Here is an 89,511-nt window from a genome sequence, read left to right as displayed (position 1 = left end):
GAAGTAGAGGCTTGGCAGAATAACCGAAACAATAAAAACAATAAGATAAATTGGCAGTTCACTACTGCCGATTCAAGGATAAAATTAAAAAGACTTTATTCGTCAATTTACGATTAACATAACACTAGTCTCCTTATGAGTGATACCGATTTTTCACATGTAGACAAAAAGACCGGATTGCCGGCAATGGTAGACGTGGGTGAAAAAGTAGTCAGCCTACGGGTTGCCAGCGCATCCTGCCGGGTGATCCTGGGGAAAGAGATCATGCAGCGGTTGACTGCGGGCAGCGATCTGATGAGCAAGAAAGGCCCGGTTTTTCAAACGGCCATTATTGCCGGCACCATGGGTGCAAAACGGACGGCAGAGTTAATCCCACTTTGCCATCCCCTGGGAATGGACGATTGCAAAATCACCGTTGAGCCACAAGACGATAGCTCCGTCGTCGTGCGCTGCACGACGAAAGTAACCGGAAAAACAGGCGTGGAAATGGAAGCACTCACGGGTGCGTCGGTAGCTGCGTTGACCATTTACGATATGTGCAAAGGGATGTCCCACGATATACGTATTCAGGACTTACAGTTGGATGAAAAAAAAGGAGGAAAGCGTGACTTCAAACGATAAACACCAAAAGCATGCCGCATTGACCCGTCCACGATACGGGGATTACGGGAGGGTAGAATTGGGCATTTTGGGGACCTCTTGCGGCCACATTCAGAAACTGGCTGCTGCGCTGATTCGAAATAGTAGCGCCGGAATTGGCAGTGTATACGTAGATGCCGATCACAAAGAAGGTGATCAGTTGATGGAGGGCAAGGGAAGTGCTGACAGTTTGATGCAATCTTCCGGTGTCATGGAATACCGGGATAAAATCGTTTACCAACGGCTGGACATGCGACTCGGGGAAACCAGTGTGTTTGAGCAACGGGAGTGGTTTAACCGGCAAGACCTGGTGCTGATCAATGCCAACCATTTCAATGCCTTGCATCAGGTATTGGTGATTGATCCGGCAAAGCCCATGGAGAAGAAGCTGCACAAGTTGACCGACGTGAGCCTGATTCTATTAAAAGACGGCGCTTCCGAAATACCGCCGGTAGTAAAAGAACACCTGGAAGCCTGGCAATCCATCCCGGTGTTAAAATTCGATGAACTCGATAAAATCACCCGATTCGTCATGGAATTCGTAAAGGCCCGGGTGCCAAAAGTAAACGGACTGGTACTGGTAGGTGGAAATAGTACCCGTATGGGGATAGACAAAGCCGAGCTTTCCTACCACGGACAAAGCCAAAAAGACTACCTGCTACAACTCATCAAATCGCACTGCGAAGCCGGTTTTTTGTCCTGCAATGCCTCTCAGGCTGAAGAATGGTCGGGTAGGTACCCGGTAATTACCGATAAGATACTGGGTTTGGGACCCTTTGGAGGACTCGTTTCGGCCTTTATGGAACAGCCGGAATCAGCCTGGCTTACCTTGGCCTGCGATTTGCCTTTCCTTACAGGGGATACCCTCGCCTATTTGGTGCGTCACCGAAACCCATCCAAATTGGCCACCGCATTTCTGGACCCGAAGGGCGAATTTCCAGAGCCCTTGATCACCCTTTGGGAACCCCGTGCCTATCCGGTTCTGCTGCGTTTTTTGAGTCAGGGGTACAGCTGTCCGCGGAAAGTCCTGATCAACTCCGCCATCGAATTGCTGCAGGCTCCGGACCCAGGGGAATTTCGGAACGTGAATCGTCCTCAGGAGCACGAGGCCGCTTTGGCTGACCTCCGCGCATCGAAAAACGAAGCCCGTTGACCGGGCGAATGCAAACAATTTCCGGTATATTTGACCCATGATAGATTTTGACCAGGTAGGAAGGTTGGTCGTTACTTGCTACGACCGGAATGCCCCATTTTTAGAAGCAGAGTTGATCGAGTTGGGCTTTATTCCTACGGGCGTATTTCGAACGCACGTGGAATTGACCGGAAGTCTTAACGATTGTATTTTTTTGAACATGCATTTACGTACCGCCAGCCATGTGCTGTACGAGATTCAGTCGTTTTCGCTGGATCATGTTCAGAATTTGTACAAGATTGTCAAAGGTATCCCTTGGGAAGATTTTATTGATCCGGATGGGTACTTTTCGGTAATCAGCAATGTCAAACACGAATCGGTTGACAATCCACTTTTTGTCAATGTAAAAATAAAGGATGCCATTGCGGATCGCTTTCGGGAGAAGTTTGGCATACGACCGGATTCGGGATCCAATTTAAACGAGGCCGTATTCCAATTTTTTTGGAAAGGAGAAGCGGCCAGTTTGTACATCAATACCAGCGGGGATACCCTGATCAAACACGGGTACCGGAAAATTCCAGGTGCTGCACCCATGATGGAATCCCTCGCTTCTGCATGCATTCTGGCTTCCGGCTGGGACCAAACCAGCCCTTTTGTAAACCCCATGTGTGGGTCGGGGACGGTTGCCATTGAGGCGGCTTTGATGGCTACCGATCGGTATCCGGGGCTTTACCGAGACGATTATGCGCTGATGTACATCAAAGGCTACGATGCAGGCGTCTACTACGGATTGAAGGAAAAAATGATGAACCGCATCAAGCCGATCGACAGCCAGATCATCTGGGCATCGGATATAAGCGAGCGCGCGATAAAAGCCAGTAAGGAAAACGCCCGGTTTGCTGGTGTCGAGGATTTGATTCAGTTTGAGGTCTGCGACTTCCGGGAAACAACACTTCCCGAAACCGAAAGCGGCATGGTTTTCCTGAATCCTGAATACGGAGAACGACTTGGGAACGAGGAGGAATTGGAAGAGACGTATCGGGAAATCGGCGATTTTATGAAAAAACGCTGTCCAGGATACACTGGTTTGGTTTTTACCGGCAATTTGGATCTGGGTAAAAAAATTGGTTTAAAGCCAAAACGGAGAATCCCTTTCTACAACGGCACCATTGACTGCCGTCTATTGGTGTTTGAATTGTACCGCGGTAGCCGAGTTCCGGGAAAAGAAGGGTTTCCGAGCCGGGAAACGCTAAAAAACCCGGGGTAGTCAGCGGTCCACTGGCACACGCTTCACAAATCCTTCTGGATTAACTAGTTAGTCCCTAGTTGCTATACGCCCGATTTGCTCGATGGTTTGAATCAATCGGTTTACCGCCGCTTCGTATTGTTCGTCCAGCTGATCGAGGTTTTCCGTTCGCTTTTTGGAAATTTCGTATTGAATGGCCGGTAACATCCAGGATGCGTATCCACTAAAAGGATCGTTGGACGCGTAAAGGGATTTGTACCAACTGCCAAAGGGCATTCCTTCTTCTACCAAAAAGCTTTTTTCCAGGCGGAGCAGTTCCCGGTTGATGGCAGGTATTTTCGCGGCGTCGGGCTCACCGGTCGCAAGGCTGGAGCTTAGTACCGATTCCACTTCGGTACTGACTTCCCTGAGCTTCGCGATGGCTTTTTGTGAGCGGCCAAATCCTTGAAACCCGGAAGCAAATTCCTGAATCCGACTGGTAGCGTTTGTTAAGTGGAGATCGAGATCTTCTGCATACCGCGATAGGTGGTAGGGAATGAAGGTGGCATTTGCCAATCGCAAAGCCATGATGCCCGCCCACTGGGCGATGGTACCGCCCATTTGAAATTCCGGGTCAGCAAATTTCTCGTAAAAGTAAAAATCATCGTAATTCGTATGATAGAGTGTTGGTCCGCCCGCACCTCCGCTAAGTGAAGGTACACCGGTGTGCATGTAAAATGCAATGTGGTCGGAGCCCCCGCCCAGATTTCCCAGGCTGGGTTGTTGCTTATTTCCAGCCCACACTTCGTACACGGATTTGGAAGAATCCGGATAGCTGATCTTTTTTGCGGCCTCGGTCATGACTTTTTTCAGACTTGGAGCGGCAGAGCCGCCGATGTTCTTACCGGAAACACCCGCATCGAAATTTAAGTAGGCGACGGCATTTGCACCCAATTCTTCCCGCATCTGCTCCACCCACTCCGTAGATCCGATCACACCATGTTCTTCGCCGTCCCAGTGCGCAATCAGAATGGACCGCTTCGGGCGATGACCTTCCCGGGCAAGCTTTCCCAATGCTTCGCTAAGGGTAAGCAGCATGGACGTTCCGCTGTTGGGATCGGTGGCCCCAAAGGCCCAGGCATCGTAGTGGCAGCCCAAGATGATCCATTCATCCGGATACACACTTCCTTTCAACGTTCCCACCACGTTGTAAATGGGTACTAAATCGATCGGCTGATCCACCATCAAACGTACGTGTAGCTGCGGCCCGCCTTCCAACCGATAGGTAAAGGGCAACCCACCCTGCCAGCCAGAGGGAACGGGCTTTCCTTCCATCTGTCCCAAAATTTTCGTTGCTTCTCCGTAGGGAATGGGCGTTACTGGAATGGTATGCAGTTGGGTTTCTTCCGGGCGGAGCCGTTTTGTTTCGGTTTTGCTACCCAGGGGTAGCGCCGGTTCGAATGGAGTCAAGGGGTCTCCGGTAAAACTTTCTGTGAGCAGGGATCCGCGTTGAATGGCGCTTTCGTTGTAATAGGGGCCATCTGGGAAAACCAGCCCTTTTGCAAAGCCGCTATCCCCTGGGTCGGTATAGATGATCAGGCCGGCCGCCCCGTACTGCTCGGCAAATTTGGCTTTGTAGCCCCTGAAGTTTTTGCCGTAGCGGGCGATGACAATTTTCCCCTCTACATCGATCCCCATGGATACCAGCTTTTCAAAATCGGCCTGTGTTCCGTAGTTGGCATAGACGATTTCCGCGGTCACATCTCCGGAACCCGAAAAGGCATTCCAGCCTTTTTTCAGCTCTGGGTGTCGGGAAAAGGTATCGGCTTCCAGGATGTACTCCCGTTGGTTGAGCAGGCTCCGCTTTGGCCTGACGATTTCTACCAGGGATTCACCGGGGTCACTGGGAAGGTATACATCGTAGGGATACAGTGTTGTCTCCAGACCGGCCTCTTTCATGACCCGTACCAGGTAATCTCTTACGACTTCGTTTGCTTTGGTTCCGGCGATGTGGGGGTGTCGGGTAATGGTAGCCAAATGGGTCTTAAAACTTGGAAAATCGACCGATTCCAGAAACAGTGCCTCCAGATCATCCTGCTTGCGGCTACCCGCCATCGAAAATCCATCGAGGCGTGCCACCTGGGAAAACCCGGCACCTATGTTGCACAGGATGAAAAAGATGATCGCTGCTTTTTTCATGATTATTGCAGAATTTGGTCTACGGAAAGGATGCGTTCACTCGGCTGATTGCGGATTCGTTTGGTTCGTAAGTAGCGTCCAAGTTCGTAGGCATCGTAATTTTCATCCTTGGGGTCAAAACTACTGATGCGAACCCGCCCTCTGGAATGGATAAACCGATTGTCTCCGATCCACATGCCCACATGCACGACCCGTTCTTTACTTTCGGCAGTAGCCGGAACGCCAAAAAACAACAAGTCACCCACTTGTAAATTGTCCCAGTTTTTTTCGCTATCGACCAGTTCGCCTTCCAGGATTTGCTGGGATGCATCCCGGGGAATCACCTTGCCATTGAGAAAATAGATGGTCTTGGTAAAACCGCTGCAATCAAGGCCCTTCGGAGAGGTGCCGCCCCAGAGGTAGGGGGAGCCCATCATTTTTTCGGCCGTGGTAATAAGCGCATTGTCATCGGTGCTGCGGCTGTTTTTCCATCGATCATAGGGAAGGGCCTGGTCGATGGGGATGAATCCGGTTCTTCCATCGGCCAGTTGGACGCGAAATGCCTTCGAGCTGGTTTCCAGTAGTTCCAGTACATTTCCGGCAGTGATGTCGCTAACAATCCCGTTCTGCTTTTCAGTCCGATAGACACTCCCAATCATTTCGGTGACCACCACTTTTTCTTTTTCCATCCATTCCTCCATGGCCTGCGGATCAAGTCGGACGATGGCAGCAGCATCTACCCAGGAAATGTACGCGTCCGGGGTTTGCACCAGGTACCAACTGCCGGATTCCTTGAGGACCTTCAGCGGCGTGCCCATCAATGCTTGTGTGGCAAGTTCGGCCGAGTGTTTGGGTTCGCTGCGGATATTGGCGACAGAATTGGTTACCAATGCCAGGTAAGTAGTCCCCAGGCCTGGGTCTGGAAGTAGCCCGACACTGTCTACAAAGTCAATTTGTTCTTCGGTTAGTTTTTGCAGTAATGCCCGATGGGCTTCCGGGAGATTGGTCTCCCCGGATAAAACGCCCCCTTCCCAGGAAACATCAAACAGCGCAATGCGTTTGTCCGGAGCAAATTCTTGTTGGGTGGCATCAATCAGCACTTGAACCCGGTCTTCCGAATCCTTCACCTGGCAGGATTGGTACAAAAAAACGAACAGAAAGCAGAATGGAACAGTTTTTTTCATGAAAGCACCTTTATAATTACCCAAATGTAGTTAAAAAGACAGGATTAGTAAAAAAATGGATTTAATTCTCCGGTTTCATCTCTCTATCCAGGAATTCCTGATACAGCCGAATGTGCCGGTTGGTCATGGGGATTTTGTACCCATCGATAAATACTTGCTCAATTTGGGTTTTGGGTTCGAAAGGGTCACCATCGGCCAGGAATAGGGTGGCACTTTTCCCTACTTCCAGTGACCCAAGCTTGTCGTCCACCTGAAATATTTCGGCAGGATGCAGTGTAATGGCTTTTAGGGCCTCTTCTGTTCCCATTCCGTAGGCGGCTGCAAATCCGGCATGAAACGGTAGATTACGAACGTTCTCGGAGTCCTGCGATCGGATGGCCACTTTTACTCCCGCTTGTTGAAGTTTCGAGGCATTGGTATACGAGGCATCGTAGGAATCGGACTGACGGGAAGGTAAGGACAATACGGGCCCGGTAATGACCGGGATTTCGGAAGCAGCGAGTTTTTCTGCAACTTTCCAGCCTTCTGCTACCCCCGTGAATACCGGATCGACGGCCTTATCCTTTACCCATTCAATTGCGCGCAAAATATCTCCGGCAGCATTTACTTCTACCAAGAGCGGGATTTCTCCGGTGACCACCTTTGCAAGCTGAGCCATTTCCGGATAGTAGGCGACGCTTCCGCCTTTGTCCTGAATGGCCTGGTAACTTGTTGCTTTTTCCCATAGCGCGTCGATTTCATCCAGGGCCTTTTTGGCTTCTTTTTTGATCGTTTCGGCAGACCTGTTGTCGTAATTGCCGGCCTTTGCTGCGGAGGGAAAGTTCATCAATACACCCCGGAATCCAGCATCCATCTGATCCGGCGTGTAGCCATTCAGTTGAATCAACGCGGCCGTTCCGGGGAAATAGCCCCCGCGTGGCTGCGTGAGCACGGTGGTTACCCCACTGACGCGGGTGACGGGTATGGCAACGGCGTTGGGATTTACCGCCGTGAGCGCTTGCATCTGCGGCGTTACCTTTCCGAGTTCCATGTAATCCTGGGTTTCCGGTAGCGAGTTGACCTCTACCAATCCGAGGCTGGTGCCGCTATCGATAAACCCGGGATAAATGCGCTTGCCGGTGCAATCGATGAGTAAATGATTCTCTTTCGGAAGGTTTTTGCCGATGGCGGCGATTTTTCCGTTCTGGATGAGCAAGTCCGTGTCTTCCAGCACCCCGTTGGATACCGTAAAAATGCGTGCATGCTGCAATAAAAAATCTCCTTTGTACGGTTTGATTACCTCTCCGTCTATCTGGGAAAATAGGTGAAAACTAACAAATAGTAGCAGCAGTAAGGGGAGTAATTTTTTCATTGTGGTTGAGGTAGCGGGGAGGTTTAATGGCTGTGTTGAAATAGGTTTCTGCCGAATCCGGTGAAATAAAAATCCACGTCACGCATGCAATTGTTGTGGTTTACGTGCAGGTACATGGGTTCCAGGATTTCTTCCGGGTCTACCTTTAGACGTTGGTCGGCAGCATCTTTTGCACGGTTAAAGTAATTGACGCCATCTACCCAGGTCATCTCCGGGATGGCATAGATGGAAAGCGGATGCTGGTTAAACAAGACCAGGTCGGCTTGCTTTCCTTCCTCAATTGAGCCCACCCAACGATCGATCCCCAGTTGCCGGGCAGGATTAATGGTGATCAATGCCAGTGCTTCCTCGTCCGTCAAACCTCCGTAGCGTTGGGTTTTAGCCGCTTCGTGGTACAAATGCCGAATCAATTCCGCCGAATCGGAATTGATCGATGTAATGACTCCGTTTTTGGTTAGGATGGCGGCATTGTAGGCCGTTGAGTAATACACCTCAAATTTATATGCCCACCAGTCGGAGAATACCGAAGCGCCCATGGTATGGGCCGCCAACTCCGGTGCGACTTTAAATCCTTCGTTTACGTGAGAAAATACGATCTTGTCGATTCCGTATTCTTTGCAGACCTGGATCAGCATGTAAATCTCGTCTGCACGGTAGGAGTGGCAATGGATGATAATTTCTCCCTCCAGAATATCCACCAGCGTTTCCATTCTGGAGCTGAATACGGGAGGGGCCAGTCGTTTTTTGGTTTCTTCCGAAGCTTGCTTCCATGTTTCCCATGTACGTTTGTACTGCAGGGCTTCTTCGAATCCGTTTCGAATCACGGCTTCTACGCCCATTCTGGAGCGTGGCTGCAGGTTTTTGCTTCTGCCGTGTACGCGGATGGGATTTTCCCCAAGGGCAAATTTGATGGTTCGTGGGGCCTCTTTCATGACCAATTCTCCCGGGTTCCGGGTGCCATAGCGGTGCTTCAGGGTGACATTTTGGCCGCCGATGGCATTGGCAGATCCATGCATGGCATGGGAAACGGTTGTACCTCCCGCCAGCGCCCGGTAAATACCGATAGCAAAGGGATCCACCACGTCTTCCATTTTCACCTCTGCCGTAATCGGACTGCTTGCCTCGTTTATTGATTCGAGAGCGACGTGAGAGTGGGCATCGATGATGCCAGGCATGAGGTATTTACCCGAAGCATCGATCACCGGCACGCCCTTCGGAGCTTCAAGTTGGGTTCCGATTCGGTGTATCAAGCCGTCTTTCACCCAAACGTCCGTGTTTTCTTTCAGGCCGTTTGTGACGGTAAGCACCTGGGCATTCCGGATGAATACGTCACCTTTTTTTCCTTCCTGGGCTAGACTCGTCGTGACGACGCTACCAAGGAGTAGTCCTGAAAGTAGTAGTTTATAGCTCATTGCTTCGTTCCGGTTTATCTTTTTTACTGGCTTTCACTGGAAAGTTTTCATAGCCAATTAGTTTCATTTCTCCTGAGAAACTGTCTCCGCTGATTGTACCGGATACCGTTACCTCAAGATCCTCGCCTCGTACCGGAACCGAAAAAGAGAAACGCATGCTGTCTGCATTGATTTCCTCGGTTCGGGTGGGAGCGGTTCGCGTTCCGGATCCCTCGGGGTTTTCGTAGGTCACGGATCCGGTCCATTTTCCTTCATTTCGGCTAAACTTCCAGGTACCGCGGGATGTTCCGCCGGGCGTTTTTGCTTTGTATTCCCAAATCGTTTCCTCCTTTTTGTTCTTATCCGTTTTTTCGGAGTAATCAAACACGTAGCCGTCGGCAATTACCATACGCACCTTAGATGCTTCCGAGAAAAGCGTGTCGGACATCAGCAGCAGGTTTGCCATTTTCCCTTCGGAAACCGTTCCGGCCATGTCCGATATACCCAGTAAGGTGGCCGGATTTACCGTTAATGCCGCTAAAGCCCCTTCTTCGGATAGTCCGTTTTTAATCATCAGTTGCAAATTTTTGTAAAAATCCCCCCGCGGTAGGTGCTTGGTCGTCAGACCAAACGGAATCCCGGCTTTTTCCACGTTTCCGGCAAAATTCAGTGATTGCTGGTAAGCTGCTTTTACTCGCTCCTTCCGTGATTCAAAATCGGCTCCTGCCTCACCTGGACTGGATTCGGAAAATTTATCTTCCGGTAAATGAAGGGTGAGTACCAGCCCAATTCCCCGCTCTTTGAGTGTTGGGAGCAACTGATCTCCCTCGTTCACCCCGGTTAGGATCAGCCGAAGCTCGTTTTCCTCCTGGATTTTTAACGCCCTTTGGATGTCCAGTTCATCGGAAGTTTCCAAAAGTACGGGCATTTTTCGGTCTATCACGGGGATGAGGGCTGCGAGAACGGGATTTTTCTCTACCCGGGGAACGCCTTTATCCACCGCATACCTGGTTTCGTGTTCTTTGTAAAGACGCGCATTTTGCATCAGGTCCCGCCATTTTGCCATCACCCCCAGGTCGGTGTTCGGGTAGACGCCTCCCACGGTGCTGAATTTAACGTACAGGCTTTGGTTTTCCGCCAGTAGGTTGTTGGTACCTTCTTGCCCGTAGGTATACAAGGCGGATGTTCCCGGAAGCATTCCTTTCCCAAGGGGTAATTTCTGGGCCAGCGTAAACCCCAGCTGCCTCCATTCCTTGTCGTGCGGGTTGTTTTCCAGGAAATGGGAACTCACCCGATAATGAGGATGAATACCTGCGATTTCCGGTGCCGGGTTTGAAGAATCGAAGTCCTTCGGTTTTTCAGGGATTTCGGGCTCCGTAACTCCGGTTTTATTCGCCATGTCTATAAATCCCGCATACACAAAAAGCGAGTCCCCTTTTATTTCCTGGGCCTCCGGCGGAAGGGAAATGGTACGGCCAACAGCCGTAATGACGCCATTTTCGAACAAGATGTGTTGTCTCTGCAGGAGTTTTCCCGGCTCAGGGATTACCGTGGTATTCGAAATAAAATAGCTGCTACCCAACCTTCTTTTCCCTTCGTTATCACTCTGTGCATACAGGGAAAAGCTAAGGATGGTACACAGGAAAAAAGACCAGCAGAAAATCAAATATTTAGCGATTGTGTGGGAGCTCATTAACCGAAAGTAAGGATTTTTCAAGGGATAAAATAAATCAGAAACTTTCAAATATATAAACATAATTGTTTTTATCTGGCGGATTCCTACAGGAATGGCTCATTGTCACCGGTTTTGGAAAGTCAACTGCCAAATGATTTTCCTTTTTTTGAAAAACATGAGTTATATGAGGCCGATTTTAGTAACTTTGAAATTTGTGAATAATTTAGAAACCAATAGTAAACCCTACGTAGCGTAGAGATCGGATATTTCCCAGCCTTAATTCCAATAACCAATGAATAAAAGTTCGCTTTTTAAAGAATTGTTTGTCAACATAAAAACTACAGGTGCTGTAACGTTTAGTTCAAAATCATTGGTGAATAAAATGTTGTCCTTCGCTGAGTTTAAGGGGGCAAAGGTCATTGTGGAACTCGGCGGAGGCGACGGTAGCATCACGCGGGGAATTATTGATCGGATGGATGCCGACTCGGTACTTTACGTATTTGAGATTAGCGAACATTTTTGTTCCAACCTACGCCGCCAGTTTGGTACCGACAACGTCAAAATTATTTGCGATTCGGCGGAGAATATTGACAATTATTTGGATGGACAGCAGGTAGACCTGATACTTTCTTCGCTACCCTTTAGTCTGATACCGAAAGAGTCCCGGACAGCCATTTACGAGAAGAGTAGCTTGATGCTTAAGCCGAGTGGTTTTTTTATTCAGATTTGTTACTCGTACTTGCTTCGCTTTCAATTTGCCTCTTATTTTAGCAACATCCGCACGGCCTTTACCCTCAAGAATTTTCCGCCGGCATTTATCATTATCTGCAACACCTGATTTACCGATTTTTCAGATCCTTTTTTTATATTGCCTGGGATGAATCCAAATGTTCCAACAGGTAGGGGAACCGGCAACCGACCGGCAAATGTGTTCGAGAAAAGTGAATTCGTGCATGAATTTCCGGAAGGAATCGATTGGACTGAGCCCGATGTCAGTCCCGCCACCGAATTTCTCCAGGTGGAAAGCAAGTCCATATTGAGTTTTAACGACAGTCCCGATATTCCCTTTAGCTACTCAGTCAATCCCTATCAAGGGTGTGAGCACGGCTGTGTGTATTGCTATGCACGAAACAGTCACCAATACTGGGGCTATGACGCAGGATTGGGCTTTGAAAGTAAAATTTTGGTAAAAAAAGACTGCGTTCGTCTCCTTCGGAAGGAATTTGAGAAGAAGAACTACCGGCCGCGCCCGATGGTGCTTTCCGGGAATACGGATTGTTACCAGCCCGCTGAGCGGAAATTTAAACTCACCGCATCCATTCTTGAATTATGCCTCGAGTTTGGCCATCCGGTGAGTATCATTACCAAAAACAGCCTGATAGATCGTGACCGGGAGACCATTCGCGCGCTGGCCGAAAAAAAGCTGGTACATGTTTATTTTTCCATTAACCACTTGGATGCCAGGCTGAAGCGGGTAATGGAGCCCAGAACCGCTACCGCTCGCAAAAAATTAGACCTGATACAAAAATTTTCTTCTTGTGGGATCCCATGTGGCATAATGGTTGCTCCGATTATTCCGGGTATAAATCTGGAAGCGATGCCCCAACTTATTCGGGAGGCAGGGGCCGCAGGTGCCCTAAAAGCGGGTTATACCGTTGTCCGACTGAATGGACACGTGAAAAAATTATTTCAGGATTGGCTGGAGGCGTACTTTCCCGATCGGAAAAATAAAGTCATGCACCAGATCGAATCGCTCCATGGCGGTCAATCCAATGACGTACAATGGGGTAGAAGAATGAAGGGAGAAGGGGTGTTGGCCCAGAGTATTTCAAGTTTGTTTCGAGCCGCCGTGAACAAATACATGGACCCGCAACGGACCATGCCGGAATTTGATGTAACGCAATTTAAACGAAACGGACAATTGAATCTTTTCTCGCTATGAATTACCTGGAAAAAGACGTACTCGTGGTGGCTACCATGGAAATGGCCAAAAGAAAAAAAGGCAGTTACTTTCCCCCCTCCGACGTGGTGCAGTGGATCTACCCGAATGACTGGCACTGCTTTATGGAGGAGGAAATGGAGGCACTGCTATGGCTTTATCAAAACGATTTTTTGGAGGTTTTGGCGGCAGGTCAACCCCTAAACCCAAACTTTTCACCTCCGGAGCCTGTTACCATACGACTAAAACAGGAAGCGATATGAATGAATTACCGAAGACCGATGTACACGTACCCGAGGGGAAATCCGTTGCCACCTTTGGAACCGGTTGTTTTTGGTGTACCGAGGCCGTATTTCAGAAATTAAAAGGGGTAGCATCCGTACAATCCGGATTTTCCGGGGGCCATATTGAAGATCCTTCCTACCAGCAGGTGGTGACGGGAACGACCGGACATGCAGAAGTGGTACAAATTATCTTCGAACCTGACATTATCGGTTTTAGGGATTTACTGGAGGTGTTTTGGTCCAGCCATGATCCCACCACCCTTAACAGACAGGGTGCGGATGTAGGGCCCCAGTACCGCTCTGTAATTTTTTACCATACGGAAAGTCAAAAGGAAAAAGCACAGCTGTACCTGGATTCCCTGGAAAAATCCAAGGTATTTGATGATCCGATTGTTACGGAAATTACCCCCTTCCGCAATTTCTATCCGGCGGAGGATTACCACCGTAATTATTTTGAATTACACGGTAACCAACCCTATTGCCAATTCGTTATCCGGCCCAAAGTAGAAAAGTTCAAGCAAGCTTTCGCCGACAGGTTACAGTAGGGGCAGCTAGGCTTGTTAAACCGGAGGACGGTATTTTTTTAAGGTAAAATCCCGTAGATTCGAAAAATTTTTAATTGGAAAACGACCATGAAACGTACCAAAGCCCAGGAATCCCGATCGGCTATCGAGCGACTTTACATCACCATGCGACACTTGTTTATGCGTGGAAATTACAAGCCAACGGGTATTTCCGGAGAATCCCTGGTGCAGGCCCTGCTTACGTTGAGTCCGGAGATCTATGGCTACGTGACCGACCCGGAAAAGCTGGAATTGGACGGTTTGTTGTACGTGATGGAACGATTGCCGCGCGGCATCGAAGAATGCCGGTTTATTCGCCTGATAAGTAGGGAAGGATACGAGGATTCTGGGTTTACGGCACTTGTACCGGCCAAACGGAAACGAAATTGTTACCGTGTGGACGCCGAGCAGATGTACGTGGAAATGACCCGGGGGAAAAGTGATATCTACGATATCCTGACGCACCTGACCTTTCTTTTTATCGAGTCGGAAAAAATCCGCAAAAACAGTACCGATCCCAAAGGCCGGATCAACCTGAATTGGCGAAAGCTACAGGAAGTGGTAAGTAAAGAAAATCAGGGCGAGGAGTTTAGCAAAGAAGCCGCCTGCTCGTACTTGTCGCATCTCACCGGCAGAACGTTTGAAGAGACCAAAGCTGCGGTAAAGAAATTCGAAAATTCCCGGAACAGCAACAGCCTTTTTGCCATTGTGTACCACATGGGTAGGTTATCCATGGAGGAAGCGGTTGAAAACAACGACCGGGAGATCTCCTTTTCGGCTACGTTGCGGGAGCGGGTTGGACACCACGTGTACGGGGAAACCTGGGCCAATACGATCAAACAGGTGTTGGACGAAGAAAACTTACTTGAGCGTCCGATTCACGTCATCAGCGCCAATCTGCATAGCGTGGTCAATACGGTATACGGTCATCAGGCGCTGGGTCTGGATAGCTACGAAGCCATCGAAGAAATGGCCTTGAAAATCAGTTTGCAGTCCAAAGGAAATAAGGAGAAAGAGATCGAAGAATACGCCAAAAGCCACGGCTTGATAGCGGTGCCCGATACCTCTGGAACGAATATCGGCGTGCAGGTAATCGACACCGGTAGAATGACCTCCAATACGCTTTTGCCGGGCGTGTCCTTACCGGAGAACGGGAAAAAGAGACCGGTTTTGGTAGTCATGGACTATGCGTTTGGCGAACAAGCCTACGAATGCTTCGACGAACTGTTGAAACCCTATGGTTCTGGTGAGGAAAAGCGGCCACTTACCATCGTTTCTACGTCCATCATGGGCAAGGCGGGGATCCTGGAAGGAAAAAAAGGAGACTTGATGATTCCGGACGCCCATGTTTTCGAGGGAACGGCCGACAATTATCCGTTTAAAAACGAGTTGGATGTGGACGACTTTGCGGGATATGGGCTGGGTGTCTACAAAGGCCCCATGATTACCGTATTGGGTACTTCCTTGCAAAACAGGGACGTACTCAGTTATTTTATGGAATCCTCCTGGAAAGCCATTGGCTTGGAGATGGAAGGAGCACATTACCAAAAAGCCATACAAGCCGCCAGCAAAATCCGAAACAGCATCCGCAAAAGCGTAAAGGTCATGTACGCCTATTATGCCTCGGACAACCCTCTGGAAACGGGAAGCACCCTGGCCTCTGGCGCCCTTGGAAAAGACGGCGTTCGTCCCACCTACCTGATTACGTATAAGATTTTAGAGAAAATCGGGAAAGCATAAGTTCTTGTGTTTTTTCATTTTTGCCGGATCAAACGCCTTTCTCGTACAATTGGTGTGGGCACTCCTTATCGATAATAAAGTCTGGGCCTGACCCCCGAAGGGTCGCCTCTAATGCTTTTAGCCATGGAAAACCATTCTGCCCGGGCGATTGCAGGACAATGCAGGGCAGCATGTACTACTATTTTGTGGCTATTCCCAAATAGGACGGCGATACCTAAAAAAAACCGGTATTTTTTCGGCGTATGCAGGGATTTCAAATCACGCAGACGATGCAAACGATTAGCAGCATACGAGCGTGAAGGATGATTTGCAATTACCGGAATGAATGGAATAAGATAAATATTCTTTTTTACTAGCTTAATACCAAAAAAATAGATTTGTTATGAAAACTGTATTTTTCTATATTTTTTTTCTCATTTTTTTAGCAATAATTATTCGCAAAAAGATTAGGATTTGACTTAAATTTCTTTCAAATTTGGATTGGTAGGTAAATCTTTCGACGGTACCGTTAACCTCGAAATTTACTCACCACCAAATCGTAATTGAGTGCGTATTCTGCCGGTTTTTAATCCGATCCGGCAGAACGTTCCTTCGGTAGTTCAGGCAGCGGGTTTCGATGAACGGTTTGGTGTTCTTTTCTTCGATACTGATTTTGGCCCTATGATTTTCGAAATTTTTCAGATTTTAAGCGAGGAGATCAATCATTACTTCCAGGAAATTGGACTGGAGGACTCGGAATTGATCATTGATAACATTGCGTTGGCTGAAGGGTCTACGGATGCCGCAGAAGCAATGCGGGATAAAATGGTATTGACCCTGGTAAACCTCCATGAGGAAGGAACGATGAAAAATTTCCCCAATCACCAGTTTAGGGAAGACCAGATTCAGTACCGCAACCGGGTGATTCACTTGCATCTCTTTCTATTATTTTCGGCAAATCGGAACATGTATAGCAAATCGCTGAAAGATTTAGCGGCGGTTATTTCCTTTTTTCAGGGTAAAAAGCTTTTTACGCAAGGGAACACTGTCTTTGACAGGGAATTGGACTCCATGCAACACGTGGGTAATTTCCGATTTACGATGGAATTGTACACGCCGACGTTTGAGGAGTTGAACTTTATTTGGGGTACGCTGGGGGGCAAGCAGTTGCCTGCAGTATTGTATCAGCTGAATCTATTACCGCTGGAAAGGGACATGGGACAGGGCGAGGCGCCACTGATTCAACGTATTCGATCCAATGTAAAAAACCAGTCCTAACCATGGTTACTGCAGCTTACACTACCTTGTTTTCGGTTCGCATTTTGCATGAATATCATTTGAACAACGGGGAGGAAACCTATGGCAGCATGTCGGAGGCGGATCAGCAGGCCGCGCTTTCGGGCTATCGATGGCAGGATTTTTTATCCATCCGGCCCTCTTTGGAGACCGTCCGGCTGTGTAACAGATTTCAACTGTTGCTCAAGCACAGGGAGAGTAGCTTTACCGTACTGATTCGCAGCCGGGAGGAGGGTTCTCAGGAGAGTTTCATCGCCTTGGATCCGGATCTCACCCTGGGATTTTTCGTGGAATACCGCGATCCTTACTTCGAGAATTACACGCAAATGCCTTTTTTATCCGGGCAAAAAATGTTTTTTTCAAATTTTCTGCCGGAAGCCACGGAGGGTGTGGATGTGGAACTTATTTCCCTTGAAAGCGATTCCGATGTTTTTTCGGAAGATTGGCTGATTCCGGAGGAGAATTTTCAACAAGTGAGGGACAGGTACGCAAAATTGGGCGTGTCGCCTGTACCGGTGGGATTGCTCTTGATTCGTATGCATGGGGAATCGGGCGTTCGTAACGTAATCAATTTGGACGGGACGTTGAAAATCAATCCAACGGTATTCAAAATCCATTTTTCCAATCGAAGTACCTTTTGGAAGTACAAACAGGCATCAAGTGGGGAGGAGATCGAAACGAATCAGCCCAAACCGCTTACGAAAAAAGGCTTTGTGGAACTCGTTCCCGATACCGATTTCGACGTAGTCCCAGAAATAAGCAGTCAATTCAGGTTCCCCAATCCGGGGATTAAACACATTTACTCAGATGGAAACAATTATTATTCAGAAATCACTATTTAACAGGATGAATCATGGCAGCAAATTACAGAACCCCGGGTGTCTACATTGAGGAAATCTCCAAATTTCCTCCCTCGGTAGCGCAGGTAGAAACCGCCATACCGGCATTTATTGGCTACACCGAAAAAGCCCGGGAAAAGGAAGCAGATACCAGCGAAACCCTTTTGAACCAACCGAAACGAATCGTTTCCTTATTGGAATACGAGACCTTTTTCGGCGGGCCCCAACCGGAAACCGGTATTCGCGTGCAGGTGACGGAGGAACTGGGTGAGAAAAACGTGTTGGTAGAACATCCCAATCCGGAAGACAAATCTCCGTTTTTAATGTATTATTCCATGCAGGCCTATTTTGCTAACGGGGGAGGTCCCTGCTACATCCTTTCCGTGGGTGTCTATGACGATGCCGACCCGGTGACGCCGGTGACCTTGGCAGCATTAAACGCGGGTTTGCTGGAATTGGAAAAAGAGGACGAGCCCACCCTGATTCTTTTCCCAGATGCCACTGCACTACCCGAGCCCAGCGAGTTTTATTCCCTGTACAACAACGCGCTTGCTCAGTGCAGAAAGATGAGGGATCGGTTTACGATCGTAGATACGTACACCAACACGATGGAGACGGAGATTTCCCTGGAAACGGGTGTACGGGAGTTGATTACCTCTGATTTGGAGGAGAAAAAGTACGGAGCGGTATATTTCCCCTATTTGGAAACGATACTGAACTACCAGTACAATGCGGAGCAAATCGAACTCACCCACTCCATTACCGATGCGTCGCCGGTTTCGGAGATATTGGAAGAATTGGATGATATCCTCGGGGAAGCAGAAGGAATAGTGGCGGATCTACCGGCAGATAGCACTGCATTTGCCGATGCGGATACGAGCATTCAGGCAGGTTCAGATCCGGATGCCGTGACCAATAAGTCTTCGGTCATCGACCCGTTGCAGGCAGTAGTGGATGATTTGAATGGCTTCGTGGATTTGATGCAGGAAGTGGTCGAGGATACCAACAATGTCGCTGCGCTGGCAGCGGAAGTAGATGCTGCCCTTGCCACGGTCGCCACGGATGCAGCGGCTGCCCTAAACGATGAATTGGAGCCGGCTGCCACCTTGCCGACCTTAATTCAGGAATTGCAAGGACAATTGGACAGTCTCATTGCTACGGAAGATGGAGCCACTGTCAAGTCCGCTTCAGGGTCTGCCCAAACGGCAATTGCCGGTGCCGACATGAACACGCTGCTTCAAGGTATTTTGGACTTGATTGATCCACCGATTTTGGATGCGCTGCTGGATATAGAGGAATTGGATATGGTTTCCGAAGGAGAGTTGGATGGCTTGTTTCTGAGTGAAGTTGAGGCCGTCGATAGCGCTACGTACAATACCATCAAGGCGGAAATTAACAAATTAAAGGTGGTGTTGCCCCCATCCTCCCTGATCGCGGGGGTTTACGCGCGCGTAGATTCGAATAGCGGGGTTTGGAAGGCTCCAGCAAATGTATCCTTAAAATACGTGGTCAAGCCAAGCCTCAAAATCACCAACGACATGCAGGACCGTCTAAATGTCGATACCACGGCGGGAAAATCGATCAACGCCATCCGGTCGTTTACCGGGAAGGGCACGCTCGTATGGGGAGCCCGTACGCTTGCGGGCAACGATAACGAATGGCGTTTCGTATCGGTCCGACGCTTTTTTAACATGGTCGAAGAATCGGTAAAAAAGGCTACCGAACAATTCGTATTCGAACCCAACGATGCCAATACCTGGGTGAAGGTTCGGGCCATGATTGAAAACTTTCTGATTCAGCAATGGAGGGCCGGAGCACTGGCCGGTGCAAAACCGGAGCATGCGTTTTACGTACGGGTGGGACTTGGGCAGACCATGACTGCCGTGGATATTTTGGAAGGAAGAATGAATGTAGAGATCGGTATGGCTGTGGTAAGGCCGGCAGAATTCATTATCCTTAAATTTTCTCACAAAATGCAGGAATCCTGAAAAGTTAAATCACACGTTTAAATGTAACAAACCATGAGTTATCCATTATCAAAGTTTCACTTCCAGGTAGAATGGGCTGGGACAAATATCGGGTTTACAGAAGTCTCTGGACTGGATGTGGAAACAGAAGTCATCGAATACCGGCACGGAGCGAGCCCCGAATACAGCAAGATTAAAATGCCGGGAATGCAGAAATTTAGCAACATCACCTTGAAACGGGGGACCTTTGCCACCGACAACGAGTTTTATACCTGGTGGAATTCGGTGCAATTAAATCAAATAGAGCGAAGGGATATCACCATATCCCTACTAAATGAAGAGCACGAACCGGTGGTGGTATGGAAGGTGAAAAATGCCTGGCCAACCAAGGTTCAATCCACCGATTTAAAAGCAGACGGAAACGAAGTGGCCATTGAGAGCATGGAACTGGTGCACGAAGGCCTGAGCATTCAAAACGAGTAAGGATGGCGATGACGTACCCTCCGGTTGGATTCCATTTTTCCGTTAGTTTTTCCGGACTCGAAGGAGAGGAAGCAGATACCCAGTTCCAATCTGTTTCCGGGTTGACAGTTGACCTTGAAACGGAAGAATTTGCCGAAGGCGGTGAAAACAGGTTTAAGCATAAATTCCCGGTTCGGACCAAGTATCCCAATTTGGTTCTAAAACGTGGGATGGCGATGGATTCTGAATTGATTCAATGGTGCAGGGATGCCATGGAATCGTTTGCCTTTTCTCCAAAAAACCTGACCATTCGTCTGCTGAACGAGACGCATGAACCCCTTCGCACCTGGAATGTTGTGCACGCGTTTCCGGTAAAATGGGTGGTGGGTGATTTTAATGCCGAGGAAAGCAAACTGGTGATCGAAACCCTGGAATTTTCTTACCAATACTTTAAAATTCTCGATTAATGCCCATAGAAATAAAAGAACTGCATATAAAAATTCACGTGGATGAGCCTGGGAAAAAAAATTCAGGAAAAGGTGCGGGTAAAGAGGAACTGGTGGCGCTCTGCGTAGAACAGGTTATGGAACTACTCAAGCTTCAAAAAGAACGGTAATAGCGATGAATGAAGGAAAACTGGAAAAGTTGAAAGTAGTGGCCTACAGCGACCCGGAGTTTAACGAAAAGGTGGCTGGGGGAGAGTTTTCGACCTTGCTGAATCCGGAGAAATACCTGTACCGCTACAAAATTGACCAAAATGAAGATCAGGCACCGGGTACCAGTGCTGCGCCTACGCGGTTTAATAAAAAACTTCCCGAAGAACTTGATCTTGATTTTTTATTCGACCGGACCGGGATCGTACCAGGAAAGGAAGCGATAGAAGCGGGAGTTATCGACGATATCGAACATTTTAAGAAAGTGGTGCTGGACTACAATGGCGAAGAGCACAAGCCGAATTATGTTCTGATATCCTGGGGAAGCCTATTGTTTAAAGGTTGCCTTACCGAAATGTCGCTGGAGTTTAAGCTTTTTAGGGCTGACGGTACCCCCCTTCGTGCGTTGGCAAAGGCCAAATTTAAGGGATTTGTAGAAGACAACCTGCGGGCAGCCAAAGAAAACAATAGCTCTCCGGATCTTACCCATTTCCGGACGGTTAAGGCCGGTGACACCCTTCCCTTAATGGCCCACCGCATTTATGGCGATCCGGCCTATTACCTGGAGGTGGCAAAAGCCAATAAACTGGTAAACTTTAGGAACTTAAAACCGGGCCAGGCGATTTATTTCCCGCCCTTACAAAAGCAATGACATGCGCAATAACGATGTAATCCAAACCGGAAGAAGTGCCGACCTGGTAACCCTGGAACTCGTAGTCGGGGATGAATCGGTTCCAGATACCGTTCACATTCAGTCAGTTGTTGTCCATAGAGAAGTCAACCGGATACCATTCGCGAAAATTACGCTATTGGATGGAGATGTTCCCAACAGGGATTTTCCCTTGAGCAACGAGGAAACCTTCTTGCCGGGCAATGAAATCGAAGTATTGGCAGGGTACCACAGTGATAATGCACGCTTGTTCAAGGGACTGATTGTCAATCATCGGTTACGCATCCGCGATGGGAGTCAGCAACTGCTGATTGAATGCAGGGATCCCGCTTACAAAATGACACAAGGCCGAAATTCGGCGTATTATTACGAACAGTCCGATAGCGAACTCATGGAAGCGCTCATTGTGAAATACGGGTTGCAGGCAGCGGTAGAATCGATCGACTATTTACATCCGGAATTGATCCAGTATCAATGTTCGGATTGGGATTTTCTAGTGACCCGGGCACAGGCAAACGGCATGGTGGTGCGGGTAGAGGACGGGACGGTTTTCGTAGCAAAGCCGGATTTGTCGCAGGAAATACTGGAGACAGCCACCTTCGGAGCCAATATACTGGAGTTCGATGCAGAAATGGATGGTAGAAACCAGTTTTCATCCGTGGAATCCTATGCCTGGAATACGACGGATCAATCGATGGTGAAGATAACAGGTACCGATCCGGCTCTGGGTTTACAGGGAAACATTTCTGCCAGTCAATTGGCAGAGAAAATGGGAACCGGACCGCTGGAATTGAAAAACGGCGGGCGGATTTCGGAAAGCAGTCTTCAGGAATGGGCAGATGCCAATTGGCTCATCCGGCAGTTAGCGAAAGTAAGAGGAAGGGTTAAGTTTCAGGGCATCTCTCAGGTAGTACCAGGCAAAATAATTGCATTAAGTGGTGTTGGTGACCGTTTTTCAGGCAATGCCTATGTTTCGGGAGTGCTGCACCAATTAGCTGGGGGAAATTGGACCGTCGATGTTCAGTTTGGATTGGATCCACAATGGTTTTCCGAAAAAGTACCCCTGCATGGCCCTGCCGCTTCAGGGCTTGTTGCTGCTGTGAAGGGATTGCAGGTAGGAAAGGTTTCTCAGCTGCAAGATGACCCGGAAGCGGAAGAACGAATCATGGTTACCCTTCCGATCATCAACGATGCTGAGCAGGGGATTTGGTGCCGCGTGGCCTCTCTGGAGGCGGGAGAAGAAAGGGGTTTCGTATTTCGGCCCGAAATCGGAGACGAAGTCATTGTGGGCTTTATCAACGAAGACCCAAATCAGGCAGTAGTATTGGGTTCCTTGCATAGCAGTAAAAATACCAGCCCCATACCCGGTAGTGACGACAATCACCAAAAAGGTTATCTGTCCCGGACAGGTATCAAGCTCCTGGTGGACGATGAACTAGGCGCCCTGACCCTCGAAACACCTGCCGGAAAAAAACTACACCTGGACGACGATGCCGATGAAATATCCGTATCGGACGAACATGGAAATTCCCTGGTAGTTAATTCGGATGGTATGGTTTTCGAGAGTTCGGGAAACCTGACACTCAAGGCTGCCCGTGATCTGATTTTGGAGGGGAGCAACGTGAACATTGCTGCCCAGGCTGAATTTTCAGCGGAAGGTTCGGCCGGGTCCACCTTATCCAGCAGTGCCGTAACCACCGTGAAAGGATCGTTGATACGAATAAACTGATCGTAAAATGGGAATGCCAGCAGCCAGAATTACCGACATGCACGTTTGCCCGATGGTGAACCCGGGTGGTCCACCCCATGTAGGTGGACCCATTATGCCTCCGGGAGAGCCTACGGTTTTAATCGGGGGATTACCCGCAGCCAAGGTGGGGGACATGGCCACCTGTTCGGGTCCGCCGGACGCGATTGTAGCCGGCTCTGCGACCGTTTTAATAGCGGGTATGCCTGCAGCGCGTCTGGGGGATACCACGGCACACGGAGGCTCGATAGTGGCTGGGCTTCCTACGGTTTTGATTGGTTAATGAACTAAATTGTTACGACATGGAGGAAGAAATGGGATTTTTAGGAAAAGGCTGGAGTTTTCCGCCTGCATTTAATCCAAATACCCGTTCGGTGGACATGTCCTCAGGAACGGCTGATATTCAGGAAAGTTTGTGGATCTTGCTGTCCACCCGATTGGGTGAACGTGTGATGCAGCCCAAATACGGCTGCCAGTTGGATGAACTTCAATTCGATAACCTGAACCGCACCACCCTTACCTATGTATCGGAACTCATTCGAACCGCCATTTTGTACCATGAACCCCGGATCGAAGTAGAAAAAATAGAGATTGAAGAAGATGAATTAATTCGTGGCAAGTTGACTATCAACCTCAGCTACACCGTGCGGGGTACCAATTCCCGACGTAACCTGGTTTACCCTTACTACCTGAATGAAGGAAACGGAATATAGTGTCCATGCAACCTGAAAACCTGAACATATTGCGAATATTGTGGCGGAAGGGCAGGTCGCGGGAGGATAGGGAGCAGCCCGACCTCAATCCGGACAGCCTGGACCTGATGGCATTGGATGTGGATGACTGGCTCTTTTTTGCCCATAATTTTGCGCAGTTTATCCCCTTTTTGCCAGTTTCCGGCTCGGGGCAACCGGTGCACACCTGGCAGGTTTTTTTCTCCGAGCTATTGGATATAGCAGACGTACCCCAAAAAGGAACTCGTGCCTATGAAGTACTGAAAGCAAACCTTCGGGATAAACTTGCCGCGTTTTCGGAATCTGGAAATTTAGCCCCTCAACTTACCGTGTTGGTCGCTTTTCTGGAATTGCTGGAATACTCCCGCAAACGAATGAACGGAATAGGTAAGCGACACCTGGATTTTTATTACCGCTCGGTCCTGAATCTGCCAAACAAGGCTGCTGCACCCGATGAAGCCTTTGTGGTGGTGGAAGTGGCAAAAAACCAACCGGTCCACTTACCGATCGGAACCGCGTTTGACGGGGGGAAGGACGAAAAAGGCTTCAGTCGGCATTACCGCACCGTCACGGAGTTTTCTGCCAACCGAGCCCAGGTAGTGCAAGTTAAAAACCGGTTTGCCGACGGGAGCAGCAAACAGGTAAAGGTTAGTCAGGTGGCAAATTCGCTGGATGGAACCGGTGCGTCCTTTCTTCGTTCCAATCAAGGCTGGTGGCCGTTTGGCCATACCCTGGCGGATAAGGATTGGCCTGCGTTGCCAAACGCCTCGTTTGGTTTTGGGCTAGCAGCGGCAGTGCTTTGGTCCTCGGACGCCGCGGATAGGTATCTTTCCTTTGAATTTGAATTCAAAAAAAACCTTCCCTTTCAGGGCACCGACGCCGATGTGGCACAGCTTTTTTCCTGCCATTGTACGGGGGAAAAGGAATGGATCTCCCTATCGCCAAGCAATCATCCGAAACAGGGAATGGTTTGTTCGGTGACTGCTAACCGACTGGTAGTGGTTCTCTACCTGCCCAAAAACCTGGGCCCGCTAACCGCTCCGCAGGAGGCAATTCATGGACCGAGTCCGGGTGGGGGAGATCCGTTGATCTGGTTTGACCTGAAATGTGCCTCCAAAAAAGCCTACGATTGGATTAAAGGCCTGAGCGAAACAGCCCTTCAAAAAATCAACCTCACCACACGGAATACCAGCATCCGCCAGCCGACGCTGGAATCCGACCTGGGCGTAATCAATGCCTCGAAGCCTTTTCAACCGTTTGGAAGTATTCCGCGCAAAGGCAGCAGCTGGTACATTCGGTATCCGGATTGGGAGAAAAAATCTCCCAGCAAAGTGACGGTACGGGGAACATGGTCCAACACCCCGGAAGACTTCAAGGAATGGTATTTTGGTTACCGGAATTTGGGCAATGATTATTTGAGTAAAGACAGCTATCTTGCGCAACATTTCCGGACGGTTTCAGCCGCAACTCCCCCCGTAAAAACGTTGCTATGGCAAGCCAGCGGGTTGAAAGCGCCTCTGCTTGCCAATCAGATAGTGGTCAATACCGACCCGCCAAATCTCCTTGTAGAAAGCGAAGCGTTTTTTAAGGCTGCTGTTTCGGTAGGAGACGGGCAATCCTGGACCACCTACCTGCCCTCGGAAACGTTATTGGAAAAAAAATCCGGGAGCTTTGTGTTGGAATCCGAAATTAACTCCAAACCCGGAGAAACCAGTATGCCCGCAAGTGGGGGAGTAAAGTTCACGTTATTGCAATCCTTTCTCCACGAGCTTTTTCCCAGGCTCTATGCGCTGGCCATGGCCAGTGACCAACCGGAAACGCCCATCCCCAACGAGCCCTATACACCCTTGCTCGAAAACCTGGAAATCAGTTTTGATACCCAACATAGCTTTTCTCTTTCTGCAGAGGAATCCGGGGAGTTGTCGTTGTTTCACCGAGATGATTTTGGGTATTTTGAAGACGCAATGGAGCGAGACGCATCAGCCATTTTGGAGGAAAAGTATTTGCTGGCATTTCCGGGAGTGGGAGGAGAGTTGTTTTTGGGGATCAAAGACCTGCAGAAAAATCAGCAGCTTTCGCTCCTGTTTCAGGTGCTTGAGGGCAGCGAAAATCCATCCAATGCCAGTTCTGCACAAGAGTCATCGTTGCAATGGAAGGTCCTGACAGGCAATCGTTGGCAACTATTGACCAAAGAGCAGATTGTGTCCAACCAGACACAGAATTTTTTGCGTTCGGGTATTTTGGTTGTGTCCTTGCCGGAAGGAGCATTTGACTCCCATGACCGAATGTCCAGGGATTTGGTATGGATTAAGGTTCACGCATCCGCTCCCTTTGATGCCAGCAGCAGAATGCTTGGCGTATACGCCCAGGCAGTAAAAACGCGTTTTGAAAACCGTGGAAACGATTTGGCGCATCTCAAGCACGGGCTGCCGGCAGAAAGTATTGGTAAAATGGTCGAGCGGAAAGCGGGAATTAAGTCGGTTTATCAGCCGTTTAATTCCGTCGGAGGCAAGGCCGAAGAATCCGATCGGGCATTTTATACCCGGGTAAGTGAGCGGTTGCGGCACAAAAACCGAGCGGTATCTCTTTGGGATTACGAGCAACTGGTGCTTCAGGAGTTTCCCGAGGTTTATCGGGTAAAATGCTTGAACCACAGTACGCCTGATTCTTTTTTAGCTCCCGGAAAGGTACTGCTTGTGGTGGTTCCCGATACGGTAAACAAAAACGTATTCGATGTATTCAAGCCAACGTTAAGTCGTGCCCAGCTGGCAGCCATCGCATCCTTTCTTCGGCTTAAAACCGCTCCTCAGGTACAGCTTGAGGTAATCAATCCCGTTTATGAAGAAATCAAAGTAAAGGTACAGGTCCGGTTCAAGCCCGGGCTGGATGCAGCTCACTATTTGAATGAAATGGAAAAGGCGCTGATAGGGTTTCTATCTCCGTGGACCACCGGTGATCGGCAGTCGATAGATTTTAGTAGCTATGTAAATAGAAGCGGACTGATCTATTTTTTTGAAAAACTTGACTATGTCGATTTTATTCAGCAACCAGTTCTGTATAAAAATGGGGTGGAGATTAAGGAAGATTTATTCCCCAAAAGCCCGCTGCACATCCTGGTCTCCGCCAAGTCCCATGATATTTCCCTATACGAAATGAGTTAACCGATATCCATGACTAGAGGTACTACCCCATATGACCCCATTTCCAAAAATGTTCGCAGCAACGACGATTTGGATTTTCAGTTTTTGAGGGAAAAAGGCATCTCCATGATTCGGGAGATGAGCCATTCCCTGTGGACCGATTACAACACGCACGATCCTGGCATTACCCTACTGGAAGTGTTAAGCTATGCGATCACGGATTTGGGATATCGGCTTTCCTTACCCGTTCAGGACCTTATTTTCGATGGAGACAAACGAAATTTTCTAACCGACCATTTTCATCTGGCGCCAGATGTGCTGCCCTGCAAAGCGCTGACTGAGTTGGACTACCGCATGCTTTTTATAGATTTGAAGGGGGTTCGAAACTGCTGGTTGCATCCCTACACAAAAACGGTATATGCAGATTGCAAAAACCACATCCTTTCTTATCAGCCTGATATTTGGGAAGGACTGGCCCAAAAGGACCGGCAGTCTTTTGAATTAAAGGGACTGTACCATATCTTGCTGGATTTGGAACCCGGTGTATCGCTTGCAGCAATTAAAAAACAAGTTTTCAGGCTGTATCATGCTCATCGAAATTTGTGCGAGGATTTGGTAGAAGTGTCTGAGGTATTGCCCCATCAAATTCAGGTTTGTGCAGTCATTGACGTAGCGCCAGAAGCCGACGAAGAGCAAATTTCAGCCACCATTCAATGGAATATTGAACAGTATTTCGCTCCCGATCTTCGTTTTTATTCATTTCGGGAAATGTTGGAAAAAGGATATCCCACCGATCAGATAGTAGAAGGTCCCTTGCTGAAACATGGATTTTTAGATCCGGAGGAAGTCAAGCAAACAACCTTGCGTACGGAGGTCCGCCAATCGGATATTATCCAACTGATCATGAATGTACCGGGAGTGAATTTCGTCCGGGATATTCGCATCAATACCTGTGACGAAAGTGGCGATAATGGCGCTTGGGTAGTACCGATCGATTCCGGCAAAAAACCTAAACTTTGTGATTCCAGCAAGTTTAATTTCTACAAAGGCCTACTTCCGGTAAATGCGGACGAGGACAGGGTGCGCACCATCAAAGACGAGTTGCAAAACGAACAATACCGCAAGCAATACGAGGAACGAAGCAAAACCTATCCGTTTCCCCAACCCGAAAGCTACGCATTGGGTGAGTTTTTTAGCGTTCGCAACGATTTTCCGGAGGTGTACGGGGTAGGGCCTATAGGACTGCCGGAATCCGCATCCGTGGAGCAAAAAGCCAAAGTCAAACAGTTTAAAGCGTATTTGACTTTTTTTGACCAGATTTTGGCTAGCTATTTCAAACACGTGTCCCAGGTTAAATCCCTGTTATCGATGTTTACCACCGCTGAGAAAACCTATTTTTCGCAAGCTGTTACCGATATCGGAGATCAGGAGGGATTTTTGCCCGATATGTATGCCGACGAATCGTTTCAGGAAAGCCTGCTTTCACCGTTTGATCAGGCCAATGCCCGTAACCAAAAAATTAAGGATCACCTATTGGCCAGGTTTGCCGAGAAATTCAGCGATTATGCCTTTCTAATGAAAAAGATTTATGGGTCTGGAGTCAATCAGCAAGTACTGGACACAAAAGCCCATTTTTTAAAGGAATATGGATCATTTAGTTCAAGCCGGGCAACGGCAACGAACTATTACCGGCAACCAATTGAAAATTTGTGGGATACGACCAATACCTCCGGCTTTGAGAGGCGGGTAGCATTATTGGCAGGGGTTCGCAAATTTATGCGAAAAAATCTGGCCCGGTCGTTTGTGGAAATATATCCCCTTACCAATGCAGAAGGGAACGCGGTGTACCGCTGGAGAATCCGTGACCAGCGTAGAAGTGTATTGCTTAGCTCTACCGATGACTATCCAAGCCGAACGGCCGCCCATCAGGAGATTTACCTGGCCATTCAATTGGTAAAAGCTTTTCCGAAAGAAGCGTTGGAGCGGTATTTTCAGGACCTCGAAGGGATCCCTGAAGACGCATTTTCGGTCGGTTGTTTTCGTGTGACCCTTTCTCCCTCTGGCAGGTTTTCTTTCAGCATCGTTGATCCGTCCGTGCAGGATGCCGCTTCTCCCGATTACATCATTGCCAGTCAGTACCGGTATTATTCCTTTCCAAACTTTCCTGCTGCTTTGCTGGCATTTAAGGATTTTATGGATCAGGAGTTTGACGACGAAGGGATGTTTTTGGTGGAAAATATTTTGACCCGGCCGGATTTTAATCCCGAGGGAGGGGAGGAAAAAACCTTTTTGCCCTTTTGCGAGGCGGATTGTCAGCCTGGTTCCTGCCTGGACCCGTATTCGTTTAGAGTTACGGTAGTATTGCCGGGAAATACCTTTCGGTTTGCGGACCGGGATTTTCGGGATTATCTGGAAAACCTGATACGGGAAGAGCTGCCGGCCCATGTACTCGCCAAAATTTGTTGGATTGGCAAGCCTCAGATCGGAAATCAGGACCAACCGGACCAGTTGGCCCAATTTGAAGAAGCATACAAGGATTTTCTGGTGGGTTTAAGCCAGGGAAGCTATTCGGCGCACAAAGCGTTTATACAAACGCTTGCCGAGTTGCGGTCCATTTACCCTACCGGTACCCTTTATAATTGCGAAAAGGAAGACGAAAGCAATGCCCTTCGCGATACCATAATCGTAGGACGAACGAATTTAGGAACCATTTAACTCTATAGGCCATGTCAAACAAGCTGAGTTCCATTATCTACAATTACCGGCGATACAAACCCGATCAGGTGCTTACCCACACCCAGCTCAACGAGTCCATATCCTATTTTGAGGATCAGGACCGTCTCTCCCGGTTGGCCCTTCATGGAGCGGGGATTTTTCACGGCTTGTCCCTCTCCCTGGAAACCCCGGAAGAAACGCCGGTGATCCGGATTAGCCAGGGTGTAGGGTTGACCACCGATGGAGACCTTTTGGTACTCCATGAGGCGGTTCCGGAAACCCGTCCCAAAGAAAACACGATCGCTATTTCCGAGTTGACCTTTACGCACTATCGTGAATTTTCGGACGAAAAGGCCTCCTATACCCCTTATTTTTATCCGGATGGAGATCAAATGCCTCTTTGGGAATTGTGCGCAGCGACGGAAGAAGAAGCCCGGCCCCTGAGCGAATTGCCGGGTTGGGAGGACAAGGTTTTTCTTTTGTACCTGGAGTGCTATCCCAAACCCCAGGATATTTGCGGGGATATCAATTGTGACAATCAAGGAATCGAGCAAGTGAGTCAGATGCGATTCCTGATGATGGATGAAGGTCAATTGGAATACCTGATCGGTCAGGATCCCTTGTTTTTAAGAGAACGGAATACGCGGGAAGCACTTGCGGCACTTTCCCCGCTTCAATTGCTAAAAGTAGTGCACCAGAAAGAAAACTCCCTTTCGCTTCTGCAGCTAGACCGCGTGTACCGGGAGGCCATTTTTGAGGGAAATACCGTTGCGGATTTCCAGGCCGCGGTTCATCTGGTTTTGGCGGAATTTGGCTTCGTGCTTGACGAGGAAATACGGAGCCTTTTAAAAAGTCAATTCGATGAATTGCTCCTTCAGCATTTTAGTTTTGAAGAAGAAGCTGGCTACCAATTCAATCAGTACCGGTACCTGTTGATGAGGGATTTGCTGGAAGTATTCAACCAGCTTTTTAGGATATTGAAGCAACTCGATGGGTGGCCGAACCCGGAACTGCGTGCATTTCCCAAACACCTCTTGTTGGGGAAATTGGGTGACGAATCCTACCGCCACCAACGCTATGCGTCGCCTTCAGCAGGTTATGCTGAACAGGTCAAGAAGGTCAACGCGCTAGTGAAAAAAATTCACCAGTTGTTGATTTCTTTCGAATTGGAAGAAAATTTAGGATTGCGAATCGTACCCAGTGGAAGCATGCATCCCGATGGGCGGTTTCCCGCCATACCTTTTTATTACCAAAACAATCCGGATTTGGCAGAAAGCTGGCATTGGCCACATGTACCGGTAAGCTATCACTTCGGAATCGGCAGCAATCCGTTGTTGATGGAGCATTCCTACGTGGATCGGTACCTCGTGGGTGGTCATTTGAACACAAATGCCGAAAATACCTTTCAGTCCCTTCATTCGATGGTAAAGCAGTTTGGGTTGGAGTTCACCGTTTACCACGTTGACCTGTCGGTCAATCCTGGCGATTTCAGGAGTTTTATGGAAGCGCATTCTTCCTTGAAGTCGATGGGGGGTGTTCCCAAATCAGGCACCTATGTTCTACTCAGCAATGAAAACCGTGTGATTGGCGATTTATCCCTGGACTACAGGGTGGAAGAACGACAGGGATCTTCGGGACCGGGACACATCCGTGTAGCTGCATGTTCGTACCCCTGGATCAGTAGCCTGAAATACCTGAATAACCTTGCCCGAAGCCTTAAGGGAAGCAGGCGCAGGTCGGGATTACAACCCGATCATTACCGCCTGGTCGTTCAGGACTACCAAATAAACGGCCATCGGCTGACTACGGGTCCGGTTACCCTTCTCATACCCCTGGAGGATCTGTTCAATCGGCGGATGCACGCCGTTACCGAGGCGCTAAACGAACGGTTTCCGAATGGTTTGGTATTCGACTTTGATGAATCATTGAAACGCTTGGTGATTAGCCGGGCCTATGACGATCAATACGAAATCAGCTTTGCCGATACTACCCTTAATCTAAATGGTCCCTTGTATACGTACACACAAGACGGCATGGTCAAATCGGATCAAACCTTTCGTCTCCAGGCCGTGCGCTGCGAGGAAGTACGAAAGTATCGTCCTTCTACCTACCTGCAACTGCAGGAAGAATTCGCACCGCTGGATAAGGACGACGACTACGGTGCGTATACAGGTAAGTGGAAGGAATGGTACCGTTTGATTGAACAATTGAAAACGGACTCCCGGTTTACGGGCGAAAACAAGCCCCGTATTCCGCAAGGTTTTCAGGATTTACCGGCCTCCTTGCAACGGATAATCCGCCCTCTTCAAGCCGAACTGGCAACGGCGGAAATCGACCACCAATTGTACCTGACAGGGGATTGGGCAAATGGGAGTTGGGCTAGTATTGAAATGATCAACGAATACCGGAATACGACCAATACCAACGACCTACTATTCAGGTTTCTGAACCTCCGGGCAAAACTCCACGAAAAAGAGCAAGCGACAAAGGCTTCCCTATTTATCGTATTGGCCAGGGAATCGGATCGGAGGACGGTGGAACGCCTGCTGAGTGAGTGGACGGACCGGGTGGATGTGTACATCGAAGGACCGGCGACTGGTAGAAGGAGGCGGGTAATTGATACGATCGAAGAAAAAATACGGTTATGAAAAGGGACCAATCGTCTAAGTTCCGGCTGACGATTGATCCCTCATGGGCTTCTTTCCTAGTTCTGCAATCTTTACTCGTTAATCCAGTAACTTAGCGACTCAACGTGATGTAAACAACACGAAACGAACGCATGTTCCAGACGTTTCGACTTATGATCACTTCCTATTCCATACTTATTGCCAGTAAAATATAGCTTAGTCTAACGACTTTGCTTAGTAAAAATAAGAAATAAATAATCAGGATTCAAAAAAATAATGCGTAAAAGTGAGGTACATACCATACAAAAAGTAACGCTGGAAATTTTTACCATTTCCACCGAATCCGGTAAGTACATGGAACGCACCGCTACGGACTATTTTTGGGAACGAATAGTCCCGCTATTGGAAAAATATTTGGAGGATTTGGCAGGTAGGTTGGAAGACCAAACCCTTGAGATTCCAACACTGGCGCTGGAATTTACGATTGATCCAACTAATTTACCCGATGGTCTTGATTTGGAGGTCGCCATGCGCCCTGCTATGCAAGTACTGAGAAGCGAGTTGCATTCCTTCCTTTTGTCTTCCGGAACCCAGTCCACGGCCAATCCTGGTCCAGCGTTTGGTTTGCAAGCAACTACAAATAGGCAGCCTTTTTTGGCGGAAAAAAGTGAGATGCGCCTGCGGCAAGATTCAGAAAAATTAGGTGAAGCCTGGATTTATTTCCTGCGATCGGGCTTTCTACCGTGGTGGTGCGACCGTTTGGCCGCTGCAGAGGCGTTTTTGCCTCCTTTACTTGTAACGAAATTGCTGGGATCTGCTACGATAAAGGAGTCTTTCCGAAGCCTGCTAGCGGAAGCAAGCGTAAGGGAGCGACTGGTCAAATACTATACCGGGTCGGAACTCGTGCAAATTCTGGAAACCATTTTACGTGAAGGGTTGCCGCTACACCGGGACACGTTCCGTATCCTTTTACAAACGCCCGGCCTTCCTGAACGAAAGGCCAGAATGGAACTACTCGCCGCCCTGTTTTTTCATCACAATCGGCGGCAGGCCGAAGCGATTGCTGTTTTGCGCGAATACCTTGCAGTCACTAGCCCTGATTTCAGGCGCCGCATCGAAGATGAATTGTCCAAAAGTATCGAAAGTGGGAAAAGCGCCGAACCGCGTTCGATTTGGTCCGGCTTTCTGAAAGACCTTCGGAACGTGTCCGGAAATACGGTAACGAAGCGGACAAACGAGCCAATTGCTCCGGACATGCAGGGGCGGGTCATAAGCGATCCAGTATTGGAAGAAGAGCAGCAGTACGTAGACCGTGCCGGATTGATTTTGGTTCACCCCTTTCTTCCCGCATTTTTTACCGATTGCGGGTTTTTAGACGATAAGGGAAAGCTGGTGCAGGCCGAACTTGCCGTCAAGACTGTCCACTACCTGGCTACACACCGGGAAAGGCCCTTCGACTTTGAGTTGGTTTTCGAAAAATTTCTCTGCGGGATACCGTTATCAAGCCCGCTTTCCAGAGAGACGATCCTGTCCGATTCGGTGAAAAATAAATCGGAAAAATTGCTGGAATCACTGATCGATCATTGGAAAAAGCTCAAAAATACGGGTGCGGAAACCGTCAGGAATGAATTTCTAAATCGTAGCGGAAAATTGGTGATCGAAAAAACAAGCGATCGACTGTACGTGGAGCGAAAGCCCCAGGACGTATTGCTGGAAAGTTTGCCCTGGAACCTTTCCCTGGTAAAGCTTCCCTGGCAAAGAAAAGTAATTGTTGTATCATGGTAAATTGACACGGAAATGAAAAGACAGGTATACCGAAAATCATCTGTGGGAATCGTCAATCCCATTTTTCAGAAAAGGTCGGAGAATAGTTTTTTTAGTTCGGCTCCATCCGGCACTGAAGAACGAATTTCTTCAAAAGAAGAGGAGCAAACCCCGGAAGTCCAGCTTCAAAAGCAGGGAGAGGAACCGGAAGATTCCCTGCAGATGACCCAGGCAGAGGAGGAGGAACAAGTACGCTCGCAACCGGAAGAGGAGATGCAGCTCCAGGAAGAGGAAGAGGCCTTACAAACGAAGGAAGACCAACCCCAAGAAAAACCGGTAAAGGAGCGGCGTGCCGATCAAGTGGAGCCCGTTCTGAAGCAGGAAAAAGGTAGAGGAAACCCACTTGATTCCGCCACTCGGCAATCGATGGAGCAAGCTTTTGGGGCAGACTTTGGCAAGGTACGCATTCATACCGATCATTCGGCACAATGGATGAATCAGGTCATGCATGCAAAAGCCTTCGCCTATGGTAACGATATTTTTTTCAACGATAACAACTACCAACCAGGAAGTTGGGACGGCAAAAAACTGCTGGCGCACGAGCTTACCCATACCCTCCAACAAAAAGGACAGAAAGCAAAGCAGGTGCAAGGCCACTGGAGCAAAAGTGAAGTGTACCAGGGAATGGACAAGAAACGCATACGTGCAAAGATTCAGTTGCAGTTTAAGGGAGCAGTTTGGAACAAAAGTAGCAATACCAGCCTTAACACCGCAGGGCTTGCCGCTGCTGCGAAAAATCAGATTGAAGCCAGTTTTCAGGGAAGTATCGTAAAAAATATCATGGGGATTGATGTTCATTACGAGGTGTCTACCACAGCCTCCCTACGTGTCATTCCAACCTTATCCGATTTGCAATTTGGAAAGGAGCACCTGTTTGTTGTACTGGATAATTCCCATCCGAAAGTTAAAGGGACCTATGGCCGGGCACCTTTTTACGGTTCCATCGTTTATTTAAACGAAAGGCACGTACCAAATATGATTTCCGGAGCAGATGCCAATACCATTCCCCATGAGGTAGGCCATACGGCCGGATTGAAACACCTGATCGAGAAAAGCGAAGAAAAATCCACGCTCGGTGCCATGATCAAAGAATTGCATGCAAAAGTAAACAAGGACAATATTATGTGGAGAGGAGGAGGACATCCTAGTTATTCGGGTGCAGAGGCGGATACCAAGCTTGTCACAACCAACGAAAGCCAATTGGATACCATCGACCAAAATATCGGGGATAAAAAATTGAATCAACTCGATATTTTTGGTCTGGTGGATTTGTATTCATTGGAAAAATAACTGCCAACCCCTACTGCCATGAAAGTTTTTCAGCGAACATCCGGCAAGCCCAATCAATCCCCCAACGGGGAGCGAAGTGGCGATTTTTTTCAAGCCAAACTTCAAGTGGGGCAGGCAGGTGACCAATACGAGCAAGAGGCCGACGCCATGGCTGATCAGGTACTGCAACGGCAGGCAGACGAGGAGGTTTTGCAATCCTCAGGATCCGAACCGTCTACAGAGGAAGCGGATCTGGACGTACAACGAAAAGAAACCCCTGCAGAAACTGTATCCAGGCAGCCCTTGTCGGCGGAGGTGACCCCGCTGTCCCGTTTGGTGAGTGAAAGCTTGCCTACCGAAACGGAAGAGGCGCTCCAAGCGGAGGAAGAGGAAGCAGTGCAGGCGCAGACCGTTGACCCTGAGGCCGCTTTTTCAGAAGAAGGGGAGCCCGGAATGCTTCAAAAAAAGGAGCAGCAGGCATCTACAACCCCATCCGGGTTGGAGCAAAGACTGTCCCAAAGCTCGGGTGGAACAGCCATGGAGACAGCCACTCAGAACCAGATGGAGCAGGGATTTGGGGCCGATTTTAGTGAGGTGCGTATCCATACGGATTCCGAGGCGGTGCAAATGAGTCAGGATATTGGCGCGCGGGCCTTTACGCACGGAAGGGATATTTATTTCAACGAAGGGACGTATAACCCTTCCAGCACATCCGGCCAACACCTGCTCGCGCACGAATTGACCCATACCTTGCAACAGGGTGCAAGCTCGTCTGCGAGGCCCCAAGCGATCCAAAAGGAGGGGGAAGACGAAATCGAGCCCCCGGAAATGCGCCCAGAGACTGGAGTGATCGATGAAACGGCAAAGACCATCACCTTTGATGCCATTCCGGTGCCCGGATTTAAACTTTTGGAACACAGGGGTACGCTGTATACCAGCAAAGCCCCGTTGAAACGAAAAAACAATTATACCAGAGGCTCAACAAACCAAAGAGATGGTGTATGGAAGGAAGAAATAGCCACCACAACGATCAAAAGCCAATTGACATCCTTGTATGAAAACCACCACCATGCGCCGCCAACCGCAGCCACTACGCATGTTTTTAACGCAGCCATTTCTGGTCGCAGTGTAAAGCCTACGTATATAGGAAACATCGATACCGTAGCTAAGGAATTGACCACCCCCGTTTGGGGAAAGAATAAGGCATTCAGGAATTTTGATGTGGACCATATTGTGGAGCTTCAATTGGCGAATTGGAACACCGCTACCTGGCCAAATACGCTTCCCAACATGGAATTGTTGGATTCTTCCAAAAACAGTTCGAGCGGGTCCACAATCAAGGGTCAAATCACCGAGAAACTAACCGGCTTCCGGGACCGGCATGGAACCGAATACCCGGGAGGGGACGGATATTTTAAAAACAATTACACCTTGATTTTTACGCAAGCCGAAAGTTTGCCTGGTGGGGATAGTGCGATCAGCGAAAACGAATTTTGGACAAAAACGCAAATTGAAGATGCGGAGCACCTGGATGCGATCGAAGTAGGCAACTTGGCCGATATTGGTAACGAAGGCGAAGTGCGGGTTTTTCCAAATGAGTCGGGCGGCTTGGGAAAACGCTTTATTTGGACAGGAGAGGGTAGCGCCGTGGGAAGCGACGAGCGAAATTGGTTTGGTAATCCCTTTCGCATTGTAAACAAGCAATTCAATACACAGGGCGAAGCAGTAGAGAACACGCCAATTTTGGGCTCGCTTTCCATAAATATCCCCGCCAACGACAAGACATGGAGCCCATGGCCGGAAGACAAAGTGATTACTGTTAATCGGTATCCGGGATCGAAGTACGCAGGATTCCTCACCAAGCAATCGATAAAATCGAGCCTGTATGGGCTGCGAATAAAAAAGGCCAGTCCGGTCGATATTATTGAATTAAATCTGCAACCCAACGGCATTGAGGCCTACGGCCATATTCTGCCCAGTATTCCCATTTTTCAAGGAAACCCGATTGAGTTTTTTATTTCAAATGGCGAAATACGGGTGTCCAAGACCTTTCCCATCGAACAAATCAACGTGCCTCCTCCATTTGAAATCAGCGGAAGTTCGCTGACCATTTTTGCTAGTTCGGCGGATGGATTGGGATTAACCGGACAGACCGATTTTGGGATCAATCAGGTTGGCGAAGGCCAAATCAGTGCTACTGCTTCCACCTCCGGCGGGTTTGAGTTGCAAGGCACCTTTAATTTTGATTCCGATCTATTTGATCCCGCGGCGATCAACGTGGAATACAAAGAGAATACCTGGACGATCGGTGGTGAAATAGGTATTCCCGAAGGGAAGGTACGAGGTGTCAAAAATGCGACCATTACGGCCACCTACAGTGAAAATAATTTCTCCGCTACGGGCGAGGCCGAGCTGGATATTCCTGGAATCGAGCGGGGAAGCATGGACATACAGTATGGGGAAGAGGGATTTTCCATTGGGGGTAATTTTGCCCTTAGTGCCGATATTCCGGGAATCACCGGAGGGAACGTAGAAGCCAGGGTATCCAAGCCAGCTGGAGCCGAATCCTATGAGGTATTTGTTTCCGGAACGGCCCAACCCGATATCCCAGGCATATCCACTTCCTTGACCGTAACTTACGATAACGGGGCGCTCACCATAGAGGGGTCTGCTGCCTACAGCCGTGGGATGCTGAGCGGAACGGTGGAAGTGGGGGCCACCAATCGTCCCATTGGGGAAGACGGACAACCTGCAGGTGATCCCGACGAAACCATGCGGGTGTATGGAGGAGGGGAACTAACCTTGCAGCTCACTCCCTGGTTAGCAGCGACCGCCGGAGTGCGCCTGCTACCAAACGGGGAAATTGAGGTCAATGCCCGGTTGGCCGCTGAAAGCTATGAAGTATTTCAACGACGGGAATTCAACAGAAACCTTTTCCGTGTGCCCACGATAGAAATCCCCTTGTTTGCCATTCCTTTGGGTCCCAGGAGTATTGGATTGGTAGCACAAATAGGAGGTGGGCTCGATTTTACGGCCGGTTTTGGCCCAGGTGAGTTACGGGACCTTTCCGCAGAAATCACCTATAATCCCGAGCGAGAAGATGAAACCACCGTAACCGGCCACGGTGAGTTTGCGATTCCAGCAGATGCCGGCCTCACGCTCAGCGGAGACCTGGGCCTGGGCGTGAGCGTGGCAATAGCCAGCTTATCGGGGGGAATTGAACTTACGGGGACCTTGGGACTTGAGGGCGAGGCTGCCGCAGCTGTGGATGTCAACTGGAGTCCTCAAACCGGCCTGGCACTTGATGCGAACGGAAGGATTACCGTCAATCCAAAATTTATTTTTGAAATCAATGCATTTGCTCGGGCGAGTTTAGGTGTTGGGTTTCTTTCCGTCTCGGAAACCTGGAGGCATAACCTGGCTTCTTACGAATGGGGTCCGGCCATACAGTTTGGAATTGTTTTTCCGGTGCATTACCAGGAGGGAGAAGCATTCGACATGTCCTTTGACGATATCGAAGTCATTTACCCTGATTTGGACGTCGTTCAGATGGCCAAAGGACTTGCTTCCGACATAAAGAACGATTTATTTGCGTAAATTAGTGATATGGACAAAGAGAAAGCAATCGAACGAAATAACCAGGGTGCGAGGTATTTCCTGAATCGGCAATACGACAAGGCACTGGCCTTCTATCAGGAAGCGGTCGATTTGGATCCCTCCAATCCTTCGGTACTAAACAACCTGGGTCTGTATTATCACCAACAGAAAGCGTATAGAAAAGCCTTGAGTTTTTTCGAAAAGGCATATTCATTTGCTCAAAAACCTCACTTTTTGGTCAATCAGGGGAACGCATTGGCGATGTTGGGCAAGTACGCGGAAGCTTCACGCAGCTACGAACAAGCGCTGGAATTGGATCCTGCGCATAAAGGCGCCAGGGTAAGTCAGGCACAGCTGTCTATCCATACCGGGGATTACCAGCAAGCCATCCTTACTTGGAAAACCTTGCTGATGGAAGAGGGGGACAGCCAATATGCCATTGAATTGGCCAAGGTATACATGAAACTGGAAAGCTGGGAAAAGGCCTTGAATCAGTTGCATGGCATACAAATCGAAGACGGCGATGCCCTTGCCTGGAAAATGATCGGCCAGTGTGAATACCAACTCAAAAACTTTGGTCTGGCAGTAAAAGCTTTCAAAATGGCACTGGCAGAAAACCCGGATCAGGTAGATGTCCGCCAACACCTGGCAGTTACCTATTTGGCCATAGGCAAGGGGGCGGACGGAATTCATCAACTAGAAGTAATACTTCGATTGGATCCAGAAAATTTTCAGGTCATGACAGAATTGGCTGTGGTTTTTTTGGGACAGGGGGAAAAGGAGAAGGCGGTGTTTTGGTTGGACAAAGCGCTTGCCATACGGCCCGACTTTCCCAAAGCTCAGCGCTATAAAAAATTGGCAGAGACAGCCCAACAGCAGCGATGAGCAGATATAATGGCCAACATATGAGGAAACAATTTTTATGAGGGAATTACTGGAATTTTTGCAAGCGGTGATCAAAAGCAGGCTAGACCACGAATGTGGAAAGACGCAGGCATTGGAAAAACCTCAGCTAGAACTGTTTATTGATACAAGGCAGTACCTGGGAAAAGTTATCGACGAGCTTGGTATCAAAGACCAGGATTTGTTGCTGCTGGCATTGGCCCTCGTTCCGTACATCGATCCCGGTTTTCTTAGCCGTACCATTCAGTCCTATTTTCCAGACGGCACGGACTTCCCTGAAATTGGCGGATACAAGGGTAAGTACCACCGGGGAATGCTGCCAACCGGAGAGACCCTATTGTTCCTTTTGGCCGGTAGAGACCCATCCACCCGGAAGAAATACCTGAGCATCTTTGAGGATTCGCTCCTTTTTCGGAACAAGTACCTGTTTTTGGGAGATACTGCTGTGGGGGAGCCATTTTACGCCGGACCGTTGCTGTTGGATACGGAGTTTAGCGATCGGCTTCTGCTTGAAAAAGTGCGGACTCCCAAACCCAGTTCTGATTTTCCTGCCGAACTGATTCAAACCGAATTGGACTGGGAGGACCTGGTTTTATCGGATCGGACCCTTGCACAAATAAAGGGCCTGGAACACTGGTTGAGCTACAACGAACAGCTCATGGAACGATGGAATTTAAAGAAAAAAGTGAAACCTGGCTATCGGGTCATGTTTTTTGGTCCCCCCGGCACAGGCAAGACATTAACGGCAGGCTTGCTGGGAAAATATACCGATCGAGAGGTCTACCGCATCGATCTCTCCCTGATGGTATCCAAATACATAGGGGAAACCGAAAAAAACCTTTCCCGCTTGTTTGATAAGGCTTCAGGAAAGCACTGGATCTTGTTTTTTGATGAGGCCGACGCACTGTTTGGAAAACGAACCAACGTACGGGATGCTCACGATAAATACGCCAATCAGGAAGTCTCCTATTTGTTGCAGCGAATCGAACAGCACCCGGGAATGGTGATCCTCGCTTCCAATTTTAAAAGCAATTTGGACAGCGCCTTTACCAGGAGATTTCAATCCATCATCGATTTTGAAGCACCGGGGGCGAAAGAGCGGCTTTTACTCTGGGAGAAAAATCTACCCGAGTCCATGGAACTGGAAAAGGGACTGCATGTACCGGATTTGGCAAAAAAGTACCCGCTTACGGGTGCAAATATTGTAAACATCGTGCAGCAAGTAGGACTAAAAACGCTGGCCGCCGGACACGCCTGCATCAAAGAAGCGGTGTTAATGCAATGTATTCGGAATGAAATACAAAAAGAAGGCAAAATTTCTTAAGATTTATTGCGAAATAAGTATATCTTGCATTATACTATCTAGATCATGGTATGAAAGAAAAAATCATGGTGGTTCAACACCTTCTGGCTGAAAAAGGACTGTATCGTGGAGCCATTGATGGCATACTGGGGGACAATACCCTGGCTGCCTTGCATCAAATTGAAGGAATGGATCCTCGAATGCCCAATACCCGCAAAATTGCCACCATGATTCAATTGGGGGCCAAAGAGAAAGGCATTGACGGCGGGCCGGTAGACGGCTTGTGGGGCACCCAAACCCAATTTGGTTTCGAGGAATTGGCCTTTATATTTCAGCATGGCCGAAGAAGAACCACCTGGAGACCGGAAGAGATTGTACCTGCCAACCGGTGGCCCAAACAAAATACGCCTGAGTTTCTGGAGTTTTACGGCAACCGGGGTGAAAACCTGGTAACGATCCCGGCTCCCTTTGTGCTGAAAATCGCCTGGGACTTACGGCTAAAGGCAACGAAAATTACCTGCCACCGAAAGGTAGCCGAAAGCCTTACCAAGGTATTGGAGGATGTTCGGGATACCTATGGCGAAAACGACATCAATTCCCTGCGGCTAAATTACTTTGGTGGCGCGTTCAATAACCGACCCATGCGGGGCGGAACCCTGTGGTCGACCCATGCCTGGGGAGTTGCCCTGGATTTTGACCCGGATAGAAATGCCTTGCGCTGGGGTAGGGACCGGGCTGCTTTCGCCCACCCGGTGTACGACGAATGGTGGCGTTGTTGGGAAGAGGAAGGATGGGTCAGCCTGGGGAGGCGTAGAAACTTCGACTGGATGCACGTTCAGGCAGCCGAGGTGTAAAGTATTTGGCTACGATAGCGCATCGGAGATTGGATTTTTTTACGCGCGGCGATGCCGTTTTTTCAATCGTGGAGGAATAGTTGATTAGACGACTAATTACGATAGCGTTGGCAGTTAAACGTAAATCAACGCGTTTTCCTTGCCCTTGGTGACCGGCCAGCCATTGAGTTTCTTCGTTCCCATGCCATGCAATTGGCAGCCGGGCGGTGGTAGGATCCCTGTACTTGGTAGGCTGGGCCTTCTTCTTACGGAACCATTGTACCGATACAGACAGGGGATCGACCCGTAAAAACCACGAAAAAATGGCACGGTGCCGAGGAGAATAAGGCGTAAACTGTTTTTATCCGAATGCCCAGCTACCTCGTTCCATCATCCCAATACCATCCAATGGCTCATTTTCGATTCTTCCTTTCCAGGACCGATAGATTACCATAGAATCTTTTATTTCTCCTTCTTTAGCAAAAGGCCAGGTATTTCTAATCAGGCGAAGCGTTACTTCTATTGAATAGCTTTGGTGTTGATTGATGGATCCTGCTAAGGAAATAGTAGTTTTCCTCGCCTCCATCGTATTGCGCGGTCAGGTATGAACGCGAACGAAATGAAAAGCAGGCCAGCATATACTTGATTCTCCCAGATGGTTACAAGCTAGCGGATATCGTCTGCTGGGTACTGGTAGACGTTTTCAATTATTGAATAACCCATGCCAGATTAAAACTGTAAATAAGTTTCCCGTCGGTCACGTGGATCATCCCGTCCGGTGTCTGCGTAGACGTTATGTAGCCACCTTCCTGTCCATCTTTACGTGAAAGGAGATTGTCTGCTTGCCAGGGAGCGATGGTCAGCATCGACGTACTATCTCCTGTAAGATTGCTTAGAACGCGGCGATGCATGACATCCCAGGATACTCCATCGTCAAAAGATATTGCTACAAATAATCCCGAGATTGATTCAATTTCACCCTCACCATTTCTAGCTTTAAAATCCCCCTGCGCAAAGCCGCTGAAAAGAATGGGAGAACCCTTGCTAAACTCAGGTGTATGCGTGGCGAACCGGAGGCGTAAGAGCGAAAACCTCTGTCCGCTGCTAATTGAAGGAAACACCGTAGGTGACCGCTCCCAGGTATGACCATCATCGAAAGAAATGCTCTGTGGGGCCTTTCCATCAAAATACTGGCCATTGTCTCGCGCTATGGCCAGCAGGTCTGATTTTCCATCTCCGTCTCTATCCAAAATTTCGATTACGGCGGCGTGTAATCCCGCAATACGTTTTTGATCAGGCGTATTGGATGAGTGACCACGTCTTTCCCAGGTTTCACCGGCATCGTCACTAACGATGAGGCTTCCGGTATTGAATATCCCGTCGCCGTCATCATCGGTAACAAATACCAATTCGTTGTTAGTAGTCTGAAACATATTGCCTTGCATTGAGGCGCCGTCATTCAATGCATGATCCACTTCTAAAACCATCTTTACGGGGGACCAATTCGCGCCATTATCTGTGCTTTTTCTATAGCCGAGGCCCAGTTTGTCCCATCTTCCTGCCACACCGATACTGGCCATTTGATGAATCGTAAACGTACTATCTGTTCCATTTGACAAGCGTAAGGAATTGTTCAATAAATTGGAACCGTGCATGTTTCGGTCCGCGGCTTTTAGAAACTCCGCAGGTTCGGTCCAGGATAGTGATCCATCTTCATTTCTTTTTCCCCGGGACGCCAGTAGGGTTAGTTCCGGGCCTATTTCACTTTCGCCTGAAAACCAGGAAACCAATAGGTCGCCATTTTCGCACCAGGTGATCGTTGGCGAATGATTGTGGGTATAAAGCGGACCCAAACTCAGGGGTTTTTGCTTTTCTGAATCAAAACCAAACTGCCGCATTTGTTGATCAGACCCATAATGGCTGCCGTTTTCTGCCTGTGATACCAGCTCATACAGGCTATGAATTGAAAAAAATGGTTCTTCGGTAGGGGCAGCCCATTGAAACCTGGCAGGATTGACTTCCGTTGCCCAGGGTTTGTTATCAGGCAGCAGGCTGGGTGTAGGTACCGGACTATCTTTCGCTATCCTCACAATTCGAAATCCGAGAAGGTAGTGTTTGTCATCCTTTGCTGAAGCCATGCGGTTGGCCGAACGCATATGCTGAATATGGTTGTTATGGCTCCCACCGCGAATCACCTTAAAATCACCTTTGATCGGGCCTGCGGGATCAATGGTTTCCGCTGGTTTATAGACGTCGTACCAGTCCATCACCCATTCCTCCACATTCCCCATCATATCATGCACTCCAAATCCATTGGGACGGTTCTGTCCTACCGTCAAGTCAGCATCCTTGATATCAAATTTACTCGGGTAGACATCCTCCACGCCAGTACAGTTTTCGGGTTTCCAGGATACCCAGCTACGACAACCATTGCTAAACGTAAAAGGATACGGCCACTGGTAATTGTATGCAATCATTTGTTCCGGCTGCATTGGATTTAACGCATAAACGTCGCCGCTAATTCCGTCCATATATGGAGTACGCGTACCCGCCCGGGCCACATATTCCCACTCTGCTTCTGTAGGCAGTCGATAGCTATAGTGCGTGTCATTCTCAGATAACCAGGTAGTAAAGGCAACCGCGTCTTCCCAGCTTACATATACAACTGCTTCATCATCCTTGGTTGAAAGATCCATAAAGTTGCCACGCCACCTGCTATGTTCCGGGTCAAAGGCCTCATATTGGGCGTTTGTAATTTCAAATTTGGAGATGGAAATGTCGCGGCTGATCGTTATGTCCCGTACTGGGAATTCATCTTGAATGAAAATACTTCTCCACGCTTCATTCTGGCCGGCTGCAATGTATTTTGGATGCAGGTCCGCCCCCATGGTAAACTGCCCGGCAGGAATGGTGACAAAGTCGATATCATTGATTATGTCCGTGGACGACTTCTTCTGATTGCAACCGAAAAAGCCAATCAGCGAGATGATAAGGAATGGGATTATCGTTCGTTGCATCGGTTTATAATGAATTTTAAGGGGTCAGATAGCTTGTATCGATCAAAGTTCTGGAGCACCTTTGCAGATGTAACACTCATTTCACTGTAGGTCTACGGATGATTTTTTGCCTGTTGATTTCATAATGGTAGATTCCGGTTCATTCTTCTATTTTTTTTATGTCAACGCGAACATCATCCAAAAAATAAACTGCTTCCTTACGCAATGGTAAATCTTTTTCCGGCTCCACCGGATTGATGGATATTCCCCGATAATTGCCCGTCCTAAAGGTAATTCTGTCCAGTGTTTTTACCTTGCGGCTGTTGAATACCAGGTCATCCATGGTTACGTTATTGGCAGTGACTGAAAACCTATTGCCAGCTATATCGATTTTCAGTTGGATTTGATTCCATTTACCTGCTTGATAGTCAGCTAGTACTGAAGTATACTTCCAGTGTTCTATCTCTATTTTGCCATTTGGTGTAAAGGAAATTCTAATCGGTGCGAGATGTTCCGTGTTACCCAGGTCGATTTCGAAACGGCCATGATCATTTTGTTCCGCCAGCACATTTAGTTGGACAACAAGTTCGTCTTTGCTTTCCTTAAATACTCGGAAAGCTTTTGCATAATCAAATGGATCCCGGTCGGAGAATTTCATGTACGTATTTTTTTCGGAAAGTCGCTGGGAAATAGTGACAGGTGCCCATGCAGGATGGAAAATATTCCATCTTTCCAGTTCTAGTGTTGTTTCGATACTTTCAAAATCCTGATTAATGTATCCCACAGCTTTTTCTTTCATTGGAACCGGGATTCGGCTAATCCAGATATCCTCTTTACTCATGGAATAGACCACCCAAACATCATCACCAGGAATATCTGCGCCGTTTTCATACAATCCCCGCTGGTAATTACAAGGACCGATGTTCTTTGATCCGCCTTCGTAGCGCATGGTTACTTCACCATTCACATGCATTGCTTGCTCATACGTGATACCATCGTCACTAGTGGCCCACAGCATGGGATACCTACCCCAACTCCCTTCGCCCAATGGTTGCCAACTCGCGGCGTATCTTCCGTCATTCGTGCGTTGTGCCCAAACCTTGGCGTAGCCGTCACTGAATGTTTTCAAATCAACCACCTTGCTCCATGTTTTCCCTTGATCGTGGGATATGGCAGACTTACTGTTTTTCCAAAAAGCGACAATTGCACCGTCAGGTCGGCGATAATAGCTGATTGCTTTGGCAAATTTCCTGTTACCGTTGACTATTTGTTCGGTCAGAGACTTAGGGAAACTAAAATCTTCAGGACGCAGTTGCTCCCACCAATGCAAAGTGATCAGGCGATCATTTCGTAAGGAATTGCAATCTGATACAAAGACAGGATCAGCTGATGCTTTATAGTATGGGTAAGGAAACTCATCCTCTTGGTACAGACTGTTATTTCTGGCGATAAAAAAAATCTCTCCAAACGTTCCATCTTGCCGAATCTCTCGAACCACTACCCCAAAATATTTCTTGGCCGTGTCCTCGCTTCCTTTCTGAGGAATCATTTCGGATTGGGGGAAATAGGCTGTCGTTGCCAGCAGTCTACCGGAGGGAGTAATGTAAAATCCCATCCGATGGTTACTAAATGTAGGTTCACCTTTATAGACGACATGAGGGAAGATAATATCTGGTTTTGACCAGTTCATGCCATCTTTCGAGCGGGAAAAAAGTATTTCGGTTAAACCTCGTTCTTCATGCTCAGGACAGGCATTGTATAGCACGTAGAAATTATCGTTCCAATAGGAAAGCATTGGATGGTGATGTAGCGTAAATCCAAGACCGTCACCGAAGCTGGTATCGCTTCTCACAGAGCGCAAGACCTGGTAGTTTTGCGCTCCTATAACCGGTGGCAGTTTGCCATCGGGCCTATCAAAAGCGACATCCAGGTTGCCAACAAACCGTGCAGGCTCCTCAGCACTGCCCGGCTGCGCGATGACGTGTGTCAACACAAAATTCATGATGATTGCCAGTAAACTTATTTTTAATCGCATATACCTATTTTTTTTAAGAACAGCGGGATCTACCGAAGCGTTTTGGAGAGTTGACATCCTTTTTAGCTAACCCGGATACCTTTCACACATTCAAAGTTATACCCTATCAACCAGTTGAAGTTTCATTAATATTCTCATATTCTGATAGTATTTTGCTCTTGCCGTGGTCGGTCCTTTCCAAAAATACCGGAGCCTACATTGCATAAAAGAATAAGTATAGTAGTTAATTTGTAATTAATCCGCTATATTCTGATAGTATTTTACCAATTGTCATCATTCGAATGTTTTCATGAAACACCGGAAAAAACTGATCATTGTCCCCGAAAGCACCTCATTTAACCTCAAAAGAGCCGTTATGACGCCGAGGACTTATCGGATACACTCGCACAAGAACTTTGAGTTGAATTACATCGTGGATGGTTGGGGAAACCGAATCGTTGGAAACACTATGGAAAGTTTTTCCCGTGGTGACCTGGTACTCATGGGACCTGACCTTCCTCATTGCTGGGAAGTGACGGGTGTATCAATTGGTTGTTTACCGGAATGTATTACCATTCATTTTCATGAAGACTTTTTCGGACAGAAAATCAAGCGATTACCTGAGTTAAGCCCTATTTTGGACCTTTTCAAGTTAGCGAAGCGGGGGGTTCAGTTTTATGGCAGAGGAATAGAAGAAATCCGATGGATACTGCAGAAAATTCCCGAAGTAAATAATTTTAGAAAATTAATTTACCTGTTAGAGATTTTTGATTTGCTGATTCGCACAGATAACCGAAGACTACTTGTAAATGAAGGGTTTATACAGGATGCTGACGATACAAACAACCTAAAATTGAAGCGCGTATACGAGTATATTTTGGTGAACTTTTCCAAAAAAATAAGGCTCGAGGATGTAGCAGACCATTGTCACCTCTCGGTAAGTGCTTTTTGCCGATTTTTTGAATCAAATACCGGAAAGTCTTTGTTTAATTACCTCAAAGAGGTTCGGATTGGCTATGCGAGCAAGCTGCTAATGGACTCTGATTTATTGATCTCCGATATCTGCTACCAATCCGGCTATACCAATCTTTCACATTTTAACAACCAGTTTAAGCAGATCAGCGGCGTCACACCCAGCCAATACCGCAAAACCGTTAAACAACTGAGCTAGACAGATACCATTCACCGGGAAGCATGCCAATTCGGTTACTTCCGGCCTTGCGTTGTTGACCAGCTGGGATTATTCTTAAAATCCATTTTAGTGTACAAGGAACGAAGTGCGCATAACGAACGGTATTTAACCCGAAACTGGTGAGACATCCGATAAGCTAGCAGCCCGCTCTACCGCATTTTTCCCCACATTAAAATTCGTTGGTTTGAAATTCCGGAAACAAGCATTCAATGCCTGGCGTGTAAAAACCGGTTTTTGGCTTCCCTGCCCAAATACGGCTACGGTATTACGCTTGTTATGGCGACTACGTAAAATAAATACAGTATTACCGGGTTAAATTTTTGTATTACCACTTGGAAGTCCTAATTTTATTGAATAAAGAAATTGATGCAATTAATTTTTATGGATGAAGCTTTTCTTTATGCAATGGCAATTTTTTATACAATCGCCGGTTTCATGCATTTTGTGAAAGCGAGGTTGTATATCCGTATCATCCCACCCTATGTTCCCGCTCCAAAATTGGTTAACCGGATCGTAGGAATCGTGGAGATGGTATTTGGACTGGGGTTGGTTTTCGAATCCACCCGAAGCCTGGCTGCCTACGGAATCATCCTGTTATTGATTGCAGTATTTCCAGCAAATTTGTACATGTACCAGAAGGAGAACAAAGGACTTCCCAGGTGGTTGTTATTACTCCGACTTCCCCTGCAACTTGTATTGATTGGCTGGGCGTATGTGTACACTTAAAATTGAGAAAATTTGACCTTTAGTGAATTTAAATTTGTTCCCGAGCTCCAGGAAGGACTGGACGCCATGGGATTTGAAAAGCCCACCCCGATACAGGAACAAGCCATTCCATTGATTTTGGATGGCAAAGACCTGATCGCTACCGCTCAAACCGGAACGGGGAAAACCGCCGCTTTTATTTTGCCGGTATTGAATCAAATTAGTCAAAGCCAGAACAAGGGGGTGAAAGTATTGATCATTGCGCCGACCAGGGAACTGGCCATACAGATTGATCAGCAAATACAGGGGCTGGCCTATTTTCTTGGGATCAGTTCCATTCCCATTTATGGTGGTGGCGATGGCAATACCTGGGAGCAGCAACGCAAGGCGCTGGAATTGGGTGCGGAAATCGTCGTGGCCACTCCGGGTCGGTTGATCGCTCTTTTGGCGGGAGGCAAGGTAAAGTTTGATGCTTTGCAGCATCTAATCCTCGACGAAGCGGACCGCATGCTGGACATGGGTTTTTCGGAAGACATCCTCACGATCCTGCAACATTTGCCCAAAAAACGGCAAACCTTACTGTTTTCTGCGACCATGCCCCCTAAAATTCGCAAATTTTCCCAGCAAATACTTCATGAGCCGGAGCAAATTTCCATTGCGCTGGGCAAAACCGCGAAAGGGGTAAGTCAATACGTGTACCATGTGTACGACAGCCAAAAAGAGGCCCTGGTCCAACAAATTCTGAAATCTCAGGATTTTCAGGCAGTTATCGTTTTTTGTTCTACCAAGGATAAAGTGAAGTCCTTGTTTAAAACCCTACGAAAACAGTTTCAGGTCGAAGCTTTTCATGCGGATCTCGATCAGTCGGAGCGGGAGCAAATCATGTCTTCCTTTAAAAACAAATCCTTGAAGATTCTGGTCGCTACCGATATTCTGTCCCGTGGGATTGATGTGGAAGACATTGAGATGGTCATAAATTTTGATACACCCAATGATCCGGAAGACTACGTGCACCGTGTGGGCCGTACCGCCCGGGCTGAGAAAAAGGGAAAGGCGGTAACCTTTGTTAACGAAAAAGATCGCTATAAATACCGAAATATCGAAAACCTGATTGGGTTGCAAATTGAAGTGGTACCGAATCCGGAAGGCATCGGTCCCGGACCGGATTTGAAAAACGAAGGACCCAGAAAACCAAGAGGTGGGGAAAAACACCAGGGAACCGGCAAACCCAAAGGTAAACGGAACAAACCCAAACGAAAACCCCGCGGGGCATCCAATTCGGAACAACATACGAACCCTTCCGCAAATGATTCACAAACAGCGAGCCGCTCATCCGAGGAAGGAAAGTTTCGAAAGCGTAGAAACATTCAGGAAGAATAGGTCCGTTGTCCTACATTAAACCCTAGAACTCATGAACGAAAAAAGCATCTACATCATAGGCGCTGGCATTTCCGGTTTGGTGGCGGCGATCGAACTGGAAAAAGCCGGTTATTACCCCGTGATATTGGAAGCACAGGGCCAGGTCGGGGGTAGGGTACAGACCGATGAAGTGAATGGGTACCTGTTGGACCGGGGATTTCAAGTACTGCTGACTGCCTATCCTGAGATCCATCGGTACCTGGATTTGGACAAATTGGAATTGAAAAAGTTTAAATCCGGTGCCATCGTCTTTCGTCCGGGAGCGACCTTTGCCATACACGATCCCATGCGGGATCCATTAAAGGGACTGGCCATGGCCTTTTCCCAGGTTGGTACCCTGCTGGACAAGCTACGGCTCTACCGGCTGACCAAGATGCTGAAAGCAAAAAGCACCGATCTCATTTTTTCATCGGCTCAGAGCAGTACGCTGGATTATTTGAGAAGCGCCGGCTTTTCTAAGCGCATCATCGAAAACTTCTTTGCACCGTTTTTTACCGGTATTTTCCTGGAGACATCCCTGTCTACCTCCTCCCGGATGTTTGAGTTTGTATTCAAAATGTTTGCCGAAGGCTTTGCCAGTGTCCCTGCTAAAGGAATGGGGCAAATTACCCGCCAACTTTTTGAGCAGTTGAACCACAGCCAGGTCCGTTTCAATACGCCGGTAGCCGGGGTGAAAAAAAACCAGATTTTGTTGGCCGATGGAAACACCATTACTGCGGACGAAATCATCATCGCCACCGCCCATGGGAAGCTCACGGGGCATCCGGAAGAAACATTTCACCAGGTGACAAACCTGTATTTTACGCTGCAACAGTCGTTCATTGGTAAGCCGATGATTGGATTGGTGACCGACGACAAATTCTTGATCAATAACCTGGTCTTTATGACCGATGTTAGTCCCGAATACGCTGCCGACGGTAGGGCGCTATTATCCGTTTCTGTGGTTAAAAACGTTGCAGGTATAGAAAACCTGGAGGAGCTCATTGCGCTGGAGTTGGAGGTGCTTTCGGGAATTAGCGCCAGTTATTTCCAGCATATGAAAACGTTTTCCATTCCCCGGGCCTTACCCCATATCGACGATGTAAAAAACTGGATACCCCCACAGCATGCCAAATTATACGATCACGTATACCTGGCGGGGGATCACCTGCTGAACGGATCCATCAATGCGGCCATGACGTCGGGGCGGCTTGCCGCAGAAGCGCTGATCGGCGGAGAATAGCCAAGGCCAGGATAACCGCTACGCGTGTCGGTTTTCCCTGTTCGGTCGCCCTGCGGTAATTTTTCCGGGGCAGTTTTTATATTCTTGCCTGAAAGGTATACAAATCGTAGTACCTACCCTGTAATCCTATCAACTCGTCGTGGCGTCCTCTTTCCACGATCCTACCGCCTTCAATCACCAGAATTTGATCTGCCTGCCGGATCGTACTCAGGCGGTGCGCAATTACAAAGGTGGTTCTGCCCTGCATCAATCGTTTAAGGCTGGATTGAATGTAATTTTCGCTCTCGGCATCCAGGTTGCTGGTGGCCTCATCCAGGATTAAAATTCGTGGATCTGCCAATATTGCCCGGGCAATGGCCAGTCGCTGCCGTTGGCCTCCGGATAGCTTCACGCCGCGTTCGCCGATGACGGTGTCCAGGCCTTTTTCAAATTGATCCGTGAACTGATTTACGTAGGCAGACCGCACGGCTTCCTGGAATGACGCTTCGCTCGCCTGAGGTCTTGGAAACAAAATGTTTTCCCGAATGCTACCCTCAAACAAAAAATCATCCTGTAAAACCACCCCGAGCTGGCTTCGAAACGAATTCAGATCAACTTTACTTAGATCTTCTCCGTCAATGGTTATACGTCCTTTTGTAGGCACCAAAAAGGAAGCCAGCAAGCCCGAAATGGTGGTTTTTCCAGAACCTGAACTCCCCACCAACGCGGTGACTGATCCTGGCGCTGCTTCAAAATTAATCCCTTTTATTACTTCATTTCCCGGTTCGTAGCCAAAATGAACATCCCGAAATACCACGCGTCCCTCTATGGTTGGTAGCTGAATGGTCCGATTGGCAGGGTCTGCTTCCAGCGGTAAGTTCATCAGTTCTTCGGTCCGGTCCAGCCCGGCAAAGGCTTCGGTCAATTGACTGCCGATATTGCTCATTTGCAGGATGGGTGCGATCATAAATCCCAAAAGTAGGGTAAATGCCAGAAAGTCGCCAAAGGTCAGCTGCTCCTCCATGATCAGGTAGCCCCCAATACCCATGATACCTGCCGATGCCAGGCCCAGCAGAAAGGTAGCCGAACTGGTGACAATACTTGTAGCGGTAAGGCTACTTTTCACATTTAGAAAGAGGCGGTTGACTCCGGCTGCAAATATCTCGGTTTCTTGTTGTTCTGCGTTGAAACCTTTGATTACCCGAATGCCTCCCAGTGTCTCGGTAAGTCTTCCGGTTACCTCTGCATTTATTTTGCCCCGTTCTCGGAAAATCGGCCGAATCTTGCCAAAAGCTTTCATGGAGATCAATCCAAAAATTGCGACCGGAACCAATACGTATAGGGTCATCTTTGGACTGATATAAATGAGCAAAACCAGGCTAATCAGGGAGGTGAGTATGCCACCAACCATTTGAGCCAGGCCGGTTCCGACCAAATTTCGAACGCCCTCGACGTCGGTCATGACGCGGGATACCAGTTCGCCGGTTTTGGCATTGTCAAAAAACCGAATCGGTAGACGGATAATATGTGCCTGCACTTGCGCCCGAAGCGTTGAAATCAGGTTTTGTGCTTCCACGCTCAGTATTTGCGTCAGACCGTAAGAAGTGACGGCCTGTAGGGTGACGGCGATGGTGACAGCTAAAATCAACCATTTTAGCAGGTCAAAATTATTCGAAGGAATTACCTCATCCACCAGGTATTTGCTGGCATAGGGAAGCACCAGACCGGATAACCTGCTGATCACAATCAGTCCCAATCCGATGAATACGAACTTTCGCCGTGGCCAGATGATGGTTTTAAAAACATTTTTTATACTGACATTTCCAGACTTTTTCTTCATGGTTCGGAATAAAATTCGAATCGAAAGGTAACAAATAATTTATCAAATTGGGTCCAATTATAGCCGCACAGGTTGGAAAATACCAAAGAAAAAAGCAGCTGGAAATAGCAAAAAAAGCAAACGCAGGAGCGGAATCCTGGAGTGGTCGGCCACGGTGAATTTGTTCGCACAGGCTGGGCTGCCGGCTTGTAGGAATCAGGTACTTTTTTCCTCGGATACAGTCAGTTCGGAGACGAATAATCGATTGAGGACAAAAGAAATTGATAGTTGGTATCGTAACGGCTCAGGAAGCATTTTTTTATCTGAAGAGCAACCCTACCCGGCTTGCCTTTCTGCGAAACTCGCGACAGTTCCGAATTGCCTGAAGCTGGATTCGAGCGCCGGCGGGAGCCTGCAAGCAACCAAAGGTTTCAAAAATAAGGTTCCAGCAAAGAGTGCACGGAGCAAAAAAACACGTTTACCCACCGGGTATGCGCATTTTTAATGGCGCATACCCGGTAAGGAAAATCCATCGTTAGGCTAGTATCCCGATGCCGCATCCATTCCTCGGGGGTCGGCAGCACCTTCGAGTTGCCCATCCTCGCGTACCAATATGGCGTCTACCCGGCCAATGCCCCCTCTTTCTACGAGTTCGTGTCCCTTTGCTTGCAGCAGTTCGAGGATCTCGTTGTTGGCAAATTCTTTTTCGTAGGCGATTACATCCGGCTTCCATTGACTATGGAATCGGTTTTCGTTGACCGCCTCCTGCATGCTCATGTCGAAGTCCATAACATTGACTATTGCCTGAAACACGGAAGTAGGGATGGTTGAGCCTCCGGGAGTTCCTACGACCATATACAATTCGCCATTTTTTTCCAGAATCGTCGGAGTCATGGAACTAAGCATCCGCTTGCCCGGCTCAATCTTATTGGCTTCACCTCCCAGTACACCAAACATGTTGGGAAAACCTGGTTTGATGGAAAAATCGTCCATTTCGTTATTCAAAATAAAACCTGCCCCGTCTACCAGCACTTTTGAGCCCATGCCGCCGTTTAGTGTGGTGGTGCAGGATACGGCATTTCCCTGCGAATCGACAATCGAAAAATGGGTGGTTTCTTCACTCATGGTAAGTACGTTTCCTTCCATGATCCGGTCTGAGGGAGTGGCTAATTCAGGGTCAAAATCTTCGAAGCGTTGGGAAAGGTAGGCTTTATCCAACAATCCGGAGACAGGTACCGGGAAGAAGTCAGCATCCCCCATGTAGGCCGCTCTATCGGCAAAAATTCGCCGTTCCATCTCGGTTTTTAGGTGGAGGTATTCTGCATAGGCCGTGTTTTTGTTGGAGATGGGATAGTCTTCCAGAATACCAAGCATTTGCAAAAGGATCAACCCTCCGCTACTTGGCGGGCCCATGGTGATAACCGTCGCGTCTTTGTATGCGCCTACCAGTGGCGTGCGCCAGGCGCTTTCGTAATTTGTCAGGTCTTCATGGCTTATGATGCCTCCCCCTCGTTCCATTTCGGCGACAATAAAATCGGCCACCGGTCCCCCATAAAATCCTTCTCTTCCATGGTCCCGAATGAGTGTAAGGGTAGTGGCCAATTGCGGCTGCACAAATACGTCACCTTCCTTCCATGCCTTTCCGGTAAAATGTACGGGATCAACCGAGGAATATTTTTTAAGGTTTTCGGAAGCCCGGGTGTAATAGGATGCTTCGTTTTCGGTTAGGGGAAAGCCTTCTGCGGCAAGTTTGATGGCCGGGTCGATTAATTTGGCCCACTCCATGGATCCCAGTTTTTCATGGGCCTTCACCATGCCGTCTACCGATCCGGGAACACCGGAAGCAAGGTGCCCATTTTGACTTTTTTCAGGCAATGCATCTCCGTTTTCATCCAGGTACATGTCCCTTTCCGCCGCCATGGGTGCCTTTTCCCGGTAGTCCAGGGAATGGTAGCTTCCGTCCGCTTTCCGTACCACCATGAAACCGCCTCCGCCAATATTCCCAGCCTGTGGGTACACGACAGCCAGTGCCATGTGTACCGCAACGGCGGCATCTACGGCATTACCGCCTTGTTTGAGAATTTCATTTCCTACTTCGGAGGCCAACGGGTGGGCGGATACTACCATGGCATTGGTCGCCAGTAGTCCGGTAGTTGTTTCTTTTGGTTGACAGGAAATGACAAGGGCTAGGATACTTATCAGGACCCAGGATGCCCCTGCGCTAAGGTAATTTTTCATAGGTATGTGTTAGTGGTTGAATCAATGAAATGGAAAAAGAAGTATGTATTAGTGGCTTTGTCGATTCAAAAGGTTACATGGGTGAATTTTGAGAGCAAATTATTAAAAACATCTCAATAATTGGATGGATGGGTAAAAAAATTAACCTAAATCTTTTTTATCCATCGTTTTTTTCAAAAAGTTTTGTAAATCCGTCTCTAGTTCGTCCAACAAAACAAGGAGCTCGTTGTGGTGAATCGGAAACTTGTTTTGGATATCTTCTTCTATTTTTTCAATATGCTGATTGACGCCAGAGGCTCCCAAAAAGCCAAATACCGGTTTTGATTTGTGAAATTTCTGTTTTATTGCTGCAATTTCTCCGAGGTCGTAAAGGGGCATTAGCTGCTTTAGATCCTGAATATTCAGATCCATGACCAATTCCAGGATTTCATTGATCAGTTCAATGTCCTGATCAAAATAATGAAAGATCATGTCTGGCTTGATCTGCTTGTACATAAAGTGTCGTGGTAAATATGGGTTGGGATTTGGTAGATGGTATCAAACCTCACAAACTATAACGCAATAATACAGCCTAAAAGATGTAACATTCTAACAAAAGATACAGAATTTTATTGACAATCACAGGAAATTCTTCGTTTTGATCAAAGATCTTTGGTTAGGGACGTGGACAACGCTTTCCGTAAAGAAATTATCCGTAGGGGGGAACTATTTTGAACGCTAGCAGTTTTTACCCTATAAAAAACCTGCAATCGCCGCTACCCAATGAATAAAAACAAGTGGATTTTTCTTATTTTTGGGCTTATTTTCCTGATAGCCATGGTTATCATCGGCTGGGATATGTCGTCCAGAACCACCTTTCCGGGTTCCAAGGGTAATTTAAAAGAACGGATCGAAAAAAATCAGCCTTAAATGGCCTTAAAAATCTTTTTTTAACTATCCTGGAATGCATCAATTAATCGTATCCCGAATTTTAGAATCGCTGGAAGCCTCCGAAGTAGCGTATACATCCGACGTTAATTTACCTGTTCATCGCTCGCTTTTAAACGGAAAAGGTGAGGAGCTGCTCTCTGCCGCGTATCGGGAATTGGAAGGAAAAGACGATTACCCCTTGCTTCATCACCTGAAAGTGCCCGTACAGGTAGGCAAGCACCTATTGGTCTATGACGATGCCAATCATTTTAACCGATACCGACTGGTCACCTTAAAGTCAGCACTATACCGGGTGTTCAATTATCCCTGGCATGCTGCTTACCTGCGCATGTGCCGCACGCATGAACGCGAATGCCTGCTCTCCGGATTACATGAGCGCGTATGGTCCGGCCCTCCGTTGGCTCGATCCTGTTTTGGGCCTGCCGATGTGCCGGGAGAACTGAGCGGCACAGGTGCACCTGGATGGAAATTGAACGCTTACAATGATTTGCAATACGATCTTATTTCCAGGTTGGAGGGATACCGACTGCACCGGATACCGGCCTACGAAAACCTGATGATTGGGGGTAGACTACAACGGATCGACAAGTTGCTTTTACGTCCAGATGATTCGGTAATGCGCGCTATTGGCGCCTGGTTGCTACGGAAAATGGGCTAATTACGGAAATAAACCAAATAATTCCCGATCGATTCGGGCCACTATTTCCGAAAAATCCTCCCGGTTATCGACAAAATTCATGTCGTTGACATCAATTACCAGAAGCTTCCCCTGATCGTAAGTACGAATCCAGTTCTCGTAATGCTCGTTCAGGTTTTTCAGGTAGGAAATCTGAATGGTTTTTTCATAGTTTCTACCTCTTTTTTCGATCTGGCCCACCAATTTTGGAATATCTGCTTTTAGATAGATCAACAGGTCCGGTGGGCTGATGTAGTTCTCCATGGAGTGGTACAACTCCAGGTAGTTTCTGTAATCCCGGTTGGAAAGCAGCTCCGAAGCGTGAAGGTTAGCAGCGAAGATACGCGCATCTTCGTAAATGGTCCGGTCTTGTATGGTTGACACCTTACTTTGCTGAATTCGCCGCACTTGATTAAACCGGCTGTGTAAAAAATGGACTTGCAGATGAAACGCCCACTTTGGCATGTTGTCATAAAAATCGACCAAATAGGGATTTTCTTCCACCGATTCGAATTCGGCAGTCCAGCCATAGTGTCCGGCAAGTTTTTCTGCAAGTGTTGTTTTTCCACTTCCAATGTTTCCTGAAACGGCTACATGCATGGTTCTGCGTTTTTTTCGTGTTTGATAGGTTTTCGCATCACATTGGCCAGGTCTTCGGAGTAGGCAAAGACCAAATGGGGCGTCGATTCCCTGAGCCATGTGAGTCCAAACTAAATGCCGCTTTTACCAAAAAGGTTCCGGTTTACCTGAAAACCTTTGTTCAACGTAATCCGGTTGGCATCTGCCGCTGCATTGACGGATGGTATCCAAATAGATGGGCTTACGAATTGGATGCATGCCGCATGACCTTTGGATTCCGTCCGTCCAACATCAGCCTCCCGTCCATAAGAGATTTAAAGAGTTGGTCCGATCTATTTCAAAAATTGAGGGAAGCTGTCTTTTATTCCGAATTAATTTTTAATTTTAATGCGGCCATTTTATAAAATTTTCCCTGGGAGGCCCCACCCAAATTTGCGAGAAATGAATGGTGCCTTGTGATGGTCTGTTTACCCGCTAATCAAGTAAGAAACACATGAATCAATCAACCACTGACAACGAAAACCAACTTAAAAAGACCTTGGGTCCCTTCATGCTTTGGGGCCTGGGAGTAGGTTATGTGATTTCCGGCAATTATTTTGGCTGGAACCTGGGACTGGCGGAAGGGGGAACATGGGGGGCCGCCATTGCGGTATTTTTTGTCATTCTCATGTATGTAACTTTTACCTTTAGTTATACAGAAATGGCCTGCGCCATCCCGCGTGCAGGGGGGGCGTTTTCCTACGCCGAGAGAGGCCTGGGAAAACACCTGGGTTTTTTGGCAGGAATGTCACAGAACATCGAGTTTATTTTCGCTCCCCCAGCCATTGCTTCGGCTATTGGGGCTTATTTTGGTATATTTTTTCCGGAATGGGACATAATTTGGATCGGTATTGGGGCCTATCTCATTTTTACTTTGCTGAATGTGGTAGGACTCCAAATCGCCGCTACCTTTGAATTGTTTATCACGATTGTGGCGGTTTTGGGATTGCTTTTCTTTGCGGGCGTGACCTTGCCGGAATTTGACGCGGCAAACCTTTCTGTAAAAGGCTTTCACAAGGGTTATATGGGCATTGTCGCCGCCATTCCTTTTGCTATTTGGTTTTTTCTTGCCATAGAAGGAGTCGCGAATGTGGCGGAAGAAACCATTAATCCCCAAAAAAATATCCTTAGGGGCTTCGGTTCTGCCTTATTGACGTTGGTTATTCTTTGTGTGTTGACCTTTGTTGCAGCCGTGGGAGTAGGAGGCTGGGAGGCCATTGTGTATCCGGATGATTCCGGTGTAGCTTCCGATTCGCCGCTGCCGCTTGCCATGGAAATGGTAGTGGGGCAGGGGCATCCGTATTACCAGGCATTGACGTTTATCGCCTTGTTTGGTCTGGTGGCTTCCTTTAACGGAATTATCCTCGCTGCCGGTAGAACCACCTTCGAATTTGGACGGGTCGGCTATGCGCCCAAAGCGATCGGAAAGGTAAATAAGCGCTTTAAAACTCCAGGAAATGCCCTGCTGTTCAATATGATTGTAGGGATCATTGCCCTGCTAACCGGTAAAACCGGCGAAATTATCACCATTGCTGTCTTCGGTGCCCTGGGATTGTACATCCTTTCGATGATCGCCTTCTTTTACCTGCGTAAAAATGAACCGGAGCTGGAAAGACCTTTCAAAGTGCCCATGTATCCCCTCTTTCCCATGGTGGCGCTGGTTATCGCCAGTATTTCCCTGATTGCAATGACGCTGTATAATCTGATGCTTGCACTCTTGTTTTTTGCGATGCTCATTGGATCGTACCTGCTTTTCAGAATATTCATCTACAAACCCTGACCTGCTATGGAATTGACCAATGAAGAAGTTATTCGTTCACTAAAAGAACGTTCCTGTGGCAAGGTTAAATTAGCCATTGTAGATATAGACGGTGTCTTGCGAGGCAAAGTGGTGTCCCTGGATAAGTTTTCTTCCCTATTGGAAGGCGGAATGGGTTTCTGTGCGGTGGTCTTTGGATGGGATATGGAGGATAAATCCTACGATAACGTGTCCGTTACGGGTTGGCATACCGGATACCCGGATTTTAAGGCGCGTGTTGATCTATCCACCCAGCGAAACATTCCCTGGGAAAATGATCTTCCTTTCTTTTTGGCCGATTTTCACGGGGATACCGATGGGGGAGCGTTGGTCTGTCCTCGAAGCCTCCTGCGAACCATCCGCCAAAAATCCCTGAATATGGGATTCAGTCCGCTTTTTTCCCAGGAATTCGAGTGGTTTAATTTTGAGGTAAGCCCCGATGGGTTTGCCGGAAACCAGCCGGCGGACGCAAAGCCCATGACCCCGGGCATGTTTGGTTATTCCCATCTCCGGGCTTCATTAAAAAGTGCTTTCTTTAACGATCTCTTTGATCTTTGCCACCGCTTTGGGATCCCGCTGGAAGGACTACATACAGAAACAGGCCCAGGGGTATACGAAGCGGCCATTCAGTACGGTGAACTACTCGCCGCGGCCGACCGGGCGGTTTTATTCAAAACCAGTGTAAAAGAAATTGCCTACAAACACGGATTGATGGCTACCTTTATGGCCAAATGGACGGAAGACCTGCCGGGAAATGGCGGGCATGTACACCAAAGTTTGTGGGATACCGGATTGGATACCAACCTGTTTTACGATGCAGGAGATCCATGGAACATGAGCCCTTTGATGCGGCAGTACATCGCCGGTCAATTGCATTGCCTGCCATTCATGCTTCCCATGTTTGCTCCCACGATCAATAGTTACAAACGATTGGTAGAAGGGGCCTGGGCGCCGACCACACTCACCTGGGCCAGAGACAACCGGACCACGGCACTACGTGTGCTGTCGGGCGGCAAAGCCTCTAACCGGCTCGAAACCCGCGTAATTGGCTCGGATGTAAACCCGTACCTGGCCATGGCTGCCTGCCTGGCCGCTGGTCTTTATGGTATCGAACATCAATTGGAACTGGAACAGCCAGCCACGGTGGGGAATGGATACGAGGATTACGCCAATGGAATCATTCCTACCTCGCTTCAGGAAGCGACAGCGGCCATGAAAAATTCGGACCTGGCAGCGACCCTTTTTGGTTCCGATTTTGTACAGCATTTCTGCAAGACCCGGGAATGGGAATGCAGAGAATTTGCTTCCAAAGTGACCGATTGGGAACGAAAAAGATATTTTGAAATCATCTAGTTACCTTTAAATACGTAAAAACGACTCATACCTTGCCGCATGAATACCCAACAAAAATATAGTTTTAGTTTTCCAACCGCCATTCGCTTTGGTGCCGGTGTAATCGCTGAATTGGGCGCCTATTTAAAAAGCCAGGGACTCAGCCGGCCCCTTCTCGTTACCGACCCGTTGGTACGTGAACTGGATTTTTTTAAAAAGATCTGTGTTCAATTGCAGGAGGCGGGAATCTCCGTGGAGATTTTTTCGGAGGTGCATAAAAATCCCATAAAATCGGATGTACTACAAGGCAAAGAAGCCTATCTCTCCACCCAGCGAGACGGAATTGTTGGCATTGGGGGCGGCGTGGGTCTGGACGTTGCGCGCGCCATCGCGTTGAGCATCCATCATCCAAGGGATCTCTTTGACTACGATGATTTGATCGGAGGTGATAAATACGTAACGGAACCCATTCCCCATTTTGTGACGATTCCTACGACGGCCGGAACCGGAAGTGAAGTCGGACGAAGTGCCATTATTTCCGAGGACGAAAGTAAGAAGAAGCGGATACTTTTTGCCCCCTCACTTTTGGCAAAGATGGTTTTTGCCGATCCGGAATTGACCATGGAACTGCCCGCTTTTGTCACAGCCGCAACGGGAATGGACGCGCTTACCCACAATATTGAGGCATATTTATCCAAAAACTGGCATCCCATGTGCAGCGGAATTGCCCTGGAAGCCATTCAGCTGATCGGAAAGTCACTGGAAAAAGCTACCCATGCCCCGGACCTGGCATCCCGTAGCGACATGCTTATGGCTTCGATGATGGGGGCCGTGGCCTTCCAAAAAGGTCTGGGAGTCGTGCACAGTCTGGCCCATCCGCTTTCCAGCCTTTTGGATACCCACCATGGACTGGCAAATGCGATCAATTTGCCGCAGGGGTTGGCCTTTAACTACCCCGGGTGCGAGGAAAAGTTTGATCAAATGGCGCTGATGCTTGGGTTTGCCAAGGGAGAAGGGGCGTTTCTCCCAACCTACATCAACGATTTGAATACCAAATTAGGGCTTCCAACACGGCTGTCGGCTATAGGAGTTCTCGAGTCACATATTCCAACGTTGTCAGCCCTGGCACTGGCCGATTTTTGCCACCCCAATAATCCCAAACCGGTCACGGAAAAGGATTTTGAAACCATGTACGTAAACGCGTTATAGGCCATGCTCAAAATTGGTATCAGTGCCTGTTTTATGTATGCCGATCCTTCCCGCCTGGTATTCGGACCAAAAAACCTGGCTTATGTGGAATGCGATATGTTTTCTTACCTTTCTCAAGCAGGAATCTTACCGGTACTGATTCCCAATTTGCCCGTCGAGCGGTTGGAGAACCTGCTGAGGGAATTGGATGGATTTGTGTTTCAGGGAGGCACGGACCTGGCACCAAAAAGTTATGGAGAAACCCCCATAATTTCAGGAAAGTGGTTGGGCGACCCCTATAGGGATGCTTATGAATTGGGAATTATGGATTACGCAATCCGGCATCGAAAACCCGTGCTGGGAATATGTAGGGGCTTGCAGTTGATTAACGTGTATTTTGGAGGAACCCTTTATCAGGACATCGCCCATCAGGTACCGGAAGCCATCCTTCACCGGGATGCCGAGCGCTACGATCAGCTAACACATAAAATTGACCTGGTGCCTGGAAAAACATTGCAACAGATTTATCCGGAAAAGGAACGAGATACCGTTAATTCGGTGCATCACCAAGGAATAAAAGATCTTGGGAAGGGGTTGGAAGTATTGGCGAGATGTCGGGAAGATGGCATGACCGAAGCCATTCAGGCGAACGATCTTCACGGACAGTTGGTAATCGGCGTGCAATGGCATCCGGAATTTTCGGTGGGAAAAACGGCTCCGCATCTAGATCCCCTCCGCCTGTATTACTATTTTATCGAAACCATCAAAAACAGCTAAGTACATGGACATTATAAATCCAGCAAACGAGACGCTCATTCAGTCCCTACCTCCCGACACGCCCAGTCAAGTGGCGGCCAAAATTGAACGGCTAAAAAAGGGGCAACCCGATTGGGCCCATCGTACCCTGGAGGAGCGAATAGCAATCATCATCCAATTCGGAACACTGGTAAAGCAGGAAATCGAAACCCTGGCGCTGGTGCTTACCTCCGAAACCGGAAAGCCATTGGAACAAGCCCGTAACGAAATTCTCGGGGCCCACAATCGCATCGAACACATACAGGCAAATGCTGCCACCTGGCTGGCCCGGGAACGGGTCGTGACAGCGGGCGCGGTCCGAGAGGAAATCGTTCACGAACCGTTGGGGGTGATAGCCAACATATCTGCCTGGAATTTTCCTTACAACGTAGGATACAATGTCTTTTTGTATGCCCTGCTTGCAGGGAATGCAGTCGCCTATAAGCCTTCCGAATACGCCAGTTTGACCGGACTTAAAATCCGGGAGTTGTTGATCAAAGCCGGAGTACCTGCTAATGTATTCGACTGCTTTATCGGGGGAGCGGCCGTGGGAGAAATGCTCTTGGATGCGGATTTGGATGGCTATTTTTTTACCGGATCCTATCAGACAGGAAAATACATCGCCCAAAAGGTAGCGGCCAAAATGGTGCCGGTACAGCTCGAACTGGGAGGAAAGGATCCGCTCTACGTTATGGACGATGTGAAGGATATTAGGCAGGCTGCAATCAATGCCGCGGAAGGAGCGTTTTACAACAACGGCCAAAGTTGCTGCGCGGTAGAGCGAATCTACGTTCACGAAAACGTGCACGATGCATTTGTCAAGGCCTTTGTAGCTGAAGTACAGGGGTATGCAATGGGCGATCCGCTTGTGGAAGGAACGTTTATCGGACCGGTCACCCGAAAGGAGCAAATGGAGGTGTTGCGGGATCAGGTTAAAGATGCGCTTGAGAAAGGAGCCGTACTGCATACCGGCGGTAGGCAACGCGAGACGGGGGGATACTTTTGGGAACCTACCGTCCTGACGCAGGTATCGCATCAAATGAAAGTCATGCGTGAGGAGTCTTTTGGCCCGATCATCGGGATTCAATCCGTTCGGAACGATGAAGAAGCCGTAGCCCTCATGAAGGATACGAGCTATGGGTTGACGGCAGCGGTTTTTTCGGACAGCGAATCCCGTGCTGTTCAGGTCCTGGAGCAATTGCCGACCGGTACCGCCTACTGGAATTACTGCGACCGGGTCAGTCCAAACCTGCCATGGACCGGGCGAAAGAATTCAGGGCTAGGTGTAACGCTATCGTACCTCGGTATTCGTGCCTTTACCCAGCCAAAGGCCTATCATCTAAAGGGTTAGGGAGAAGTTGTCCATTTCATGGAGAATTGTTTTAAAGAATCGTTAAGCTTTCTTCGGTTTATTTATAATATGGTAAACGGATTTTTTTTTCTCGAAACATTTTCCTCATCAATTTTGTCGAGAGGCATGCATCGCATATAAAATATATTTATATTTATAATAATTAATTTAGATAGTTTGTTTCGCGGCGTTTTCCAGGGAAGACCGGATCCCCGGGTAGCGTTTTGCAAAGCAGCACTAGTGTGTCATGCATTGCCCTATTGAACCTACATGTAATGTCGGGGGTAAAACCTGCCCCTTTTTTTATTCCACACCAAACTAACAGTTCATTCATTATGAAAAAATCACTACTTTACGTAAGGAGTCGTTTTTTCGGTCCTTTCTACGGACTGGGAATACTGACTCTGGTAGTACTCCTGGGTAATGCCAACATGCTTTTGGCGCAAACCCGAACGGTTCGGGGACAGGTTACCGAAAGCTCCGATTCGGAGCCGGTTTTGGGGGCCTCGGTACTGATAAAAGGAACCACGAGGGGTACCGTTACCGACCTGGACGGAAATTTTGAATTGGAAGTGCCTTCCGATGAGGCGATTTTGGTCTTCTCCTACATCGGCTTTCAGTCTCAGGAGATAGTCGTTGGAAACCAATCCCTACTAAATGTCGTGATGGAGTACTCCTCGGAGGAGCTCAACGAGGTAGTGGTGACGGCACTGGGCGTGGAGCGCGAAACAAAAGCGCTGGGGTATTCGGTGCAGGCAGTTGATGGCGACCGCTTTACCGAAGCAAGGGAAACAAACGTGATCAATTCGCTCAGTGGCCGGGTTGCGGGTGTACAGATTACCAACTCTTCCAGTGGCGTGGGGGGCTCTTCACGGGTAACCATTCGGGGTGAATCCTCGCTGAATATCAATGCAAATCAACCCCTATTCGTGGTAGATGGGGTTCCCATCAGCAATAATATCGTGGGATCCTCCGGGTCCGGTAACCAGGAAGTGGATTACGGCAATCCGGCAGGCGAAATCAACCCCGACGACATCGCCTCGATGAGTATTTTGAAGGGTCCGGCAGCGGCCGCTTTGTATGGTTCCCGTGCGGCAAACGGTGCGATTTTGATCACCACCAAATCCGGTAAAAATAAACGCGGATTGGGCGTCAGCATCAACTCGAATACCACCTTCGATACGCCCTTGCGGCTGCCTGATTGGCAGGATAAGTATGGACAAGGTAACAATGGCTTGTTTACCTTCGTAAATGGTGCCGGTGCCGGTATTGCCGATGGTGTGGACGAGAGTTGGGGCCCGCTTATGGACCAGGGAACCCTGATTCCTCAATTTGACTCACCGCGGGATGTTGCCGGATTCAGGGGAGGAGACCTGAATGCTCCGGCGGGTAGCACCATCACGCCAACGCCCTGGGTGTCCCAACCCAATAATATCAATGATTTTTTCCAGACGGGGTTGACCCTTTCCAATAATATTTCCATTGCTTCTGGAAATGAGCGATCAAATTTCCGCTTTTCCTGGACCAATCTGGACCAAAAGGGAACGATTCCAAACACCGACCTAAAGCGAAATACCCTGGCGTTTAATGGCATGAGTCAAATCACGGATCGGCTTTCCATTACCACTGCGATCAACTACCAAAATTCCGAAAGTGGGAACAGACCCAGCATTAGTTACGGTACCGAAAGTCTGATGTACCTATGGATTTGGTACGGGCGTCAAATCAATACCCAAAATCTACGGGATTACTGGATGCCGGGCTTGGAAGGCAGACAGCAATTTAACTACAATTACAATTACCACGACAATCCCTACTTTAACGTATACGAGAATACCAACGGACAATCCAAGGACCGGATTTTCGGAAACGTGGTGGTGAATTATAAATTTACCGACAAGCTGAACCTCATGGTACGGACAGGGCTGGACCTGTACAACGACCTTCGCGACCGGAAGCGGGCCTTTAGTACCCAGCGCTTTCCCTTTGGGAGCTATAGGGAAGATGCCGTATTCTTTAACGAACGTAATACCGATTTCCTGCTGAGTTATTCCGAGACGGAAAAGCCGAATTGGTCCTATACGGTCTCTTTGGGAGGAAACCAAATGATCCAGGAAAATCGGTTTACCCGAACCATGGCACCCCAATTGTTGATTCCGGAAATTTACAATTTCACCAATACTGCGGTGAACCTTCAGGTAGACCACATGGTCTCTGAAAAACGCATCAATTCCCTGTACGGCTTCGGCCAAATCGGATACAAAAACATCCTTTTTCTCGACATCACGGGAAGAAACGACTGGTCCAGTACCTTGCCGGTGTCGAACAACAGTTATTTTTACCCCTCAGCTACCATGAGTGGCGTAATCTCAGACATGGTTACCCTACCGGATTTCGTTTCTTTCTTCAAGATTCGGGCTGCCTACGCGGAAGTTGGAAACGATACCAATCCGTATAGCCTGACCAACGTATTTAACCCGGCAGTCGCATGGGGTTCCATACAGAGCAAAACTGAGTCCAATAGGCTGGCAAATGCCGAACTGAAACCGGAACGAACCGGGTCGGTGGAGTTTGGAACAGATATCCGCCTGTTGAAGGGAAGGTTGGGGCTGGATTTCACCTATTACGACAACCGTACGCGAAACCAGATTATTCCGATCGAACTCGACATTTCCACGGGTTATGCCAGCCGGATCATCAATGCCGGTGAAATCCAAAACAATGGCATCGAACTCGTACTTTCAGGTAGTCCCTTGCAAAATGTGAACGGCTTGAATTGGAACATCATGGCAAACTTCACCCGAAACCGAAGCAAAGTTCTGGAGTTGACTGATGAGCTGGATTCCTATTCGATGGTGGGAAGAAATGGAGCCACCATTCAGGCCCGAATCGGCGAGCGAATGGGAAATATCTACGGAAGGGGATTTGCCCGGGTGGATAATGCGAACAGCCCGTATTTTGGACAAATCATTCACAATACCTCCGGTACCCCGTTGACATCGCCCGAACTCGTGCTACAGGGGAACTACAACCCGGATTGGATGCTCGGTATTCAGAATAGTTTTAACTACAAGAAATTTACCTTTGGTTTCCTTTTTGACATTCGGTACGGTGGCATCGTCGTTTCCCGAACCAAAACCATCGGAAGTACCGCTGGGCAATTGGAAGAAACGCTCCTAGGCCGTGAAAATGGGTACGACTTATCCATGGATGGCAACGGGATCATTAGCCCGGGTGTGATTCGGAATGCCGATGGAAGTTTTGTTCCCAATGACCGAAAAATTAGTTCCAGAGACTGGCACAACCGCTACTACGAGCGAAGCAACGTGGAAGCCGCAAAATACGATGCCTCCTTTGTAAAGCTTCGCGAGGTAACGCTTGGGTATACCATTCCCGGAACATCCATGGGTAAGTTGCCCTTCCAGGAAGCCCGGCTATCCCTGGTGGCCAGAAACCTGGCTTTATGGACGGAGAATCCACATTTCGACCCGGAAACGATGTCCATGAGCGGAGGTACCCTTATCCCGGGCGTAGAAGATATGGCATTTCCTTCTTCCAGGAGCATCGGGTTTAACCTCAACCTTAAGTTTTAATTTCCAAACGCAAACAGATCATGAAAGCAATACGAATAAATACTTTAAGTGCCTGGTTTCTGCTCCTGCTGCTAGGACTGCTAACGGGTTGTGACAAAGATTTTGAAGAAGTCAATCGAAATCCCAATAGCCCGGAAATGGTTGGCTCCTCCCTGCTATTACCGAACATCATTCGCAACGCGTCCAATGAGATCATCGGCAAGGGATGGGGAATTGGCAACGTGGTCATGCAATACACGGCGAAAATTCAGTTTACCAATGAAGATCGGTACAACTGGGGACCGGAGGGAAATCCCTACAGCGTGTTTTACAATACCCTTCGAGACGTGAATAACGTGGTACTGCAGTCCACCGATCAAGGGGAAAACAATTACGTCGGCGTCGCATTGGTTATGAAATCCCTCATGTATGCCTTTATGACCGATGCGTACGGAGATCTTCCCTATACAGAGGCCACCGGCGCAAAGGAGGGAATCAACTATCCGAAATTTGACCGGCAGGAAGTGATTTATCAGGGCATACTGAGTGATTTGGAGCAGGCTAATCAGCTGCTGGGAACCTCCGGCGAGGCACTGAATGGGGACATTCTTTTTCAAGGCGATATCATGAAATGGAAAAAGCTGGCAAATTCCCTGCGTTTACGGGCATTGATGCGGCTTTCGGGCCGGAACGATCCCTCAGCAGCCATGCAGGCGATTGTGTCAAATCCGCAACAATTTCCCATATTTGAAGGAAACGAAGACAATGCCGCCCTTCAGTATTTGCCCGATGTGCCCAACCAGCACTACCTGTATACGACCCGTTCGGGCTCGTTCGACGAGTACCGGCTCAGTACCACCGTTGAAGGCTATTTGAAAGACCTGGGCGATCCGCGTCTTTTCGCCTATTTTCAGCCCACCAACGCGAGTGGTGCAGGAATCATTGGCAATCCGGAGGATTACGCGGGGGTTCCGAATGGCCTTGCGGACGAGGACGCACTCGAATATTCTCCAACTGGGGATCCCAACAGGGGAGGTTCGAATTTCATTTCCCGCGTAGGCTTGTTGTTTTCCTGCCTGGTCTGTTCGGAATACGCTTCGCCAATTGGCTTTCAAACCATGTTGATGGGGTATTCAGAACTGCAGTTCCTCTTGGCTGAAGCCAGGGAAAAAGGGTATATTTCCGTCGGCGATGCAAGTACTTATTACGATAATGGCATCAAAGCATCCTTTGATTATTACGAAGAGCGGTTGCGAATTGCCAACTTAAACGAGTTGGCAGATGCCGTGCAGCCGGAGGCAGACTATTTTTCCCAAGCCGCAGTGACCTATACCGGTAGCCAGCAGGAAAAGCTGGAAAAGATCGGCACCCAGAAATGGTTGGCGCTGTTCTTCAACGGGCTGGAAGGATGGTTCGATTGGAGAAGAACCGGGATTCCCGCCATTCAACCGGGGCCGGCAGCCTATATTGAGACGGTTCCCGTTCGGTTTATGTATCCCACGGGAGTACAAGCGCTTAATCGGGAAAATTACCAGCAAGCCGTAAGCGTGCAAGGTGAGGATCGCATTACTACCCGAGTTTGGTGGGACGTGGAATAAATAGAACCCGGCCGGGTGGGGAAAGTCAGTACCCACCTGGCTTTTTGTACCCATAGCGTTTCCGGAAAAGCTGCAATCGGGCGTGCAAGGGGCCGACGATTGAAAAACAGTCGCCGCTAGTGCCGCACGGTATTGCGCATCCGGGTATGTACAATTGATTCGTCAAACGTATTAAATCATGAATGAAAACAGAAGGGAGTTTTTAAAAAAAGCAGCACTTTTTTCCGGTGGATTGGGCCTATGGGGCGCCCTTCCATCCTCCATTCATAAAGCCATGGCCATTAATCCAGACCCCGGTACCACTTTTCTGGATGCCGAACACGTGGTCATCTTGATGCAGGAAAATCGCTCTTTTGACCACTGTTTTGGAAAATTAAAGGGGGTGCGTGGCTTTAACGATCCCCGTGCCATCCGGCTTCCCAACAAAGATTTGGTTTGGTTGCAGCGAGATGCCAAAGGTCAGACATTTGCACCCTTTCGTTTGAATATCAAAGACACGAAGGCCACCTGGATGAGCGCGATTCCTCACTCCTGGGAAGATCAGGTAGATGCCCGAAACCAGGGTAAATACGATGGCTGGATCGAAGCCAAGCGTCCCGGTAGAAAGGAATTTGCGCATGTGCCCATGACCATGGGGTATTATGACCGGGAAGACATCCCCTTTTACTATGCGTTTGCGGACGCATTTACCGTTTGTGACCAACACTTTTGTGCCTCGCTTACCGGCACCACTACCAATAGAAATTACCTATGGGCGGGAAAGTCCGTCGGAAATCCCGGAGAAAAACCCTTGGTGCGTAACGGTGAACATACGTACGGAAAAGAAGTGAGCTGGAAAACCTTCCCTGATCGCCTTCAGGAGCACGGGGTGGATTGGCGGATTTACCAAAATGAGGTAAGTGTCAACACCCTCTTGGAAGGGGAGGATGAATCCTCGCTGGCTAATTTTACCGATAACAACCTGGAATGGTTCACGCAATTTGGCGTCCGGTTTACGCCTGGCCATTATGCGTTTTTGTTGCATCAGCAAAAAAATCTTCCGCAGGAAATAGCCGGGCTTGAGAGGGAACATGCGGCTGCTGATGCGGCTAAAAAAGCGACCATTTCAAATGAAATGAAGGCAAAGCGAAAGGCGTTGGAAGTTGTCGAAGATACCCTATCCAGGTACAATCCGGATACATTTGCCGGGTTAAGCGAGAAAGAAAAAGAGCTGCATCGGCGGGCGTTTACAGTAAATCAAGGAGACCCGAATTACCACCGTACCGAAACCCTGGAATACCTGGATGGCACCGAAAAACGTTCCACAAAAATCCCCAAAGGCGATATTTTTTATCAATTCCGAAAGGATGTGGATGCCGGCAAGCTACCGGCCGTATCCTGGCTGGTGGCTCCACAGAAATTCTCAGACCATCCCAGTGCCCCCTGGTACGGCGCCTGGTACGTGTCGGAAGCCCTGGAGATTTTGACCAAGAATCCAGAGGTGTGGAAAAAGACGATTTTTATTCTCAACTACGACGAAAACGACGGGTATTTTGACCACGTTCCCCCATTTGTACCGCCCAAGCCCGGGGACCCGGCTACCGGTATCGTTTCGGAAGGCCTGGATGCACGTACCGAGTTTGTGACCTTGGAGCAGGAGCTAACCTATCCGGGAATGAAGCCAGAGAATGCCCGGGAAAGTCCCGTTGGTCTGGGCTATCGCGTGCCGCTAATCGTTGCTTCGCCCTGGAGTAGGGGGGGATGGGTTAATTCTCAGGTCTGCGACATCTCCTCCACCATACTTTTTCTTGAGAAATTTCTCTCGCATAAAACCGGACAAACCATCCGCGAGGATACGATAAGTACGTGGAGACGGGCCGTTTGCGGAGATTTGACCTCGGTTTTCAGGCCGTACAATGGAGAGCAAATTCCGCTACCGGATTTTGTAGATTTCGAGGGACACGTAAAAACCATTCATAGCGCCGAATTCAAAGAGCTACCGAATAATTTCAAAGCACTTGATGAGAATGAAATTGCGCAGGCGAACAATGATCCAGGAAGGTCTCCCTGGATTCCTGCCCAGGAACCTGGAATCAAGCCGTCAAATGCCCTGCCTTACGAACTTTACGTTGAGGGAAATTTGGATAAACCGGGCACTAGTCTTCGCGTCAAATTCAAGGCTTCGGACCGGCAGTTTGGGAAAAAGGCGCTTGCCGCACCATTTCTTGTCTATGCCCCGGGAGCATACCGTTCGGAAGAATCAGGAGAGTCGGAATCCTGCCGGACTTGGTCTTTTGCCGTAAATGCTGGGGATGAATTGTACTTCGATTGGCCGCTGAACAACTTTGTGGGAGGGAACTACGAATTGCTGATCTATGGCCCCAATGGGTTTTTTCGATCGATTAGTGGAAGTAAAAAATCGAGTGGTTTGAAGACGCACGCTTCTTACCTGCAAAAGGATACCCGTGGCGGAACCGGCGTATTTCAGCTAGATGTGGAAAATCAGATGGAAAGAAGTGTTACGCTTGAGGTGAAGGACAATGCGTATGGCCTGGGTAAAAAAACCATCGTGCTGCATGCGGGCAAAAAAGAACCGATACGAATACCCACCGATTCCAGCCATGGCTGGTACGATTTTTCTGTTTGGATGGTAGGTAGTCTTCACTTTTCCCGCCGGTTTTGCGGACGTCTTGAATTTGGAAAACACAGTTTTTCGGATCCGTATATGGGAAGAGAAGTTGGGCTGCGGGCAACCTAGGAAACAGCCAAAAACAAAACCACCAAAGGTCCAGGAGGGTTTCTTTTTTATGCAGCGTTTTAGAAATAAACGAAGCGCGTTTAGTACGTAATTCGTGGAAAACGGTACAACCCGTGTATTTTTTCTTTTTTTTTTCTGAAATTAATTTTGATTTCCTTAATTTCAGCAACCGGTTTATTTTTGGTGGTATCAGTTTGCTTACCAAATTTAGGGGGATCTATGGACTAATTCGATAAAGCGAAGGCTGAAAAGGTCTTTCTTGCAGATAACGTGGGAGGCAGCCCTTCCTTGTTTTAACTGTAGGGATTTCCTAAATGGAACATGCACGAGTAGATTCCCTCAAAAAAATGGCCCAGGTACACCCAATAACCTACGGTTGGTATGATTCAGTTTTTAAGTTGTGACTGGGGAACCAGTTCTTTCAGACTTCGATTGGTCCGGGTGGAAGACATGCGGATCATTGGGGAATTCGTTTCGGAAATGGGCGTACAATTGGCCAACCGCAGCTACCTGGAGGCAGGGGAAGAACTTGCCCGAAGCGTTTTTTTTCGAAAGTTAGTAAAAGAGGCAGTGCGCTCACTTGAACGCAAACTCCAAGTGCATCTGGCCGAAACCATGATCATCTGTTCCGGTATGGCCTCCTCTAGCATCGGTATTGATGAATTGGCCTACGCGGAGCTTCCCTTCCCAACGAATGGTAGTAAGATGAACATCCATTTTTATGGACCGTCGGAGGAAATGGATCATCCACTTTTCTTGCTTTCCGGGGTAAAAAGTGATTCCGATGTAATGCGCGGAGAAGAGACTCAGCTGATCGGAATCATTCTACAGCGAGCGGATTTCAGCGGAGCGGGCGTATTTGTGTTTCCGGGTACGCATTCCAAGCATATTATGATCAAGGATTTCCTGATAACTGATTTCCAAACCTACATGACAGGCGAAGTTTTTCGGTTGATGTCCCGGTCCAGTATCCTTTCAAAAAGTGTATTGGAAGGGGAAGAAATTACACCGGAATCGGAGCGGGCGTTTGAAAGCGGCGTGCGAATCGGGGCGAGAAATAACCTACTAGGGAACTTATTTCAGGTGCGAACAAACGATCTGTTTGGAAAATTGACGCGGAATGATAATTTTCATTTTCTAAGCGGATTGCTGATTGGAAACGAAGTTTGTAATTTAGGAACAGATGCAGGTAGTGCCGTCTACCTTTGCGCAGAGGGAGCACTCCATTTCTGGTACGCCAAGGCGATGGAAATTTTAGATGTAAAAGCTGAAGTCCTTTCACCACAGGAGGTACGCCAGTCGGTGGTTTACGGGCAGTTCGAAATAGTAAATGATACCATTAATCATGAAAAGAGCATTTTCCTGGGAAGCTTTTGAAAGCGCTCCCATCGTATCTATTTTTAGAAATCTGGAAAGCGACGATTTGTTGCGGGTAGCTGCGTGTTTCCAAAAAGCAGGGCTATCGACCATGGAAATCACGCTAAATTCCGACAACGCCAAAACCGATATCGGGCGGCTGGTCGCGGAATTTGGGGAGGTCCTTAACATTGGAGCAGGAACAGTATGCACCCTGAACGCCATGCACGAGGCCCTGGATGCCGGAGCAGAATTCATCGTCACGCCCATTTCGGACATCGATGTGATCAACTATTGTGTCGCTCAGAAAATACCGGTATTCCCGGGTGCCTTTACCCCTACGGAGATATACAAGGCCTGGCAAATGGGAGCGACAATGGTCAAGGTCTTTCCTTCGGCTCAGATGGGGCCTGGCTACATACGGGACGTACTGGCTCCGCTAAATGAAATCGCGCTGATGCCGACCGGCGGTATTGATCAACACAATGTTGCTGCGTATTTTGAGGCCGGTGCCCGGGCGGTGGGCGTAGGAAGTGCGCTGGTTCCCAAGGAATTTTTGCGATCAAAGGACTGGAACGGACTCACGAAGCATCTGATTGCTTTTTTGGCTGCGTATCAAACGTTTGCAGACCAAAAACACGCCTAAGGGAACTCCCCTTGTAGAAGTAAACCAAAAAACCAATACCCGAATCCCTATGGATCAAACCATCTATTTATTTCTGATTACTTCATTATCGATATTGCTCCTGCTGGTATTGGTAATGAAACTGAAAGTACATGCGTTTATTTCCTTACTTCTCGCCAGCTGTTTTGTAGGCCTGGCAGCGGGAATGCCGTTTCCGCAGTTGCTATCCAGTTTACAAAAAGGGATGGGGGATATCCTTGGGTTTATTACCATCGTTGTTGGGTTGGGTGCCATTCTTGGGAAATTGCTTGAAGTATCCGGTGGTGCACAGACCATGGCACATTTTCTGATTCGGGGCTTTGGTGAAAAACGCACTTCCTGGGCCTTGATGCTTACCGGTTTCATTGTATCCATACCGGTTTTTTTGGACGTGGGTTTTATTATTCTTATTCCGCTGGTATATGCCCTGGCCCACAAGGCGAAAAAATCATTGCTGCATTTTGCGGTGCCTTTACTGGCAGGCATGGCGGTAACGCACGCGTTTATCCCACCGACTCCTGGGCCGGTGGCGGTCGCCGAAATCATAAGTGCGCCACTCGGCTGGATGATTCTTTTTGGTGCAGTCGTTGGCTTGCCCTGCGCCATTCTTGCAGGTCCGGTATTTGGTGGGTTTATTTCAAAACGAATCTTCGTTCCGGTTCCTGCTCATATTGAGTTTGCAGATACCGAAGAAACAAATGCCAGTAAGCGTGATTTTTTTACGATTGCCTTTATCATTGTACTGCCGCTGTTTTTGATACTGATCGCAACTTCTTCGGACATGTTTGTGGACATGGGCTACTTCGATGGGGAGGCTTATCTCGTTCAATTGCTGCAGTTTTTAGGACATCCCTTTATCGCATTGACCATAGCCACGCTAGTGGCTTCTTATTTCCTGGGTTTTAGAAAAGGATTTAAGGCAAAACAACTGTTGGAATTTTCCGATAAAGCCCTTGCGCCTGCGGGATTGATCATTGTCATTACCGGTGCGGGTGGCATGTTTAAAGAAATTCTGGTACAGAGTGGAGCGGGAGAGGCACTGGCAGCAGTGTTTATTGCGTATAATGTAGCCCCGATTGTCATGGCTTATTTGATTGCCGTAGTCATTCGGGTTATTCAGGGTTCGGCTACTGTTGCCATGGTGACAGCAGCTGGCATGATCGCTCCTGTCATAAGTGGCATGGATTACTCCGACCCGCAAAAAGCGTTGATAGGTATTGCTATTGCGGCCGGTTCGTGCATACTTTCCCACGTGAACGACAGCGGATTCTGGTTGGTGAAGAAATACCTGGATATCTCGGAAAAAGAAACCCTGCAGACCTGGACCGTTTTGGAAACCATCATTTCTCTGACTGGTTTTGTTCTGGTTTTGCTGCTATCTTTGGTAATTCAGTAGGATCCATCGAAATAATGTAACGAACCCAATAACATGAAAATCTACCGAACCAAAAATGGAATTGTAGTTGAGAAAAACCAGGAACTTTACGCGGTAAACGAACAGGACTGGGACGCTTTTATCAACGACGACGACCTGTACCAGAAACTGGCCCGGCTATTGGTCGATAAAAAGCCGGATGCTCAGGCGCACGACTGGATAACTACCGGCTTGCTACCGCCGATTGCCAACCAGGAAGTTTGGGCCAGTGGAGTGACCTACTACCGCAGTAAACTCGGTAGACAAGAGGAATCAAAAGACAGCGGAGGAGGTACCTTTTACGAAAAGGTGTACCTGGCCGAACGTCCGGAGTTGTTCATGAAGTCCACCGGTCCACGCGTGGTGGGACATTTGCAAAACGTGCGAATTCGAAAAGATTCTATCTGGAATGTACCGGAACCAGAACTGACGTTGCTGATTTCCAGCTCGGGTAAAATTCTGGGATACACCATTGGTAACGACATGAGTTCCAGAAGCATTGAAGGGGAAAATCCGCTGTACTTGCCCCAGGCAAAGGTGTATGATGGGGCCACCTCCCTTGGCCCTTGCGTTTTTGTAAGTAACGAACCGCTGCCAGCAAGTACCACCATTGCTTTGGAAATTATCCGCGATAGTAGCCTTGTTTTTAGTGATTCCATCACCATCGATCAAATCAAGCGAAGTTTTGCACAGTTGGTTGAGTTTCTATACAGGGAGTATTCGTTTCCTTGCGGAGCTTTTCTGATGACGGGTACAGGTATTGTTCCGGACCAGTCTTTTACCCTTCAGCCGGGGGATAGTATCAAGATTCACATAGAAGGCATCGGAACACTTATCAATGCGGTAGACCAGACGGAAATGCACCAGTAGCGTGGCTGACCGCTGCTAAGTAGCTACGGTAGGGGAGGTTAAATCCTCCATCTGTCCGGGTACCAAAAAGCGGCCCGATGCATTCGAAATTTTAAATGGTTTGTTCCTAACCAAGTCAATTATTTTACTTAATTTTGAATCCCATAAGAATATAAACAAAATTTCATTCACGCGTTCTTATGGGTTTGTCTACGAAACACATCTTTATCACCGGAGGGGTTACCTCCTCCCTGGGGAAGGGAATAATTGCGGCATCTTTGGCCAAACTCCTGCAGTCCAGGGGGATTTCTGTTACCATCCAAAAATTTGATCCGTATCTGAATATTGATCCAGGTACCCTGAATCCCTACGAACACGGAGAGTGTTACGTGACCGAGGATGGTGCAGAAACCGATTTGGATTTGGGTCACTACGAGCGGTTTTTGAATGCCGCCACTTCCCAGGACAATAATGTCACCACCGGCCGTATTTACAACAATGTCATCACCAAGGAACGGAAAGGGGAGTTTTTAGGGAAAACGGTACAAGTAGTGCCCCACATTACCGACGAAATCAAAAATAATTTTTACAAGCTTGGGAAAGACGGCAAATACGATGTTATCATTACCGAAATCGGCGGGTGTGTGGGCGACATTGAGTCCCTGCCTTTTGTGGAAGCAGTGAGGCAGGCAAGGTGGGATTTGGGCCCCAATAATATTCTAGTCATTCATCTGACCTTGATTCCGTACCTTTCGGCAGCAAAGGAACTGAAAACAAAGCCCACGCAGCATTCCGTAAAGCAACTGTTGGAGGCCGGAGTGCAACCGGATATTTTGGTTTGCCGCACGGAACATCACTTGCCGGTGGATGTGAAAAAGAAAATCGCGCTTTTTTGCAACGTTCAATTGAATTGCGTGATAGAAGCGATGGATGCCGACTCCATTTACGACGTTCCGCTGTTGATGAAAAAAGAACGCCTGGACGAGCGGGTGTTGAGCAAGCTAAAGATTTCCTCCAAGACCAACACCGAATTGGAGCAATGGAAAGATTTTTTGGGAAAACTCAAAAATCCGACCATGGAGGTAGACATTGCCTTGATCGGCAAATACGTTTCTCTTCCCGATGCCTACAAATCGATCATTGAATCGTTCATACATGCCGGTACCTCGCTGGAATGCAAGGTCAACCTTCATTTAATTTCCTCCGAGGAGGTCAATAAAGACAACGTAGCAAAGAAGCTGACGGATATGGACGGAGTCCTTGTTGCACCGGGTTTTGGTATCCGGGGTTTGGACGGAAAGCTCGAAGCAGCTAAATTTGCGCGGGAAAATGAGGTGCCCTATTTCGGGATTTGCCTGGGTATGCAGATCGCGGTTATTGAATTCGCGAGGAATGTATTGGGGTTATCGGAAGCCTCTTCCACGGAGATCAATCCCGATTGCAAGGATCCGGTGATTTTTCTGATGGCGGAGCAAAAGGACATTACACAAATGGGCGGTACGATGCGGTTGGGAGCCTATCCTTGCGAATTGGTAAAGGGGACCAAAGCCCTGGCCGCCTATGGCAAGCAAAAGGTGACCGAGCGGCACCGACATCGGTACGAGTTTAACAATAAGTACCTGAAAGAGTTTGAAAAACACGGAATGATCGCTTCCGGAAAAAATCCGGACAAAGGACTGGTAGAAATCATCGAGCTAAAAGAGCATCCCTGGTTTGTCGGTACCCAATTTCACCCGGAATACAAAAGCACGGTATTGAACCCACACCCCTTGTTTGTACGATTTATCAAGGCGGTAGGGGAATACAAACAGAACAAGTCTTAAATGAACATAGCATTGGATAACAGATTTTGCAATCTGTCACGTAAACGATTAAAACATGGATAAAAATCAAGCGACTGGACTTATTCTTTTCGCAGCGGTCATATTGGTCTATTCGCTCTTTTTTGCCAGTGGACCCGAGCCAATCACCGAGCCACAAACCGACGCTGCCACACAGGTGCAATCGAAATCTTCGGATGAAGAAGATGTGGAGCAATTCGGAGAAGGGGCCCAAAGCGATAGTCTTAAAAACCTTTCCGATCAGCGAAAATACGGGAATTTCTCCAGTTTGGTTAGGGGTGAAGAACGACTGTTTACCCTCGAAAATGAAGACCTAAAAGTAACCGTTTCCAGTAAGGGAGGAGAGATCCAAACGGTAGAGGTAAAGGGATTCAAAACCTATGATCAACAGGACCTAATTCTTTTTGATCAGGAATTTGGTGAACTGGAATACGAAATCAACGCGAGGGAAGGGAAAATCGGGCTGAATGATTTGTATTTTGAGGGAAGCCAGTCCGTTTCTGGTTCCGATGAAGACCGGGTACATCAATTGGTGTTTACCGCCAATGTGGGGTCAGGTAGTTTGAAACGAAGCTATAGGCTGCCAGCCGCCGGTTATCAGTTGTCCCATGCATTGGAAACGTCGGGTTTGGACGCCTTGGTCTCGGATGAAATCGTCACCGTAAATTGGAAAACTGATTTGCCGGTACTGGAAGAGGACATGCTGGAATCCCGTCGGAAGACCTACATGAATTTCTATACCGTTGGCGAAGATTACGATTACCTGACTACGGGTGATTCGGAAGATGCCCAGCAAATTGGGGAGCCATTGAAGTGGGTTGCATTCAAGCAGCGTTTCTTTACCGCCGGTATCATCGCCAATCAGCAATTTCTGGAAGGTAATCTGGCCCAGGAAACACCGCTTGATGCCTCAGCTGTCAAGCGGATGTATGCGACCCTGCGCATGCCGGTAAACGAGGAGGTAAGTTATTATTTTGGTCCGAATAATTACAAAATTCTAAAGCAGGTTACCCCCGAATTCGATAAAAACGTCGATATGGGCTATGTGTTTGTCAGCTGGGTAAACAAATACATCATCGTGAACCTGTTTCACTGGTTGGAAAACTTTTTTGATAATTACGGAGTCATCATCATTTTGATCGTGTTCATCATCAAGTTATTTCTCCTTCCATTGACCTACAAATCCTATATCGGGATGGCAAAGATGCGGGTCATCAAACCGGAAATCGATGAGTTGAAGGAGAAATACGGGGACGACCAGACCAAAATGCAGCAGGAGCAAATGAAATTGTTTGGTCAGTTGGGGGTCAGTCCCATCTCCGGTTGTTTGCCCATGGTCTTGCAAATGCCTTTTCTACTGGCCATGTTCTTTTTCTTCCCAAATTCGATTGAATTGCGGCAAGAGTCCTTTCTATGGGCGCATGACTTATCCACCTACGATTCGATTGTGAATCTACCGTTTACGATCCCTTTTTATGGATCCCATGTCAGTCTTTTCACCCTGTTGATGACCTTATCGCAGATCGCGTATACGCATTTCAACAACCAACTCACCACTGCCCAGGGGCCAATGAAAAACATCGGATACATCATGCCGGTTGTGTTTATGTTTGTCTTAAACTCATTTCCTGCCGCCTTGAGCTTTTATTACTTCGTGTCAAACATGGTGACGTTTGGTCAGCAAGCCTTGATCAAGCAGTTTGTAGACGATTCGAAAATCCGACAGAAAGTAGAAGAGAGCAAAGCAAAAAACGCAAATAAGAAGAAATCGAAATTTCAGCAGCGTATCGAGCAAGCCATGAAGGCTGCGGAAAGTAAAAAGGCAGAACCAGCCAAAAAGAAGGGTCGGCAAAAATAAGTTGTCGGATGCACAACATGGAAAGGCGTGAATAATTTCATGCCTTTTTTTATTCCCCGTCTCTGAAGGAGTGCCGATATATCCGGCTGTAACGTTGCTAGTCTGTTGGAATACAGGGGACTAGTAGTTTTCCACCGGCCCATGTGGATAAGTACCTGACGGTAGTTCCGATTAAAATGATATATTTGTAACACTATCAGGACTTGAAAAATCAAAAATCAATGATTGAATTAACGTATTTTGGTCATTCTACCTTCTTGATGGGAGTTAATGGGAAAAAGATTCTATTTGACCCGTTTATTTCACCCAATTCACTCGCGAAGGAGGTGGCGATTGACGATTTACGTCCGGATTACCTGCTCGTAAGCCACGGGCACGAGGATCATGTAGCGGACGTGGAACGAATTGCCAAAAACAGCGGCGCAATGTTGGTGTCCAATTTTGAAATTGTATCCTGGTTTCAAGAAAAAGGGATTCGCAATGCTCATCCCTTAAACCATGGAGGCGCTGTAAATTTCGATTTTGGACGTGTAAAATACGTGAATGCCATTCATAGTAGCACCATGCCTGACGGTGCGAGTGGGGGAAATCCCGGTGGATTTGTCGTTGAATCGGATGCCGGCACGTTTTATTACGCAGGGGACACCGCCCTGACCTACGATATGAAATTAATCGCAGATTCTTTTGCCATTGATTTTGCTGTATTGCCTATAGGGGATAACTTTACGATGGGCATAGAAGATGCCATAAAGGCTGCCGATTTCGTGGGCACGGAAACGATCGTAGGTATGCACTACGACACGTTTCCCTACATTACCATAGATAAAGAAGCAGCCCGACAAGTTGCCCGGGATGCGGGCAAAGAACTGATCGTGCTTCAACTAGGAGAAAGTATTACGCTTTAAGAAATAATGGGAAAAGTAATCGCTATTGCCAACCAAAAAGGAGGGGTGGGTAAAACCACCACCGCCATGAATCTGGCAGCCAGTCTGGCTGTTTTGGAATACAAAACACTTGTGATCGATGCAGACCCGCAAGCCAATACCACCTCGGGACTCGGCTTTGACCCAAAGTCTATCGAGACCAGTATTTACGAATGCATGGTCAATGAAAACGAGATCGAAGACATCATCATTTCCACCGAAATCGACAACTTAGATCTGGTCCCTTCGCACATCGATCTGGTCGGTGCAGAAGTGGAAATGGTAAACTTGGAAAACCGGGAGGAAAAAATGCGGGCGGTGATTGAGGGAATTCGGGACAAGTACGAATTCATTATCATCGATTGTTCACCTTCGCTCGGATTGATCACCATTAATGCGCTGACAGCGGCAAATTCTGTGATTATCCCTGTTCAGTGCGAATATTTTGCCCTGGAAGGCCTGGGAAAATTATTGAATACCATCAAGATCATCCAAACCAGGCTTAACCAGGACCTCGAAATTGAGGGTATCTTACTGACGATGTACGATGTTCGGTTGAGACTGTCCAACCAGGTTGTGGAGGAGGTGCAAATGCACTTCAAGAACATGACGTTTGAAACCATCATCCCGCGAAATGTGAAGTTAAGTGAGTCGCCAAGCTTTGGCATGCCGGTCGTTGCATTTGACGCTACGGGCAAAGGAGCCGTGGCTTACCTGAATCTTGCCAATGAAATTGCTACCAAAAATGGAATGGCAAAGGTAAATTGATTAGTTAATACGAAATGGCAGTAAGCAAAACAACAAAAAAACGAGGTGCCCTTGGAAAAGGGTTGGGAGCCTTGCTTCAGGATTCTCCCCAAAAAGGTAAAGGAGAGGAAGAGGCAGCTCACCCGGTTGCGGGTATTTTTGAAATTGGCCTGGAAGAGATACAGGTAAATCCTTTTCAGCCCCGAACGCATTTTGATAAGACGGCACTTGAAGAGTTGGCGGAGTCCATTCGGGTTCAAGGCATCATTCAGCCGATTACGGTACGCAAACTAGCGGATGGTGAATACCAGCTTATCTCTGGTGAACGTAGGTACCAGGCCTCCAAAATTGCAGGATTGGAAAAGATTCCCGCTTACGTTCGCCTAGCCAACGATCAGCAGATGCTGGAAATGGCCTTGATCGAGAACATACAACGCGAAAACCTGAATGCGCTTGAAATTGCCCATTCCTACCAGCGTTTGCTTTCCGAATGTGATTTGAAGCAGGAGCAACTGGGAGACCGGGTGGGAAAAAACCGTACCACGGTAAACAACTACCTGCGATTGCTAAAGTTGCCGCCGGACATACAAGCGGGGATTCGAGATCAGAAGATCAGCATGGGGCATGCCAGGGCCCTCATCAATATTGAGGATGTAGACAAGCAGTTGGCCATCTTTAAGCGAATGGTGACGGAAGAATTAAGCGTGAGGAAGGTCGAGGCCCTGGTGAAGGAGTTGAACGAGGGCCGGGAAAAGAAGGAAGCACCTGAGGCCTCCAACTTGGATCCGGTAAAAAAATACGAAATCAATAAGCTCCAGCAAAAGCTGGCCTCCCATTTCGGGACCAAAGTTTCCTTGAAAGCGGATCAGAAGGACAAAGGAGAAATCAAAATACCTTTTCATTCGACCAGCGATCTCAACAGAATTTTGGAAATTCTTGATTTGATCTGAGTGAAATGGCCGTCACATTTTGTACGTGATCGTTTTCGTGGCGGGCTTTTTTTTACCTGCTGCGTACTGTTGCTTTGTTGCTTCTGCCTGACGCGCCCTGGGCTGGCCCAGGAACAAGGCCCGGTATCGGTTTTCGAACCAGATTCCTTATCGGCAGAGCCCCCGCAAAATGTTAAAAATCCTAAAAAAGCAGTACTTTTATCATTAATTGTTCCCGGTGCGGGCCAGGTGTATAATGAAAAAGTCTGGAAATTGCCTTTACTTTACGGAGGCGTTGCCACGGCTGTGTATTTTTTGGAGTTCAATAACCGAAGGTACCAGGAGTTTTTGGTAGCCTTGGAAATTGTACGGGAGGGTACAGAGCCCAGTCCTTTTCCCAACCTAAACGAGGACGGGATTATTCGGAATGTCAATTACTGGCGCAGAAACCGGGATGCCATGTATATGGTTTTTGGAGCGATTTACGCATTGGGTGCGGTAGATGCATTTGTGGATGCCCATTTGTCGAGTTTCGATGTCAGCGATGACTTGAGTATCAAATTGGAACCTTCCGTGCAGCCAACCCTGGCAAGCAACAGCGCAGTCGGTTTAGCCATAAAAATAAACTTCTAATATGAACATATTGATTTTGGGGTACGGCAAAATGGGGAAAATCATCAGCCAGTTAGCCGAAGAAAGGGGCCACCGGATTGTGGCAAAGATAAACATTGACAATGTCTCGGACCTGGCGCATGTTGATGCAGCGGACGTTGATGTTGCCATCGAGTTTAGTCAGCCCGAATCAGCTGTGGGAAACATCACTTGGTGTATCGAACATCGCGTACCGGTGGTGGTCGGAACGACGGGATGGATGGATAAAAAAATGGACGTAGAAAAAGCCTGTAAAGCAACGGATGGTACGGTCTTTTATGCGTCTAATTTCAGCATCGGTGTCAACATCTTTTTTAAAGTGAATGCTTTTCTAGCCAGCCTGATGAATGAGCAGGATGCGTACCAGGCGTCCATAGAGGAAATCCACCATACAGAAAAAAAAGATGCTCCAAGTGGCACAGCCATCAGCCTGGCCGAGGGGCTTCTCGAAAATAACCGGCAGTATCAAAGCTGGCAATTAGCAGGCGATGCTCCCATGTCCTCGGGTGTTTTGCCCATTACTGCCAAACGTATCGACCCTGCCCCAGGTACCCATACAGTGAGCTACGCCTCTGCCATCGACGATATCAGCATCCGGCATACCGCTCACAGTCGAGAAGGATTTGCTTTGGGAGCAGTGCTGGTTGCCGAATGGTTGCCAGGCAGGAAAGGGATGCTAACCATGAATGACTTTTTGAAATTTTAATACTACTAAAAAAATGAGTCAAGAAAGAAAGAATAAATCAGCCGTAAGAGAATGGGTAGACGCCCTACTGTTTGCGGTCATAGCGGCCAGTCTGATTCGATGGCTTCTGCTGGAGCCCTTTACGATCCCGACAGCCTCCATGGAAAAATCGCTCCTCGTGGGTGATTTTCTATTTGTCAGCAAGATGCACTACGGCACCCGGGTGCCTAAAACCATTTTGCAGGTACCGCTTACCCACCAGAAAATATGGGGAACGGAAATACCATCGTATTCGGAGGCCATTCAGCTACCGTATTACCGGCTTCCGGGCTTCACTTCCATTCAGAGAAACGATGTAGTGGTTTTTAATTACCCGGAGGAGTTTCAGTACCCGGTGGATTTAAAAACCAACTACATCAAGCGGGCAGTTGGTGCACCGGGCGATGTAATTGAAATCCGGGAAGCAAAACTTTATGTAAACGGAGAATCCGCCGCGGTGCCGGAGGAGATGCAATTTTCCTACGATCTGACCACAAACCGCCCGTTAAATGCCGATTTTTTTGATCGGTATGGTATCAATCCGGACAGCTATTTCCCCTTTTCCGATAATTCGGGGTATTTCATTTTTGCGACCGAGGAAATGGTGCGTGAGCTGGAAGCATCGCCTGCCGTCACCTCGGTAAAAAAGCGGGTGAGTAAACCTGGGCAGGGCGACCCCAATATTTTTCCGGATGGCGCCTACTATGGCTGGAATAAAGATAATTTTGGACCGTTGGAAATTCCCGCAGAAGGCACCACCATATCGCTTACCGAAGATAACGTACGTCGCTATGCCTATACCATTGAGAAATTTGAGGGTCTGGAGGATTTGCAGATCGATGGTAACGAACTATTTATTGCGGGGCAGAAGCAAGAGACCTATACCTTTAAGCAGAATTATTATTTCATGATGGGAGATAACCGTCACGATTCGCTGGATTCCCGGTTTTGGGGTTTTGTACCGGAGGACCATGTGGTAGGAAAGGCATGGTTTTTGTGGTTGTCTCTGGAAAAACACAAGTCCATGTTTAATAAAATTCGATGGAATCGTTTTTTCAAGGCTATTGATTAAAAGTTAAAAATGAGAAGTGAGTGGAAAGGCACCGGCACATGGCTGGTGCCTTTTTTTACCAGTTGATGGGTGTTTGGCCCGTTTTTTCAAGATAGGCGTTTGCCTGGCTGAAATGACGGCAACCCAAAAAGCCCCGGTGAGCAGAAAGTGGACTGGGATGGGGTGCGTAGAGTTTAAGGTGCCTGTCATCTGGGATGATTTGTGCCTTTTTCTGTGCATAGGCGCCCCAAAGCATGAACACCAGACCTTCTCTGTTATCAGCTAACCGGGCTACAACCTGATCGGTAAACTCCTCCCAGCCTTTTTTTTGGTGGCTCCCGGCTTTATTGGCTTCCACCGTTAGGGTGGCGTTGAGCAGAAGTACTCCTTGCCTGGCCCACTTTTCCAAGTTGCCGTGTGGAGGAAACGGTAGGTCCAGATCACTTTTTAGTTCCTTAAAAATATTTACCAAAGAGGGTGGGAAGGGAATTCCTTCCTGTACCGAAAAGGAAAGACCATGCGCCTGTCCCGGCCCATGGTAGGGGTCTTGGCCCAGGATAACCACTCGGGTTTGCGGTACGGGACATAAGGCAAAGGCATTGAAGATATGCGATCCTTTCGGGTAAACCGTTGTACGGCGGTATTCCCGCTTAACAAACGCCGTAAGCGATTCGAAATAAGACTTGGAAAATTCCTCTTTTAGCAAGTCTTTCCAACTATTTTCTATTTTGACATCCATTAATAAAATTTCTATTGGTATATTTGTTTTGACAAGTCAAATTTCGAATAAGTTTTCGTAATACAAAACAGCATGGTAACTGCGATTACAGAGGGCATCAAGGTAAGTGTGGAAGCGACCTACCAAAAGGAATTTTCGAATCCAGGACAGCACCACCATGTCTTTACCTACAAAGTTACCATAGAAAACCACAGTGCCTTTACCATACAGCTGCTCAAAAGACGCTGGGAGATTTTTGATGCAGCCTCTACGCTGAAAATAGTCGAAGGAGAAGGGGTGGTTGGACAGCAGCCCGTATTGGAACCGGGCGGAAGTCATGCCTACATGTCCGGATGTAACTTAAAGTCCGGTATGGGTAAAATGAGAGGCAAATATATCATGGAAAAATTGCAGGATGGAAAATTGTTGACTGTGACCATTCCTGAATTTCAACTGATCGCCAATCTGTTTGACAATTGAATTGGCGGCATGTTTTTTCAGTTGTGGGAATACTTGCGGTATTTTTTAAAGAAGGAAAATGAACACAGCATCCATTCGCCCTATTATTTTCAGTGTTATCTGGGATTACAGGCTTATCTCAGGCAAAATAAAAAGGGCAATCGCAAACTGGAAGACCTTCGCCGATCTTTTCTTCACGAGGCCACCCGTATCGGCAGTAGGGACTATGGAGCGGGGTCGCGTTGGCTGGGCAGGGGCGACAGAAAGGTGTCGACGGTAGCAAGACGGGTCATCTCTCCCTTACGCACTTCCTTGCTTTACAGCTATTTTTGCCAACTGACACCTGCGGCGAACGTGTTGGATTTGGGTACTTCGTTGGGAATCAATACCGGCTATTTGGCGAAGCAGGTATCCGGGACGCTGTATTCCTTTGAAGGAGACCCCAATTTGCTCGCGTTGGCAAGCGCCCATCTGGGTCAGTTTCCAACTATTCGCCTGGTTCCGGGCAATCTGGATAAAACCCTGGAAAACGTCGTGCGCAGTCTGGATAGCGTTGATTTCGTCCTGATGGATGCCAATCATCGGTTTGATCCAACGATGGCCTATTTTCGTACAATTTTTCCCAAATTGCACGAGTCAAGTATTGTCGTCGTAGCGGACATATATTGGTCGCGAGACATGAAACGGGCCTGGGAACAATTAAAAGGCTGGCCGGGAGTCTCAGGGAGCCTGGATTTTTTTGCATGCGGGATTCTATTTTTCCGGCCGGGCAGCAGTGGCACACACCTCGTATTGGATGTATAAAGCAGATTTTTTTTGGTTTGTATTTTGAGGGAGTAATACAATGTATAAATTTGTTCGTGAAGCTCACTGTTGTGGGGGCGTTGGGTAGGTGTAAAACTTGGTCTGATAATTGAATAGGTGTAAGATGGGTCGGAAGGGATCGCTCCCTCAACCTATAACCTGCGAAAGACATACATGCGCAACTGGAGTAATTGAATTTTCCAAAAAGCTATGACACAAGGAGAGTTGCCTGATAAAAAGTCCTCCGGAACGGAGAACGGAAAAAATATCCTGATTGTTGTTTTGATCATTTTGGTGATTTTAAGCGGATGGAGGTTATTTAATGACCACCGTGAAAAGTCAAAGAAAAATGAAGAGATCCTTATCTTGACAGAAGACAACAGCGAGTTAAATATCCGATTGGACTCCATGACCTTTCAATTGGATTTGAGAATTCAAGAAATCGAACGCCTTGGTGGAAATGTGGACTCGCTGATCCAAATCAAGGAACAGTTGGTGCGGGAAAGGCAATTGGAAATCAATCGGACGGCAGCAGAGATTGCCACTCTTAATGCGCAAATCGATTCCTATTCCGGGCTACTAAAGCAAAAAGATGGCGATATCCTTCGGTTGCGGAAACAAAACCAGCAACTATTTTCGGAAAACCGGGAATTGAAAAGCAGCAAGGCGGAGGTGGAAGAAGAGGTCGTCAAACTGAATAGTAGAACAGATGAGTTGGAACAGAAAGTTACCCTGGCCTCGCGGTTAAAGGCCGAAAACATTCGGGTCGCCGCGGTCAATTCCCGGGGACGTGAGCGCGAAGATGAATTTCGGAACCGGCAGCTAAGTAAATTAAAAGTGTCGTTTTTTATCGCTGAGAACAACGTGGCGCCCGAAGGAATTCGTGATGTATACGTTCAAGTCCTCACGCCCAATGAGCAGGTTATTTTTGATATTGCCAAAGGTTCCGGGACCTTTGAGCTGGATGGAAAAGAAGTTTTTTATACGGCCAAACAAGATTTTATTTTCACCAATAGTCAGCAGCAACTGACCTATTACTACGAAAAGGGAAGCGATTACGCCAAAGGCCTGTATACGGTGAAAGTGTTTTCAGGGGGCGCTGAAATCGGACGCAGTAGCTTTGAAGTAAAATAAACCATTGTTTTTTTGTTTATTGGTGGTTAAACCCTAATTTTGCAACCTGTTTTAGAATAACAATTAAAAATTGTAAAAGAATGTTCCAAAAAAATTATGAAACGGTATTCATCCTTACTCCCGTTTTGTCTGAAGTTCAGATGAAGGATACCGTAGACAAGTACGTAGGCTTGTTGAAAGAATTGGGAGCAGATGTGATCAACGTAGAGAATTGGGGGCTGAAAAAGCTAGCGTATCCGATTCAGAAAAAAACCACCGGTTTTTACGTATTGGTAGAGTACAAGGCCGATCCAACCACAATTAAGAAGTTTGAGCTGGATTTCCGTAGAGACGAAACCGTCTTGAGATTTTTGACCACTGTCATGGACAAGCATGGAATTGTTTATGCGGAGCGACGAAGAAAAGGAGAATTCAACAAAAAAACTGAAGCTAAGGAGGAGCCAGCAAAATGACATTAAAAAACGAACCCATCAATAGAGAGCAGACCAGGAAAAAATACTGTCGATTCAAAAAACTTGGCATCAAGTACATCGACTACAAGGATCCCAACTTCCTGTTGAAATTTGTGAACGAGCAAGGTAAGATTCTTCCGCGAAGACTTACAGGTAACTCTGCGAAATACCAGAGAAAAGTGGCCCAGGCCATCAAAAAAGCCAGGCATTTGGCTTTGTTGCCGTATGTAGCAGATGGATTGAAATAAAATCTTCTGTATCCTTCACCAATTAAAATTAGTACACTAAATGGAAGTTATCTTAAAAACGGATATAAAAGGACTTGGCTATAAAAACGACCTGGTGGAAGTGAAGCCAGGTTACGGCCGAAATTATCTAATCCCTCAGGGCTTTGCCGTGTTGGCTACTTCATCCAACAAGAAAATATTGGAAGAAAATATCAAGCAAGCCGCCCACAAAGCAGAGAAAATCAAAACCGAAGCCGAGGCAGTCGCCGGTAAAATTGATGCGTTGACGCTCGAAATCAAAGCGAAAATCGGAGATTCTGGTAAGATTTTTGGAAAAGTTACCACCCTTCAGCTTTCGGATGCACTCGCAGAAAAAGGCATTGAGGTAGATCGTAAAAAAATTGCCATTACGCAACCGGTGACCACTTCTGGAGAATACGAAGCAGAGGTTGATCTTCACAGGGAAGTGAAGACTTCCATCAAATTTGTCGTCGTTGCAGAATAAGGAAATCATTTCAATCAACGCATGAAAAGCCGGGTTTTTCCCGGCTTTTTTCGTTAGTCCCAACTACTTTTTAGCTCAAATTCCGAAAAACGTGCCCTATTGAGCAGATAAGGCCATTGTAGTTGCTACAAAAACAGTTTTACCCCAATTATTCAAAGTGAGGTGAAAAA

At 47.9% G+C, this 89,511-nt stretch carries 71 protein-coding genes and 1 pseudogene; 59 read left to right on the top strand and 13 right to left on the bottom strand.

Annotation, left to right across the window (positions count from 1 at the left end; translation table 11 throughout):
* The 4 genes and pseudogenes from GCU44_RS16990 to GCU44_RS16975 form a co-directional block, all read left to right on the top strand.
* A pseudogene (locus GCU44_RS16990) lies at nucleotides 1-117 on the top strand (IS630 family transposase); the annotation flags it as partial.
* 18 nt (nucleotides 118-135) lie between these two features.
* Entirely contained in the window at nucleotides 136-621 is a 486-nt protein-coding gene (gene moaC, locus GCU44_RS16985) for a cyclic pyranopterin monophosphate synthase MoaC (RefSeq protein WP_092169013.1), read from the top strand.
* Nucleotides 584-1,792, top strand: a complete 1,209-nt coding sequence (locus GCU44_RS16980) for an NTP transferase domain-containing protein (RefSeq protein WP_154857967.1) — start codon at nucleotides 584-586, stop codon at nucleotides 1,790-1,792. The genes moaC and GCU44_RS16980 overlap by 38 nt, the downstream gene beginning before the upstream one ends.
* Before the next feature lie 37 nt (nucleotides 1,793-1,829).
* Entirely contained in the window at nucleotides 1,830-3,038 is a 1,209-nt protein-coding gene (locus GCU44_RS16975; RefSeq protein ID WP_154857965.1) for a THUMP domain-containing class I SAM-dependent RNA methyltransferase, read from the top strand.
* Between the two features lie 48 nt (nucleotides 3,039-3,086).
* On the opposite strand, the gene GCU44_RS16970 is transcribed toward GCU44_RS16975, so the two are convergent.
* The 5 genes from GCU44_RS16970 to GCU44_RS16950 form a co-directional block, all read right to left on the bottom strand.
* The gene (locus GCU44_RS16970) at nucleotides 3,087-5,195 is read right to left on the bottom strand and encodes a M28 family peptidase (RefSeq protein WP_154857963.1); all 2,109 of its coding nucleotides are present in this window, start codon (nucleotides 5,193-5,195) and stop codon (nucleotides 3,087-3,089) included.
* 2 nt (nucleotides 5,196-5,197) lie between these two features.
* On the bottom strand, nucleotides 5,198-6,358 hold the full coding sequence (locus GCU44_RS16965; protein ID WP_154857961.1) for a C40 family peptidase: 1,161 nt from the start codon (nucleotides 6,356-6,358) through the stop codon (nucleotides 5,198-5,200).
* A gap of 61 nt (nucleotides 6,359-6,419) precedes the next feature.
* Nucleotides 6,420-7,709 (bottom strand): amidohydrolase family protein, encoded by a 1,290-nt coding sequence (locus tag GCU44_RS16960; RefSeq protein ID WP_154857960.1) that lies wholly within the window; start codon nucleotides 7,707-7,709, stop codon nucleotides 6,420-6,422.
* A gap of 23 nt (nucleotides 7,710-7,732) precedes the next feature.
* The gene (locus GCU44_RS16955; RefSeq protein ID WP_154857958.1) at nucleotides 7,733-9,121 is read right to left on the bottom strand and encodes an amidohydrolase family protein; all 1,389 of its coding nucleotides are present in this window, start codon (nucleotides 9,119-9,121) and stop codon (nucleotides 7,733-7,735) included.
* On the bottom strand, nucleotides 9,111-10,793 hold the full coding sequence (locus GCU44_RS16950) for an amidohydrolase family protein (RefSeq protein WP_161993955.1): 1,683 nt from the start codon (nucleotides 10,791-10,793) through the stop codon (nucleotides 9,111-9,113). The genes GCU44_RS16955 and GCU44_RS16950 overlap by 11 nt, the downstream gene beginning before the upstream one ends.
* Nucleotides 10,794-11,067: 274 nt before the next feature.
* Here GCU44_RS16950 and GCU44_RS16945 point away from each other — a divergent pair, with 274 nt between their 5' ends.
* The 24 genes from GCU44_RS16945 (at nucleotide 11,068) to GCU44_RS16835 (ending at nucleotide 41,877) form a co-directional block, all read left to right on the top strand.
* The gene (locus GCU44_RS16945) at nucleotides 11,068-11,613 is read left to right on the top strand and encodes a class I SAM-dependent methyltransferase (protein WP_092169037.1); all 546 of its coding nucleotides are present in this window, start codon (nucleotides 11,068-11,070) and stop codon (nucleotides 11,611-11,613) included.
* 39 nt (nucleotides 11,614-11,652) lie between these two features.
* Nucleotides 11,653-12,717 carry a PA0069 family radical SAM protein gene (locus GCU44_RS16940; RefSeq protein ID WP_154857954.1) on the top strand — a complete coding sequence of 355 codons (1,065 nt, stop codon included), beginning with the start codon at nucleotides 11,653-11,655 and terminating at the stop codon, nucleotides 12,715-12,717.
* Nucleotides 12,714-12,977: a hypothetical protein gene (locus GCU44_RS16935; protein ID WP_154857952.1), complete on the top strand. Its 264-nt coding sequence runs from the start codon at nucleotides 12,714-12,716 to the stop codon at nucleotides 12,975-12,977. Before GCU44_RS16940 ends, GCU44_RS16935 begins: the two co-directional genes overlap by 4 nt.
* A complete protein-coding gene (msrA, locus tag GCU44_RS16930; protein WP_154857950.1) occupies nucleotides 12,974-13,543 on the top strand; it encodes a peptide-methionine (S)-S-oxide reductase MsrA in 570 nt (189 codons plus the stop codon). The genes GCU44_RS16935 and msrA overlap by 4 nt, the downstream gene beginning before the upstream one ends.
* Before the next feature lie 87 nt (nucleotides 13,544-13,630).
* Nucleotides 13,631-15,301: a DUF6909 family protein gene (locus GCU44_RS16925; RefSeq protein WP_154857948.1), complete on the top strand. Its 1,671-nt coding sequence runs from the start codon at nucleotides 13,631-13,633 to the stop codon at nucleotides 15,299-15,301.
* A 546-nt stretch (nucleotides 15,302-15,847) separates the two neighbouring features.
* Nucleotides 15,848-16,558 carry a DUF4255 domain-containing protein gene (locus tag GCU44_RS16920; RefSeq protein WP_241684996.1) on the top strand — a complete coding sequence of 237 codons (711 nt, stop codon included), beginning with the start codon at nucleotides 15,848-15,850 and terminating at the stop codon, nucleotides 16,556-16,558.
* A 2-nt stretch (nucleotides 16,559-16,560) separates the two neighbouring features.
* The gene (locus GCU44_RS16915; protein WP_154857946.1) at nucleotides 16,561-17,418 is read left to right on the top strand and encodes a hypothetical protein; all 858 of its coding nucleotides are present in this window, start codon (nucleotides 16,561-16,563) and stop codon (nucleotides 17,416-17,418) included.
* 11 nt (nucleotides 17,419-17,429) lie between these two features.
* The gene (locus GCU44_RS16910) at nucleotides 17,430-19,403 is read left to right on the top strand and encodes a phage tail sheath family protein (RefSeq protein WP_154857944.1); all 1,974 of its coding nucleotides are present in this window, start codon (nucleotides 17,430-17,432) and stop codon (nucleotides 19,401-19,403) included.
* A 33-nt stretch (nucleotides 19,404-19,436) separates the two neighbouring features.
* Nucleotides 19,437-19,865 (top strand): phage tail protein, encoded by a 429-nt coding sequence (locus GCU44_RS16905; RefSeq protein ID WP_092169055.1) that lies wholly within the window; start codon nucleotides 19,437-19,439, stop codon nucleotides 19,863-19,865.
* A gap of 2 nt (nucleotides 19,866-19,867) precedes the next feature.
* Nucleotides 19,868-20,311, top strand: coding sequence for a phage tail protein (locus GCU44_RS16900; RefSeq protein ID WP_154857942.1), 444 nt, complete (start codon nucleotides 19,868-19,870; stop codon nucleotides 20,309-20,311).
* Nucleotides 20,311-20,460, top strand: coding sequence for a DUF5908 family protein (locus tag GCU44_RS23125; protein WP_174238267.1), 150 nt, complete (start codon nucleotides 20,311-20,313; stop codon nucleotides 20,458-20,460). The genes GCU44_RS16900 and GCU44_RS23125 overlap by 1 nt, the downstream gene beginning before the upstream one ends.
* A 5-nt stretch (nucleotides 20,461-20,465) precedes the next feature.
* A complete protein-coding gene (locus tag GCU44_RS16895) occupies nucleotides 20,466-21,149 on the top strand; it encodes a CIS tube protein (RefSeq protein ID WP_092169061.1) in 684 nt (227 codons plus the stop codon).
* A 1-nt stretch (nucleotide 21,150) separates the two neighbouring features.
* Nucleotides 21,151-22,896, top strand: coding sequence for a type VI secretion system tip protein VgrG (gene vgrG / locus GCU44_RS16890; protein ID WP_154857941.1), 1,746 nt, complete (start codon nucleotides 21,151-21,153; stop codon nucleotides 22,894-22,896).
* Nucleotides 22,897-22,903: 7 nt separating this feature from the next.
* Entirely contained in the window at nucleotides 22,904-23,197 is a 294-nt protein-coding gene (locus tag GCU44_RS16885; protein WP_092169067.1) for a PAAR domain-containing protein, read from the top strand.
* Nucleotides 23,198-23,216: 19 nt separating this feature from the next.
* Nucleotides 23,217-23,627: a GPW/gp25 family protein gene (locus tag GCU44_RS16880; RefSeq protein ID WP_092169070.1), complete on the top strand. Its 411-nt coding sequence runs from the start codon at nucleotides 23,217-23,219 to the stop codon at nucleotides 23,625-23,627.
* 5 nt (nucleotides 23,628-23,632) lie between these two features.
* Nucleotides 23,633-26,806 (top strand): baseplate J/gp47 family protein, encoded by a 3,174-nt coding sequence (locus GCU44_RS16875; RefSeq protein WP_154857939.1) that lies wholly within the window; start codon nucleotides 23,633-23,635, stop codon nucleotides 26,804-26,806.
* 9 nt (nucleotides 26,807-26,815) lie between these two features.
* On the top strand, nucleotides 26,816-29,500 hold the full coding sequence (locus GCU44_RS16870) for a hypothetical protein (RefSeq protein ID WP_154857937.1): 2,685 nt from the start codon (nucleotides 26,816-26,818) through the stop codon (nucleotides 29,498-29,500).
* An 11-nt stretch (nucleotides 29,501-29,511) separates the two neighbouring features.
* On the top strand, nucleotides 29,512-32,148 hold the full coding sequence (locus GCU44_RS16865) for a hypothetical protein (protein WP_154857935.1): 2,637 nt from the start codon (nucleotides 29,512-29,514) through the stop codon (nucleotides 32,146-32,148).
* Nucleotides 32,149-32,403: 255 nt separating this feature from the next.
* Nucleotides 32,404-33,912: a contractile injection system tape measure protein gene (locus tag GCU44_RS16860; RefSeq protein WP_154857933.1), complete on the top strand. Its 1,509-nt coding sequence runs from the start codon at nucleotides 32,404-32,406 to the stop codon at nucleotides 33,910-33,912.
* Between the two features lie 12 nt (nucleotides 33,913-33,924).
* The gene (locus tag GCU44_RS16855; RefSeq protein ID WP_154857931.1) at nucleotides 33,925-35,241 is read left to right on the top strand and encodes an eCIS core domain-containing protein; all 1,317 of its coding nucleotides are present in this window, start codon (nucleotides 33,925-33,927) and stop codon (nucleotides 35,239-35,241) included.
* Nucleotides 35,242-35,259: 18 nt separating this feature from the next.
* Nucleotides 35,260-38,817, top strand: coding sequence for an eCIS core domain-containing protein (locus GCU44_RS16850; RefSeq protein ID WP_154857929.1), 3,558 nt, complete (start codon nucleotides 35,260-35,262; stop codon nucleotides 38,815-38,817).
* Nucleotides 38,818-38,826: 9 nt separating this feature from the next.
* On the top strand, nucleotides 38,827-39,702 hold the full coding sequence (locus tag GCU44_RS16845) for a tetratricopeptide repeat protein (protein ID WP_154857927.1): 876 nt from the start codon (nucleotides 38,827-38,829) through the stop codon (nucleotides 39,700-39,702).
* 37 nt (nucleotides 39,703-39,739) lie between these two features.
* Nucleotides 39,740-41,044 (top strand): ATP-binding protein, encoded by a 1,305-nt coding sequence (locus tag GCU44_RS16840; protein WP_154857925.1) that lies wholly within the window; start codon nucleotides 39,740-39,742, stop codon nucleotides 41,042-41,044.
* Nucleotides 41,045-41,094: 50 nt separating this feature from the next.
* Entirely contained in the window at nucleotides 41,095-41,877 is a 783-nt protein-coding gene (locus tag GCU44_RS16835) for a M15 family metallopeptidase (RefSeq protein WP_154857923.1), read from the top strand.
* 340 nt (nucleotides 41,878-42,217) lie between these two features.
* Here GCU44_RS16835 and GCU44_RS16830 read toward each other — a convergent pair whose 3' ends face one another.
* From GCU44_RS16830 to GCU44_RS16820, 3 genes are all read right to left on the bottom strand, one after another.
* Nucleotides 42,218-42,442: a hypothetical protein gene (locus GCU44_RS16830; protein ID WP_154857921.1), complete on the bottom strand. Its 225-nt coding sequence runs from the start codon at nucleotides 42,440-42,442 to the stop codon at nucleotides 42,218-42,220.
* A gap of 121 nt (nucleotides 42,443-42,563) precedes the next feature.
* Complete coding sequence (locus tag GCU44_RS16825) at nucleotides 42,564-44,873, bottom strand: SUMF1/EgtB/PvdO family nonheme iron enzyme (protein WP_154857920.1); 2,310 nt, start codon at nucleotides 44,871-44,873, stop codon at nucleotides 42,564-42,566.
* A 139-nt stretch (nucleotides 44,874-45,012) separates the two neighbouring features.
* On the bottom strand, nucleotides 45,013-46,887 hold the full coding sequence (locus GCU44_RS16820; RefSeq protein WP_154857918.1) for a sialidase family protein: 1,875 nt from the start codon (nucleotides 46,885-46,887) through the stop codon (nucleotides 45,013-45,015).
* Nucleotides 46,888-47,176: 289 nt separating this feature from the next.
* Here GCU44_RS16820 and GCU44_RS16815 point away from each other — a divergent pair, with 289 nt between their 5' ends.
* The 4 genes from GCU44_RS16815 (at nucleotide 47,177) to GCU44_RS16800 (ending at nucleotide 51,404) form a co-directional block, all read left to right on the top strand.
* Nucleotides 47,177-48,037, top strand: a complete 861-nt coding sequence (locus GCU44_RS16815) for a helix-turn-helix domain-containing protein (protein WP_154857916.1) — start codon at nucleotides 47,177-47,179, stop codon at nucleotides 48,035-48,037.
* A gap of 456 nt (nucleotides 48,038-48,493) precedes the next feature.
* Nucleotides 48,494-48,784, top strand: a complete 291-nt coding sequence (locus GCU44_RS16810) for a DoxX family protein (protein WP_317175344.1) — start codon at nucleotides 48,494-48,496, stop codon at nucleotides 48,782-48,784.
* A 12-nt stretch (nucleotides 48,785-48,796) separates the two neighbouring features.
* Nucleotides 48,797-50,143 carry a DEAD/DEAH box helicase gene (locus tag GCU44_RS16805; protein WP_394366496.1) on the top strand — a complete coding sequence of 449 codons (1,347 nt, stop codon included), beginning with the start codon at nucleotides 48,797-48,799 and terminating at the stop codon, nucleotides 50,141-50,143.
* Between the two features lie 31 nt (nucleotides 50,144-50,174).
* Complete coding sequence (locus GCU44_RS16800) at nucleotides 50,175-51,404, top strand: NAD(P)/FAD-dependent oxidoreductase (RefSeq protein WP_154857914.1); 1,230 nt, start codon at nucleotides 50,175-50,177, stop codon at nucleotides 51,402-51,404.
* A 76-nt stretch (nucleotides 51,405-51,480) separates the two neighbouring features.
* Here GCU44_RS16800 and GCU44_RS16795 read toward each other — a convergent pair whose 3' ends face one another.
* The 3 genes from GCU44_RS16795 to GCU44_RS16785 form a co-directional block, all read right to left on the bottom strand.
* The gene (locus GCU44_RS16795) at nucleotides 51,481-53,223 is read right to left on the bottom strand and encodes an ABC transporter ATP-binding protein (protein WP_092169112.1); all 1,743 of its coding nucleotides are present in this window, start codon (nucleotides 53,221-53,223) and stop codon (nucleotides 51,481-51,483) included.
* Nucleotides 53,224-53,742: 519 nt separating this feature from the next.
* Nucleotides 53,743-55,440, bottom strand: a complete 1,698-nt coding sequence (ggt, locus tag GCU44_RS16790) for a gamma-glutamyltransferase (protein ID WP_206670854.1) — start codon at nucleotides 55,438-55,440, stop codon at nucleotides 53,743-53,745.
* 141 nt (nucleotides 55,441-55,581) lie between these two features.
* Nucleotides 55,582-55,935 carry an Hpt domain-containing protein gene (locus tag GCU44_RS16785; protein ID WP_154857912.1) on the bottom strand — a complete coding sequence of 118 codons (354 nt, stop codon included), beginning with the start codon at nucleotides 55,933-55,935 and terminating at the stop codon, nucleotides 55,582-55,584.
* A 448-nt stretch (nucleotides 55,936-56,383) separates the two neighbouring features.
* Here GCU44_RS16785 and GCU44_RS16780 point away from each other — a divergent pair, with 448 nt between their 5' ends.
* Nucleotides 56,384-57,028, top strand: coding sequence for a DUF7255 family protein (locus GCU44_RS16780; protein WP_154857910.1), 645 nt, complete (start codon nucleotides 56,384-56,386; stop codon nucleotides 57,026-57,028).
* Here GCU44_RS16780 and GCU44_RS16775 read toward each other — a convergent pair whose 3' ends face one another.
* Nucleotides 57,029-57,646, bottom strand: a complete 618-nt coding sequence (locus GCU44_RS16775; protein ID WP_092169118.1) for a deoxynucleoside kinase — start codon at nucleotides 57,644-57,646, stop codon at nucleotides 57,029-57,031.
* 472 nt (nucleotides 57,647-58,118) lie between these two features.
* Between GCU44_RS16775 and eat the strand changes: the two genes are divergently transcribed.
* The 20 genes from eat (at nucleotide 58,119) to lepB (ending at nucleotide 85,063) form a co-directional block, all read left to right on the top strand.
* The gene (gene eat / locus GCU44_RS16770; RefSeq protein ID WP_154857909.1) at nucleotides 58,119-59,444 is read left to right on the top strand and encodes an ethanolamine permease; all 1,326 of its coding nucleotides are present in this window, start codon (nucleotides 58,119-58,121) and stop codon (nucleotides 59,442-59,444) included.
* Nucleotides 59,445-59,456: 12 nt separating this feature from the next.
* Nucleotides 59,457-60,815 (top strand): glutamine synthetase family protein, encoded by a 1,359-nt coding sequence (locus tag GCU44_RS16765; protein ID WP_154857969.1) that lies wholly within the window; start codon nucleotides 59,457-59,459, stop codon nucleotides 60,813-60,815.
* A 39-nt stretch (nucleotides 60,816-60,854) separates the two neighbouring features.
* On the top strand, nucleotides 60,855-62,003 hold the full coding sequence (locus tag GCU44_RS16760; RefSeq protein ID WP_154857907.1) for an iron-containing alcohol dehydrogenase: 1,149 nt from the start codon (nucleotides 60,855-60,857) through the stop codon (nucleotides 62,001-62,003).
* Nucleotides 62,004-62,006: 3 nt separating this feature from the next.
* Entirely contained in the window at nucleotides 62,007-62,759 is a 753-nt protein-coding gene (locus tag GCU44_RS16755) for a gamma-glutamyl-gamma-aminobutyrate hydrolase family protein (protein WP_154857905.1), read from the top strand.
* Between the two features lie 4 nt (nucleotides 62,760-62,763).
* Nucleotides 62,764-64,128: an aldehyde dehydrogenase family protein gene (locus tag GCU44_RS16750; RefSeq protein ID WP_154857903.1), complete on the top strand. Its 1,365-nt coding sequence runs from the start codon at nucleotides 62,764-62,766 to the stop codon at nucleotides 64,126-64,128.
* A gap of 335 nt (nucleotides 64,129-64,463) precedes the next feature.
* A complete protein-coding gene (locus GCU44_RS16745) occupies nucleotides 64,464-67,721 on the top strand; it encodes a SusC/RagA family TonB-linked outer membrane protein (protein WP_154857901.1) in 3,258 nt (1,085 codons plus the stop codon).
* Between the two features lie 20 nt (nucleotides 67,722-67,741).
* Complete coding sequence (locus tag GCU44_RS16740; protein ID WP_154857899.1) at nucleotides 67,742-69,298, top strand: SusD/RagB family nutrient-binding outer membrane lipoprotein; 1,557 nt, start codon at nucleotides 67,742-67,744, stop codon at nucleotides 69,296-69,298.
* Between the two features lie 178 nt (nucleotides 69,299-69,476).
* Nucleotides 69,477-72,035, top strand: coding sequence for a phosphocholine-specific phospholipase C (locus GCU44_RS16735; protein WP_154857897.1), 2,559 nt, complete (start codon nucleotides 69,477-69,479; stop codon nucleotides 72,033-72,035).
* 381 nt (nucleotides 72,036-72,416) lie between these two features.
* Nucleotides 72,417-73,412, top strand: coding sequence for a 2-dehydro-3-deoxygalactonokinase (locus GCU44_RS16730; protein WP_154857895.1), 996 nt, complete (start codon nucleotides 72,417-72,419; stop codon nucleotides 73,410-73,412).
* A complete protein-coding gene (locus GCU44_RS16725) occupies nucleotides 73,381-74,037 on the top strand; it encodes a bifunctional 4-hydroxy-2-oxoglutarate aldolase/2-dehydro-3-deoxy-phosphogluconate aldolase (RefSeq protein ID WP_092169147.1) in 657 nt (218 codons plus the stop codon). Before GCU44_RS16730 ends, GCU44_RS16725 begins: the two co-directional genes overlap by 32 nt.
* A 49-nt stretch (nucleotides 74,038-74,086) precedes the next feature.
* On the top strand, nucleotides 74,087-75,451 hold the full coding sequence (locus GCU44_RS16720) for a GntP family permease (RefSeq protein ID WP_154857894.1): 1,365 nt from the start codon (nucleotides 74,087-74,089) through the stop codon (nucleotides 75,449-75,451).
* 33 nt (nucleotides 75,452-75,484) lie between these two features.
* Nucleotides 75,485-76,339: a fumarylacetoacetate hydrolase family protein gene (locus GCU44_RS16715; RefSeq protein WP_154857891.1), complete on the top strand. Its 855-nt coding sequence runs from the start codon at nucleotides 75,485-75,487 to the stop codon at nucleotides 76,337-76,339.
* A 179-nt stretch (nucleotides 76,340-76,518) separates the two neighbouring features.
* Nucleotides 76,519-78,141 carry a CTP synthase gene (locus GCU44_RS16710; protein WP_154857889.1) on the top strand — a complete coding sequence of 541 codons (1,623 nt, stop codon included), beginning with the start codon at nucleotides 76,519-76,521 and terminating at the stop codon, nucleotides 78,139-78,141.
* 55 nt (nucleotides 78,142-78,196) lie between these two features.
* On the top strand, nucleotides 78,197-80,017 hold the full coding sequence (yidC, locus tag GCU44_RS16705) for a membrane protein insertase YidC (RefSeq protein ID WP_154857887.1): 1,821 nt from the start codon (nucleotides 78,197-78,199) through the stop codon (nucleotides 80,015-80,017).
* 221 nt (nucleotides 80,018-80,238) lie between these two features.
* Nucleotides 80,239-80,922, top strand: coding sequence for a metal-dependent hydrolase (locus GCU44_RS16700; RefSeq protein ID WP_154857885.1), 684 nt, complete (start codon nucleotides 80,239-80,241; stop codon nucleotides 80,920-80,922).
* 6 nt (nucleotides 80,923-80,928) lie between these two features.
* A complete protein-coding gene (locus tag GCU44_RS16695) occupies nucleotides 80,929-81,708 on the top strand; it encodes a ParA family protein (RefSeq protein ID WP_092169162.1) in 780 nt (259 codons plus the stop codon).
* A gap of 14 nt (nucleotides 81,709-81,722) precedes the next feature.
* Entirely contained in the window at nucleotides 81,723-82,637 is a 915-nt protein-coding gene (locus GCU44_RS16690; protein ID WP_154857883.1) for a ParB/RepB/Spo0J family partition protein, read from the top strand.
* Nucleotides 82,638-83,249: a DUF5683 domain-containing protein gene (locus GCU44_RS23390; protein WP_262885326.1), complete on the top strand. Its 612-nt coding sequence runs from the start codon at nucleotides 82,638-82,640 to the stop codon at nucleotides 83,247-83,249.
* A gap of 1 nt (nucleotide 83,250) precedes the next feature.
* Nucleotides 83,251-83,973: a 4-hydroxy-tetrahydrodipicolinate reductase gene (gene dapB, locus GCU44_RS16680; RefSeq protein ID WP_092169168.1), complete on the top strand. Its 723-nt coding sequence runs from the start codon at nucleotides 83,251-83,253 to the stop codon at nucleotides 83,971-83,973.
* 13 nt (nucleotides 83,974-83,986) lie between these two features.
* The gene (lepB, locus tag GCU44_RS16675; protein ID WP_154857881.1) at nucleotides 83,987-85,063 is read left to right on the top strand and encodes a signal peptidase I; all 1,077 of its coding nucleotides are present in this window, start codon (nucleotides 83,987-83,989) and stop codon (nucleotides 85,061-85,063) included.
* A 55-nt stretch (nucleotides 85,064-85,118) separates the two neighbouring features.
* Here lepB and ung read toward each other — a convergent pair whose 3' ends face one another.
* Nucleotides 85,119-85,781: a uracil-DNA glycosylase gene (gene ung, locus GCU44_RS16670; RefSeq protein ID WP_154857879.1), complete on the bottom strand. Its 663-nt coding sequence runs from the start codon at nucleotides 85,779-85,781 to the stop codon at nucleotides 85,119-85,121.
* A gap of 72 nt (nucleotides 85,782-85,853) precedes the next feature.
* Between ung and apaG the strand changes: the two genes are divergently transcribed.
* The 6 genes from apaG (at nucleotide 85,854) to rplI (ending at nucleotide 89,341) form a co-directional block, all read left to right on the top strand.
* On the top strand, nucleotides 85,854-86,240 hold the full coding sequence (gene apaG, locus GCU44_RS16665; RefSeq protein ID WP_092169177.1) for a Co2+/Mg2+ efflux protein ApaG: 387 nt from the start codon (nucleotides 85,854-85,856) through the stop codon (nucleotides 86,238-86,240).
* Between the two features lie 9 nt (nucleotides 86,241-86,249).
* The gene (locus tag GCU44_RS16660) at nucleotides 86,250-87,023 is read left to right on the top strand and encodes an O-methyltransferase (protein WP_154857877.1); all 774 of its coding nucleotides are present in this window, start codon (nucleotides 86,250-86,252) and stop codon (nucleotides 87,021-87,023) included.
* Nucleotides 87,024-87,233: 210 nt separating this feature from the next.
* Complete coding sequence (locus GCU44_RS16655) at nucleotides 87,234-88,157, top strand: hypothetical protein (RefSeq protein WP_154857875.1); 924 nt, start codon at nucleotides 87,234-87,236, stop codon at nucleotides 88,155-88,157.
* An 80-nt stretch (nucleotides 88,158-88,237) separates the two neighbouring features.
* Nucleotides 88,238-88,609, top strand: coding sequence for a 30S ribosomal protein S6 (gene rpsF / locus GCU44_RS16650; protein ID WP_092169185.1), 372 nt, complete (start codon nucleotides 88,238-88,240; stop codon nucleotides 88,607-88,609).
* A complete protein-coding gene (gene rpsR, locus GCU44_RS16645; RefSeq protein WP_092169188.1) occupies nucleotides 88,606-88,857 on the top strand; it encodes a 30S ribosomal protein S18 in 252 nt (83 codons plus the stop codon). Before rpsF ends, rpsR begins: the two co-directional genes overlap by 4 nt.
* Before the next feature lie 40 nt (nucleotides 88,858-88,897).
* Entirely contained in the window at nucleotides 88,898-89,341 is a 444-nt protein-coding gene (rplI, locus tag GCU44_RS16640; RefSeq protein WP_092169191.1) for a 50S ribosomal protein L9, read from the top strand.
* The last annotated feature ends 170 nt before the right edge of the window (nucleotides 89,342-89,511 follow it).

It is taken from the genome of Cyclobacterium xiamenense, from assembly GCF_009467825.1.
Lineage (GTDB): Bacteria > Bacteroidota > Bacteroidia > Cytophagales > Cyclobacteriaceae > Cyclobacterium > Cyclobacterium xiamenense.
This window is presented reverse-complemented; position numbering and strand designations above follow the sequence as displayed.

Excerpts from the sequence above, each read along its gene's own strand:
- moaC (WP_092169013.1), top strand. The coding sequence starts at position 136 with ATGAGTGATACCGATTTTTCACATGTAGACAAAAAGACCGGATTGCCG.
- GCU44_RS16980 (WP_154857967.1), top strand. The coding sequence starts at position 584 with ATGAAAAAAAAGGAGGAAAGCGTGACTTCAAACGATAAACACCAAAAG.
- GCU44_RS16975 (WP_154857965.1), top strand. The coding sequence starts at position 1,830 with ATGATAGATTTTGACCAGGTAGGAAGGTTGGTCGTTACTTGCTACGAC.
- GCU44_RS16970 (WP_154857963.1), bottom strand. The coding sequence starts at position 5,195 with ATGAAAAAAGCAGCGATCATCTTTTTCATCCTGTGCAACATAGGTGCC.
- GCU44_RS16965 (WP_154857961.1), bottom strand. The coding sequence starts at position 6,358 with ATGAAAAAAACTGTTCCATTCTGCTTTCTGTTCGTTTTTTTGTACCAA.
- GCU44_RS16960 (WP_154857960.1), bottom strand. The coding sequence starts at position 7,709 with ATGAAAAAATTACTCCCCTTACTGCTGCTACTATTTGTTAGTTTTCAC.
- GCU44_RS16955 (WP_154857958.1), bottom strand. The coding sequence starts at position 9,121 with ATGAGCTATAAACTACTACTTTCAGGACTACTCCTTGGTAGCGTCGTC.
- GCU44_RS16950 (WP_161993955.1), bottom strand. The coding sequence starts at position 10,793 with ATGAGCTCCCACACAATCGCTAAATATTTGATTTTCTGCTGGTCTTTT.
- GCU44_RS16945 (WP_092169037.1), top strand. The coding sequence starts at position 11,068 with ATGAATAAAAGTTCGCTTTTTAAAGAATTGTTTGTCAACATAAAAACT.
- GCU44_RS16940 (WP_154857954.1), top strand. The coding sequence starts at position 11,653 with ATGAATCCAAATGTTCCAACAGGTAGGGGAACCGGCAACCGACCGGCA.
- GCU44_RS16935 (WP_154857952.1), top strand. The coding sequence starts at position 12,714 with ATGAATTACCTGGAAAAAGACGTACTCGTGGTGGCTACCATGGAAATG.
- msrA (WP_154857950.1), top strand. The coding sequence starts at position 12,974 with ATGAATGAATTACCGAAGACCGATGTACACGTACCCGAGGGGAAATCC.
- GCU44_RS16925 (WP_154857948.1), top strand. The coding sequence starts at position 13,631 with ATGAAACGTACCAAAGCCCAGGAATCCCGATCGGCTATCGAGCGACTT.
- GCU44_RS16915 (WP_154857946.1), top strand. The coding sequence starts at position 16,561 with ATGGTTACTGCAGCTTACACTACCTTGTTTTCGGTTCGCATTTTGCAT.
- GCU44_RS16910 (WP_154857944.1), top strand. The coding sequence starts at position 17,430 with ATGGCAGCAAATTACAGAACCCCGGGTGTCTACATTGAGGAAATCTCC.
- GCU44_RS16905 (WP_092169055.1), top strand. The coding sequence starts at position 19,437 with ATGAGTTATCCATTATCAAAGTTTCACTTCCAGGTAGAATGGGCTGGG.
- GCU44_RS16900 (WP_154857942.1), top strand. The coding sequence starts at position 19,868 with ATGGCGATGACGTACCCTCCGGTTGGATTCCATTTTTCCGTTAGTTTT.
- GCU44_RS23125 (WP_174238267.1), top strand. The coding sequence starts at position 20,311 with ATGCCCATAGAAATAAAAGAACTGCATATAAAAATTCACGTGGATGAG.
- GCU44_RS16895 (WP_092169061.1), top strand. The coding sequence starts at position 20,466 with ATGAATGAAGGAAAACTGGAAAAGTTGAAAGTAGTGGCCTACAGCGAC.
- vgrG (WP_154857941.1), top strand. The coding sequence starts at position 21,151 with ATGCGCAATAACGATGTAATCCAAACCGGAAGAAGTGCCGACCTGGTA.
- GCU44_RS16885 (WP_092169067.1), top strand. The coding sequence starts at position 22,904 with ATGGGAATGCCAGCAGCCAGAATTACCGACATGCACGTTTGCCCGATG.
- GCU44_RS16880 (WP_092169070.1), top strand. The coding sequence starts at position 23,217 with ATGGAGGAAGAAATGGGATTTTTAGGAAAAGGCTGGAGTTTTCCGCCT.
- GCU44_RS16875 (WP_154857939.1), top strand. The coding sequence starts at position 23,633 with ATGCAACCTGAAAACCTGAACATATTGCGAATATTGTGGCGGAAGGGC.
- GCU44_RS16870 (WP_154857937.1), top strand. The coding sequence starts at position 26,816 with ATGACTAGAGGTACTACCCCATATGACCCCATTTCCAAAAATGTTCGC.
- GCU44_RS16865 (WP_154857935.1), top strand. The coding sequence starts at position 29,512 with ATGTCAAACAAGCTGAGTTCCATTATCTACAATTACCGGCGATACAAA.
- GCU44_RS16860 (WP_154857933.1), top strand. The coding sequence starts at position 32,404 with ATGCGTAAAAGTGAGGTACATACCATACAAAAAGTAACGCTGGAAATT.
- GCU44_RS16855 (WP_154857931.1), top strand. The coding sequence starts at position 33,925 with ATGAAAAGACAGGTATACCGAAAATCATCTGTGGGAATCGTCAATCCC.
- GCU44_RS16850 (WP_154857929.1), top strand. The coding sequence starts at position 35,260 with ATGAAAGTTTTTCAGCGAACATCCGGCAAGCCCAATCAATCCCCCAAC.
- GCU44_RS16845 (WP_154857927.1), top strand. The coding sequence starts at position 38,827 with ATGGACAAAGAGAAAGCAATCGAACGAAATAACCAGGGTGCGAGGTAT.
- GCU44_RS16840 (WP_154857925.1), top strand. The coding sequence starts at position 39,740 with ATGAGGGAATTACTGGAATTTTTGCAAGCGGTGATCAAAAGCAGGCTA.
- GCU44_RS16835 (WP_154857923.1), top strand. The coding sequence starts at position 41,095 with ATGAAAGAAAAAATCATGGTGGTTCAACACCTTCTGGCTGAAAAAGGA.
- GCU44_RS16830 (WP_154857921.1), bottom strand. The coding sequence starts at position 42,442 with ATGGAGGCGAGGAAAACTACTATTTCCTTAGCAGGATCCATCAATCAA.
- GCU44_RS16825 (WP_154857920.1), bottom strand. The coding sequence starts at position 44,873 with ATGCAACGAACGATAATCCCATTCCTTATCATCTCGCTGATTGGCTTT.
- GCU44_RS16820 (WP_154857918.1), bottom strand. The coding sequence starts at position 46,887 with ATGCGATTAAAAATAAGTTTACTGGCAATCATCATGAATTTTGTGTTG.
- GCU44_RS16815 (WP_154857916.1), top strand. The coding sequence starts at position 47,177 with ATGAAACACCGGAAAAAACTGATCATTGTCCCCGAAAGCACCTCATTT.
- GCU44_RS16810 (WP_317175344.1), top strand. The coding sequence starts at position 48,494 with ATGCATTTTGTGAAAGCGAGGTTGTATATCCGTATCATCCCACCCTAT.
- GCU44_RS16800 (WP_154857914.1), top strand. The coding sequence starts at position 50,175 with ATGAACGAAAAAAGCATCTACATCATAGGCGCTGGCATTTCCGGTTTG.
- GCU44_RS16795 (WP_092169112.1), bottom strand. The coding sequence starts at position 53,223 with ATGAAGAAAAAGTCTGGAAATGTCAGTATAAAAAATGTTTTTAAAACC.
- ggt (WP_206670854.1), bottom strand. The coding sequence starts at position 55,440 with ATGAAAAATTACCTTAGCGCAGGGGCATCCTGGGTCCTGATAAGTATC.
- GCU44_RS16785 (WP_154857912.1), bottom strand. The coding sequence starts at position 55,935 with ATGTACAAGCAGATCAAGCCAGACATGATCTTTCATTATTTTGATCAG.
- GCU44_RS16780 (WP_154857910.1), top strand. The coding sequence starts at position 56,384 with ATGCATCAATTAATCGTATCCCGAATTTTAGAATCGCTGGAAGCCTCC.
- GCU44_RS16775 (WP_092169118.1), bottom strand. The coding sequence starts at position 57,646 with ATGCATGTAGCCGTTTCAGGAAACATTGGAAGTGGAAAAACAACACTT.
- eat (WP_154857909.1), top strand. The coding sequence starts at position 58,119 with ATGAATCAATCAACCACTGACAACGAAAACCAACTTAAAAAGACCTTG.
- GCU44_RS16760 (WP_154857907.1), top strand. The coding sequence starts at position 60,855 with ATGAATACCCAACAAAAATATAGTTTTAGTTTTCCAACCGCCATTCGC.
- GCU44_RS16755 (WP_154857905.1), top strand. The coding sequence starts at position 62,007 with ATGCTCAAAATTGGTATCAGTGCCTGTTTTATGTATGCCGATCCTTCC.
- GCU44_RS16750 (WP_154857903.1), top strand. The coding sequence starts at position 62,764 with ATGGACATTATAAATCCAGCAAACGAGACGCTCATTCAGTCCCTACCT.
- GCU44_RS16745 (WP_154857901.1), top strand. The coding sequence starts at position 64,464 with ATGAAAAAATCACTACTTTACGTAAGGAGTCGTTTTTTCGGTCCTTTC.
- GCU44_RS16740 (WP_154857899.1), top strand. The coding sequence starts at position 67,742 with ATGAAAGCAATACGAATAAATACTTTAAGTGCCTGGTTTCTGCTCCTG.
- GCU44_RS16735 (WP_154857897.1), top strand. The coding sequence starts at position 69,477 with ATGAATGAAAACAGAAGGGAGTTTTTAAAAAAAGCAGCACTTTTTTCC.
- GCU44_RS16730 (WP_154857895.1), top strand. The coding sequence starts at position 72,417 with ATGATTCAGTTTTTAAGTTGTGACTGGGGAACCAGTTCTTTCAGACTT.
- GCU44_RS16725 (WP_092169147.1), top strand. The coding sequence starts at position 73,381 with ATGAAAAGAGCATTTTCCTGGGAAGCTTTTGAAAGCGCTCCCATCGTA.
- GCU44_RS16720 (WP_154857894.1), top strand. The coding sequence starts at position 74,087 with ATGGATCAAACCATCTATTTATTTCTGATTACTTCATTATCGATATTG.
- GCU44_RS16715 (WP_154857891.1), top strand. The coding sequence starts at position 75,485 with ATGAAAATCTACCGAACCAAAAATGGAATTGTAGTTGAGAAAAACCAG.
- GCU44_RS16710 (WP_154857889.1), top strand. The coding sequence starts at position 76,519 with ATGGGTTTGTCTACGAAACACATCTTTATCACCGGAGGGGTTACCTCC.
- yidC (WP_154857887.1), top strand. The coding sequence starts at position 78,197 with ATGGATAAAAATCAAGCGACTGGACTTATTCTTTTCGCAGCGGTCATA.
- GCU44_RS16700 (WP_154857885.1), top strand. The coding sequence starts at position 80,239 with ATGATTGAATTAACGTATTTTGGTCATTCTACCTTCTTGATGGGAGTT.
- GCU44_RS16695 (WP_092169162.1), top strand. The coding sequence starts at position 80,929 with ATGGGAAAAGTAATCGCTATTGCCAACCAAAAAGGAGGGGTGGGTAAA.
- GCU44_RS16690 (WP_154857883.1), top strand. The coding sequence starts at position 81,723 with ATGGCAGTAAGCAAAACAACAAAAAAACGAGGTGCCCTTGGAAAAGGG.
- dapB (WP_092169168.1), top strand. The coding sequence starts at position 83,251 with ATGAACATATTGATTTTGGGGTACGGCAAAATGGGGAAAATCATCAGC.
- lepB (WP_154857881.1), top strand. The coding sequence starts at position 83,987 with ATGAGTCAAGAAAGAAAGAATAAATCAGCCGTAAGAGAATGGGTAGAC.
- ung (WP_154857879.1), bottom strand. The coding sequence starts at position 85,781 with ATGGATGTCAAAATAGAAAATAGTTGGAAAGACTTGCTAAAAGAGGAA.
- apaG (WP_092169177.1), top strand. The coding sequence starts at position 85,854 with ATGGTAACTGCGATTACAGAGGGCATCAAGGTAAGTGTGGAAGCGACC.
- GCU44_RS16660 (WP_154857877.1), top strand. The coding sequence starts at position 86,250 with ATGTTTTTTCAGTTGTGGGAATACTTGCGGTATTTTTTAAAGAAGGAA.
- GCU44_RS16655 (WP_154857875.1), top strand. The coding sequence starts at position 87,234 with ATGACACAAGGAGAGTTGCCTGATAAAAAGTCCTCCGGAACGGAGAAC.
- rpsF (WP_092169185.1), top strand. The coding sequence starts at position 88,238 with ATGTTCCAAAAAAATTATGAAACGGTATTCATCCTTACTCCCGTTTTG.
- rpsR (WP_092169188.1), top strand. The coding sequence starts at position 88,606 with ATGACATTAAAAAACGAACCCATCAATAGAGAGCAGACCAGGAAAAAA.
- rplI (WP_092169191.1), top strand. The coding sequence starts at position 88,898 with ATGGAAGTTATCTTAAAAACGGATATAAAAGGACTTGGCTATAAAAAC.